The organism is Youngimonas ophiurae (nom. illeg.) (assembly GCF_049803795.1).
In the GTDB taxonomy this organism is placed as follows: Bacteria; Pseudomonadota; Alphaproteobacteria; order Rhodobacterales; family Rhodobacteraceae; genus Thalassobius.
This window is the reverse complement of the sequence record NZ_JBNAGJ010000003.1, coordinates 1-110,444: the sequence shown is the minus strand read 5'-3', so window position 1 is coordinate 110,444 and position 110,444 is coordinate 1. Positions and strand designations below refer to the sequence as shown.

Annotated in this window: 121 protein-coding genes and 1 riboswitch (1 of these 122 running past the window's edge); of the genes, 67 read left to right on the top strand and 54 right to left on the bottom strand. The window is 62.2% G+C overall.

The window, feature by feature from the left end; all coding sequences use genetic code 11:
- A protein-coding gene (locus ACP15O_RS08305; protein ID WP_425095604.1) for a hypothetical protein crosses the window boundary here: on the bottom strand, positions 1-87 show its start. 102 nt of this gene lie to the left of the window's left edge; only the first 87 of its 189 coding nucleotides appear in the window; its start codon is at positions 85-87; its stop codon lies off the left edge, out of view.
- 278 nt (positions 88-365) lie between these two features.
- Positions 366-1,463, bottom strand: coding sequence for a redox-regulated ATPase YchF (gene ychF / locus ACP15O_RS08300; protein ID WP_425095603.1), 1,098 nt, complete (start codon positions 1,461-1,463; stop codon positions 366-368).
- 195 nt (positions 1,464-1,658) lie between these two features.
- On the opposite strand from ychF, the gene trpA reads away from it, so the two are divergent.
- Positions 1,659-2,450, top strand: a complete 792-nt coding sequence (gene trpA, locus ACP15O_RS08295; RefSeq protein ID WP_425095602.1) for a tryptophan synthase subunit alpha — start codon at positions 1,659-1,661, stop codon at positions 2,448-2,450.
- Positions 2,451-2,564: 114 nt separating this feature from the next.
- Here trpA and ACP15O_RS08290 read toward each other — a convergent pair whose 3' ends face one another.
- Positions 2,565-3,005: a MaoC family dehydratase gene (locus tag ACP15O_RS08290; protein ID WP_425095601.1), complete on the bottom strand. Its 441-nt coding sequence runs from the start codon at positions 3,003-3,005 to the stop codon at positions 2,565-2,567.
- A 127-nt stretch (positions 3,006-3,132) separates the two neighbouring features.
- Between ACP15O_RS08290 and ACP15O_RS08285 the strand changes: the two genes are divergently transcribed.
- Positions 3,133-4,296 carry an alpha-hydroxy acid oxidase gene (locus ACP15O_RS08285; protein ID WP_425095915.1) on the top strand — a complete coding sequence of 388 codons (1,164 nt, stop codon included), beginning with the start codon at positions 3,133-3,135 and terminating at the stop codon, positions 4,294-4,296.
- A gap of 119 nt (positions 4,297-4,415) precedes the next feature.
- Complete coding sequence (locus ACP15O_RS08280; protein ID WP_425095600.1) at positions 4,416-5,042, top strand: 50S ribosomal protein L25/general stress protein Ctc; 627 nt, start codon at positions 4,416-4,418, stop codon at positions 5,040-5,042.
- A 66-nt stretch (positions 5,043-5,108) separates the two neighbouring features.
- On the opposite strand, the gene hmuQ is transcribed toward ACP15O_RS08280, so the two are convergent.
- Positions 5,109-5,432, bottom strand: coding sequence for a heme-degrading protein HmuQ (gene hmuQ, locus ACP15O_RS08275; protein WP_425095599.1), 324 nt, complete (start codon positions 5,430-5,432; stop codon positions 5,109-5,111).
- 126 nt (positions 5,433-5,558) lie between these two features.
- Here hmuQ and pth point away from each other — a divergent pair, with 126 nt between their 5' ends.
- Positions 5,559-6,242 carry an aminoacyl-tRNA hydrolase gene (gene pth / locus ACP15O_RS08270; RefSeq protein WP_425095598.1) on the top strand — a complete coding sequence of 228 codons (684 nt, stop codon included), beginning with the start codon at positions 5,559-5,561 and terminating at the stop codon, positions 6,240-6,242.
- 15 nt (positions 6,243-6,257) lie between these two features.
- Positions 6,258-6,629 carry a DUF2237 family protein gene (locus tag ACP15O_RS08265; protein ID WP_425095596.1) on the top strand — a complete coding sequence of 124 codons (372 nt, stop codon included), beginning with the start codon at positions 6,258-6,260 and terminating at the stop codon, positions 6,627-6,629.
- A 26-nt stretch (positions 6,630-6,655) separates the two neighbouring features.
- On the opposite strand, the gene ACP15O_RS08260 is transcribed toward ACP15O_RS08265, so the two are convergent.
- The 22 genes from ACP15O_RS08260 to miaB all read right to left on the bottom strand — a co-directional run bounded on the left by ACP15O_RS08260 (position 6,656) and on the right by miaB (position 26,549).
- Complete coding sequence (locus ACP15O_RS08260; RefSeq protein ID WP_425095595.1) at positions 6,656-7,171, bottom strand: helix-turn-helix transcriptional regulator; 516 nt, start codon at positions 7,169-7,171, stop codon at positions 6,656-6,658.
- A 125-nt stretch (positions 7,172-7,296) separates the two neighbouring features.
- Positions 7,297-7,566 (bottom strand): hypothetical protein, encoded by a 270-nt coding sequence (locus tag ACP15O_RS08255; RefSeq protein WP_425095594.1) that lies wholly within the window; start codon positions 7,564-7,566, stop codon positions 7,297-7,299.
- A 233-nt stretch (positions 7,567-7,799) separates the two neighbouring features.
- On the bottom strand, positions 7,800-9,038 hold the full coding sequence (gene trpB / locus ACP15O_RS08250) for a tryptophan synthase subunit beta (RefSeq protein ID WP_425095593.1): 1,239 nt from the start codon (positions 9,036-9,038) through the stop codon (positions 7,800-7,802).
- 123 nt (positions 9,039-9,161) lie between these two features.
- Positions 9,162-9,806 carry a phosphoribosylanthranilate isomerase gene (locus tag ACP15O_RS08245; protein WP_425095592.1) on the bottom strand — a complete coding sequence of 215 codons (645 nt, stop codon included), beginning with the start codon at positions 9,804-9,806 and terminating at the stop codon, positions 9,162-9,164.
- Positions 9,807-9,810: 4 nt separating this feature from the next.
- Positions 9,811-10,167, bottom strand: coding sequence for a lipopolysaccharide assembly protein LapA domain-containing protein (locus ACP15O_RS08240; RefSeq protein WP_425095591.1), 357 nt, complete (start codon positions 10,165-10,167; stop codon positions 9,811-9,813).
- A 12-nt stretch (positions 10,168-10,179) separates the two neighbouring features.
- Positions 10,180-10,479, bottom strand: a complete 300-nt coding sequence (gene ihfB, locus ACP15O_RS08235) for an integration host factor subunit beta (protein ID WP_425095590.1) — start codon at positions 10,477-10,479, stop codon at positions 10,180-10,182.
- Positions 10,480-10,759: 280 nt separating this feature from the next.
- A complete protein-coding gene (gene rpsA / locus ACP15O_RS08230; RefSeq protein WP_425095589.1) occupies positions 10,760-12,436 on the bottom strand; it encodes a 30S ribosomal protein S1 in 1,677 nt (558 codons plus the stop codon).
- A gap of 212 nt (positions 12,437-12,648) precedes the next feature.
- A complete protein-coding gene (locus tag ACP15O_RS08225) occupies positions 12,649-13,647 on the bottom strand; it encodes an aldo/keto reductase (protein ID WP_425095588.1) in 999 nt (332 codons plus the stop codon).
- The gene (locus ACP15O_RS08220; protein ID WP_425095587.1) at positions 13,647-14,258 is read right to left on the bottom strand and encodes a (d)CMP kinase; all 612 of its coding nucleotides are present in this window, start codon (positions 14,256-14,258) and stop codon (positions 13,647-13,649) included. Before ACP15O_RS08220 ends, ACP15O_RS08225 begins: the two co-directional genes overlap by 1 nt.
- Complete coding sequence (locus tag ACP15O_RS08215) at positions 14,236-14,391, bottom strand: hypothetical protein (RefSeq protein WP_425095586.1); 156 nt, start codon at positions 14,389-14,391, stop codon at positions 14,236-14,238. The genes ACP15O_RS08220 and ACP15O_RS08215 overlap by 23 nt, the downstream gene beginning before the upstream one ends.
- 74 nt (positions 14,392-14,465) lie before the next feature.
- Positions 14,466-15,812 (bottom strand): 3-phosphoshikimate 1-carboxyvinyltransferase, encoded by a 1,347-nt coding sequence (gene aroA / locus ACP15O_RS08210; RefSeq protein ID WP_425095585.1) that lies wholly within the window; start codon positions 15,810-15,812, stop codon positions 14,466-14,468.
- Positions 15,813-15,901: 89 nt separating this feature from the next.
- Complete coding sequence (locus ACP15O_RS08205) at positions 15,902-16,981, bottom strand: amidohydrolase family protein (RefSeq protein WP_425095584.1); 1,080 nt, start codon at positions 16,979-16,981, stop codon at positions 15,902-15,904.
- Between the two features lie 41 nt (positions 16,982-17,022).
- Positions 17,023-17,748 carry a tRNA (guanosine(46)-N7)-methyltransferase TrmB gene (gene trmB, locus ACP15O_RS08200; protein WP_425095583.1) on the bottom strand — a complete coding sequence of 242 codons (726 nt, stop codon included), beginning with the start codon at positions 17,746-17,748 and terminating at the stop codon, positions 17,023-17,025.
- A 60-nt stretch (positions 17,749-17,808) separates the two neighbouring features.
- Complete coding sequence (locus ACP15O_RS08195; RefSeq protein WP_425095582.1) at positions 17,809-18,549, bottom strand: DUF1353 domain-containing protein; 741 nt, start codon at positions 18,547-18,549, stop codon at positions 17,809-17,811.
- Between the two features lie 107 nt (positions 18,550-18,656).
- Entirely contained in the window at positions 18,657-19,823 is a 1,167-nt protein-coding gene (gene metK / locus ACP15O_RS08190; protein WP_425095581.1) for a methionine adenosyltransferase, read from the bottom strand.
- Positions 19,824-19,829: 6 nt separating this feature from the next.
- Positions 19,830-19,877: riboswitch (SAM-SAH riboswitch) on the bottom strand.
- A gap of 33 nt (positions 19,878-19,910) precedes the next feature.
- Entirely contained in the window at positions 19,911-21,398 is a 1,488-nt protein-coding gene (lnt, locus tag ACP15O_RS08185; protein WP_425095580.1) for an apolipoprotein N-acyltransferase, read from the bottom strand.
- Positions 21,399-21,401: 3 nt separating this feature from the next.
- A complete protein-coding gene (locus tag ACP15O_RS08180; RefSeq protein ID WP_425095579.1) occupies positions 21,402-22,307 on the bottom strand; it encodes a hemolysin family protein in 906 nt (301 codons plus the stop codon).
- Positions 22,308-22,351: 44 nt separating this feature from the next.
- Complete coding sequence (gene ybeY, locus ACP15O_RS08175; RefSeq protein WP_425095578.1) at positions 22,352-22,858, bottom strand: rRNA maturation RNase YbeY; 507 nt, start codon at positions 22,856-22,858, stop codon at positions 22,352-22,354.
- Positions 22,859-22,921: 63 nt separating this feature from the next.
- On the bottom strand, positions 22,922-23,893 hold the full coding sequence (locus ACP15O_RS08170; RefSeq protein WP_425095914.1) for a PhoH family protein: 972 nt from the start codon (positions 23,891-23,893) through the stop codon (positions 22,922-22,924).
- Positions 23,894-24,081: 188 nt separating this feature from the next.
- Complete coding sequence (locus tag ACP15O_RS08165) at positions 24,082-24,396, bottom strand: hypothetical protein (RefSeq protein ID WP_425095577.1); 315 nt, start codon at positions 24,394-24,396, stop codon at positions 24,082-24,084.
- 22 nt (positions 24,397-24,418) lie between these two features.
- Positions 24,419-25,000 (bottom strand): OmpA family protein, encoded by a 582-nt coding sequence (locus tag ACP15O_RS08160; protein ID WP_425095576.1) that lies wholly within the window; start codon positions 24,998-25,000, stop codon positions 24,419-24,421.
- 229 nt (positions 25,001-25,229) lie between these two features.
- Positions 25,230-26,549, bottom strand: coding sequence for a tRNA (N6-isopentenyl adenosine(37)-C2)-methylthiotransferase MiaB (miaB, locus tag ACP15O_RS08155; protein WP_425095575.1), 1,320 nt, complete (start codon positions 26,547-26,549; stop codon positions 25,230-25,232).
- A 113-nt stretch (positions 26,550-26,662) separates the two neighbouring features.
- Here miaB and ACP15O_RS08150 point away from each other — a divergent pair, with 113 nt between their 5' ends.
- The gene (locus ACP15O_RS08150) at positions 26,663-27,532 is read left to right on the top strand and encodes a hypothetical protein (protein WP_425095574.1); all 870 of its coding nucleotides are present in this window, start codon (positions 26,663-26,665) and stop codon (positions 27,530-27,532) included.
- Between the two features lie 126 nt (positions 27,533-27,658).
- On the opposite strand, the gene ACP15O_RS08145 is transcribed toward ACP15O_RS08150, so the two are convergent.
- Together ACP15O_RS08145 and fabB are read right to left on the bottom strand one after the other, a co-directional pair.
- Positions 27,659-28,447 carry an enoyl-ACP reductase FabI gene (locus ACP15O_RS08145; protein WP_425095573.1) on the bottom strand — a complete coding sequence of 263 codons (789 nt, stop codon included), beginning with the start codon at positions 28,445-28,447 and terminating at the stop codon, positions 27,659-27,661.
- A gap of 28 nt (positions 28,448-28,475) precedes the next feature.
- Positions 28,476-29,705 carry a beta-ketoacyl-ACP synthase I gene (fabB, locus tag ACP15O_RS08140; RefSeq protein WP_425095572.1) on the bottom strand — a complete coding sequence of 410 codons (1,230 nt, stop codon included), beginning with the start codon at positions 29,703-29,705 and terminating at the stop codon, positions 28,476-28,478.
- Between the two features lie 180 nt (positions 29,706-29,885).
- On the opposite strand from fabB, the gene ACP15O_RS08135 reads away from it, so the two are divergent.
- Positions 29,886-30,563, top strand: a complete 678-nt coding sequence (locus tag ACP15O_RS08135; protein WP_425095571.1) for an alpha/beta fold hydrolase — start codon at positions 29,886-29,888, stop codon at positions 30,561-30,563.
- 103 nt (positions 30,564-30,666) lie between these two features.
- Here the strand turns inward: ACP15O_RS08135 and fabA are convergent, their stop codons facing one another.
- Positions 30,667-31,176, bottom strand: a complete 510-nt coding sequence (gene fabA / locus ACP15O_RS08130; protein ID WP_425095570.1) for a bifunctional 3-hydroxydecanoyl-ACP dehydratase/trans-2-decenoyl-ACP isomerase — start codon at positions 31,174-31,176, stop codon at positions 30,667-30,669.
- 172 nt (positions 31,177-31,348) lie between these two features.
- On the opposite strand from fabA, the gene irr reads away from it, so the two are divergent.
- A complete protein-coding gene (gene irr, locus ACP15O_RS08125) occupies positions 31,349-31,771 on the top strand; it encodes a Fur family transcriptional regulator Irr (RefSeq protein WP_425095569.1) in 423 nt (140 codons plus the stop codon).
- Positions 31,772-31,871: 100 nt separating this feature from the next.
- Positions 31,872-32,861, top strand: coding sequence for an NADPH:quinone reductase (locus ACP15O_RS08120; protein WP_425095568.1), 990 nt, complete (start codon positions 31,872-31,874; stop codon positions 32,859-32,861).
- Here ACP15O_RS08120 and ACP15O_RS08115 read toward each other — a convergent pair.
- Both ACP15O_RS08115 and ACP15O_RS08110 read right to left on the bottom strand, forming a co-directional pair.
- Entirely contained in the window at positions 32,850-33,470 is a 621-nt protein-coding gene (locus ACP15O_RS08115; protein ID WP_425095567.1) for a hypothetical protein, read from the bottom strand. The genes ACP15O_RS08120 and ACP15O_RS08115 overlap by 12 nt on opposite strands.
- A gap of 94 nt (positions 33,471-33,564) precedes the next feature.
- Positions 33,565-33,993: an FKBP-type peptidyl-prolyl cis-trans isomerase gene (locus ACP15O_RS08110; protein ID WP_425095566.1), complete on the bottom strand. Its 429-nt coding sequence runs from the start codon at positions 33,991-33,993 to the stop codon at positions 33,565-33,567.
- 172 nt (positions 33,994-34,165) lie between these two features.
- On the opposite strand from ACP15O_RS08110, the gene ACP15O_RS08105 reads away from it, so the two are divergent.
- From ACP15O_RS08105 to modC, 17 genes are all read left to right on the top strand, one after another.
- Complete coding sequence (locus tag ACP15O_RS08105) at positions 34,166-34,852, top strand: haloacid dehalogenase type II (protein ID WP_425095565.1); 687 nt, start codon at positions 34,166-34,168, stop codon at positions 34,850-34,852.
- A 1-nt stretch (position 34,853) separates the two neighbouring features.
- Positions 34,854-35,678, top strand: coding sequence for an alpha/beta fold hydrolase (locus ACP15O_RS08100; protein WP_425095564.1), 825 nt, complete (start codon positions 34,854-34,856; stop codon positions 35,676-35,678).
- Entirely contained in the window at positions 35,675-36,646 is a 972-nt protein-coding gene (locus tag ACP15O_RS08095) for a threonine ammonia-lyase (protein ID WP_425095563.1), read from the top strand. Before ACP15O_RS08100 ends, ACP15O_RS08095 begins: the two co-directional genes overlap by 4 nt.
- 233 nt (positions 36,647-36,879) lie before the next feature.
- Complete coding sequence (gene pobA, locus ACP15O_RS08090) at positions 36,880-38,046, top strand: 4-hydroxybenzoate 3-monooxygenase (protein WP_425095562.1); 1,167 nt, start codon at positions 36,880-36,882, stop codon at positions 38,044-38,046.
- Positions 38,046-38,834 carry a 3-oxoadipate enol-lactonase gene (gene pcaD / locus ACP15O_RS08085; RefSeq protein ID WP_425095561.1) on the top strand — a complete coding sequence of 263 codons (789 nt, stop codon included), beginning with the start codon at positions 38,046-38,048 and terminating at the stop codon, positions 38,832-38,834. The genes pobA and pcaD overlap by 1 nt, the downstream gene beginning before the upstream one ends.
- Positions 38,827-39,210: a 4-carboxymuconolactone decarboxylase gene (gene pcaC / locus ACP15O_RS08080; protein WP_425095560.1), complete on the top strand. Its 384-nt coding sequence runs from the start codon at positions 38,827-38,829 to the stop codon at positions 39,208-39,210. Before pcaD ends, pcaC begins: the two co-directional genes overlap by 8 nt.
- On the top strand, positions 39,207-39,956 hold the full coding sequence (gene pcaH, locus ACP15O_RS08075) for a protocatechuate 3,4-dioxygenase subunit beta (protein WP_425095559.1): 750 nt from the start codon (positions 39,207-39,209) through the stop codon (positions 39,954-39,956). The genes pcaC and pcaH overlap by 4 nt, the downstream gene beginning before the upstream one ends.
- A 4-nt stretch (positions 39,957-39,960) precedes the next feature.
- A complete protein-coding gene (gene pcaG, locus ACP15O_RS08070; protein ID WP_425095558.1) occupies positions 39,961-40,560 on the top strand; it encodes a protocatechuate 3,4-dioxygenase subunit alpha in 600 nt (199 codons plus the stop codon).
- A 123-nt stretch (positions 40,561-40,683) separates the two neighbouring features.
- Complete coding sequence (locus ACP15O_RS08065; RefSeq protein WP_425095557.1) at positions 40,684-41,394, top strand: alpha/beta fold hydrolase; 711 nt, start codon at positions 40,684-40,686, stop codon at positions 41,392-41,394.
- 12 nt (positions 41,395-41,406) lie between these two features.
- On the top strand, positions 41,407-42,735 hold the full coding sequence (locus ACP15O_RS08060) for a lyase family protein (RefSeq protein WP_425095556.1): 1,329 nt from the start codon (positions 41,407-41,409) through the stop codon (positions 42,733-42,735).
- Positions 42,736-42,846: 111 nt separating this feature from the next.
- Entirely contained in the window at positions 42,847-44,061 is a 1,215-nt protein-coding gene (locus ACP15O_RS08055) for a TCR/Tet family MFS transporter (protein WP_425095555.1), read from the top strand.
- A gap of 74 nt (positions 44,062-44,135) precedes the next feature.
- Positions 44,136-45,224 carry a Zn-dependent alcohol dehydrogenase gene (locus ACP15O_RS08050; RefSeq protein ID WP_425095554.1) on the top strand — a complete coding sequence of 363 codons (1,089 nt, stop codon included), beginning with the start codon at positions 44,136-44,138 and terminating at the stop codon, positions 45,222-45,224.
- Between the two features lie 248 nt (positions 45,225-45,472).
- Positions 45,473-45,808 carry an ArsR/SmtB family transcription factor gene (locus ACP15O_RS08045; RefSeq protein ID WP_425095913.1) on the top strand — a complete coding sequence of 112 codons (336 nt, stop codon included), beginning with the start codon at positions 45,473-45,475 and terminating at the stop codon, positions 45,806-45,808.
- Complete coding sequence (locus ACP15O_RS08040; RefSeq protein WP_425095553.1) at positions 45,786-46,169, top strand: winged helix-turn-helix domain-containing protein; 384 nt, start codon at positions 45,786-45,788, stop codon at positions 46,167-46,169. The genes ACP15O_RS08045 and ACP15O_RS08040 overlap by 23 nt, the downstream gene beginning before the upstream one ends.
- Positions 46,170-46,226: 57 nt before the next feature.
- On the top strand, positions 46,227-46,979 hold the full coding sequence (modA, locus tag ACP15O_RS08035; protein WP_425095552.1) for a molybdate ABC transporter substrate-binding protein: 753 nt from the start codon (positions 46,227-46,229) through the stop codon (positions 46,977-46,979).
- Positions 46,976-47,668 (top strand): molybdate ABC transporter permease subunit, encoded by a 693-nt coding sequence (gene modB / locus ACP15O_RS08030; RefSeq protein WP_425095551.1) that lies wholly within the window; start codon positions 46,976-46,978, stop codon positions 47,666-47,668. The genes modA and modB overlap by 4 nt, the downstream gene beginning before the upstream one ends.
- Positions 47,665-48,759: a molybdenum ABC transporter ATP-binding protein gene (gene modC, locus ACP15O_RS08025; RefSeq protein ID WP_425095550.1), complete on the top strand. Its 1,095-nt coding sequence runs from the start codon at positions 47,665-47,667 to the stop codon at positions 48,757-48,759. The genes modB and modC overlap by 4 nt, the downstream gene beginning before the upstream one ends.
- On the opposite strand, the gene ACP15O_RS08020 is transcribed toward modC, so the two are convergent.
- Complete coding sequence (locus tag ACP15O_RS08020; RefSeq protein ID WP_425095549.1) at positions 48,756-49,232, bottom strand: DUF3237 domain-containing protein; 477 nt, start codon at positions 49,230-49,232, stop codon at positions 48,756-48,758. The genes modC and ACP15O_RS08020 overlap by 4 nt on opposite strands.
- A gap of 131 nt (positions 49,233-49,363) precedes the next feature.
- On the opposite strand from ACP15O_RS08020, the gene ACP15O_RS08015 reads away from it, so the two are divergent.
- Together ACP15O_RS08015 and ACP15O_RS08010 are read left to right on the top strand one after the other, a co-directional pair.
- Complete coding sequence (locus ACP15O_RS08015; RefSeq protein ID WP_425095548.1) at positions 49,364-50,002, top strand: GntR family transcriptional regulator; 639 nt, start codon at positions 49,364-49,366, stop codon at positions 50,000-50,002.
- Between the two features lie 286 nt (positions 50,003-50,288).
- Entirely contained in the window at positions 50,289-51,101 is an 813-nt protein-coding gene (locus ACP15O_RS08010) for a helix-turn-helix domain-containing protein (protein WP_425095547.1), read from the top strand.
- A gap of 2 nt (positions 51,102-51,103) precedes the next feature.
- On the opposite strand, the gene ACP15O_RS08005 is transcribed toward ACP15O_RS08010, so the two are convergent.
- On the bottom strand, positions 51,104-51,895 hold the full coding sequence (locus ACP15O_RS08005) for an SDR family NAD(P)-dependent oxidoreductase (RefSeq protein WP_425095546.1): 792 nt from the start codon (positions 51,893-51,895) through the stop codon (positions 51,104-51,106).
- Positions 51,896-52,014: 119 nt separating this feature from the next.
- Positions 52,015-52,668, bottom strand: a complete 654-nt coding sequence (locus tag ACP15O_RS08000; protein WP_425095545.1) for a glutathione S-transferase family protein — start codon at positions 52,666-52,668, stop codon at positions 52,015-52,017.
- Positions 52,669-52,815: 147 nt separating this feature from the next.
- Here ACP15O_RS08000 and ACP15O_RS07995 point away from each other — a divergent pair, with 147 nt between their 5' ends.
- The 3 genes from ACP15O_RS07995 to ptsP all read left to right on the top strand — a co-directional run bounded on the left by ACP15O_RS07995 (position 52,816) and on the right by ptsP (position 57,385).
- Entirely contained in the window at positions 52,816-53,265 is a 450-nt protein-coding gene (locus ACP15O_RS07995) for a DUF1178 family protein (protein WP_425095544.1), read from the top strand.
- Positions 53,266-53,562: 297 nt separating this feature from the next.
- Positions 53,563-54,801: an aspartate kinase gene (locus ACP15O_RS07990; RefSeq protein WP_425095543.1), complete on the top strand. Its 1,239-nt coding sequence runs from the start codon at positions 53,563-53,565 to the stop codon at positions 54,799-54,801.
- A 340-nt stretch (positions 54,802-55,141) separates the two neighbouring features.
- Positions 55,142-57,385 (top strand): phosphoenolpyruvate--protein phosphotransferase, encoded by a 2,244-nt coding sequence (gene ptsP / locus ACP15O_RS07985; RefSeq protein ID WP_425095541.1) that lies wholly within the window; start codon positions 55,142-55,144, stop codon positions 57,383-57,385.
- Positions 57,386-57,424: 39 nt separating this feature from the next.
- Here the strand turns inward: ptsP and ACP15O_RS07980 are convergent, their stop codons facing one another.
- Both ACP15O_RS07980 and ACP15O_RS07975 read right to left on the bottom strand, forming a co-directional pair.
- Complete coding sequence (locus ACP15O_RS07980) at positions 57,425-58,165, bottom strand: EcsC family protein (RefSeq protein WP_425095540.1); 741 nt, start codon at positions 58,163-58,165, stop codon at positions 57,425-57,427.
- Positions 58,166-58,218: 53 nt separating this feature from the next.
- On the bottom strand, positions 58,219-58,707 hold the full coding sequence (locus ACP15O_RS07975) for a GNAT family N-acetyltransferase (protein WP_425095539.1): 489 nt from the start codon (positions 58,705-58,707) through the stop codon (positions 58,219-58,221).
- 101 nt (positions 58,708-58,808) lie between these two features.
- Here ACP15O_RS07975 and ACP15O_RS07970 point away from each other — a divergent pair, with 101 nt between their 5' ends.
- From ACP15O_RS07970 to ACP15O_RS07960, 3 genes are all read left to right on the top strand, one after another.
- Positions 58,809-59,420 carry a flavin reductase family protein gene (locus ACP15O_RS07970; protein ID WP_425095538.1) on the top strand — a complete coding sequence of 204 codons (612 nt, stop codon included), beginning with the start codon at positions 58,809-58,811 and terminating at the stop codon, positions 59,418-59,420.
- Between the two features lie 68 nt (positions 59,421-59,488).
- Positions 59,489-60,361 carry an S-methyl-5'-thioadenosine phosphorylase gene (locus ACP15O_RS07965; protein WP_425095537.1) on the top strand — a complete coding sequence of 291 codons (873 nt, stop codon included), beginning with the start codon at positions 59,489-59,491 and terminating at the stop codon, positions 60,359-60,361.
- A 4-nt stretch (positions 60,362-60,365) separates the two neighbouring features.
- On the top strand, positions 60,366-60,995 hold the full coding sequence (locus ACP15O_RS07960) for a LysE family translocator (protein ID WP_425095536.1): 630 nt from the start codon (positions 60,366-60,368) through the stop codon (positions 60,993-60,995).
- A gap of 22 nt (positions 60,996-61,017) precedes the next feature.
- On the opposite strand, the gene ACP15O_RS07955 is transcribed toward ACP15O_RS07960, so the two are convergent.
- Positions 61,018-61,188: a hypothetical protein gene (locus ACP15O_RS07955; RefSeq protein WP_425095535.1), complete on the bottom strand. Its 171-nt coding sequence runs from the start codon at positions 61,186-61,188 to the stop codon at positions 61,018-61,020.
- A 337-nt stretch (positions 61,189-61,525) separates the two neighbouring features.
- Here ACP15O_RS07955 and ACP15O_RS07950 point away from each other — a divergent pair, with 337 nt between their 5' ends.
- Positions 61,526-62,065, top strand: coding sequence for an adenine phosphoribosyltransferase (locus ACP15O_RS07950; RefSeq protein ID WP_425095534.1), 540 nt, complete (start codon positions 61,526-61,528; stop codon positions 62,063-62,065).
- On the opposite strand, the gene ACP15O_RS07945 is transcribed toward ACP15O_RS07950, so the two are convergent.
- The 10 genes from ACP15O_RS07945 to coxB all read right to left on the bottom strand — a co-directional run bounded on the left by ACP15O_RS07945 (position 62,060) and on the right by coxB (position 71,049).
- A complete protein-coding gene (locus ACP15O_RS07945) occupies positions 62,060-63,481 on the bottom strand; it encodes an FAD-binding oxidoreductase (protein WP_425095533.1) in 1,422 nt (473 codons plus the stop codon). The genes ACP15O_RS07950 and ACP15O_RS07945 overlap by 6 nt on opposite strands.
- 46 nt (positions 63,482-63,527) lie before the next feature.
- Positions 63,528-64,118 (bottom strand): GNAT family N-acetyltransferase, encoded by a 591-nt coding sequence (locus ACP15O_RS07940; protein ID WP_425095532.1) that lies wholly within the window; start codon positions 64,116-64,118, stop codon positions 63,528-63,530.
- The gene (locus ACP15O_RS07935; protein ID WP_425095531.1) at positions 64,118-65,380 is read right to left on the bottom strand and encodes a M16 family metallopeptidase; all 1,263 of its coding nucleotides are present in this window, start codon (positions 65,378-65,380) and stop codon (positions 64,118-64,120) included. Before ACP15O_RS07935 ends, ACP15O_RS07940 begins: the two co-directional genes overlap by 1 nt.
- Positions 65,377-66,765, bottom strand: a complete 1,389-nt coding sequence (gene thrC / locus ACP15O_RS07930; RefSeq protein ID WP_425095530.1) for a threonine synthase — start codon at positions 66,763-66,765, stop codon at positions 65,377-65,379. Before thrC ends, ACP15O_RS07935 begins: the two co-directional genes overlap by 4 nt.
- Positions 66,762-67,445 (bottom strand): SURF1 family protein, encoded by a 684-nt coding sequence (locus ACP15O_RS07925; protein ID WP_425095529.1) that lies wholly within the window; start codon positions 67,443-67,445, stop codon positions 66,762-66,764. The genes thrC and ACP15O_RS07925 overlap by 4 nt, the downstream gene beginning before the upstream one ends.
- 93 nt (positions 67,446-67,538) lie before the next feature.
- Complete coding sequence (locus tag ACP15O_RS07920) at positions 67,539-68,339, bottom strand: cytochrome c oxidase subunit 3 (RefSeq protein ID WP_425095528.1); 801 nt, start codon at positions 68,337-68,339, stop codon at positions 67,539-67,541.
- Between the two features lie 24 nt (positions 68,340-68,363).
- A complete protein-coding gene (locus ACP15O_RS07915) occupies positions 68,364-68,939 on the bottom strand; it encodes a cytochrome c oxidase assembly protein (protein WP_425095527.1) in 576 nt (191 codons plus the stop codon).
- Positions 68,939-69,106, bottom strand: coding sequence for a hypothetical protein (locus ACP15O_RS07910; RefSeq protein ID WP_425095526.1), 168 nt, complete (start codon positions 69,104-69,106; stop codon positions 68,939-68,941). Before ACP15O_RS07910 ends, ACP15O_RS07915 begins: the two co-directional genes overlap by 1 nt.
- 1 nt (position 69,107) lies before the next feature.
- Positions 69,108-70,046 (bottom strand): heme o synthase, encoded by a 939-nt coding sequence (cyoE, locus tag ACP15O_RS07905; RefSeq protein WP_425095525.1) that lies wholly within the window; start codon positions 70,044-70,046, stop codon positions 69,108-69,110.
- Between the two features lie 94 nt (positions 70,047-70,140).
- The gene (gene coxB / locus ACP15O_RS07900; RefSeq protein ID WP_425095524.1) at positions 70,141-71,049 is read right to left on the bottom strand and encodes a cytochrome c oxidase subunit II; all 909 of its coding nucleotides are present in this window, start codon (positions 71,047-71,049) and stop codon (positions 70,141-70,143) included.
- 206 nt (positions 71,050-71,255) lie between these two features.
- On the opposite strand from coxB, the gene tldD reads away from it, so the two are divergent.
- The 5 genes from tldD to ACP15O_RS07875 all read left to right on the top strand — a co-directional run bounded on the left by tldD (position 71,256) and on the right by ACP15O_RS07875 (position 78,158).
- On the top strand, positions 71,256-72,677 hold the full coding sequence (gene tldD, locus ACP15O_RS07895) for a metalloprotease TldD (RefSeq protein ID WP_425095523.1): 1,422 nt from the start codon (positions 71,256-71,258) through the stop codon (positions 72,675-72,677).
- 154 nt (positions 72,678-72,831) lie between these two features.
- Positions 72,832-73,980, top strand: a complete 1,149-nt coding sequence (gene dprA / locus ACP15O_RS07890) for a DNA-processing protein DprA (RefSeq protein WP_425095522.1) — start codon at positions 72,832-72,834, stop codon at positions 73,978-73,980.
- 117 nt (positions 73,981-74,097) lie between these two features.
- Positions 74,098-76,695 carry a type I DNA topoisomerase gene (gene topA / locus ACP15O_RS07885; protein ID WP_425095521.1) on the top strand — a complete coding sequence of 866 codons (2,598 nt, stop codon included), beginning with the start codon at positions 74,098-74,100 and terminating at the stop codon, positions 76,693-76,695.
- A gap of 132 nt (positions 76,696-76,827) precedes the next feature.
- Positions 76,828-77,532, top strand: coding sequence for a CoA transferase subunit A (locus ACP15O_RS07880; protein WP_425095520.1), 705 nt, complete (start codon positions 76,828-76,830; stop codon positions 77,530-77,532).
- A complete protein-coding gene (locus tag ACP15O_RS07875; protein WP_425095519.1) occupies positions 77,532-78,158 on the top strand; it encodes a CoA transferase subunit B in 627 nt (208 codons plus the stop codon). Before ACP15O_RS07880 ends, ACP15O_RS07875 begins: the two co-directional genes overlap by 1 nt.
- Positions 78,159-78,235: 77 nt before the next feature.
- Here ACP15O_RS07875 and ACP15O_RS07870 read toward each other — a convergent pair whose 3' ends face one another.
- On the bottom strand, positions 78,236-78,829 hold the full coding sequence (locus ACP15O_RS07870; RefSeq protein WP_425095518.1) for a LysE family translocator: 594 nt from the start codon (positions 78,827-78,829) through the stop codon (positions 78,236-78,238).
- Positions 78,830-78,923: 94 nt separating this feature from the next.
- On the opposite strand from ACP15O_RS07870, the gene ACP15O_RS07865 reads away from it, so the two are divergent.
- Positions 78,924-79,817: a LysR family transcriptional regulator gene (locus tag ACP15O_RS07865; protein WP_425095517.1), complete on the top strand. Its 894-nt coding sequence runs from the start codon at positions 78,924-78,926 to the stop codon at positions 79,815-79,817.
- On the opposite strand, the gene ACP15O_RS07860 is transcribed toward ACP15O_RS07865, so the two are convergent.
- Entirely contained in the window at positions 79,801-80,607 is an 807-nt protein-coding gene (locus tag ACP15O_RS07860) for a lytic transglycosylase domain-containing protein (protein WP_425095516.1), read from the bottom strand. The two genes, ACP15O_RS07865 and ACP15O_RS07860, sit on opposite strands and share 17 nt — an antisense overlap.
- 342 nt (positions 80,608-80,949) lie before the next feature.
- Between ACP15O_RS07860 and ACP15O_RS07855 the strand changes: the two genes are divergently transcribed.
- The 18 genes from ACP15O_RS07855 to ACP15O_RS07770 all read left to right on the top strand — a co-directional run bounded on the left by ACP15O_RS07855 (position 80,950) and on the right by ACP15O_RS07770 (position 97,432).
- Positions 80,950-81,144: a hypothetical protein gene (locus ACP15O_RS07855; protein WP_425095514.1), complete on the top strand. Its 195-nt coding sequence runs from the start codon at positions 80,950-80,952 to the stop codon at positions 81,142-81,144.
- A 213-nt stretch (positions 81,145-81,357) separates the two neighbouring features.
- Positions 81,358-81,552: a hypothetical protein gene (locus tag ACP15O_RS07850; RefSeq protein ID WP_425095515.1), complete on the top strand. Its 195-nt coding sequence runs from the start codon at positions 81,358-81,360 to the stop codon at positions 81,550-81,552.
- Between the two features lie 169 nt (positions 81,553-81,721).
- Entirely contained in the window at positions 81,722-81,916 is a 195-nt protein-coding gene (locus ACP15O_RS07845; RefSeq protein ID WP_425095514.1) for a hypothetical protein, read from the top strand.
- 289 nt (positions 81,917-82,205) lie between these two features.
- Positions 82,206-82,400, top strand: coding sequence for a hypothetical protein (locus ACP15O_RS07840; protein ID WP_425095514.1), 195 nt, complete (start codon positions 82,206-82,208; stop codon positions 82,398-82,400).
- Between the two features lie 185 nt (positions 82,401-82,585).
- Positions 82,586-83,458: a Flp pilus assembly protein CpaB gene (cpaB, locus tag ACP15O_RS07835; RefSeq protein ID WP_425095513.1), complete on the top strand. Its 873-nt coding sequence runs from the start codon at positions 82,586-82,588 to the stop codon at positions 83,456-83,458.
- Between the two features lie 218 nt (positions 83,459-83,676).
- Complete coding sequence (locus ACP15O_RS07830; protein WP_425095512.1) at positions 83,677-85,110, top strand: type II and III secretion system protein family protein; 1,434 nt, start codon at positions 83,677-83,679, stop codon at positions 85,108-85,110.
- Between the two features lie 4 nt (positions 85,111-85,114).
- On the top strand, positions 85,115-85,786 hold the full coding sequence (locus ACP15O_RS07825) for an OmpA family protein (protein WP_425095511.1): 672 nt from the start codon (positions 85,115-85,117) through the stop codon (positions 85,784-85,786).
- A 214-nt stretch (positions 85,787-86,000) separates the two neighbouring features.
- Positions 86,001-87,251 (top strand): CpaE/TadZ family protein, encoded by a 1,251-nt coding sequence (locus tag ACP15O_RS07820; RefSeq protein ID WP_425095510.1) that lies wholly within the window; start codon positions 86,001-86,003, stop codon positions 87,249-87,251.
- A 17-nt stretch (positions 87,252-87,268) separates the two neighbouring features.
- The gene (locus ACP15O_RS07815; protein WP_425095509.1) at positions 87,269-88,720 is read left to right on the top strand and encodes a TadA family conjugal transfer-associated ATPase; all 1,452 of its coding nucleotides are present in this window, start codon (positions 87,269-87,271) and stop codon (positions 88,718-88,720) included.
- Positions 88,721-88,725: 5 nt separating this feature from the next.
- Positions 88,726-89,694 (top strand): type II secretion system F family protein, encoded by a 969-nt coding sequence (locus ACP15O_RS07810; protein ID WP_425095508.1) that lies wholly within the window; start codon positions 88,726-88,728, stop codon positions 89,692-89,694.
- Positions 89,695-89,704: 10 nt separating this feature from the next.
- Complete coding sequence (locus tag ACP15O_RS07805) at positions 89,705-90,667, top strand: type II secretion system F family protein (protein WP_425095507.1); 963 nt, start codon at positions 89,705-89,707, stop codon at positions 90,665-90,667.
- Positions 90,668-90,675: 8 nt separating this feature from the next.
- Positions 90,676-91,239 carry a tetratricopeptide repeat protein gene (locus tag ACP15O_RS07800; RefSeq protein ID WP_425095506.1) on the top strand — a complete coding sequence of 188 codons (564 nt, stop codon included), beginning with the start codon at positions 90,676-90,678 and terminating at the stop codon, positions 91,237-91,239.
- Positions 91,240-91,268: 29 nt separating this feature from the next.
- Positions 91,269-92,129 carry a tetratricopeptide repeat protein gene (locus ACP15O_RS07795; protein WP_425095505.1) on the top strand — a complete coding sequence of 287 codons (861 nt, stop codon included), beginning with the start codon at positions 91,269-91,271 and terminating at the stop codon, positions 92,127-92,129.
- 14 nt (positions 92,130-92,143) lie between these two features.
- The gene (locus ACP15O_RS07790) at positions 92,144-92,656 is read left to right on the top strand and encodes a prepilin peptidase (protein ID WP_425095912.1); all 513 of its coding nucleotides are present in this window, start codon (positions 92,144-92,146) and stop codon (positions 92,654-92,656) included.
- A gap of 114 nt (positions 92,657-92,770) precedes the next feature.
- On the top strand, positions 92,771-94,087 hold the full coding sequence (locus ACP15O_RS07785; protein ID WP_425095504.1) for an ATPase: 1,317 nt from the start codon (positions 92,771-92,773) through the stop codon (positions 94,085-94,087).
- 410 nt (positions 94,088-94,497) lie between these two features.
- Complete coding sequence (locus ACP15O_RS07780) at positions 94,498-95,607, top strand: C4-dicarboxylate TRAP transporter substrate-binding protein (protein WP_425095503.1); 1,110 nt, start codon at positions 94,498-94,500, stop codon at positions 95,605-95,607.
- Positions 95,608-95,613: 6 nt separating this feature from the next.
- On the top strand, positions 95,614-96,150 hold the full coding sequence (locus ACP15O_RS07775) for a TRAP transporter small permease (RefSeq protein ID WP_425095502.1): 537 nt from the start codon (positions 95,614-95,616) through the stop codon (positions 96,148-96,150).
- 1 nt (position 96,151) lies between these two features.
- Positions 96,152-97,432, top strand: a complete 1,281-nt coding sequence (locus ACP15O_RS07770) for a TRAP transporter large permease (protein ID WP_425095501.1) — start codon at positions 96,152-96,154, stop codon at positions 97,430-97,432.
- 35 nt (positions 97,433-97,467) lie between these two features.
- Here ACP15O_RS07770 and ACP15O_RS07765 read toward each other — a convergent pair whose 3' ends face one another.
- Positions 97,468-98,388, bottom strand: coding sequence for a LysR family transcriptional regulator (locus tag ACP15O_RS07765; protein ID WP_425095500.1), 921 nt, complete (start codon positions 98,386-98,388; stop codon positions 97,468-97,470).
- 81 nt (positions 98,389-98,469) lie between these two features.
- On the opposite strand from ACP15O_RS07765, the gene ACP15O_RS07760 reads away from it, so the two are divergent.
- From ACP15O_RS07760 to ACP15O_RS07735, 6 genes are read left to right on the top strand one after another with little or no spacing between them, the layout of a single operon-like run.
- Positions 98,470-99,477, top strand: a complete 1,008-nt coding sequence (locus ACP15O_RS07760; RefSeq protein WP_425095499.1) for a phosphotransferase family protein — start codon at positions 98,470-98,472, stop codon at positions 99,475-99,477.
- A gap of 1 nt (position 99,478) precedes the next feature.
- Positions 99,479-100,798, top strand: a complete 1,320-nt coding sequence (locus ACP15O_RS07755; RefSeq protein ID WP_425095498.1) for an acyl-CoA dehydrogenase family protein — start codon at positions 99,479-99,481, stop codon at positions 100,796-100,798.
- Entirely contained in the window at positions 100,795-102,105 is a 1,311-nt protein-coding gene (locus ACP15O_RS07750) for a 3-hydroxyacyl-CoA dehydrogenase family protein (RefSeq protein WP_425095497.1), read from the top strand. Before ACP15O_RS07755 ends, ACP15O_RS07750 begins: the two co-directional genes overlap by 4 nt.
- The gene (locus ACP15O_RS07745) at positions 102,105-102,872 is read left to right on the top strand and encodes an SDR family oxidoreductase (protein ID WP_425095496.1); all 768 of its coding nucleotides are present in this window, start codon (positions 102,105-102,107) and stop codon (positions 102,870-102,872) included. Before ACP15O_RS07750 ends, ACP15O_RS07745 begins: the two co-directional genes overlap by 1 nt.
- 17 nt (positions 102,873-102,889) lie before the next feature.
- A complete protein-coding gene (locus ACP15O_RS07740) occupies positions 102,890-104,557 on the top strand; it encodes a long-chain-fatty-acid--CoA ligase (RefSeq protein WP_425095495.1) in 1,668 nt (555 codons plus the stop codon).
- Positions 104,557-105,744, top strand: a complete 1,188-nt coding sequence (locus ACP15O_RS07735; RefSeq protein WP_425095494.1) for an acetyl-CoA C-acyltransferase — start codon at positions 104,557-104,559, stop codon at positions 105,742-105,744. The genes ACP15O_RS07740 and ACP15O_RS07735 overlap by 1 nt, the downstream gene beginning before the upstream one ends.
- A gap of 63 nt (positions 105,745-105,807) precedes the next feature.
- On the opposite strand, the gene ACP15O_RS07730 is transcribed toward ACP15O_RS07735, so the two are convergent.
- Both ACP15O_RS07730 and ACP15O_RS07725 read right to left on the bottom strand, forming a co-directional pair.
- Positions 105,808-106,746, bottom strand: a complete 939-nt coding sequence (locus ACP15O_RS07730; RefSeq protein WP_425095493.1) for a cyclase family protein — start codon at positions 106,744-106,746, stop codon at positions 105,808-105,810.
- Positions 106,747-106,894: 148 nt separating this feature from the next.
- Positions 106,895-107,683 (bottom strand): LytTR family DNA-binding domain-containing protein, encoded by a 789-nt coding sequence (locus ACP15O_RS07725; RefSeq protein ID WP_425095492.1) that lies wholly within the window; start codon positions 107,681-107,683, stop codon positions 106,895-106,897.
- A 148-nt stretch (positions 107,684-107,831) separates the two neighbouring features.
- On the opposite strand from ACP15O_RS07725, the gene ACP15O_RS07720 reads away from it, so the two are divergent.
- Positions 107,832-108,251, top strand: a complete 420-nt coding sequence (locus tag ACP15O_RS07720) for a PaaI family thioesterase (RefSeq protein WP_425095491.1) — start codon at positions 107,832-107,834, stop codon at positions 108,249-108,251.
- Here ACP15O_RS07720 and ACP15O_RS07715 read toward each other — a convergent pair.
- Positions 108,248-109,039 (bottom strand): LytTR family DNA-binding domain-containing protein, encoded by a 792-nt coding sequence (locus ACP15O_RS07715; protein WP_425095490.1) that lies wholly within the window; start codon positions 109,037-109,039, stop codon positions 108,248-108,250. The two genes, ACP15O_RS07720 and ACP15O_RS07715, sit on opposite strands and share 4 nt — an antisense overlap.
- A 71-nt stretch (positions 109,040-109,110) precedes the next feature.
- Here ACP15O_RS07715 and ACP15O_RS07710 point away from each other — a divergent pair, with 71 nt between their 5' ends.
- Positions 109,111-109,509, top strand: a complete 399-nt coding sequence (locus tag ACP15O_RS07710; protein WP_425095489.1) for a DUF2306 domain-containing protein — start codon at positions 109,111-109,113, stop codon at positions 109,507-109,509.
- Between the two features lie 32 nt (positions 109,510-109,541).
- Here ACP15O_RS07710 and folD read toward each other — a convergent pair.
- A partial coding sequence (folD, locus tag ACP15O_RS07705) for a bifunctional methylenetetrahydrofolate dehydrogenase/methenyltetrahydrofolate cyclohydrolase FolD (RefSeq protein ID WP_425095488.1) occupies positions 109,542-110,444 on the bottom strand: 903 nt, incomplete at its 5' end.

Sequence of the window (110,444 nt, the reverse complement as noted above, 5' to 3'; positions counted from 1 at the left end):
ATCGTCCGAAGTTTTGGTGTCAGCCATGGCCGGAGCGGCCGAAGCCAGAGCCAGAGCAGCGGCGGCAGCAATGGTAAATTTTTTCATAATGTCTCTCCAACATGCATATTGGCGACGCAGACACGCGCAGCCTGTATTTTTGATCTCACAGCATCGTAATAAAAAAAAGAAATTCGCCCGAGAATGCGGCTAGAAACGGCAGTTTTCCGCCTTGATGCGTAGCATATGTTCGAAAAATGCGCTGAAATGCCGGGTTCGGCGGCAAATGAAGACGGAGGGCCCGCTGCGACGCGGCATCGTCCGGATGCAGAATCACCGGGCGCAGGCAGCGGCGGCGCGGGGAAAGACGGCGCCGCCCATCGCTGTTATGTGTTGAACAGGAAGTGCATGACATCGCCGTCCTGCACCACATAGCCCTTGCCTTCGGCGCGCAGTTTGCCGGTTTCGCGGGCCTTTGCCTCGCCGCCGCAGGCGACATAATCGTCATAGGCGATGGTTTCGGCGCGGATAAAGCCCTTCTCGAAATCGCCATGGATCACACCGGCGGCCTGAGGGGCCTGCGTGCCCACCCGGATCGTCCAGGCGCGCGCCTCTTTGGGGCCGACGGTAAAGTAGGTTTCCAGGTGCAGCAGCTCATAGCCCGCGCGGATCAGGCGGTCCAGGCCGGCCTCTTCCAGGCCCATTTCGTCCAGGAACATGGCGGCTTCGTCATCGTCCAGCTGGCTGATCTCTTCCTCGATCTGCGCCGAGATGATGACGTGTGAATTGCCCTGCTCGGCCGCCATCGCGGCGACTTTGGCGGAATAGTCGTTGCCCTCGGCGGCCTCGGCCTCGCCGACGTTACAAACGTACAGAACCGGCTTGGTGGTCAGCAGTTGCAGCTGGTTCCACATCTTGCGGTCCTCGGCGTCCACCTCGACCAGACGGGCGGGTTTGCCGTTTTCCAGCATGTCCTGAGCGGCAGCCAGCAGGCGATCTTGTTCCTTGGCTTCCTTATCGTTCCCCTTCAGCTTGCGCACCAGATTGGCGCGGCGCTTTTCGATGGATTCCAGATCGGCCAGCATCAGTTCGGTTTCGATGGTTTCGGCGTCGGCCACCGGGTCCACGCGGCCATCGACATGGGTCACGTCGCCGTCCTCGAAACAGCGCAACACATGGGCGATGGCGTCGGTTTCACGGATGTTGGCCAGGAACTGGTTGCCCAGGCCTTCGCCCTTCGAGGCCCCTTTGACCAGGCCCGCAATATCCACGAATGTCATGCGCGTGGGGATGATCTGCTTGGATCCGGCGATCCCGGCCAGCGTGTCCAGACGCGCATCGGGCACGGCCACATCGCCCACGTTGGGCTCGATCGTGCAGAACGGAAAGTTCGCCGCCTGCGCCGCCGCTGTTTTCGTCAGCGCGTTGAACAAGGTCGATTTGCCCACGTTCGGCAGCCCGACAATCCCCATCTTGAAACCCATCTGCGGCCTCCGTGTGATCGGATGTCCGATCCGATAAAAACTCCAGTTGGCCGCTCTTAGAACGGGCGGGCCTGCATGGCAAGGCCGCTCAGGGCACCGGCCCCCGTGGAAATTGCGCATTTCGCGCCCTCCGGCCATTGAGTTCCCGCCCCTTTTGCGGCACATCGGAGCGCAGGACAGAATAGGGATCCGGGTATGACACGTATCGACGCCAAGTTCGCCGAGCTGAACGCAGCAGGCAAGAAAGCCTTCGTCGCCTATATCATGGCGGGCGATCCCGATTACGATACGTCGCTGGAGGTGCTGAAAGGGCTGCCGGCTGCGGGTGTCGATGTGATCGAGCTGGGCCTGCCCTTTACCGATCCGATGGCGGATGGGCCGACCATCCAGCTGGCCGGTCAGCGCGCGCTGGACAGCGGCCAGACCTTGCAGAAAACGCTGGATATGGCGGCCGAGTTTCGCAAAAACGATGACAGCACGCCGATTGTAATGATGGGCTATTACAACCCGATCTTTAACCGCGGTGTCGATAAATTCCTGGTGGATGCGAAGGCTGCGGGCATCGACGGGCTGATCGTGGTGGACCTGCCCCCCGAGGAAGACGAAGAGCTGTGCATCCCGGCGCAAAAAGCGGGGTTGAACTTTATCCGTCTGGCGACTCCCACCACCGATGACGCGCGCCTGCCGACCGTGCTGCAAAACACCAGCGGCTTTGTTTATTATGTCTCGATCACCGGGATCACCGGCGCGGCGGCCGCCCAGGCGGTGGATGTGGCCCCCGAAGTGGCGCGGATCAAGGCCAAGACAGACCTGCCGGTCATCGTGGGCTTTGGCATCCGTTCGCCCGAGACCTCGGAATCCATTGCCGGCGTGGCTGACGGCTGCGTTGTGGGCTCGGCCATTGTGGGCGAGCTGGCCTCGGGCAAGCCGGTGGGCGAGGTTCTGGAATTCGTCAAATCCCTGGCGGATGGCGCGCATCGGGCCTGAGCGGCGCGTGATTTGCCCATTGGGCTGCACTGGGCTGACGGTCAGTGCGCAAGGAGAGGTCTTGGGGCGCTGCCCCAAACCCCGGAGTAGTTCGATCAGAAAGAAGCGGCAGGATCATTCGGCCCGGCGGCGCAGGATATGGGTGGTGGTGTAGGTCATTACTTTTTCGCCATTCTGGTTATAGGTGTCATAGCGCATATGGGTGCGGCCGATGCCGGGGCGCGATTTTGAGGGCTCGGAGCCGGTGACTTCGGCTTTTACTTGTAGCGTGTCGCCGGGGCGGACGGGTTTGAGCCAGCGCAGGTTATCAATGCCGGGCGAGCCCAGGGAGGCTTCGTTCCAGATGTCGGCATCCAGCGTCAGCAAAAAGCCAACGATCAGAGTCTGAAACCCGCTGGAGATAAGCCCGCCGTAGATCGTGTCCTTGGCGGCCTCTTCGCTGAGGTGAAAGGGCTGAGGGTCGTATTGCCGGGCGAAGGCGATCATATCCTGAAGAGGGATCTGGCGCGTGCCGGTTTCAAATGTGTAGCCCACTGGCAGGTCATCAAAATACATGCTGTTTTCCTTTGTGTTTGGGGCAGAGTGCCCGAGCCAGCCGGGGGGAGCAACGGCATTTGGGATTGCGCCGAAGGGAAGGTATTGGTAAGGAAATCTCACCAATATGAGCAAAAAGGCCCCTGTCATGCCTGTGATCACCTGTATCGACGATCTGAAACGCCTGTATCAGCGCCGCGTGCCGCGGATGTTTTACGATTATGCCGAAAGCGGCAGTTGGACCGAGCAGACCTTTCGTGAGAACACCAGCGATTTCGACCGGATTCGCCTGCGGCAGCGCGTGGCGGTGGATATGTCGGGGCGATCCACGGCGGGGCGGATGATCGGGCAGGATGTGGCCTTGCCCGTTGCGCTGGCGCCGGTGGGGCTGACGGGGATGCAATGCGCCGATGGCGAAATCAAGGCCGCCCGCGCCGCCGAAGCCTTTGGTGTGCCTTTCACGCTGTCCACGATGTCGATCAACTCGATCGAGGATGTGGCCGAGGCGACGACGAAACCTTTCTGGTTTCAGCTTTATACGATGAAGGATCAGGATTACCTGCGCCGGCTGATCGAGCGGGCGAAGGCGGCGCAATGCTCGGCTTTGGTGATCACGCTGGATCTGCAAATCCTGGGACAGCGCCATAAGGATCTGAAAAACGGGCTGTCTGCGCCGCCGAAACTGACGCCCGCGACCGTTGCCAATCTGATGACGAAATGGCGCTGGGGGATTGAGATGCTGGGTGCCAAGCGGCGGAATTTCGGCAATATTGTCGGCCATGTCGAGGGGGTCTCGGATACGGCGAACCTGGGGGCCTGGACGGCGGAACAGTTCGATCCGACGCTGGATTGGGGCAAGATCGCCGCGATCAAGGACATGTGGGGCGGGCCGGTGATCCTGAAGGGGATTTTGGACGCCGAGGATGCGAAAATGGCGCTGCAAGTAGGCGCGGATGCCATCGTCGTGTCCAATCACGGTGGGCGGCAGCTGGATGGGGCGATCAGCTCGATCCGGGCGCTGCCGTCGATTCTGGACGCGGTGGGCGATCAGATCGAGGTGCATCTGGACAGCGGCATTCGCTCGGGTCAGGACATCCTGAAGGCCGTGGCGATGGGCGCCAAGGGCACCTATATCGGGCGCGCGTTCATCTATGGTCTGGGCGCGATGGGTCAGGCCGGCGTGACCCGTGCGCTGGAGGTGCTGCACAAGGAATTCGACACCTCGATGGCGCTGTGCGGGCGGCGCAACCTGGGGGAACTGGACCGCTCGATCCTGATGATCCCGCAAGATTTCGAAGGGCGCTGGCAATAACCGGGAGGGCTTGAAAAATAGGGCCTTTCCAAATGCCGCAGACTGGTCTATACGCGCGGCTTCATGCGGGGATACAGCCTTGGAGGATCCCCGTCAGTCTAAACATTTGGAGAATTATCATGGCTGGAGCAATTCCTGATCTTCACGCCGAGGTCCGTACGGGGACAGGCAAGGGCGCCGCTCGTCAGGCACGTCGGGACGGCAAAGTACCGGGTATCGTATTTGGTGGCGACGCAGAGCCGCTGCCCATCAACATCCCGTTCAACGAACTGTTCAAGCGTCTGAAAGCCGGTCGTTTCAAATCGACCCTGTTCAACATGAAAGTTGACGGCCAGGAAGACGTGCGCGTGATCTGCCGCGATGTGCAGCGCGACGTTGTCAAAGACCTGCCGACCCACGTGGATTTCATGCGCCTGCGTCGTACCTCGCGCATCAACCTGTTCATCCACGTTGAATTCGCAAACCAGGAAACCTGCCCCGGCATCAAAAAGGGCGGCGTGCTGACCATCGTGCGCCCCGAGGTGGAGCTGGAAGTGCTGGCCGGCGAGATCCCCGATCACATCACCGTGGACCTGTCGAACGCCGAGGTTGGCGACGTGCTGCACATCAGCGACGTGACCCTGCCCGAAGGCGCCAAGCCCACCATCGACCGTGACTTCGTGATCGCGAACATCTCGGCCCCGTCGGGTCTGCGTTCGGAAGAAAACGAAGCCGAAGACGGCGAAGAGGCTGCGGCAGAGGAATAATCTGCCCCCCACCGGGGAACAGTTTCAGGCGCGGCCCTATCGCGGGTCGCGCCTTTTGCATTTCGATCAGAGCGTTTCGTGCAGCACGGTCTGAAACCCTTCGAATTCCGGCGGGCCCATCAACAGATCCTTGGTGCCGCGATTGCCCGCATTTTTATGCGCGGCGCGGAATTCCTCGGACCGGGTCCAGGCCTGGAAATCCTCTTCGGTTTTCCACAGGGTATGCGAGGAATAGAGCCGATACCCGTCCTTTTCCGGCCCTTTCAGGACGCGGAATTCGACGAAACCGGGCAGTTTTTTCAGATGGCTTTCACGCTCGCGCCAGATGGTTTCGAATTGCTCTTCTCCGCCCGGCACGACGCGGAAACGGTTCATGGCGATATAGGACATTTTCGCTCCTCAGCTGTTCAACATCAAGGCTGGCGAGGGCGCAAAACTCCGGGCTGGCGCGCGCACTAGATTGAATTTAGCGCCCAAGGTCAATAACCTGCCAGCGCGCAAACAAGGGTAATCGACATGCAGCTTTGGGTGGGTCTGGGCAATCCGGGCACGAAATACGCGGGCAACCGGCACAACATCGGCTTTATGGCGCTGGACCGGGTGGCGGCGGATCATGGGTTTGCGCCCTGGCGATCAAAGTTCCAGGGACAGATCACCGAGGGCCGTCTGGGCCGCGAAAAAGTGCTGTTGCTGAAGCCCGAAACCTTCATGAACCTCTCGGGGCAATCCGTGGGCGAGGCCATGCGCTTCTACAAGCTGACGCCGGACGATGTGACGGTTTTCCACGATGAACTGGACCTGGCCCCCGGAAAAACCCGCCTGAAACAAGGGGGGGGACATGCCGGGCATAACGGGCTGCGCTCGATCCATCAGCATATCGGGGCCGATTACGCGCGGGTGCGGCTGGGCATCGGGCATCCGGGGCATAAAGACCGTGTTTCCGGCTATGTGCTGGCCGATTTCGCCAAGGCCGAACAGGGCTGGCTGGACGATCTGATGCGCGGGATTTCAGACGGCGCGCCCGATCTGGCCGCCGGAGAAGGCCCCAAATTCCTGAACGCCATCGCCCTGCGCGTGGCACCTGCGCGCGCGTCCAAATCCGGGGGCAAACCCCAGCCCGCAGCGCAGGCCAAACCGGCCCAGCCCACCCCCGAAGACGCCCGCAGCCCGATGGAGAAACTGCTGGATAAATTCCGCTGAACCCCAGGAAAGCCGATGGAAAAACTCTCTTCAGTCAATGTTCTGGGCGGCGCGCTGACGCCCTGCTCGCACGATCCTCTGACCGGGTTTTTCCGTGACGGGCATTGCAACACCTGCGCCGAAGATACCGGCAGCCACACCGTCTGCGCCATCATGACGGCCGAATTTCTGGCCTATTCCAAGTATGTTGGCAACGATCTATCTACGCCCCGCCCGGAATTCGGGTTTGCCGGGCTGAAACCGGGGGATCAGTGGTGCCTGTGCGCAGCGCGTTTCCTCCAAGCCCATGACGAAGGCTGCGCGCCACAGGTCAATCTGGCCGCCACGCATGTTTCCGCGCTTCAGATCGTCCGGCTGGACATTCTACAGCAGCACGCGGCCCCCTGACAGAGCCGCAGATCGGCCGCAGCGCGTCAGGCCGTGCTGGCAGCGGCCGGGGGAATATCGCCCAGCATCAGATCCTCGATGAACAGGCTCAGCAATTGCGACCGGCTGCCGACGCCGGCCTTGCGGTAGATCGCATTCGACTGCGCCTTGACCGTGCCCTCCGAAGTGTTGCGCATGTCTGCGATTTCATGCGTGCTAAGCCCTTTGAGCGCAAAGAGCGCGACATCCCGCTCGGCCGGGGTCAGCCGCCAATCCGAGAACCTCTCGTCCAGCAGTTCCATGAAAGCCCCCGAGGCCAGCCGTAATTTCGCCTCGGCCCGATGGGATCGCAGCAAGGCCCGGCGCAACGCCACCCAGCCCATCGCACCGCCCAGCGTCAGCCCGATCGCAGCGCCGATTTCAGCGGTTTCACGATGCCGAAATGGCAGGAAATCCTCGATCCCAAGCTGGTGCTTCAGCACACCGGCCACAAAGAAAAAGGTACAAAAGACCTGCACGGCCATGATGGCCATCAGAATGGCTTTTTTCTGTGAAAGGGTCACCGGGACCTCCGCGTTTCCTGATCCTTGAGGTAGATACGGCACCCGGATTTGGCAAGCTGCGCGGCAGATTTTTCTGCGCCTGCATTGCAAAGAACAGGGGCGGCCGAAGCCGCCCCCATCGGGGGTTATTGCCCCAAGATATCATCCGTCCCCAGCGTGGTATTGCACAGCGGCGCGGCGTTTTCCGGGTGGTCCGTCAGCGCATCGGCCCCTGCCACAACGGCGGGCGCGGCCTGCACGTGATCATAGCACGCGGTCAGGTTCGTCTTGGTGACGTGATCGGTGGCAACCTGGCCATTCCAGCCCCCATCGGCCTGATAAGACCCGCCCACGGGGGCGGCAATGGCAGTGGTGGCAACCAGAGTAGCGGCGACGGCGGTCAGCAGTTTTTTCATGGTCATTCTCCTATGTGTAAGACCGTTTTCAAATCTCGTTGCGGTGGGTCCGCGTTCGATGAGGCTTACAAAAGGATTGTCGCGCTGCTTTTCTATGCGACTTGGGTTTAAATCTGCGGGTATAACCCTCTGATCCATCTGCATAAACTTTGGTTTAGAGACATATTGGGATGCCGCAAAAGAAAACCCCGCCCAAAGGGGCGGGGGAATGCGTTTCACAATGCAGGGCCGGATCAGCCGCCGGTCTGGATGTCCACGCCCAGGTGTTTGGCGACGGTAAAGATGTCCTTATCGCCGCGGCCACACATGTTCATGACCAGGATATGATCCTTGGGCAGTGTGGGGGCGATCTTCATCACATGGGCCAGCGCGTGGCAGGGTTCCAGCGCGGGGATGATGCCCTCGGAGGTACAAGAGAACTGGAACGCCTCCAGCGCTTCTTTGTCGGTGACATAGACGTATTCGGCGCGGCCAATGTCATGCAGCCAGCTGTGTTCGGGCCCGATACCGGGATAATCCAGACCGGCGGAAATCGAGTGCCCCTCAAGGATCTGCCCGTCGTCATCCTGCAACAGATAGGTGCGATTGCCGTGCAGCACGCCCGGCCGCCCCCCCGTCAACGAGGCGCAATGCTCCATCTTTTCGTTCACGCCTTTGCCGCCGGCCTCGACGCCGATGATCTTGACCTGATCGTCATTCAGGAAATCATAGAACAGCCCGATCGCGTTCGAGCCCCCGCCGATGGCCGCAATCACCGTGTCGGGCAGACGGCCTTCGCCTTCCTGTTCGGCCAGTTGCCAGCGGACTTCCTTGCCGATGATCGACTGGAAATCACGCACCATCGCCGGATAAGGCGCGGGGCCAGCCGCGGTGCCGATGCAATAAAACGTGTCACGCACGTTGGTCACCCAGTCGCGCAGCGCGTCGTTCATTGCGTCCTTCAGCGTGCCGCGGCCGCTGGTGACGGGCACGACCTCGGCGCCCAGCAGGCGCATCCGGAACACGTTGGGCGCCTGACGTTCCACATCATGCGCACCCATATAGACCACGCATTGCAGGCCGAACTTGGCGCAGACGGTGGCGGTGGCCACGCCGTGTTGCCCCGCCCCGGTTTCCGCGATGATCCGGTTTTTGCCCATACGCTTGGCCAACAGGATCTGCCCCAGCACGTTGTTGATTTTGTGCGCGCCGGTGTGGTTCAGTTCGTCCCGTTTCAGATAGATTTTCGCCCCGCCCAGCCGTTCTGTCATGCCTTCGGCGAAATATAGCGGCGACGGGCGGCCCACATAGTGTTTCCACAGATCGTCCATCTGCGCCCAGAAGGTGGGGTCGGTCTTGGCCTTTTCGTATTCGGCCTCCAGCGACAGGATCAGCGGCATCAGGGTTTCCGAGACGAAACGCCCGCCGAACTGTCCAAAGCGTCCCTTTTCGTCGGGTGCGTTCATGAAGCTGTTGAAAAGATCGTCGGCCATGGGGCTCCCCTTCGATCAGGTATTATTAAGACATGTCGTGCATAAGGGGCCGCATCCGGCAATTCAATGCGTTTTGCCGCAAATGGCCCCGCAGCTGGCGCAGAATATAGCGCCCTGCCCTGCCTAGGCCAGAGCCGCGCGGACAAAGGCCCGGATCAGGCCCGCGTCCTTCTGTCCGGGGGCGTTTTCCACCCCCGAGGATACGTCCACCTGCCGCGCGCCCGTCATCTGCACGGCCAATCCCACGTTTTCAGGGGTCAGCCCTCCGGCCAGCATCCACGGGCAGGGCCAGTATTTGCGATTGACCAGCCGCCAGTCAAAAGACAGCCCATTGCCACCGGGCAGATCGGCACCCTTGGGGGCCTTGGCGTCGATCAACAGCTGATCGGCCACGCTGGCATAGGTCTCGATCTGGGCCAGGTCCGTGTCCTCGGCGATGCCGATGGCCTTCATCACGGGCAAACCGTAGCGGGCACGGATTTCCAAGACACGCTGAGGCGTTTCCCCCCCATGCAACTGCAACATATCCAGCGGCACCTGTTCCAAAATCGCATCCAGCTGAGCGTTATCGGCATCCACAACCAGAGCCACCTTGGCCAGGCCCACGGGGGCCTCCAGCGCCAGGGCGCGGGCTTGGGCGACCCCCACATTTCGGGGCGATTTGGGAAAGAACACAAAGCCCGCGTAGGCCGCGCCTGCCTGCGCGGCGGCCAGCACATGTTCAGGCTGCGTCAGCCCGCAGATTTTGACTTTGACATCCGCCGGCATGGGCTCAGGATTTCTGCTCCAGCAGCGCCAGAACCTCGTCCTGCTGGCCGCTTTCGACGGCCTTGCGCTGCTCGCGCTTCAGTTTGCGCTCCAGATCGTGCACCTCGCGTTCCTTGCGGGCGGCGGTGGCGCGGTGTTTGTGTTCGCGCAGCCATTCCCAGACGAAACCGATCAGCAATCCGGCCACAATCCCGCCGAAAATGACGACAAACAGCGGCAGCTTCAGCGTCCAGTTGACCGCCAGCAATTCAGCCAGAGGTTCAGGCAGCAGGGTCAGCGTCACCGCACCCCGATTGGCCAGAGCGACAGTGATCAGAACCACGCCCAGCGAGGCAAGGAAGGCATAGCGAATATAGCGCATGTGTTCGGTACTTTACTTTCCGTTCAGACGGTCGCGCAGCAGCTTGCCGGTCTTGAAGAAGGGAACGTGTTTTTCCTCGACTTCCACCGATTCCCCGGTGCGCGGGTTCCGGCCCACCCTAGCATCCCGCTGCTTTACGGAAAACGCACCGAAGCCGCGCAATTCGACGCGGTCGCCACGCGACATGGCCGCAGTAATTTCTTCGAAAATAGTATTCACGATTTTTTCAGCATCGCGCATCGTCAGCTGATTTTCCGAGGACCGGTCCTGGTTCTCTTCGAAAATCTTTTGAATGAGTTCCGATCGGATCATCGGTGACCTCCCCCGGGTGTTAAATCTGTGGCCCTATTTATGGATAGGACTATAAGAAGAAAGCAAGCACAGGTGAACCATTAGGTTCCGTGAAACGCGAAAATCAGCCACCTAACCCCTAGTCAAACCTGCAAAAAATAGCATCTGCACGCAAAGACGCCCGAATTTTGCGGCTGCGAAGGCGCTGTTGCGTTGCAGCGTTAACCCAATTGATTCGGAACGCGAAACCCCGCGGCATTGCTGCCGCGGGGCTGATTTTTTCGGCACTGCCGAAGGGGACTTAGTTGTCGCCCTTCAGAGCTGCGCCCAGGATGTCGCCCAGCGACGCACCCGAGTCGGACGAACCGTACTGTTCCACGGCCTCTTTCTCTTCGGCGATTTCGCGCGCTTTGATCGACAGACCCAGACGGCGGGTTTTGCTGTCCACGTTGGTGACGCGCACGTCAACCTTGTCACCGACCGAGAAGCGCTCGGGGCGCTGTTCGGCGCGGTCACGCGACAGATCCGAGCGGCGGATGAAGGATTTCATGCCTTCGTATTCCACCTCGATGCCGCCGTCTTCGATGGCGGTCACTTCGACGGTGATGATCGAGCCACGCTTCACGCCGCCCACGGCTTCGGCGAACTTGTCACCGCCCAGGGCTTTGATCGACAGGCTGATACGCTCTTTCTCGACGTCCACTTCCGAAACCACGGCCTGGACGACATCGCCCTTGCGGTAGTTCTGGATGGCATCCTCGCCGCGCTCGTCCCAGGACAGATCCGACAGGTGCACCATGCCGTCGATCTCGCCGGGCAGGCCGATGAACAGACCGAATTCGGTGATGTTCTTGACTTCGCCCTCGACCTGAGTGCCCTCGGGGTGGGTCTCGTCGAAGACTTCCCAGGGGTTGCGCATGGTCTGTTTCAGGCCCAGCGAAACGCGACGCTTGGCGCCGTCGATTTCCAGAACCATGACATCGACTTCCTGGCTGGTCGAAACGATTTTGCCGGGGTGGACGTTTTTCTTGGTCCAGGACATTTCCGAAACGTGGACCAGGCCTTCGACGCCCGGCTCCAGTTCGACGAATGCGCCGTAGTCGGTGATGTTGGTCACGCGGCCCTTGTGGACCGAGGCCAGCGGGTACTTGGCAGCCACCAGATCCCACGGATCTTCTTGCAGTTGCTTCATGCCCAGGCTGATGCGGTGGGTTTCCTTGTTGATCTTGATGACCTGCACTTTGACAGTTTCACCGATCGACAGGATTTCCGACGGGTGGTTCACGCGGCGCCAGGCCATGTCGGTGACGTGCAGCAGGCCGTCAACGCCGCCCAGGTCAACGAAGGCACCGTATTCGGTGATGTTCTTGACCACGCCCTCGACGGTGTCGCCCTCGGCCAGCTTGCCGATAACCTCGGCGCGCTGTTCGGCACGCGATTCTTCCAGGATGGCGCGACGCGAGACAACGATGTTGCCGCGGCGGCGGTCCATTTTCAGGATTTGGAACGGCTGTTTCAGACCCATCAGCGGGCCGGCATCGCGCACGGGGCGCACGTCCACTTGGCTGCCGGGCAGGAAGGCAACAGCGCCGCCCAGATCCACGGTAAAGCCGCCTTTGACGCGGTTGAAGATGGCGCCATCGACGCGCTCTTCGTTGGCGTAGGCTTTCTCCAGACGATCCCATGCCTCTTCACGGCGGGCCATTTCACGCGAAATGACGGCTTCGCCGCGGGCGTTTTCTGCGGCGCGCAGGAAGACTTCGACTTCGTCGCCAACAGCAATTTCAGGGGCTTCGCCGGGGTTTGCGAATTCTTTCAGATCAACGCGGCCTTCCATTTTATAGCCGACGTCGATGATGGCCTGGCCCGCTTCGATTGCGATGACCTTGCCTTTGACAACCGAACCCTCGTTCGGGGTGTCCATTTCGAAGCTTTCATTCAGGAGGGCTTCGAATTCCTCCATGGTTGCGTTAGCCATGTGGCGTTTCATTCCTTTACAAAACGATTTTTCGGGCCGAGCGGTTGTCTCCGCCGGTCTTGGTTTGGTCAGGGCGTGACGCAAAACAAAGAGGGCCGGTTGGTTCCGACCCTGCTCGATCTCTTTTATTCTGCGGCGTTGCTCGCCTTGTCGACGGGGGGCGTATAGCCGCTACGCCCTTTGTTGGCAAGGGTTAATGGCGCGCGATGCCCTTAACAATAAGCCTCGGGGCCGATGTTCTGATCCGGGCTATAGCGATCCCCGTGGGCCCAGCCTATGGGCAGGATTTCCGCGATTTGGGCCAGCTGATCGGCGCTTAGCTTCAGATTGGCACCTGTGACCAGCTCGGCGAAATGCCCCGTGGCGCGGGTGCCGGGGATGGCGATGATATGATCGCCCTGCGCCAGCACCCAAGAGATGGCCAGCGCCGCAGCGGGCACGCCCAGCTGGGCCGCATAGGCGCGGAACGGATCGGTGGCCGCGATATTGGCCTGATAGTTGGGCTGTATAAAGCGCGGGTTCACCTTCAAGAAGGCCAGATCGGGCACGCGCGACAGCGGAATCGGATCATCCGTCAGGAACGAGCGGCCCACAGGCGAGAAGGCCATCAGCGCCGTCCCCAGCTGCGCGCAGGTCTGCACCAGCCCCATTTCGGGCAGACGCGTGGACAGAGAATATTCCGATTGCACCGCATCCACATGGGTTTCCGTGACCGCCCGGCGCAGCGACGCGGGCGCGATTTCCGAAAACCCGATGCCGCGAATTTTGCCCTTTTCCCTGAGCCGCGCCATATGGCCCGCGACCTCTTCGATGGGAATATCCGCCTGGCGGCGATGGACATAAAACAGATCCACACAGTCCAGCCCCAGACGTTTGAGGCTGCCATCCAGCTCGCTCTCCAGATGGTCCAGCGTGTTTTTGAACACCCGCCGCCCCTCGGCGTCGCTGGAGATACCCGCCTTTGTCGCGATGTGGAACTGATCGCGCGCGCCGGGGTTGGCCTTCAGATAGGCGCCGATGGCCGTTTCAGACCGGCCCATCCCATAAACATTCGAGGTATCAATATGCGTCACCCCAGCCGCGCGGGCGGCGTCCAGAATGGCAAAGGAGTTTTCCTCGGTGGTGGCGCCATAGAAATCTGAGAAGGACATCGCCCCGATCCCCAGAGCCGAGATTTCAGGGCCGTTCTTGCCCAGTTTGCGCAGCTTCATCAGGCACCTCTTTTCATATCAATGGCAGCGATGGCAGCGGCAATGGCCGCCTCGATCGACAGGTCCGACGTGTCCACCAACACCGCATCCCCGGCCGGTTTCAAGGGGGCCTCGGCCCGGTTCATGTCGCGCTCGTCCCGCGCGATCACGTCGGCCAGCACGGTGTCATAGTCCGTTTCCAGCCCCTTGCCGGTCAGCTCTTCATAGCGGCGTTTGGCGCGCACCTCGGGGCTGGCGGTGACGAACAGCTTGGCCGCGGCATTCGGGCAGATCACCGTGCCGATGTCGCGCCCATCCAGAACCGCGCCCCCCGCCCGGCGGGCAAAGGCGCGTTGGAAATCCACCAGGGCCGCGCGCACCTCCGCAATCACCGCCACTTTGGACGCCGCCTGAGCCACATCCGGAGTGCGCAGGCTGTCATCCTCCAGATCCTCGGCGGTCAGGGTCTGCGCGGCCTCCAGCGCATCCATCCCGGCCAGAGTCCTGGCCCCCACCGCGCGATACAGCAGCCCCGTATCCAGATGAGCAAAGCCGTAATGCGCGGCCACCGCCTTGGAAATCGTGCCTTTTCCGGCCGCGGCGGGCCCATCAATGGCAATCGCGAAAGACATGAGAGAGCACCTCGCTGGACCAGCCCCGTTCGTGATACGGCAGCGGGTCGGTCAATTCGTATTCATCCCCTTTGTAGGCGCAGAAAATGTGGTTTTCCAGCCGGGTCTGGCCGGTCTTGCCTACTGTGCCCAAAGCGGCGCAGATCCGCCCGCCGCCTTTCTGCCGGAACGAGTGAAATCCGCAGCCCCCCCCCCGCACGGCATGGTCTAGCCGCGCGTGATGCGGGCCCCCAGATCGGCCATCAGACCTTCGAAAATCGGAAAGGACGTGGCGATCGGGCCGCCGTCATCCACGCTGACAGGGGTTTCGCTGGCCATGCCCATCACCAGAAAAGACATCGCGATCCGGTGGTCCAGATGGCTGGCGCAGGTGGCCCCGCCGGGCACGTTGCCATGGCCTCGCCCCTTGACGATCCACCAGTCGGGGCCGTCTTCGACCTGAACCCCGTTCAGACGCAGCCCCGAGGCCATCGCCTCGATCCGGTCGGATTCCTTGACCCGCAGTTCCTTGACGCCGCGCATCACCGTGTCGCCCTGCGCAAAGGCCGCAACCACGGACAGAACGGGGTATTCGTCGATCATGCTGGCGGCGCGTTCGGGTGGCACGTCGATGCCCTTCAGATCGGGCGAGAAACGCGCGCGCAGGTCGGCCACGGGTTCGCCCCCTTCTTCGCGCATGTTTTCAAAGGTCAGGTCCGCGCCCATCTCCTGCAAAGTGTAGAACAGCCCCGCGCGGGTGGGATTCAGGCCGATATTGGGTACCAGAACGTCCGAGCCGGGCGTGATGATCGCCGCACAGACCGGAAAAGCCGCACTGGACGGATCGCGCGGGACCACGATGGTTTGCGGGGCCAGCTCGGGGCGGCCGGTCAGGGTGATCACCCGGCCCTCGTCCGTGACCTCGGTGGTGATCTGCGCGCCGAAACCGGCCAGCATCCGTTCGGTGTGGTCGCGGGTGGCCTCTTTCTCGATCACCACGGTTTCGCCCGGCGCGTTCAGCCCGGCCAGCAGCACCGCCGATTTCACCTGGGCCGAGGGCACAGGCACCACATAGCGCACCGGCACCGGGTTTTCCGCGCCCACGATGGTCATCGGCAAGCGCCCCCCCGAGCGGCCCACGGACTGTGCGCCAAACAGGGCAATCGGATCGGTGACGCGCGCCATGGGGCGTTTGTTCAGGCTGGCGTCCCCGGTGAATGTGGCCGTGATCGGCGAGGTCGCCATGCAGCCCATGATCAGCCGCACGCCGGTGCCCGAATTGCCGCAATCAATCACGTTGTCCGGCTCGGCAAAGCCGCCCACACCCACGCCGTGAATATGCCAGGTGCCGTCCTGATCGCGCGTCACCTCTGCGCCGAAGGCCCGCATGGCCTTGGCGGTGTCCAGCACGTCCTCGCCCTCTAGCAGGCCGGTGATCCGGGTTTCGCCAACCGCCATCGCCCCCAGAATAATCGCGCGATGCGAGATCGACTTGTCCCCCGGCACATCGGCCTGCCCCAACAGCGGGCCGCATTTCGAAGAGGTCATCGGGATCGGGGTGCCATGGCCGGACATGCGGGTCTCCTTGCAGGTGTTCGCACGCGTCATACCCCAAGGGCGCGCGCCGGTCCATGTCTGGAGTCCATGTCTGGGTTGCCCGACATCTACGGCAGAGGGGGCTCGGTGCTCTCGCCAAGCCAGACTTTGGGGTTTTCCTCGGCAATCTGCCGGAAAATCTCTTCGCCCAGGGCATTGCGCAGCCGAAAGCACACCGCCCGCTCTGACAGTTTTTCCTGCCGCGTCATATAGAAATCCGAGCCGAACAGCACCCGCCGACGCAACCGTTCGCTGGCCAGATCATCGCCGGTCAGGAACATGCGCAGGAAGGGGATGTAATCCTCGAAATGAAACAGGGTATAGGAAATATCCGTCCACAGCCCCGGAAAGTCGCCCGAGCCGATCATTTTGCGAATCTGCACCTGCCAATTGGTGGCGCGGTCGTAATCCGGGCCGGCCTGAATATAGGATTTCCAATCGTGCTGACCGCCGAAATGCGCCAGACAGATGCGCAGCTGCGGGAACTGGCGCATCACGGGAATATAGGTGGCCGGATCGGTGTAGCGGTCGGCCCAGTAGGGCTCTAGCGTGCGGCCCTGCACCCCGCCGCGCGAACAATGCGTCATCAGCGGCAGCCCCTCGGCCTGCATTTTGGGATAGACCCGCTGCATCAGCACCGGATCATCGGGCGCAAAGCCCAGCCGGGGATAGATTTTCACGCCCTTGAAATGCAGATCGTCCAGGGCGCGGGTCAATTCCGTCGCCTGCGGGTCGGCGCGCGGGTCGATCGTGGCAAAGGGAATCACGTTGCGCGCCAGCTGCGGATCGCGCGCCATGGCCGCCAGCTCGTCATGCTGCGCGCGCAAGGGCACGGGGGGCGCGCCATATCCGATGGCGCTCAGGTCCATGGGCAGCACCACAAAACGCGTATTCGAGGGGTAATGCGGCAGCAGATTCTGCAAGATCGCGCGCTGATCGGCAGCGGCGGCCTCGTTCTGGAAATCATAGAGCCGCCGGACTTTCTCGGATAGCGGATGCTGCCCCAGCAAGGCCAGCCCGCCCGCAATGCCCCGCACCACCAGCGGCGCCTTTTTCAGCGGGCGCAGCCAGGCGAACGGATAGCTTACCGGCACATGCTGCGTGGTAAAGGTGTGAATATGACAATTGGTAATCTGAATATCGGACACAAGAATCTCTCCGGGCAAAATACCCGCAAAGATAGCACAGATCAGCGCCGAACGAAGGTCAGATAATGCGGCGTGCGGCCCTCGCGCAGGGCCTTTTGTTCATAGCGGGTGGAAATCCAGTCGCCCCAGGGCTGTCGCCAATCGTCGGGGCGCTCGGCCAGCCAGTCAAAGCCCGCTTTGGGCACTTCTTCCAGGGTTTGACGCACGTAATCGGGAATATCCGTGGCCACGCGGAAGATCGCGCCGGGTTTGAGCACACGGTGCAGCGGCTTCAGATGTTCGGGAGTGACGAACCGGCGGCGGTGGTGGCGTTTTTTCGGCCAGGGATCGGGATACAGCAGAAACGCCCGGCTGATCGACTGTTCGGGCAGCACGTCAAACATATCCCGCGCATCGCCCGGATGGATGCGGATATTATCGCAGCCCGCATCGCGAATTTTGCCCAGCAGCATGGCCACGCCGTTGATATAGGGCTCGCAGCCGATGAACCCGACCTGCGGGTTCTGCTGGGCCTGATGGACCATGTGCTCCCCCCCGCCAAAGCCGACCTCAAGCCAGACATCACGCCCCTGAAACAACGCCTCAAGGTCCAGTTTGGTGCGTTCGGGGTTTTGCTCCCATGACACGGCACCGGGCGAGAGTTTTTGCAAATCCTCGTCCAGATAGCGCTGCTGGCTGTCGCGCAGGCCCTTGCCTTTGAAACGGCCATAGAAGTTGCGCCAGGGGGCGCCCGACGGGTGGGACTCGGGGTGTTTTTCGTCAGTCATGATGGCGCGGTGTAGCCTGAGCAGCCGGGCGGATCAATGGCCCCTTTGGGCAATCGGCCCTTAGTAGTCCGACGGATCGCCCCCATAATAGCCATGCCCGTCCGCCCCGCCGCCATGCACGGTGTTGCGCGATTTGGCGATGGCCAGCGCCTCGGCGCGGGACAGGAACCCGACCAGTTCATCAACCGAGGGGTTCTGCGTGTCGATCAGCCCCTGAGCCTGCCGCAGGATGTCTTGTTTCTCGCTGCCGGGGACATCCAGCAATCCGCGATCCCACACCCCCCAGCGCGGCCCGCCCAGCCAAACGGCGGCGAACATCAGCTTGGCCTTGCGTTCAGGGGTGCCGCCCACGCGCAACGCATCATAGAACATGCGATGCACCTGCGGCCAGGGGCGCGAATGATACCTGGCCCCGCCCTCATTGCCGATCCCGCAATAGGCATCGTGAATGGCCGCAGCCTGCGCGAACTGATCCGAGGTCGGGTTGCCGACAATCCCAACGAACAGCGGCGGGATCGAGGCACCATCGGTCAGCGTCCCCTGCGGGGCCTGCCAGACATCGGCTTTCCCATCCACAAAATCCAGCGCATCCGCCATGGGATAGAACAGCGCCCGCCGGGTGGCCAGTTTCACCGGATCCTGGGTCAGCTTTACCGGGCCGTTAACGAATTGGCAGCGCGCGCTGCCCTGACCGGAACAAACCGGCCCCGCGCCCTCTTCGGTGGCAACAGGGCCCAGCCCCGCCGGATCGCAAGCCGCCAGCAAGAGCAACGAGAAACAACAAGAAATAATGCGCAACATATGATCACCTGAACGCAAATGGATAAGAAAATTCCGCACCAAGCTAGTGCGGAATTCCCCATAGGTTCAAGCGTGAATTTGCCCCAGGCGGGCAGGAACCGAGCGGCTTAGAGCGCGGCGCGCAGGGCCTCGGTCAGGTCTGTGCGCTCCCAGCTGAAACCGCCATCGGCTTCGGGGGGGCGGCCGAAATGGCCATAGGCGGCGGTGCGCGCATAGATCGGGCGGCACAGGTCCAGATGGGTGCGGATGCCCAGCGGAGTCAGATCCATGCACTGGCTGACAATCCGTTCGATCTGTGCATCGGGCACCTCGCCCGTGCCAAAGGTATCGGCATAGATCGACAGCGGCTTGGCCACACCGATCGCATAGGACACCTGAATCAGGCAGCGTTTGGCCAGACCCGCGGCCACCACGTTCTTCGCCAGATAGCGCGCGGCATAAGCGGCCGAGCGGTCCACCTTGGTCGGGTCTTTGCCCGAGAACGCGCCGCCCCCATGCGGGGCCGCACCGCCATAGGTGTCCACGATGATCTTGCGCCCGGTCAGGCCCGCATCGCCATCGGGGCCGCCAATGACGAACGTGCCGGTCGGGTTCACCCACCATTCGGTATCGGCCGTCAGCCAGCCTTCGGGCAGAACCTCGCGGATATAGGGCTCGACGATGGCGCGGATGTCATCGCTGGTCTGGCTTTCGTGCATATGCTGCGTGGACAGCACAACCGAGCTGATCCCCACCGGCTTACCATCTTCATAGCGCACCGAAAGCTGCGATTTGGCATCCGGGCCCAGGGTGGGCTCGGCGCCCGATTTGCGCGCCTCGGCCAGACGGCGCAGGATCGCATGGGCATATTGCACCGGAGCGGGCATCAATTCGGGTGTTTCATCGGTGGCATAGCCGAACATGATCCCCTGATCGCCCGCGCCGTCCTTATCGACGCCCTGGCTGATATGGGCCGATTGCGGATGCAGGAAATTGCCCACTTTCAGCGTGGACCAGTGGAATTTATCCTGCTCATAGCCGATGTCCTTGACGCAATCGCGCACGATCCCGTCAATGCGATTCATATATTCGGCCAGGCGGGTTTTGTCTGACAGGCCGACCTCGCCGCCGACGATCACCTGATTGGTGGTGGCAAAGGTTTCACAGGCGACGCGCGCGCTGGGTTCTTCGGCCAGAAAGGCGTCCAGCACCGCATCCGAGATCCGGTCGCACACCTTGTCGGGGTGCCCCTCCGAGACGGATTCGGAGGTGAAAATGTAGTTCTGTCGTGACATGAAGAGTGCTCCAGTAAGTCTGCCCGCCACGTCAGGAAGCCGTTGTGACGGGGAATAACCAGTGGTTACGCCCCCAGGCGGGCGGGGTCAACGGGTTTCGCGGCGCAACTTCCCGTGATTGAGCAGCGCCGCCGACAAAACAACCAAAAGTAAGATCGCCCCGATCCCCCAATCCGTCAGGCGCGCATAGAGCGTCGGGCCGTTCCCCGGCGGCAAGACAGCATCCACCCAGCCCGCCTGCCCCAGCCCGATCTGCGCGGTGATCTGCCCTTGGGCGTCAATCATCGCGGACACGCCGGTATTGGCCACCCGCACCATGGGCAGGCCCTGCTCGATCGCGCGCAGCCGCGCCTGCGCCAGATGCTGATACGGCCCCGAGAACATCCCGAACCAGGCGTCATTTGTCAGCTGCATCAGGAAATCGGGCCGCGCGCCGGGGGCGGCGGCATCAGCGGGAAACACCGCCTCATAACAAATCAACGGCAAGGCCCGGCCCAGGGGCCCCAGCTCCATCACTACCGGGCCTGGCCCCGCGGCAAAGCCATTGCCATCGGCCGCCGCCAGCCCGTGCAGCCCCCATCCGGACAGCAGGCTGCCCAGCGGGATATATTCGCCAAAGGGCACAAGGTGGTGTTTGTCATAGACCTGCGCAAGCTGCCCCGCCCCGTCCAGCAGAACGGCCGAATTATACAGGCTCAGCCCCTCATAGCGCTGAATACCCAGCACGACAGGGCTGCCTGCGGCGGCCTCGGCGATGGTCTGAAAAACGCGCGCGCCATCCTCCAGCAGCACAGGAACGGCGGTTTCGGGCCAAAGGATCAGATCGGGACGGCGCGCAGCGGGGGCGGCGGTAAAGGCCACCTGCCGCTGAAAAAAGATCGGATAATAGGCCGGATCCCATTTCTGATGCTGCGGTGCGTTGGGCTGAACCAGTCGCAGAACCGGGCGGTTTTCCAGCGGCGCGGAGGCGTTCAGACGCCCCTGCCCCCACATCCAGCAGCCCGCCAGCGCCGCAATAATCACGCCCCCCACGGCCCAATCGCGCCGCCACAGCGCGCGCAGCCCGACCGCGCCGATCAGGATCAGAACGCTGAGCCCATGCGCCCCAACACCCCAGGCCATCTGCGCCAGGGGTGTGTCCACCAGCGAATGCCCGATCAGCGCCCAGGGAAAGCCGGTGAAAAGATAGGCGCGCAGCAGCTCGGCCAGGGTCAGCGTTCCGATCAGCATCGCCGGCCCGCCCAACCGGCGCGCCAGCCCAAACCCCAAAGCCCAGAACATCGCCAGCCCTGCGGCCATAAAACCCAGAGCAAAAGGCGCCATCCAGCCATGCCGCCAGGGATCCACGAAAAACGGCTGCACGATCCAGACCATCGACAGCAGAAAATAGCCGCAGCCGATCAGCCAGCCCAGACGCGCGGCCCGCTGCCAGGTCTGTATCCGCTCCAGCAGCGCCAGCGCCAGCGCCAGCGCGATCACCGTCAGGGGCCACAGATCAAAGGGCGCCTGCCCCAATGCGGCCACCGCGCCCAGGCCAATCGGCAAGAGCCACTCTTGCGCCCGGACCGCGCGCATGGATCAGCCCGCAGCCCTGTCGGGCAGACGCACCCGCAAACGCTTGATCCGGCGGGGATCGGCATCCACCACGGTGAATTCCGGCCCCGAGGGATGCTTGACCACCTCGCCGCGTGCGGGCACCCGGCCCGACAGCATGAAGACCAACCCGCCCAGAGTGTCGATTTCCTCTTCGTCCACCTCCTCGGCGTCGGTCAGGGACTGGCCGATCTCGGCCTCGAACTCATCCAGCGGGGATTTGGCCTGCGCCAGATACTGGCCTTCGGATTCCTTGATCCAGAAATCGGCCTCTTCCGTGTCGTGCTCGTCTTCGATTTCGCCGATGATCTGTTCGATCAGATCCTCGATCGTGACCAGCCCGTCCACGCCGCCGTATTCGTCAATGACCAGCGCCATATGCCGCCGTTCCGTCTGCATTTTCTGCAACAACACCCCGATAGGCATCGAGGGCGGCACGTAAAGCAGTGGCCGCAGCATCTGATCGGCGGCGAAGGGGCCCTGGCCATTGCCGTTGAACCCGTATCTGAGCGCGAAATCCTTTAGGTGCAGCATCCCGATGGGCGTGTCCAGCGTCCCGGTATAGACCGGCAGACGGCTTAGCCCGGTTTCGCGGAACAGCGTCACCAGATCGTCCTTGGTGATCGTGTCGGGAACCGAGACAATATCCGCCTTGGGGATGGCCACGTCCTCGACGCGTTTGCCGCGCAGGGACAGAATATCCAAAAGAGGCTGGGCCGCATCGGATGCAGAAACCCGAGGCGCGCCATCGGGCGGGGCCTCGCCGACATCCGAGGGGCTGAGCGCCCCGATCACGCGGCGGAAGAAACCAGTTTTCGGCTGGCTATGAAGTTGGTCGTCTGACTGCGCGCTCTGCGCTGCCGTAGAGGACCCGTCGGTGCTGTCGCCCATTTTACCTTTCCAATGATGCGGCTCAGTAAATCTGCACTGACCGCTTAGTGTTGTGAATATGGGTCAGGAATACCCATTTTGCCAAGTATTTCAGTCTCGATCCCTTCCATCAACGTGGCATCCTTGTCACGGATGTGATCATAGCCCAGCAAATGCAGGGTCGCGTGGGCGATCAGATGGGTCAGGTGATGGTCCAGCGGTTTGGCCGCCTGCGTGGCCTCGTGCACGCAGGTTTCCCAGGCGATGGCGATGTCGCCCAGTTCCTCGGGGAGGCCAGGCAGGCCGGGGGCGGGCAGATCGGGCACGGCGCCATCGGTTTCGGCCCCGCGTTCCTGGGACGGCCAGGACAGCACATTCGTGGGCTGGGGCTTGTCGCGAAAATCGGCGTTCAGCGTGGCAATATGCGCGTCATCGCAGGCCAGAATGGCGATTTCGAAGTCATCGGGGGCAAGGCCGAGGTGGCGCAGAGTGGCCTGCGCCGCCGTTTCAGCCAGGGCGGGCAGGTTGGCCGCGCTCCAGCGGTCGTCCTCTATGATTGTGTCTGTCAGCATATGTCACCGCAGCGTGGGGGCCAGCCCCCACACCCCCGGAGTATTGTCCGAGCAAAGAAAGGGTCAGGCTTCGTCGGCCTCATACGCTTCGATGATGGCGGCGACAAGGGGGTGGCGGACCACGTCCTTGGCGGTGAAGTAGTTGAAGCTGATATTGGGGATGTTGCCGAGCAGGCGTTCGGCGTCATGCAGGCCCGAAGAGACGCCGCGCGGCAGGTCCACCTGGCTGCGGTCTCCGGTGATCACCATGCGCGAGCCTTCGCCCAGGCGGGTGAGGAACATTTTCATCTGCATTGAAGTGGCGTTCTGCGCCTCGTCCAGAACCACGAAGGCATTGGAGAGGGTGCGCCCGCGCATGAAGGCCAGGGGGGCGATTTCGATGCGTTTTTCCTCGATCAGTTTGGCGACTTGCTTGCCGGGGAGGAAATCGTTCAGCGCGTCATAGAGCGGCTGCATGTAGGGATCGACCTTATCCTTCATGTCGCCGGGCAGGTAGCCGAGTTTTTCGCCAGCCTCGACCGCGGGGCGGGACAGGATGATGCGATCCACATCGCCATTGAGGAACATCGACACGCCGACAGCGACGGCCAGATAGGTTTTGCCGGTGCCGGCGGGGCCGATGCCGAAGGCCAGTTCATGTGCAAAGAGGCTTTGGACATAGGCTTTTTGCGCGTCGGTGCGCGGTTCGACCAGTTTTTTACGGGTTTTGATTTCGACCTTCCCACCGCGGAACATTTCCAACTGATCGCCGTCGCGGGTGCCGGTGCCGGCGTCCGAGCCGCCCATGCGAATCTCGCGGTCGATGTCGCCGTGTTCGACCTCGCGGCCGGATTCGAGCCGTTCGTAGAGCGATTGCAGCACGTCCTGGGCCTCTTTCACGGCGGCCTCTTCGCCATGGACGATCAGCTGATTGCCGCGCCGGATGATCTGTACGCCCAATTGCTGTTCGATCTTGGCAAGGTTGCGGTCATATTCGCCGCACAGATCAATCAACAAGCGATTGTCGGGGAATTCCAGTTCCGCTTGCATTAGCATGGACGGGTCTTCGGGCGGGGTCAGAATGCTGGTAGGCAATCAGGTCTCCTGCGTAAGTGGTGTACAGATATGGTGGCACCATCCATAGAGTCGCGCAAGCTGTGGTGTGCGATTGTCACGAAATCGGCATGAAAAAGGCCGCCAGGGCATTCCTGACGGCCTGTTTGCAAGGCAAAATCGCCCCAAACTCAGAGCGGATCGGAAATCGGCGAGCCCTTTTTGAACGGGCCCGTGGCCACGCCCGGAGGTGCCGCGCCCGAGCAGACGGGCTTGCCGTATTTGTCCAGGCGGGCGGACAGGTAGCCTTCGACTCCGTCGTCGATGATCCAGTGGTCACAGCCGTTGGGATCCACCCAGATACCGGCTTTCAGCTGACTGAGGTGTTTTTTGTCGGTGCCGCGGTCGCGGGTCTTATCCGAGCCCACGGTACCGTGGCCGCCATATTCACAGCCAGCCAAAACGCCAACCATGGCCAGGGCAGTAGCGATCTTGATCAGTTTCATCTTATCGGTCTCCCTGTGGCGGTCACTTGACGCAAATGATTTCAACGCGGCGGTTCTGCTGCATATTCGCCGCCGAGGTGTTGGGCACTTTCGGCATCCGCTCGCCATAGCCGCGCACATCAATGATGTTGGCCCCAACCCCCGAGGCAACCCGCGCAACCGAATTCGCCCGGTTATAGCTAAGCCGCATGTTATATTCATCCGAGGCCCGGCTGTCGGTGTGACCGGCGATGATATACGCGCGGGCATTGGACTGGCCGAAGAATTGCTTCAGCTTGGCGCGGCCCGATGCGCTGATGCGATAGCTGTCCGTTGCGAACAGTTGATCCGAGTTCATAACCCCGCAGACATTGACGGGATGGCAGACCGGCACGCCCTGACGGTTGGTGTGGGGGCTCATATAGCCCTCGGCCCCGTCATCCATCACCCAGTGTTCGCATCCGTCCGGGTCAATCCAGATGGTGGGAACATAGCGTTCCCCGTTTACGGTACGGCTCTGTGCCTGCGCCATTGGCGCGGAGGCCAACGCCAGCCCCGAAACCAATGCACCCGCAACAGCCGCACGAAGCGCGTTTGAAAACATTTTCGCCACAGCCCCTGTCATTTACCTATTCCCCCTAAGGAACCCGAATACCCTTTGACCAAACGGCACGGAAAACCGGCTCCGACAACATAAGAATACCAGTAGTTTAGCAGAGAAGTTCGCTATGTGAAGTTTATTTCACCAGATATTGTGGGTATTCCCCCAACAATACACATGAAGACACGGGTATTGTGCACAGCCTCGGCCAAATTCATGTTTCTTAAACGGTTTTTCCCAGGGCAGGCGCGGCTCAGATCAATTCCCCGGCCAAAGAGTTGGGCCCGCTTTCGACGATTCTGACGCGTCCGATGTCGCCGCGCTGCACCGGGGCACCGGCCACATGGACCGCGTGCAGATATTCGGATTTGCCCACCATCTGCCCCTCTAGACGGCCCGGTTTTTCGAACAGAACCTGCACCTCGCGGCCGACCATACTGTCCTGCACGGCGCGCTGCTGATCGGTGATCAGCGCCTGCAAGCGTTTCAGCCGGTCGCTGGCCTCGGCCTCGTCCACCTGGGCGCGTTCGGCGGCCGGCGTGCCCGGACGGGTCGAGTATTTGAAGCTGAAGGCCTGGCCGTAATTCACCTGCCGGATCAGTTCCATCGTGTCCTGGAAATCGGCCTCGGTTTCCTCGGGGAAGCCGACGATGAAATCGCCCGACATCAGAATATCGGGGCGCGCTTCGCGGATACGCTCGATCAGTTTCAGATAGCTTTCGGCGGTGTGGCTGCGGTTCATCCGTTTGAGGATCTTATCACTGCCCGATTGCACCGGCAGATGCAGATAGGGCATCAGTTTTTCGCATTCCCCATGCGCCGCGATCAGATCGTCCGTCATGTCATTGGGGTGGCTGGTGGTAAAGCGGATGCGCTCTAGCCCGTCGATGTCATTGAGCGCCCAGATCAGTTTCGCCAGGGACCAGTCGCCATCCGGCCCCGCGCCGTGATAGGCATTCACGTTCTGACCCAGCATGGTGATCTCGCGCACGCCGCGCTCGACCAGATCGCGCGCTTCGGTCAGGATGCGGTCAACGGGTCGGCTGACCTCGGCGCCGCGGGTATAGGGCACCACGCAGAAGGCGCAGAATTTATCGCAGCCTTCCTGAACGGTTAAAAACGCGGTCGGGCCGCGCTGCGCCTTGGGGCGGCCTTTGAGCTTCTCGAACTTGTCTTCCTCGGGGAAATCCGTGTCCAGCGCCTTTTCACCGGCATCGACCTTGGCCTCCATTGCGGGCAGCCGGTGATAGCTCTGCGGCCCCACCACCAGATCCACCATCGGCTGACGCAGCATGATTTCCTCGCCCTCGGCCTGGGCCACACAGCCGGCCACACCGATTTTCAGATCGGGCTTGGCCGTTTTCAGAGGCTTGAAACGCCCCAGTTCCGAATACACTTTCTCAGCCGCTTTTTCGCGGATGTGGCAAGTGTTCAGCAGGATCATATCCGCATCTTCGGGCGTTTTGGTTTCCACATAGCCCTGCCCGCCCATGACCTCGGCCATGCGTTCGCTGTCATAGACGTTCATCTGACAGCCATAGGTCTTGATATAGAGTTTCTTGACGTCGCTCATTGGCCGGATTCCTGTGCACGCTTTTTCAAGGGCTGGGCTATACCACACTCAGCACGCCTTGCAATGCGGGGGGTTTTGGCGGATTCTGCATTTCAAACGAGACAGGCAGAAAAATGACAACCTATTCGGGGCTAGAAGAATTTGTAAAACAGGGCAAGGCGGCGCTGGCCAAGGGGCCCGTCGCCCTGATTTTCTGCGAGGATGAGGTCGAGATCGATTCCACTCTGCGCCACCATCTGGATTGCGGATTTGACGCCGTGGTGTGTTTCATGCCCGACAGTTTCCAGATGGCCGAGGACGTGGCCGAACGTGTGCACCGGGTGGCTTATGACACGCTAAGCGCGGACGATCTGACCCGCGCCATCAACCGGGTCATCGCGGCGGCGCCGGGGGTCTGGATCTATTACTGTTTCAACTCGGAATACCTGTTTTTTCCCTTCTGCGAGCACCGCAGCATCGGGGAAATGCTGACCTTTCACACCGAGGAACGCCGCGATGCGATGCTGACCTATGTGATTGATCTGTATGCCCCGGATCTGTGGCAATATCCCAATGCCGTGTCACTGGAAAACGCCTATCTGGACAAAACCGGCTATTACGCATTGGCCCGCCGCGACGCACAGACAGGCCACCCCAAGGAACGCCAGCTGGATTTCTATGGCGGTCTGCGCTGGCGGTTCGAAGAGCATATCCCTCAGGCGCGGCGCAAGATCGACCGGATCGGGCTGTTCAAGGCCAAACCCGAACTGACCCTGCGCGCGGATCACACGTTCAATGACGACGAATACAACACCTATTCCTGCGAATGGCACCATAGTCTGACGGCGGCGATCTGTTCGTTCCGCACAGCCAAGGCGCTGAAACGCAACCCCGGATCGACCTTCGATATCGAGAGCTATCGGTGGCACAACTCGGTCCCGTTCGAGTGGCATTCCGGGCAATTGCTGGATCTGGGCCTGATGGAGCCCGGTCAGTGGTTCTGATCCGTGTTCCCGAGGGATGCTGAAGGGATTAGAGGACGGGACTGGAGTGAAGGGACTGGAGTGAAGGGACTTGGGGCGCTGCCCCAAACCCCGGAGTATTGTCCGAGCAAAGAAAGGCGCGCGAGGTTAGAGGTGCTCGGGTTGGGGCATTCCCAGAACGTGAAAGCCGCCATCGACATGGATGATTTCGCCAGTTGTGCAGGCACCGGCCTCCGAGGCGAGATAGACGGCGGTTCCGCCGACGGCCTCGAGCGTGGCATTGGCGCGCATGGGGGCGTTCTGATCGGTGTGTTTGAAGGTTTTACGTGCGCCGCCGATGGCTGCGCCGGCCAGGGTTTTCATCGGGCCGGGGCTGATGGCGTTCACCCGGATGCCATCGGGGCCCAGGTCATTGGCCAGATAGCGGGTGGCCGATTCCAGCGCCGCCTTGGCCACGCCCATCACGTTATAGTTCGGCGTCACCCGGTTCGAGCCGCCATAGGTCAGCGTCAGGATGGTGCCGCCTGCGGGTTTCATCATCGGGTAGGCGCGGCGGGCGACCTCGATCAGTGAGTAGCAGGAAATATCGAGCGAGTTCTTGAAGTTTTCGCGCGAGGTGTTGATGAAGCGACCGGTCAGCTCGGTTTTGTCGGAATAGGCGATGGCGTGGACCAGGAAATCCAGGCTGTCCCAGCGCGATTGCAGCCCCTCGAAGGCGGTATCCAGCGAGGCATCGTCGGTGACATCCACATCCACCATGAAATCCGACCCGACCGAGGCGGCCAGCGGTTCGAGCCGTTTGCCGAATGCCTCGCCCTGATATGTGAAGGCCAGTTCGGCGCCGGCTTCGGCCATGGCTTTGGCGATGCCCCAGGCGATCGAGCGTTCGTTGGCCACGCCCATGATCAGGCCGCGTTTTCCGCTAAGTGCTGACATGTTCATTCCTTTCGCTGCTTCCGCCGGCTTAGCCGTTGTATTTCGACAGCAGCATCGAGCCGTTCGTGCCACCGAAGCCGAAGCTGTTGGTCATCACCGTGTCCAGCCCTGCGTTTTCCACCAGGGCGGTTGCGATCTCACCTTCGTTGATGCCCGGATCCAGGGTTTCCACGTTGATCGAGGGGATGATGAAATCGTGCTTCAGCGCCAGCAGGCAATAGACGGCTTCCTGGGCCCCCGTTGCGCCCTGGCTGTGGCCGGTCATGGATTTGGTGGAGCTGATCACCGGGGTCTGGCCTTCGCCAAAGACGCGGCGGACGGCCTCGACCTCGCCGACATCGCCCACCGGGGTCGAGGTGCCATGCGCGTTGATATAGCCCACCTTGCGGCCAGGCTCCAGCGATTGCAGGGCCAGTCGCATGGCGCGTTCGCCGCCCTCGCCCGAGGGGGCCACCATATCATGGCCATCCGAGGTGGCCGCATAGCCGGTGACCTCGGCGTAGATTTTGGCGCCGCGCGCTTTGGCGTGCTCCAGTTCCTCAAGCACCAGGATTGCGCCACCGCCGCCGATGACGAACCCGTCGCGATTGGCGTCAAAGGCGCGGCTCGCACGTTCTGGCGTGTCATTGTATTTGCTGGACATCGCGCCCATCGCGTCAAACAGGCAGGACAGGGTCCAGTCCAGCTCTTCGCCGCCGCCGGCGAACATGACGTCCTGTTTACCCAGCATGATTTGCTCGGCCGCGTTGCCAATGCAATGCAGCGAGGTGGAACAGGCCGAGGTGATCGAATAGTTGATGCCCTTGATCTTATAGGCCGTCGACAGGTTGGCCGAGATGGTCGAGCTCATGCATTTGGGGACGGCGAAAGGCCCGATCCGCTTGGTTGCGCCGGATTTCAGCGCCGTCTGATGCGCGGCGAACATCGCACTGGTCGACGGCCCGCCCGAGCCCGCCACCAGACCGGTGCGTGGGTTCACGATATCGGCCTCCTCCAGACCGGCATCGGCAATCGCCTGCCCCATCGCAATATAGGCATAGGCCGCGCCCGGCCCCATGAAGCGCAACGTGCGCTTGTCCACATGCTCGGTCACGTCCAGTTTCACGTCACCGGCGATCTGGCTGCGGAACCCGTGTTCCTGCATGGCCGCATTGGCGGTGATGCCGGATTTCCCGGCTTTCAACGAGGCCAGAACCTCTTCGGCATTGTTCCCGATGGACGACACGACGCCCAGCCCGGTGACCACTACTCGGCGCATACGAGCACTCCCTTATTAGCTACTGCCTTACTAGGGGTTGGTGCGGACGGGTGCAAGGTGGTTGGGTTGGGGTGGGGTCGCTGAAACCGCGGGGGCTGCGATAGCCTCTGTCGGTACTGCGGACAAAGCCGCCATTCAAAACTTGCTGACTTAACTGATTACACTCACTAGGCTGGTCGCATGAATATTATCATCTTGCCCGGTTTGGACGGAACGGGGTTGCTTGCTCCAAAATTGCGGCACGCGCTGGAAGGCAATCATTCCGTCACGACGCTTGCGTACCCACCTCACCTTTGTCGGTATGAGGACATTCTTGAATGGACTAAGTCACAACTCCCCAACGACGATTTCATTCTTGTGGCAGAGTCATTTTCGGGGCCTGTCGCAGTACTTCTTGGCGCTGAAGCTCCACCAAAGCTTAAGGGCATAGCATTCGTTGCCACGTTTGCGCGAAGGCCTGTAAACCTACCTGTTTTTCTCGCCTATCTTATTGAAATCATGCCGCTTCGGTCTTGGTTAATAGCCAAATTGGCGCAGCCTTTTTTGATGGGAAAATGGGAAAATCGCGCATTCACAGATCAATTCCGGCAGGTGTTGTATAAAGTCCCGGCTTCTATTTTATCCAAACGTCTCGCCGATGTCTTAAAGGTCGATGTTGTTGATGCGCTGAAAAGGATAGATGTTCCTATTCTCTATCTGCGAGCAACAAAAGATCGACTAATTCCGGCGAAAATGGCACAAGACTTCGCGGCCGTTTCAGGGAGAGTGCAAGACATCGAAGGGCCACATTTCCTGCTACAAGCTAGGGCTGACCTAGCCCCAGCGCAAATTGGACATTTTGCAGACAATCTCGAATGAAAATCGTTATTCGCGTTTAGTAGGTTTGGGCTCAATCCAGATATACCCCCAAAACAAAAAGGGCCCCTCGCAGGGCCCCTTTCCCATCTAATAATCACATCGCTCAGCTTTCGCTCAGCGCGACTTTCATGTCTTTGACTTCGTAGATGACTTCTCCGTCGGCCTCGACGATACCGTCGGCCACGCCCATGGTCAGGCGGCGGGTCTGGATGGCCTTGGTGAAGTCGATCTTATAGGTCAGCATCTTGCGGTCAGGGCGCACCATGCCCTTCAGTTTGACCTCACCGACGCCCAGGGCGTACCCGCGCCCCTGCCAGCCGCGCCAGCCCAGGTTAAAGCCGGTCAGCTGCCACAGGCCGTCCAGGCCCAGACAGCCGGGCATGATCGGGTTGCCGGGGAAATGGCACTCAAAGAACCACAGATCCGGGGTAATATCGAATTCAGCCAGAACGTGACCCTTGCCATGCGCCCCGCCATCGCCCGAAATATCGGTGATCCGGTCCATCATCAGCATCGGCGGAGCAGGCAGCTGCGCATTGCCTTCGCCAAACAGTTCGCCACGGGCGCATTTCAGTAGATCTTCGCGGTCAAAACTGCTCGGATATTGGGACATTCAGGCCGACCCCCTTTGATGTGTCTTATCGGTTTCCTCCCCCCTCTATCACTGCGCCCGACCTGCGTGCAAGACTGCGCGGGCGTCGCACCGGGCCAGTTGCGATCTATTTTCAATTGAAATTCCCTGATCAAATCCCCTATATTAACAGGTGAACAATAGGGTACGCACCATGATCGTGACACAACAGGCAAAACAACGCGGCGCGGATTGGCTGTCAGAGGCCGGCGTCCGACCGACCCGCCAGCGCAGCACCCTGGCGGCGCTGCTGGTGGGGGACGGGCAGCACCGCCATGTCACCGCCGAAAGCCTATATTCGGCCGCCATGGAAAACGGCGAGAGCGTCTCTCTGGCGACGGTCTACAACACTCTGCGCGCCTTCTGCGAGGCCGGGCTGATGCAAGAGGTGACGGTGGACGGTGCGCGCAGCTATTTTGACACCAACACGCACGAACATCCGCATTTCTTCTGGGAAGATTCCGGGCAACTGACCGACGCCCCCAGCGAGCAATTGCAGATCGCCCGCGTCCCCGATGCCCCCCAGGGCGCCGAAGTGGTCAGCGTGGATGTGGTGATCCGCCTGCGCCGCAAGTAACTCTGGGCTGCGCACTATACTTCTGCATACTATCTAGGCGTGTTTTCATTCTGATCCCTGCGCGTTAACTTCTCGGCGTTGAGTAACGAGGAGAGCCAGAATGCGCGCCATCACCTACCGTGAGCTGGGGCCAGCAGGCCATGTTCTACGGGTTGAAAACGTCCCCAAACCCGCACCCCAGAAGGGCGAAGTGCTGGTCCGTGTCCATTTCTCGGGCGTGAATCCGTCCGATGTTAAGCTGCGGGCGGGATTGCGGCCGGGGATCAGCCAGCCGCCCTTTCCGCTGATGATTCCGCATTCGGATGGCGCGGGCGTGATCGAAGCCGTGGGGCCCGATGTGCCTCCGGACCGCGTGGGCGAGAAAGTCTGGCTGTGGAATGCCGGGTGGCAGCGCCCCCATGGCAGCGCCGCCGACTATGTCGCCCTGCCGCAGGCGCAGGCCGTCCCACTGCCCGATGATACCTCTTTGGAAACCGGAGCGGTGCTGGGCATTCCGGGGCTGACCGCCGCGCATTGCGTCTTTGCCGATGGCAGCGTGCGGGGGAAAACCCTGTTGATCTCGGGCGGGTCGGGCACGGTGGGGCGTATTGCCGTGCAGCTGGCCAAATGGGGCGGCGCGCGCGTCATCGCCACCTGCGCCCCCACGCAAAGAGAACGCGTGCTGTCCGGCGGGGCCGATGCCGCGCTGGATTATGCCGCACCCGATCTGGCCGCGCAGATTCTGCTGTGCAATGCCGGCCGCCCGGTGGATCGCGTGATCGAAGTCGAAGCGGGCCAGAACATAGATGTCATCGCCCAGGTGATTGCCGAAAGCGGCACGATCGTCGCCTATGGCTCGGCCCAGAGCCCCACGTTCCAGCTGCCGTTCTATCCGCTGATGTTCAAGAACGTCACGCTGCGGATGGCGCTGATCTATCTGCTCAGCATGACAGAACGGGTGCAGGCGATCATGCGGCTGCACGACGCCCTGTCCGAGGGCGCGCTCTGTCCGGACATCGCCGCGATCTTTCCCATCGAGGCCTGCGCGCTGGCGCATGAAACCGTCGAGGCCGGGCGGCGTAAGGGCGCGGTGCTGATCTCATTCGTCTGAGGCCGCAGCACCGGGCGGCTGATCCGCAAGATCCTTCAGCTTCCTGCGCGAGGCGGCAACCCCGGCGTCATATCCGGCCCCATCTCCATATTCCAGAAAATCCGCATAGTGCCCATGCCGTCCGTCCACACGGGCGGCATGTTTGATCGGGCACCAGTAGGCCTCGGTCCGGCCGGCGACTTCCCGCACATAGGCCAGCAACCCGTTGCAATAGCCGCAATAAACGCAGTTCAGTTTCTGGATGCCATTCAGATAGGCCAGATGGTGGCGATCAATGCGGATGTGATCCGACCGGCGGACCTTGGGGATGCCATACACCGGAAAACAGATCGCGTGATACACGGTGACGAACAGATCCAGCAGCACGAAGGGAATGATCAGCGCATAAATCACCGGCGCCGTAATCACCGTCAGCGGGCGCGTACGCCGCAGAAAGGCCAGCCAGCGAACCCGCAGGGCGCGGTGTTGGCGTCGGGCCTCTTCCTCCCAGACGACACGGCCATTTTCCAGATGATAGCGAAAGGCCGCGCGACGTTTGGCAAGCTCGTGCTCGAACTCGTCCTGAAGCTCTCGGATGCGTTGAAGCAGGGTTTCGGCAGTGTTGGGCATGGTATCCTCCGGGTCTGCCGCCCCAGGATAGCAAGGCTTGCCCCATGCAAAAAGCCCCGCACGATGGCGGGGCTCTTACGTCATGCGGACCCGATCAGTTGACCGAGACGATTTCGAACGCAAAAGTCAGCGCCTTGCCGGCCAGCGGGTGGTTGGCGTCCAGCGTGACCTCTTCTTCGGTGATTTCCACCACGGTGACCGGCACAACCTGCCCCGAGGGCGACTGCATTTGCAGCTGCAAGCCCACCTCCAGCGGGATTTCCGCCGGCACGTTGGAACGCGGGATCGCCTGGATCGCGTCAGGGTGAGTTTCGCCATAGGCCTCGGCGGGTTCGATCTCGACGGTCTTTTTCTCGCCCACGGTCATGCCGGGCAGCGCCTTGTCCAGACCGGGGATAATCTGGCCGGAACCGACGGTGAATTCCAGCGGATCACGCCCTTCCGAGCTGTCGAACGTGGTGCCGTCAGCCAGCGTGCCGGTGTAATGAATACGGACGGTATCGCCCGATTTGACTTCGGTCATAAGGTTTCCTGTCATGTCTGGAAATGAATGAAGAGGCCACCCCATCGGGCGGGTTCTCTGGCGGGTTGCGCGCAGCCTATCTGCCCAGGGCGGGGATTGCAAATCGGGGGATTTGTGGCTTTCGCGGAAGGCGGCCCCATGTCACTGTCTGAACATCAGGGGAGGAGCCGCCATGACCATCACAACCTGCATCTTCGATGCTTACGGAACCTTATTCGACGTCACCGCCGCCGCACGCGAAGCCGCAGCCGAGCCCGGCCGCGCGGCGCTGGCCCGCACCTGGCCCGAACTGGCCGAGCACTGGCGCCAGAAACAGCTGCAATACAGCTGGCTGCGCGCCGTGATGGGGCAGCACTGCGATTTCTGGCAGGTCACGCAGGACGGGCTGGACTGGGCGCTTCAGGCTCTGGGGCTGGACGAGGATACCGATCTGCGCGCCCGTCTGCTGCAACTTTATTGGGAACTGTCCGCCTACCCCGAAGTCCCCGCCATGCTGGCTGCGCTGAAACAGGCCGGGCTGTCCACCGCGATCCTGTCCAACGGATCGCCCGATATGCTGGCCGGAGCGGTGCGCTCGGCCGGGGTGGCCCATGTGCTGGATGACTGCCTGTCTGTGGAATCCGTTGGCGTTTTCAAGCCCGACGCGCGGGTCTATGACTTGGTGGGGCAACGCTTTGGTTGCACACCCGCGCAGGTTCTGTTTGTCTCGTCTAACGGATGGGATGCGGCGGCGGCGGCAGGCTATGGCTTTCAGACCGCCTGGGTCAATCGCAAGGCTGAGCCCGTGGACAGGCTCCCGTCCGAACCGCAGCATATCCTGACAGATTTGACCGGGATTCCAGAAATAGCAGGGGCGTGATTTGGCCTATTTCACCACTTCGGACGGCATTGAAATCTACTATGAGGACGCGGGGACCGGCCTGCCGGTTCTGTGCCTGGCCGGGCTGACGCGGAACGCGCGCGATTTCGATTTCGTCGCCCCGCACCTGCCCGGATGCCGCCTGATCCGGATGGATTATCGCGGGCGGGGGCGCTCGGGCTGGGCCGAGGATTACACCACCTATTCCATCCAGCGCGAGGCCCTGGACGTGCTGGAATTGCTGGCCCATCTGCACCTGCCCAAGGTCGCCATCCTGGGCACCTCGCGCGGGGGGCTGATCGCGATGGTGCTGGCTGCAACGGCCAAGGACGGGCTGCTGGGGGTGGCCCTGAATGACGTCGGCCCCGAGCTGAACATGGACGGGCTGACCGCCATCATGGGCTATCTGGGCAAGAACCCGCAGGCCAAAACGCTGGACGCATTTGCCCGCCAGCGCGCCGCCCTGCCCGGATTTGCCAATGTCCCGCTGACCCGCTGGCAGCAAGAGGCCAGCCACACTCATGTGGAAACCCCGACCGGCGTGCTGATCAACTATGACCCAAAACTGCGCGATGCCGTGCTTGAGGGGCTGGCCCAGGGCGAGGCCCCCGATCTGTGGCCGCTCTTTGCTGCGATCGCCCCCCTGCCCTGCGCCGTGATCCATGGGGAAAACTCGGACCTGCTGACCCAAGATGCAGTCCAAAAAATGGCCGAATTCATGCCCGGCCTGATCACCGCCCATGTGCCTGATCGCGCTCATGTGCCATTTCTGGATGAACCTCAGGCGCTGGAAGCGCTGCACACATGGCTGGAGCAAATGCAATGAATATCCAGATGATCGACGCCGCCCAGACCCGCCTGAAGGGGCATGTGCGCAAAACGCCTTTGCTCAGCTCTCCCTTTTTGGATGAGATCGCCGGGCGCCGGCTGTATGTCAAACCCGAATGCCTGCAACACACCGGCAGTTTCAAGTTTCGCGGCGCCTGGGCGGCCCTGTCCGCGCTGACGCCCGAAACGCGCAAACGCGGGGTGATCGCCTTTTCCAGCGGCAATCACGCGCAGGGTGTGGCCTATGCGGCGCAGCAGCACGGGGTGCCGGCTGTGATCATCATGCCCTCGAACGCGCCGCAACTGAAGATTGACAACACCCGCGCACTGGGGGCCGAGGTGGTGCTGTATGACCGCGAAACCGAAAACCGAGAAGAGATCGGCGATACCCTGGCGCAGGAACGCGGGCTGACCCTGATCAGACCCTATGACGAGCCGCAGGTCATCGCGGGCCAGGGCACGGTGGGGCTTGAGATCGCCGCGCAGGCAGCCCGGCAGGGCCTTGAAACGGCCGATGTTCTGGTCTGCTGCGGTGGCGGCGGGCTGACCTCGGGGATTGCGCTGGCGCTAGAGGCCCGCGCACCGGGGCTGCGGACCCGCCCGGCAGAACCCGAAGGCTTCGACGATGTACGCCGCGCACTGGAAACCGGCCGCATTCAGCCTAATCCGACGTCTTTGGGCTCTGTCTGCGATGCGATCCTGACCCCGGCACCGGGGAAGATTACCTTTCCGATCATGCAGCGCCTGTGTGGGCCGGGTGTTGTCGTGACGGATGCGGAATGCCTTCATGCCATGGCGCTGGCCTTTTTGCGGCTGAAAATCGTGATCGAACCCGGAGGAGCCGCGGCCCTGGCCGGAGCGCTGTTCCATGGCGACCAGCTCCAGGGCGATGCGGTGATCGCCGTGGCGACGGGCGGGAATGTCGATCCGCAGATGTTTCAGGATGCGCTGACCGCATTCCTGTGATTCGACAGACCGGGCGGCGGGCTGGATATCCGAGGGGATTCTAAGGGATTCTGGCGCATCCAGCCCCCTGCCTGCATACCGGCCGCCCCGCTGCCCCCTGCCCTGCACCGAAAGAGCGCGCGTAATCGCCTTGTTTTCCAAACAATTTTACAGCGTTAATTACCTCGCGCAAAATTAATTGACACTGCACACTAAATTTGCAACCTTCCCGACAACAAACAGGGAGGAAATCCATGCGTACTCAAGTAGCCATCATCGGTGGTGGCCCGTCCGGGCTGCTTTTGTCTCAGCTTCTGCACAAGGCGGGGATTGAAACTGTCGTGCTGGAACGGCAAACCCGCGAATACGTGCTGGGCCGCATCCGTGCGGGCGTTCTGGAAACCGGCTTTGTGAACCTGATGCGCGAGGCCGGCGTGGCCAGCCGCATGGACGCCGAGGGCTTTGTCCATGACGGCACGCTGATCGCCTATGACAATCAGCAGTTCCGCATTGATTTCACCGAACACACCGGCGATCACGTTGTGGTTTACGGCCAGACCGAGGTCACCCGCGATCTGTATGACGCGCGCGATGCGATGGGCGGCACCGTCCTCCATGGGGTCAGCGATGTCGAGCTGAACGATCTGACCGGCAAACCCTATGTCACCTACACGCTGGACGGTCAGGCGCAGCGTCTGGATTGCGATTTCATCGCTGGGTGCGACGGGTTCCACGGCCCTTCGCGCCAGGCAATCCCGCTGGATGTGCGCCGCGAATACGAGAAGGTCTACCCCTTCGGCTGGCTGGGCATCCTTTCCGAAACGCCCCCCGTCGATGACGAGCTGATCTATGCCAATTCCGAACGCGGATTTGCGCTGTGCTCGATGCGGAACGCCAATCTCAGCCGCTACTACATCCAGTGCTCGCTCTCTGACAGCCCCGACGACTGGACCGACGCCGCCTTCTGGGAAGAGCTGAAACGCCGCATCCCCGAAGAGGCCGCCGAACGTCTGGTCACCGGCCCCTCGATCGAGAAATCCATCGCCCCGCTGCGCTCGTTCGTGACCGAGCCCATGCGCTATGGCGCGCTGTTCCTGTGTGGCGATGCGGCCCATATCGTGCCGCCCACCGGCGCCAAAGGCCTGAACACCGCTGCCTCGGACATTCATTACCTCTATAACGGTCTGAAGCAGCACTATCTGGATCAGGACTCGCACGGGCTGGACAGCTACAGCCAGAAGGCCCTGTCCCGCATCTGGAAAGCCGAGCGTTTCAGCTGGTGGATGACCAACCTGCTGCACCGTTTCCCCGATCAATCCGAGTTTGACATCAAGATGCAACGCGCAGACCTTGAGTTTCTACGCGACAACGATGCCGCACAAAAAGTGCTGGCCGAAAACTATGTGGGATTGCCTTACTGATGAAAATTGCAGACCTCGGAGATGTAAAGCTCCATTACCGCGAGGATGGAGCCCCGACAGGTGCGCCTGTCGTCTTTGCCAATTCGCTGGGCACCGATCTGCGGCTGTGGGATCAGGTGATCCCGCTGCTGCCCCAGGGCCTGCGCCTGATCCGCTATGACAAACGCGGGCATGGGCTGTCGGAATGCACGCCGGGGCCGTACTCGATGGGTACATTGGTGCGCGATATCGAGCGTCTGCTGGATCATCTTCAGGTCAAGGATTGCCTGTTCGTCGGGCTTAGCATCGGCGGCATGATCGCCCAGGGGCTGGCGGTCAAACGTCTGGATCTGGTGCGTGCCGTGGTGCTGTCGAACACCGCCGCCAAGATCGGCCAGCCCGACATGTGGGCCGACCGCATTCAGGCCGTCAAGGACGGCGGTATCGAGGCCCTGGAAGGCCCAATTCTGGAGCGCTGGTTCTCGAAACCCTTCCAGAAAACCGCCCAGTTCCAGGCCTGGCGCAACATGCTGGTGCGTCAGCCGGTCCAAGGCTACGTGGGCTGCTGCGCCGCGATTGCGGGCACCGATTTCTACACGCCAACCAGCGGATTGCGCCTGCCCCTGCTGGGGATTGCCGGGTCTGACGATGGCTCGACCCCGCCGGATCTGGTGCGCGAAACCGTCGATCTGGTGCCGGGCAGCAAATTTCATCTGATCCGCAAGGCGGGCCATCTGCCTTGTGTCGAACAACCTGCTGAATACGCAGAGGTTTTAACGAATTTCCTGAAGGAGACAGGACATGTCTGATCGCTATGAAAAGGGGATGCAGGTGCGCCGTTCGGTGTTGGGCGATGCCCATGTGGACCGTGCCGAGGCCGCCAAGACCCCCTTTGACGAAGCCTTCCAGACCCTCATTACCGAGGGCGCCTGGGGCACTGTCTGGGCCTCCGATGGAATATCCGCGCGCGAACGGTCCATGATCACTCTGGCTCTTTTGGCGGCCACCGGGAACTTTGAGGAAATCGCCATGCACATCCGGGCCACCGCCCGGACCGGAGCCAGCAAACAAGACGTGTTGGAAGCCTTCCAGCACGTTGCGATCTACGCGGGGGTTCCCCGTGCAAATCACGCATTGAAAATCGCCAAGGCAACCTATGCCGAAATGGAGGAGACCCAGGAATGAGCGATCCGATCATCCCCACGGATCTGGGGCCACTGATCCCCAGAAACCGGGCCGTGCACCCGCCCGCCTATGACATTGACTACAAAACCAGCGTGCCGCGTTCGCCCAAATGGCCGCTTTTGTCGATGGAAACCACCCTGTCCGAGGAAACCGGCCCGCGCTTTGGCCATTCTTTGCTGGGACCGCTGGACAATAACCTGATCATCAATTTTTCAAAGGATGCCAGCAAACCCGCCGTGGGCGAGCGCATCTTGATGCACGGACGCGTGCTGGACGAAAACGGCCGCCCCGTGCCGAACACTCTGGTCGAGATCTGGCAGGCCAATGCCGGCGGCCGCTATCGCCACATCAAGGACACGTATTTCGCCCCGCTGGATCCGAATTTTGGCGGCTGCGGGCGCACCATCACCGATGAGAACGGCTATTACGAATTCCTGACCATCCGCCCCGGCGCCTATCCCTGGCCCAACCGCGCGAATGACTGGCGCCCGATGCATATCCATATCTCGGTCTTCGGTCACAGCTTTGCGCAGCGCCTGATCACCCAGATGTATTTCGAGGGCGACCCGCTGATCAACCACTGCCCCATCGCGGCCACCATCAAGCAGCGCAGCCAACTGGACCGGCTGGTCGCGCCGCTGGATTTCTCGAAATCACGGCCGCTGGATTTCCTGGCCTATAAGTTCGACATCGTGCTGCGCGGCCGTCGCCAGACCATGTTCGAAAACAAACTGGAAGGGATGTAAGAGAATGGTACAGCAACTCGATACCCTGATCGAAACCCCCTCGCAGACCGCCGGGCCCTACGTGCATATCGGGGCGATCCCCTCGTTCGCGGGCAATCCCGGCATCTACCCCGAGGATCTGGGCCTGCGCGCCATCGAAAACGGGGCCGCAGGCGAGCAGATCACCATCACGGGCTCCGTCTATGACGGCACCGGCTGGGCGCTGCGCGACGCGATGATCGAAAGCTGGCAGGCCGATGCCGCCGGCAAATTCCCCGGTCAGGACGGCGCAGACCCCAAGGTCAACGGGTTTTGCCGCTTTGCCGCGGACAAGGACTCGGGCGAGTTCACCCTGACCACCGTCAAGCCCGGCAAAACCCCGATGCGCGGCGGCGGCTTCCAGGCCCCGCATATCGCGCTGTGGATCGTCGCCCGCGGCATCAACATCGGCCTGCAAACCCGCATCTACTTCGAGGACGAGGACAACAGCGCCGACCCCCTGCTGATGCGGATCGAACAGCGCAACCGTGTGGACACTCTGATCGCCAGAAAAACCGGCGCGGGCCAGTATCGGTTCGATATCCGCCTACAGGGCGATGCGGAAACCGTGTTTCTGGACATGTAACACCGGACGGGGCACCTGCGTGGGTGCCCCTTCTGCCTGCCTCTTCCGGTGGGTCTTTGTTCGCGGGCCCGCGCGTGCTACATGCCAGAGCAACCACCCCTGAAAGGCCCAGACCCTCCTGATATGGCGAATTTCCTGTTGATCCACGGCGCATTGAACGGAGCCTGGTGCTGGCGCGATCTGATCCCCGCGCTGCGGCAGCTGGGGCACGATGCGCGCGCCATTGATCTGCCCGGCCACGGCGCGGATACGACACCCTATCAGCAGGTCACGCTGGATCTTTATGCCGATGCGATTTTGCAGGCGCTGGACAGCCCCGCAATCGTGGTGGCTCATTCGATGGGCGGCTTTCCCGCCACCCTGGCGGCCGAGCGCGCCCCCCACCAGTTTCAGCGCCTGATCTACCTGTGCGCCTATGTGCCCCAGCCCGGCAAATCGCTGGTCGATCTGCGCAAAGAAGGCCCCGCGCAGCCTCTGCGCCCGGCCATCCGCATGACGGACGACAAACTGGGCTGGACAGTCGATCCCGCCCGCGCCAGGGACATCTTTTTCCACGATTGCCCCAAGGGGACCACCGATTTCGCGCTGCAACATCTTTGTATTCAGGCCACGCAACCCAGCGCGGTTGCGGTGCGGACGGGCAGCAATATCGCCAGCCTGCAACGCGATTATATCCGCTGCCTGGATGACCGCACCATTCCGCCCCCGTTGCAGCAGGACATGACCCGCGACTGGCCCGCCAGCCGCGTGCACAGCTTCGACAGCGGGCATTCGCCCTTCTTCTCTCATCCGGCACGGCTGGCGCAGCTGCTGGCGGATATTGCGACTTCATGACAAAGGATTCCCATGGCAGCCTCGGTTTTTTCCTCTGAACTTTACAGCCGTTTGTTCCCCGCCGGTGACGCGGGCAAGCTTTTCTCGGACAGTGCAGAGGTGCGCGCCATGCTGCTGGTCGAAGGCACGCTGGCCAAGGTCCAGGGTGAGATGGGCCTGATCCCCGAGGTCTCGGCCGCGTTCATCCACCGCGCCTCGATGGAGATCCCGCTGGATCCGGGCGGGCTGGCTGCGGCGACGGGCACCAATGGCGTGACGGTCCCCGGACTGGTCGCCGCCTTCCGCAAGGCGCTGGAGGCCCCCGAGCACAGCCAATACGTCCATTGGGGCGCGACCTCGCAGGATATTGCCGAAACCGGGCAGATGCTGCGGCTGCGTCAATATCTGAACATTGTGGAAACCGCGCTGACTGAAATGGCACAAAGCCTGGGCAAACTGGCGGGCGAATACGCCGATCTGCCCATGCCCGGCCGCACCTATGGCCAGCACGCCACGCCGATCAGCTTTGGCGCGACGGCGGCCCATTGGGGCGCGCCGCTGCTGGATCTGCTGGCCGAGCTGCCTGCCCTGCGCGAACGCGTGTTGTGGGTGTCGCTGTCGGGCGCGGCGGGCACGGGCGCCGCCTTTGGCCCCCAGGCCGCCGAGCTGCGCGCCGCCTTCGCCAAAGCGTTGAACCTGAAAGACCCGCAGCGCAGCTGGCACGCGGATCGCGGCCCCATCCTGTCCCTGTGCGGCTGGCTGACCCGGCTGGCCACGGCGCTGGGTAAAATGGGCGAGGATCTGATCCTGCTGACCCAGACCGGCATCGCCGAGGTCCGCCTGGGCGCGTCGGGGGGCTCTTCGACCATGCCGCAGAAACAGAACCCGGTGCAGCCCTCGGCGATGGTGGCGCTGTCACGGCAGATCATCGGGCTGAACGCGATCATGCAGGGCGCGGGCCTGCACCGTCAGGATCGCGACGGGGCCGCGTGGTTCACCGAATGGCTGACCCTGCCGCAGCTGTGTCTGGCGACGGCCTCGGCGCTGGAACATGGGCGGGCACTGGCGGGCAGCATTGCGCCCAACGCACCCGCGATGCAATCCGCACTGAACAGCACCCTGGATCTGATCCACGCCGAGGCCCTGTCCTTTCGGCTGGCCCAGCACATGCCCCGGCCCGAGGCTCAGGCAGCCATCAAAACCCTGTGCAAACAGGCGCTTGCCGAGGACACACCGCTGTCAGCCCTGGCCCGCGCGGCCTATCCTGATCTGGCGCTGGACGATGTGTTCGATCCCGCCAGACAGACCGGACAGGCCCCGGCCGAGGCTCGCGCCTTTGCCGCCGCGGTACGTGCGCTTTAGGCTGAAACCCGCAAAACGGGGGGACATTGCCCCCCTTTTCCCCTTCTCAGGCCGAAACCGAGCGCCTATCTTCCTCGCATTGTCTTTGAATACCTTTGCGAGTAGCCCCGGATGAAACCCCGCCTTCCCATTCTGTTCATACTGATCACCGTGATGATTGATGCGATGGGCATCGGTCTGATCATGCCCGTGATGCCCGAACTGATCCAAGAGGTATCAGGCGGGACGATCGCCAGCGCGGCGATCTGGGGCGGGGTGCTGACGACCTCGTTCGCGGCAATGCAGTTTCTGTTCGGGCCGATGATTGGTCGGCTGTCCGATGCCTATGGGCGCCGTCCGGTGCTGCTGGTGTCGCTGCTGGTGATGGCGGCGGACTATGCGGTGATGGCGCTGGCCGGGTCGATCTGGATTCTGCTGGCCGGGCGGATTGTGGGGGGCATCACAGCCGCAACGCATTCCACCGCGAATGCCTATATGGCCGATATTTCCTCGCCAAAAGAGAAAGCCGCGAATTTTGGCCTGGTCGGCGCGGGCTTTGGCGTGGGCTTTGTGTTGGGGCCGATGCTGGGCGGACTGCTGGCCGAATACGGCACCCGCGCGCCGTTCTGGGCCGCCGGAGCCCTGGCCCTGAGCAATGCTCTGTTTGGCTTTCTGGTTCTGCGCGAAACAGTGACCCCGGCCACCCGCCGGGTCTTTCGTCTGGCCGGGGCCAACCCGTTCTCGGCGTTTCGTGCGCTGGGTCAGCTGGGCCGTGTGACGCCTCTGTTATGGGTGATCTTCGTCTATCATCTGGCCAATGTCGTTTATCCCGCGATCTGGGCCTATTTCAGCACCGAAAGGTTCGGCTGGTCGCCCGGAATGATCGGCGTTTCGCTGGCCGTATATGGCGTGTCTTTAGCCGTTGTGCAGGGCGGGCTGATCCGCGTGGCGATCCGTTTTCTGGGGGACCGCGACACCGTGCTGGCCGGTCTGGGCATCGAGGTGATCGCCCTGTTGCTGGTTGCCTTTGTACCAAGCGGCTGGGTGGTGATGATGCTGATCCCGATCTCGGCGCTGGGGGCCATTGCGCTGCCCGCGTTGCAGGGCATTCTGTCTCGGATTGCGCCGGATGATGCGCAGGGGGAATTGCAGGGGGTGCTTAGCTCTTTGGCTTCAGTGGCGATGATCATCGGGCCGCTGCTGATGACGCAGGTCTTTGCACTGTTCACGGCGGGGGATGCGCCTTTCCACCTGCCCGGAGCGCCCTTCGTGCTGGCTGCGGCGCTGATGTCGATCGGCGTGCTGCTGTTTGCCGGACGCTATCGCCCGCAAGAGAATTTTGCGTAACGGAACAAAATTTCGCACTTGCGGAATTTGGGCCCCAAAGGCACCCTCGGCCCAATCGAGGAGGAGGGACCAACATGCCGAAAATCAAGGCCGCCGTCAGCTATGCGCATAACGACCCCATGGTGATCGAGGAAATCGAGCTGCGCGCGCCGGAAATGAACGAGGTAGAGGTGCGCATTCAGGCCGTCGCCGTCTGCCATTCCGATATTTCGCTGTGGCAGGGGGGCTTTGGCGGGGCGCTGCCCGCCGTTTACGGCCACGAGGCCGCCGGGACGGTGACAGCCGTTGGCGGCGCAGTCAAAGGGATCAAGCCCGGCGACGCCGTGGCCGTGACACTGATCCGATCCTGCGGGGCCTGTCCCAGCTGTAGCGCGGGCCATCAGGTGGTGTGCGAGGATCCGGGCAGCTGGAAAGACGGCCCGCTGCGCGCAGCCGACGGCACGCAGCTGTATCAGGGGCTGTTCACCGGCGCTTTCGCTGAGAAAGTGGTCGTGGACCACAGCCAAGTCGTGGTGATCCCCGATGACATGCCCAAGGACGCGGCGGCGCTGATCTCTTGCGGGGTGATCACCGGCGTTGGCGCGGCGATCAACACGGCCAATATCCGGCCCGGTCAGGATGTGGTGGTGATCGGCGCGGGCGGCGTGGGGCTGAACGCGATACAGGGCGCGCGGATCGCTGGCGCGCGCCGGATCGTCGCCGTGGACATGAACCCCGATAAGCTGGACGTGGCCCGCGAATTCGGTGCCACCCACGGCATCACCGGCGAGGGCAAACCCTGGGCCAAAGTCAAAGAGATCCTGGGCGGGCGCGGCGCGGATGCCGTTCTGGTGACGGTGGGCGTAGCGCCGGTCTATGATCAGGCCCCGCGCTATCTGGCCAATGGCGGCGTCGTGGTGATGGTGGGGCTGCCGCATTTCGGTTCGAACGCCAGCTACTCGCCGCTGCTGATGGCGGATGTCGGCCAGTCCATTCTGGGCTCGAAAATGGGCGACGTGGCGATCAAGCGCGACATCCCCTGGATGGTGGACCTGTACCAACAGGGCCGCCTGAAACTGGACGAGCTGATTTCCGGCCGCTGGTCACTGGATCAGATCAACGAGGCCTTTGCCGACACCATGTCCGGTGCCGCGCGGCGCAACGTGATCATGCTGGAGGACTAACCCAGCCCGCAAATCTGCCCAGCCGGGCAGCACGGAACACCTTCAATCCCGCGAATGTGAACATATCGGCCGGTAAACGGCTTCCATTTGCGGGATAAACCGCGCTAATCTTGCGGACATTCCAAAATCGCACGGGCCATACATCTTTTGGATCCGGGCCTGTGGTCTTGGGAAAACTCGATGGTCTCGCCCTTTCTGTGCGGGCGTGCTAGAGAAGGTGAAACAGCGCAGGACCGACAAACGTGAATATGCAAGCGCCCCCCGCACCCCCCTCGGAAATGGCCCGCAGCGCCGCCAGCGCCGCCGCCTATCTGAAAACTCTGGCCCACGAAGGCCGGCTGATGATCCTGTGCCATCTGGGATCGGGCGAAAAATCAGTGGGCGAGCTTGAGGCCCTGCTGGACATTCGGCAGGCCGCCGTCAGCCAGATGCTGGCCCGGCTGCGCGAAGAGGGGCTGGTCACCACCCGGCGCGATGGCAAAACCATCTATTATTCGCTGGCCGATCAGAACACCTATGAGGTGATCCAGCTGCTGTATCGCCTGTTCTGCGGCCCCGCCGATGCCGAAAGCGCCAGTTGCTGATCCTGCCGGGCCCCGGCTGCGCATCCGTCTGGTGTTTGATGACGGCCTGAAAATCGGGCCGGGCAAGGCCGAGCTTCTGGAACAGATTGACCGGACGGGCTCGATTTCAGCCGCCGGACGCGCGATGGGCATGAGCTACCGGCGTGCCTGGGCCCTGGTCGAAGAGATGAACCGCGCTTTTCGCGCGCCTCTGGTTCTGTCCAGCCGCGGCGGCACCAAGGGCGGCGGCGCCAGGCTGACCGGCGACGGGCGCACCGTTCTGCGGGCCTTTCGCACGCTGGAACAGAAAATGGAACAGGCCGGGGCCACGGAAATCGCCGACATCACGCGCCTTTTGTCTGCCCCCGCCCCACCAAAATAGAGCTTGCACCGGAGGGGATCGCCAGGCGATATGTTTCGGCAAACATATTGAGGCCCCATGCGTCTGATCCTTGCCTTTCTTTTGTGTTTCCTGCCCTCGGCGCTGTGGGCCGGGTCGGTGACGGTCTTTGCCGCTGCCAGCCTGAAAACCGTGCTGGAGCAGGTGGCCCAGGATTGGCAGGCGCACACAGGCCATTCCGTCACGCTGTCCTTTGCCGGCAGCTCGGCTCTGGCGCGTCAGATCGCAGCCGGAGCCCCCGCCGACATCTATATCTCGGCCAATCCGGGCTGGATGGATCATCTGGCGGCCAATGGCCTGATCCGAAACGACAGCCGCATTGATCTGCTGGGCAACCGGCTGGTGCTGATCGGCCACGACATCGCCCCCCTGCCCGGCCTGTCCGCCGCCACCGATCTGCGCGGTCTTCTGTCCGGTGGGCCTCTGGCCATGGCGCTGGTCCAGGCCGTCCCTGCCGGTATCTACGGGAAATCCGCGCTTGCCTCACTGGGGTTGTGGGCCGGCATCGAAGGCCAGGTGGCGCAAACCGATAACGTGCGCGCCGCGCTGGCGCTGGTGGCCCTGGGCGAGGCCCCTCTGGGCATCACCTATCTGACCGACGCGCTGGCCGATCCGCGGGTTCAGATCGTCGCCTCTTTTCCTGCGCATAGCCATCCGCCGATCATCTATCCGGCCGCGCTGACTGCGGACAGCACCGCGCCTGAGGCGCAGGCCCTGCTGGATTATCTGCAAGGCCCCGCCGCGCAGGCGCGTTTCCGGCAGGCAGGATTTACCCTGCCCGACGCCCCATGACCGAATGGCTCAGCCCCGCTGAATGGGCCGCTGTGGCCCTGTCGCTCAGGGTTGCTTTCTGGGCCGTTCTGGGCAGCCTGCCGCTGGCGATCCTGACGGCTCTGGCGCTGGCGCGCGGGCAGTTTCCCGGCAAGCAGCTGCTGAACGGGCTGGTTCATCTGCCCCTGATCCTGCCACCCGTGGTGACGGGCTATCTGTTGCTGATCACCTTTGGCAAACGCGCGCCCGTGGGGGCATTCCTGTATGAAACGCTGGGGATCACGCTGGCGTTTCGCTGGACAGGGGCCGCGCTGGCCGCCGCGATCATGGCCTTTCCGCTGATGGTACGCGCGATCCGGCTGGCAATCGAATCCGTTGACCCGAAACTGGAACAGGCCGCCGCCACGCTGGGGGCCTCGCGGCTGGCGGTGTTTGTCACGATCACCCTGCCGCTGATCCTGCCCGGCATCATCGCCGGAGCCGTGCTGGCCTTTGCCAAGGCGATGGGGGAATTCGGCGCCACGATCACCTTTGTGTCGAATATTCCGGGGCAGACGCAGACCCTGCCCTCGGCCATCTATGCGTTCCTGCAAATCCCCGGAGCCGAGGGCTCGGCGCTTCGTCTGGTGGGGATTTCGGTGGTTCTGGCCATGGGCGCGCTGCTGCTGTCCGAGGCCCTGGCCCAGCGTGTCAAACGGAGAACGCAATGAGCATATCCGTCCGTATCCAGCACGATCTGGGGGAATTCCGTCTGGACGCCCGGTTTCAAACCGAGACCGGAGTCACCGCGATTTTCGGCCGGTCCGGATCGGGCAAAACCACTCTGATCAATGCCATTGCGGGGCTGCTGCGCCCGGATCGCGGCGAAATCAACCTGCAAGGCCGCCCCGTTTTCGACAGCGCCCGCCGCGTGAACCTGCCCGCACACAAACGCCGGGTCGGCTATGTTTTTCAAGACGCACGGCTGTTTCCGCACCTGAATGTCCGGCAAAACCTGCGGTACGGGCAACGGTTTCAGCGCCGCACCGGCCTGCCGGAACAGGACGTCATCGAGATGCTGGGGATCGGCCCTCTGCTGCATCGCCACCCCGGTGCGCTGTCCGGCGGTGAAAAACAGCGTGTCGCCATTGGCCGCGCCTTGCTGTCCGCGCCCGACATTCTGCTGATGGATGAACCCCTGGCCGCGCTGGATGCCGCCCGCAAAGAGGAAATCCTGCCCTATCTGGAACGGTTGCGCGATCGCGCCGGGCTGCCCATTCTTTATGTCAGCCACGCCATGTCGGAAATCGCGCGTCTGGCCAATACTCTGGTGCTGATCGAGAACGGCAAGACCCGCCACTACGGGCCGCTGTCTCAGATGCTGTCAGACCCGCATATCGCCCCGCTGATCGGCCTGCGCGAGGCCGGAGCCGTGCTGAAGGCGCGTGTTCAGGCGCATCATGACGACGGGCTGACGCAGCTGCAAACGGCGGGCGGCGCGCTTCTTCTGCCGCATGTCCGGGCCGGGCTGGGCACGGAATTGCGCATCCGCATCCACGCCCACGAGGTCATGCTATCCCTTGAACGTCCGCGGGACATCTCGGCGCTGAACGTGCTGCCCGCCACGGTGCAAACCCTGCGGCAGGGGGATGGCCCCGGTGCCCTGGTGCGCCTGCAATGCGGCCCGGATACTGTGCTGGCGCGGATCACCAGACGGTCGGCCAAGGCCCTACAGCTTAGGCCCGGCACCGCCTGCTATGCGATCATCAAATCGGTCTCCGTCGCGCAGGCGGATGTCGGCGGGGGCCAGACCCTGCGCTAATCAATCGCATAGAGCGAAATCACAACCTGCCCCGCACGCCGCGCCCCAACCCCCGTGAACAGCGTCCGGTTCACCCAGTCATAGCGCGCATCCCCGGTTTCCAGCTGCGCCATGGTGCGCATGTAATACGCGCCCGGATCGACATCCTCGCCGCGCGCCACGGCGCGCAGCACCTCGGCCGGACCGTGGCGGTAACCGTAATTGCGGATCTCGATCAGCGCGCCGTCATTGGTTTCAAAGGCATAGCGCGTGTCCAGCTCGGCCACGCCGTTCTCCCAGAGGGTTTGCCAATCGGCCCCCAGCGACAGAATACGCCCCGAGAACGCCGGCCCTTCGACATGTCCGCCAACAATCGGAACGATCCGGCGCTGCCCCGCCCGCCCCGGCCCCATCTCGCGGATCGGGTCCAGCGCGACATAAAGATCGCAGACATGGCTCAGGCTGGGGGCGGGCAATTGTGGTGGTGTCTTCATGAAGTCCTCGGCAATATGATCCGGATCGGGGCTGGCCTGCGGGCAATCGAAACCGCGCGGCCGCTTCGACCTTGCCTTTTTAGCGTATTTCCCGTGAAATTGCCCGACGAAATCGCCAGACGGATTTGCCAATGCCCCAACGCCAACTCAGCTCTTCGGATGCGCTTGCCCGCGATATTGTGCGGGGCCTTTACGAGGGGCGCTTCTCAGCGGGTCAAAGGCTGGTCGAACCCGATCTGATGGCCCGCTATGCGGTCAGCCGCTCAACCGTGCGCGAGGCGATCAAGAAACTGACGGCCCAGGGCATCGCCGAATCGCATCTGAACCGCGGGGCCCGCATCCGCGAACTGACCCGCACCGACGCCGAGAATATCCTGCTGATCATCGAGCAACTGATCGGACTGGCCGCGCGCCAGGCCGCCGAACACATTGATGCCCCAGGCAATCGCGCCCTGTTCCAAGAGGTATATACCCCGCTTCTGGCGCCCCCCCAGGATCTTGGGCGATTCGAATATGCCCGGCTGCGCAACCGTTTCCACCGCACCATGGCCCGGATCGGCGGCAATCGCGAACTTGCGGACATCCTGTCCAGCATGAATGCGCATATGCTTGGCCATAAACTGGACGTGCCACGCGCAGAACGCCAAGCCTCGTATCAGAGAATCATCACCGCGATCCTGAATAAAGACAGCGAAACCGCCGAAACCCAAGCGCGCGCACATGTGCGGCGCTCCAAAGACATGCTGGACAGCATTTTCCCCAAGTCTTGATCCAATGGAACGCGCTTTCGCGCGTGCTGGATGTCTCGTGAAATTTCCTACGGAAATTTCCCTCGGGCAGACTGCCTGCGGCAGTCTGAGGCGCGACGCCAAACCCGAGGAGGAAGCCAAAGGCTGACGACGAGATATAAAGCGCGCGCGATAGCGCGCTCAATCGGATCACGCCTTTTCAATGTTTCGCAACGGAAAACTTGCGCGAGCGGGGTGTCCTCGGACAAGCTTGGACCGCAAGCGCGGGGTCTGCCCCAGATTTCGCCCTGCATGGGAGGAGACATCGTTGAACACACCCTGGAACCCCGCCGTTTTGGTGATCGGGCGAGATCGGCTGTTCTATTCCGGCCTTGCCGGGAACTCAAAAAAGCCGCGCAAGCTTGGCAATTTCAAGCTCTATTTCGCCACCGATACCCCATTCGAAATTGATGCTGGTCAGGGCTGGCAGGATGCCCAGGCCGCTCTGGTCCGTCCCTATCAGACCCATCGTTTACTGGCCCCTTCCGGGCACATTCACGAGATCGGGCTGGAACCGGAAAGCCTGTCTGATACCGCACAGGCGCAGCTGACCGCATTGTTTGCCACGCCTCAGGGATGTGCAACACTGGCAAAACGCGTTCGGGAACGGCACCGTCGCCTGCCGCATCTGTTGCCGCAAAACGGGTTATCGACCGCCGCCTTCGATCGCCTGTTTCTGGGGCAAGAGCTTGCCCCCCGGCCCATGGACGAACGTATCCGGCAAGTGCTGCAACTGATGTGCGATGAGGTCGAGGACAGCACCGTCGCCGCAGAAGATTACGCCAGCGAGATCGGCCTGTCCCCGTCTCGGTTTCTGTATCTTTTCAAGCTGAACACCGGGGTGCCCTTCCGGTCAATGCGGATGTGGAAACGTGCGCGGCGGTTTCTGGACCATGCCAACAGCCAGCGTTCCCTGACTGATGTCGCTTTGGAATTGGGCTATCCTGACAGCAGCCATTTCAGCCACTCGATCCGGCGCACCTTTGGGCTGAAGCCGCGGTCGATCCGGCAGGGCTCGAAACATCTGAAGGTCTATCCGGGGGCAAACTATACGCTTGCCCCGCAGATCTGGGCGGGCTGAGATCACGGCCCGTCGCGCAGCATCCTTTGCAGCTTGGCCATGCCGCCCAGCCAGCGGTCGTAATCGGCCAGTTTGTGCTGCATATAGCCCGCAACCTGTTCATGCGGCAGGATCAGAAAGCGTTCGGCCGCGACACCGTCCAGCGTGACCTCTGCCACCTGTTCGGGGCTCAGCACGCCATCCAATCCGGCCGAGCCTGCGCCCTCGATCCCCGAGATCATGTCGGTCTGCACGGCCTGCGGGCACAGAACCGACACCCCGATGCCCGCATCGCGATGGGTAAAGGCCAGGTTCTCGGCGAACCCGATTGCGGCGTGTTTCGTGGTGCCGTAGACCGCGCTGCCGATCTGGTTCAGAACCCCCGCCGCGCTGACCGTGTGCAGAAAATATCCGCCGCCGCGCGCCTCCATCAGCGGCACCAGGTGACGCGCGGCATGAACATGAGCCATCACGTTGATTTCCCAGGACATCTGCCAATCGCGGTCAGAGGCCACAACCGAGGACTTCAGCCCCCGATCCAGCCCCATCAACACGCCCGCATTCGAACAGAAAAGACCGATCGGCCCCTCCTCGGCCTCGATTGTCCGGATCATCTGGCCAATCGCATCCGCGTCCCGCACGTCCAGCGCAAAGGCCCGGCCACCGATTTCCGCGGCCACGTTTTCAGCCCCTTCGGCATCCAGATCCGCAACAATCACCCGAGCAGCCCCGCGGGCCTTCAGCGCTCGGGCCAGGGCCGCACCGATCCCGTTGCCGCCCCCCGTCACGACAGCCACAATCCCCTCAAACTGCATGATACTCCTCCCCTGCTCATACGTCCGGGCATGTTTCCCCGGCTGCGCCCCACACACAAGCCCCGCCCGATCTGACCGCACGTCACACCCGCCCGAACCACCGCGCCGCCAGCGCGGAACTATATCGCAGAGCGCAGGTTTTGCCGTTTCGCCTCAAGGCTTTGGCGCTTCACAGCGGCCTGAAATCCGGCACGGGCACACAGCGCGTCATGCCACTGCCGACACGCCCGAGGCAGCTCGTCTCGCATCCCGATCCGCGCCGCAAGATACAGCGCATAATGCACTGCAATATCCGCCATAGTGAATTGACCGCCCACCAGAAACGCACGCCCGTCCTGCAAGCGCGCCTCCAGCAGTTTCAGGCGCACCAGAAACCAGCGCCGATAATCGGCCGCAACCGAGGGCATTTTCCGCTCGTCCGGCTCGAACACCCCATAGCGCAGGTAAATCGTCTGCGGAAAGGTCAGCGTCGCCTCGGCATGGTGCAGCCAGTTCAGATAAGCGCCATATTCGGGGTGCTCCGCCCCCAGCGTAAACCGCCCCTGCCCGTGAACCATCCCCAGATAATGCGGAATGGCGGCGCTTTCGGTCATCCGCGTGTCCCCGTCCACCAGTAACGGGATCGTCCCCAGCGGGTTTTGCTCCAGAAACGCGGGCTGCTGAAACCGGGGCGGAAAAGGCAGCATATTCAGCGCATAATCCAGCCCCAGCTCCTCAAGCGCCCACAATGGCCTGAAAGAACGCGCATTTTCGCAATGCCACAATGTCAGCACGGGAATCTCCTGTTTTCAGCCCCTCACGCTAACCTGCGCCGTAAAACGGCGCTTGTGCGCAGCCCGCGCAGGCGGCCCGTCGGTGTTAACTTGATTTTCCACCTTCTGTCGGTATGTAGTGGGCCAGTTCTCGAATGGGCCCACGTGATGATTCAATACACGCTGAAATGTGATCAGGATCACCGCTTCGACAGCTGGTTTCAATCCGGCGAGGCGTTTGACAAGCTCAAGGCCGCCGGCATGGTGGCCTGCGCGGTCTGTGGCTCGGCCAATGTGGATAAGGCCATCATGGCCCCGCGCGTCCGCCCCGCCCGAACCGCCAGCGCCGCCTCCCCCGAAACGCCCCCCTCCGCCCCCACGCTCGGCACCCCGGCCAACGACACCGAACGCGCCATTTCCGAACTCAAACGCAAGATCGAGGAAAACTCGGAATATGTCGGCCAGAATTTCGCCCAGGAAGCCCGCGCCATGCACGAGGGCGACAGCCCAGAACGCGCCATCCATGGCGAGGCCAAACCCGAAGAGGCCAAAAAACTCATCGAGGAAGGCGTGCCAGTCCTGCCCCTGCCCTTCCTAAGCGGCCGCAAAACGAACTGACCCCATCACAGCCGCCCACCGCCGCATCGGCCGCAGCCGCCACACCATATCCGAATAGACGCGCCGCACCCCGGCCTTCCCCAGGCGGCCAACACACCGCCAACATGAAACCCGATATATCGCCGCCCCGCCCCTGGCTTCTTTTTGATCCAAATACTCACTGCCCGCCCCCTCCACAGGTCCGGCGCGGATACCCGCCACACCGATTGCGGCAAAATCCCTCTGATCCGCGATGCAATCTTGCTCTTGGCGGCGCAAACCGTTAATCCCCGCGGGACCAAGGAACAAGGACTGACCATGCCCGTTCTCGTGATGAAATTCGGCGGCACTTCCGTCGCCACGCTGGACCGGATCAAACGCGCCGCCAAACGCGTCGGACTGGAAGTGGCCAAAGGCTATGACGTGATCGTCATCGTCTCGGCCATGTCGGGTGAAACCAACAAGCTGGTGGGCTTCGTCAATGAAACCTCGCCGCTCTATGACGCGCGCGAATACGATGCCGTCGTCAGCTCGGGCGAAAACGTCACCGCCGGGCTGATGGCGCTGACTTTGCAGGAAATGGACGTGCCCGCGCGCAGCTGGCAGGGCTGGCAGGTGCCGGTGAAAACCACCAACGCGCACAGCTCGGCCCGGATCGAGGAAATCCCCACCGACAACATCACCGCCAAATTCGGCGAAGGGATGCGCGTGGCCGTCGTGGCGGGCTTCCAGGGGATTTCCCCCGAGGGCCGGATCACCACGCTGGGCCGGGGCGGCAGCGACACCACCGCCGTGGCCTTTGCCGCTGCCTTTGGCGCGGAACGCTGCGACATCTACACCGATGTGGATGGCGTCTACACCACCGACCCGCGGATCAGCCAGAAGGCCCGCAAACTGGATAAGATCTCGTTCGAGGAAATGCTCGAACTGGCCTCGCTGGGCGCCAAAGTCCTGCAAACCCGCTCGGTCGAGCTGGCCATGCGCTATAAGGTGAAACTGCGCGTGCTCAGCTCGTTCGAAGAACCGTCTGATGAAGCCGGCACGCTTGTCTGTGCCGAGGAGGAAGTCATGGAAAACCGCCCTGTATCCGGCATCGCCTATTCGCGTGACGAGGCCAAGATGACCCTCGTTTCCGTTGCTGATCGTCCCGGCATCGCCGCCGCCATTTTCGGCCCCCTGTCCGAGGCCGGCGTCAACGTGGATATGATCATCCAGAACATCGCCGAGGGCGGTCGGACCGACATGACCTTCTCGTGCCCCACCGATCAGGTGCTGCGCGCGCAAAAGGCCCTGGACGAGGCCAAGGCCTCTGGTGACATCAACTTTGCCGAACTGATCGCCGACACCGAGGTGTGCAAAGTCTCGGCCGTGGGCATCGGGATGCGCAGCCAGTCGGGCGTGGCCGCCAAAATGTTCGAAACCCTGTCAAACGAGGGCATCAACATCAAGGTCATCGCCACCTCGGAAATCAAAATCTCGGTTCTGATCGACCGCAAATACATGGAGCTGGCCGTCCAGTCGCTGCATGATGCCTTCGAACTGGAGAAAACCACCTAAGCCACGCCCAAGCGCAGCTGTGATTTCAGGCCGGTCAGGGTTTCCTGGCCGGCTTATTCTTTTCCCGCGCACCCTTTACGCTGGGTCAGTTTACGGGTTGCGCCCAGGACTCAAAACACGCATAGCACGAATATTAACCATAAAAAGACACCCGCCCCATGCTGCATATGCAAAAGGTTTTTCGGCAAGTGCACAATATAACCCCCGAGACACGCAACATAATTCTGATTTTTCACCTTTTCGCGCAAATTTCATACCGCGCCATACGATATTCATTTTCCTCAACCCCGACTTGTGATCTATACGCCTCTGGATCGGATGAAATAGGACAGCCGTCAGGATGACCGAGACAACGGAAACCGAAAGCCGCAAGTTGCTGGGCCGTCTGCGCACCGCGATGGCCAAGGACAATGCCGGCCAGGCCCGCCTGGACGAGATCACGCATCTTATTGCCGATTCCATGGGCACCGAGGTGTGCTCGATCTATCTGTTCCGCGATCCCGAAACCCTGGAACTCTGCGCCACCGAGGGGCTGAAGCCCGAGGCCGTCCACCAGACCCGGATGAAAATGGGCGAAGGCCTGGTTGGCCGCGTGGCGCGCACCGGCACCATCGTGAACGAGGCCGACGCGCCCAGCGCCAAGGGCTTTCGCTATATGCCCGAAACCGGCGAAGAGATTTACTCCTCTTTCCTGGGGGTGCCGATCCGCCGTCTGGGCGAAACCCTGGGCGTGCTGGTGGTGCAGTCCAAACAGGCGCGGCAATTTTCCTCGGATGAGCTGTACGCGCTGGAAGTGGTCGCCATGGTGCTGGCCGAAATGACCGAGCTGGGCGCCTTCACCGCCGACAATGCCGCGATGACCGCGCGCCACAAACAGGCCGTGCTGATCCGCGGCGGCACCGGCCAGGAGGGCGCAACCGAAGGCCATGTCTGGCTGCATGAACCACGAGTCGTCGTCACCAATCCGATTGCCGATGATCCTCATAAGGAACTTGAACGTCTGCGCGAGGCTGTCGATACCCTGCGCGTGGGGGTCGATCAGATGCTGGCGGGGGCGTCGGGCGGGGACACCGAGCAGATGCAGGTACTAGAGGCCTACCGGATGTTCGCCAACTCCAAAGGCTGGATGCGCCGGATGGAGGAAGACATCAGCCGGGGCCTTTCGGCCGAGGCCGCCGTGGAAAAAGAACAATCCACCGCCCGCGCCCGGCTGAGCCAGGTGAATGACGCGTACTTGCGCGACCGGCTGCACGACCTGGATGACCTGTCGAACCGTCTGCTGCGCATTCTGACCGGACAGGGCACCGAAACCGGCGCGGATATGCCCGCCGATCCGATCCTGATCGCCCGCAATATCGGCCCGGCCGAACTGCTGGATTATGGCCGCTCGCTGAAGGGGATCGTGCTAGAGGAAGGCTCGGTCGGGTCGCACGCCGCGATTGTTGCGCGCGCGCTGGCCATCCCATTGATTATTAACGCAAACCGGATCACCACCGAGGCGCTGAACGGCGATCACATCATGCTGGACGGCGATCAGGGCGTGGTGCATCTGCGCCCCGACGACACCGTCGTCACGGCCTTCCGCGACAAGATCGCGATGCAGGCGCAGGCGCAGGAACGCTATGCCTCGATCCGGGACGAGCCGGCGACCACCCAATGCGGCACCACGATCAGCCTGCAAATGAACGCCGGTCTGATGGCCGACCTGCCCAGTCTGGAAAGCTCGGGGGCCGAAGGGGTGGGCCTGTTCCGCACCGAATTGCAATTCCTGGTCCGGAATCAGATGCCCAAACGATCCGAACTGTCGGCGCTTTATGCCCGCGTGCTGGATGCCGCCAACGGCAAGCGCGTGGTGTTCCGCACGCTGGATATCGGCTCGGACAAGGTGCTGCCCTACATGAAGCCCCAGGAAGAACCGAACCCCGCCCTGGGCTGGCGCGCAATCCGCGTGGGGCTGGACAAACCCGGCGTGATGCGGATGCAATTGCAGGCGCTGATCCGTGCCGCCAACGGGCGCCCTCTGTCGATCATGTTCCCCTTTGTCGCCCAGTACGAGGAATACAAAGCCGCCAAGGCCGAAATGGATAAGGCCATGGAGCGCGAGCGGATTTTGGGGCATGAGGTGCCCGGCGATCTGGAAATCGGCGCGATGCTGGAAACCCCGTCTTTGGCCTTCGCGCCGGACCGATTTTACGATGAGGTCGATTTCCTGTCGATTGGCGGGAACGATCTGAAGCAGTTCTTCTTTGCCGCCGACCGTGAAAACGAACGCGTGCGCCGCCGATATGACACGCTGAACGTCAGTTTCCTGACCTTTCTGGAGCAGATCGTGCGCCGCTGCGAGGCCTCGCAGACCTCGCTGAGTTTCTGTGGCGAGGACGCCGGACGCCCGATCGAGGCCGCCTGTTTCGCTGCCATGGGCTTTCGGATGCTGTCGATGCGCCCGGCCTCGATCGGGCCGGTCAAACACATGCTGCGCCGGCTGAATCTGGTCGAACTGCGCGCCGTGATCGAAGAGGCCCGCGCCCAGGGGCATCAATCGGTGCGCCCCGCCGTGATGGCCTATCTGCGCAACAACAGCTAAGCTTGGGCCCGCCCATCCGAGGGGGCGTTCGGGGGGTATTCACGGCAGCGCGACACGTTCCTGCAAGGCCCGGCGCAGGTCTGCCTCGGGGCGGTCTGCCTCGATTGCCAGTTTGCGCAGCCCGAAATGCACATGGGCGATTTCCTGATAATAGCTGGTATAGGCATAGTTTGTCGCGGCTCCGGCCACGGCACCCATCACCGGCACCGCCTGCGCCGCCAGTTTCTGCCCCAACACAGCCGCCAGACGCGGGGCAACGCGCGCAATCAGCGTATTGAGCGCCGCGCCTTGCAGGCTCATCCGGGCCGACAGAAACGCCAGATCCGCCCCATCGTCCCCGGCCAGAGGCCCCGCAGCGCTGAACACCTGGATGCAGTCGAACTGTACATTCTCGGCCGCCGGATCGAACCCGTGCTCTACCGCCACGCCCTGAATCGCACGCAGCAGCACCGTGGTGGTGACCGGCAGTTCGGCCATCGCGGCGGGCAGCCCGCCAAAGCCACCGGCCGCGCCCATCGCGGTACTGACGGCGGTGTTCAGCCACATCGGCTGATCCCCCAGCACTCCGCGCGAACCATGCGCCGCCTTCATCGCGATTTTCAGAGCGCTTTCTGTGCCGCTTTGCAATTGACCGCGTACCATGGGGGGCAGCCGATCCAGCAGCCCTTCGGCCTGGCCGCCCAGCAGGTTCAGCAGCTGGATGCCGACGCCTCCGGCACCGCGATAGCGGTTGGCCAGTGTGTCTAGTTCGGTTTCCAGATCATGTATATCCTGGGGCATGCGGGGGCCTTTCTGCGGGGCTGTCTATCAGATTGGCCCGGACCCCGCTGGTTTCAAGAACCCATGCGCGTGACATCGCCCCGGACACCCTGCCAGGCCCCCGGTTGCAGATCCTGCCCCAGAACCCGATCCGGATTTGTCGGAGGCGGCATGATCACCCCCGGCAAAGGGGTGAATCCGAACCGCCGATAATAGGGCGCATCCCCCACCAGCATCACCCGTTCCCAGCCCAGATCCCTGGCGCGTTGCAGACTGTCGGAAATCAGTAACGCGCCCAGCCCCTCGCCCTGCCGGGTGGGGTGAACGGCCACGGGGCCCAGCAGCAGCGCACGCACACCGCCCACTAGAACGGGCCAGTACCGGATGGCACCGCCCACAATCCCCGCAGCGTCGCGCGCGACGATCGACAGGCCCTCGACAGGGGGGACGTTCTCGCGCAGGCGGTAAGACGACAAAGCCGTCCGCCCCGGCGCGAAACACAGGTCATAGAGCGCCTCGACCTCCCACCAATCATTGGGCGTTTCCTGCGTCAGCGTGAACATTTGCGCGACTGTGATTCCATAAAGCTGAATTTCCGGTGGAAACGGCCCTAACACGGCGCTAGGTCTGAGACAAACCGCAAAGATAACAGGACAGAGGGCAGATGTTCTACGAACCCAAAGACGGCCACGATCTGCCGCATAACCCGTTCAACGCAATCGTGACGCCCCGGCCTATTGGATGGGTGTCCACGCGCGGCGCCAATGGCGTGGACAATCTGGCGCCCTATTCCTTTTTCAATGCGGTGGCTTATACCCCGCCTCAGGTGATGTTTGCCTCGACCGGGGTAAAGCCCGATCAGGTAGACGCCAAGGACAGCGTGGCCAATATCCGCGACACCGGGGTTTTCGCAATGAATGTGGTGTCCTATGCGCTGCGCGATGCGATGAACGCCAGCTCGCAATCGCTGCCCGCCGATCAGGATGAATTCACCCATGCGGGCCTGGAAAAGGCCCAGTGCCGCACGATTGATTGCCCCTATGTGGCCGCCGCCCCCGCCGTTCTGGAATGCAAGCTTAGCCAGATCGTGCCGCTGCGGGGGGACACCAACACCATGATCATCGGCGAGGTCACAGGCATCCATATGCGCGACGACTGTATCAAGGACGGCATTTTCGACGTCAGCAGCTTCAGCCCTCTGTCGCGTCTGGGCTATCGCGATTACGCAGCCATAACCGAGCTGTTCGCGCTCTCGCGCCCTGACGACACCCGCTAAGCCCTTGCGCCTTTGCCGGCGCTGGGACACCATCATTTGCAATAGGTTTTCAGATAAAGGCACAGCACATGCAGACCACTATCGGCATTATCGGCGGATCGGGCATCTATGACATCGACGGGCTGGAGGACGCCAAATGGGTCAGCGTGGACACGCCCTGGGGCGCGCCCTCGGATCAGATCCTGACGGGGATGCTGGACGGGGTGAAAATGTGCTTTCTGCCGCGTCACGGGCGGGGGCACGTGCATTCGCCCAGCTCGGTGCCGTATCGCGCCAATATCGACGCGCTCAAACGGCTGGGGGTGACGGATGCGGTGGCCGTATCCGCCTGCGGATCCTTCCGCGAGCAAATGGCGCCCGGGGATTTCGTGATCGTCGATCAGTTCATTGACCGGACATTCGCGCGGGAAAAATCCTTCTTCGGGACGGGCTGCGTGGCGCATGTGTCCGTCGCCCACCCCACCTGTCCGCGCCTGTCCGAGGCCTGTTATACCGCAGCCAAGGACGCCGGGATCAATGTTCATATGGGCGGCACCTATCTGGCGATGGAAGGCCCGCAATTCAGCACCCTGGCCGAATCGAAAATGTACCGCGAAAGCTGGGGCTGCGATGTGATCGGCATGACCAACATGCCCGAGGCCAAATTGGCCCGCGAGGCCGAGCTGTGCTATGCCTCGGTTGCGATGGTCACCGATTACGACAGCTGGCACCCGGATCATGGCGAGGTCGATATTTCCGACATCATCGCCACGCTGACCGGCAACGCCGACAAGGGCCGCAACATGGTGCGCCGCCTGCCTGCCCTGCTGGGCGCGGACCGACAGGATTGCCCGCATGGCTGCGATAAGGCGCTGGAGTTCGCCCTCCTGACCGCCCCCGAAAAACGAGACCCCGCCTTGGTGGCGAAACTGGACGCGGTGGCCGGCCGGGTTCTGGGCTAAGCGCATGGACCTGAATGTCTGGTTGTCCTTCGTGGCTGCGTCCGTGGCGCTGCTGATCATCCCCGGCCCGACGGTTTTGCTGGTGCTAAGCTATGCCATCAGCCAGGGGCGCCGCGTTGCGCTTGCCACTGTGGCCGGAGTCGCGCTGGGGGATCTGGTGGCGATGACGGCCTCTTTGCTGGGGCTGGGCGCGATCATCATGACCTCGGCGCTGGCGTTTAGCGTTTTGAAATGGGTCGGCGCGGCCTATCTGATCTGGCTGGGCCTGAAAATGCTGCGCAGCGCCAAACACGCCCGGCTAGAGGATATGCCAGACCCCGCCCCAGGCAATGGCCGCCGCGTGATGGGCCATGCGGCGCTTGTCACCGCGTTAAACCCCAAGGGAATCGGGTTTTTCATCGCCTTTGTGCCGCAATTCGTGAATCCCAATGCGCAGCTGGCCCCGCAATTTGCCGTGATAATCGCCACCTTCATTGGCCTGTCGATCCTGGTTGCGCTGGTCTACACGCTTCTGGCGGACAGGCTGCGCGCACGGATACGCCGCCCCTCGGTGCAGCAATGGCTGACCCGAACCGGCGGGATGACATTGATCGGAATGGGGCTGTTCACGGCCACTTTGCGCCGGGCCAGCTGATCGCGCCCCGGTGGGGGCCCGCCTAATCGCTGTTCTGTTTCATAAAAGACCGGATAAACCCGCGAATTTCGCGGGCCGCGCTGGTGTCCATGTCTTTGCACAGCTCGACAAAGGCGTCGCGCTCTTCCTTGTCCAGACGCAGCACCAGCTGGCTGTCTTTCTTGCCCGATTTCTTCGAGTCTTTCTTTCCCAAGGCGGTAATCCCCAATCCGGCTTGACATTTCGCACAGCATTTGTATATACATTATATATCCAAATGCTGCACATGTTTTGCGGCATCGGCAAGAAAAAGGAAAGAGAAAATGACGCTACAGGCAGCAAAATCCATGCTGGTGCGCGATCGGATGGATTGGCGCAAACCGCATGTTCCCTGGATTTCCATGCGGTTCTATCGGTTCTTTTCGAACGACCGCTAAACAATTCCTGAAAAGCCGCCCCCAAGGGCGGTTTTTCCGTTCTGACGCCACGCGCCCCTTGCCCCGCCCTGCCCCATCCGCCAAACCTGTGCCGGGCACAGCAACGAGGGCACCATGGCACCGCAAAAATCCGTCGCAGATTACATCCGCACCATTGTCGATTTCCCGCACGAGGGCATCCTGTTTCGGGACGTGACCACTCTGTTCGCCGATCCGCGCGGGTTCCGGATGTGCGTGGACCAGCTGCTGCACCCCTATGCCGGTCAGCGAATCGACAAGGTTGTGGGGCTAGAGGCACGCGGCTTTATCCTGGGCGGGGCTGTCGCGCATCAGCTGGGCACCGGGTTCGTGCCGATCCGCAAGAAGGGTAAGCTGCCGCACACCACCATCAGCGAAGAATACCAGCTGGAATATGGCGAAGCGATCGTCGAGATTCACGACGACGCGATCCAGCCGGGCGAAACCGTTCTGGTTGTCGATGATCTGCTGGCCACCGGCGGCACCGCCGAGGCCGGGATCAAACTGGTAGAGCGCCTGGGCGGCCAGATCGTGGGCTGCGCCTTTGTCGTCGATCTGCCCGATCTGGGCGGGCGCAAACGGCTGGAGACTTTGGGCATGGAGGTCCATGCGCTCTGTGCTTTCGAGGGGCTATGAGCGCGCCCTCAGCACCGCCCCCGGATTCATGATGCCATTGGGATCGAACAGATCCTTCAGCCCGCGCATCAATTGCAGCTTCACCGGGTCCGCATAGCGCTCCAGATCTGCGGTTTTCAGCCGCCCGACCCCGTGCTCGGCGCTGAAAGAGCCCTCCAGCGCGTGGACCAGCTCGTGCACGACACCCGAGATCGCGGCCTTCTGCGCGGCATATTCGGCACGGCTGCGGCCCTTGGCGGGGAACACGTTGTAATGCAGGTTCCCGTCCCCCAGATGCCCAAAGCAATTGATCCGATAATCCCCCATTTTTTCCAGCGCCGCGCCAGCGCGGGTGATGAAGTCTGGAATCAGCCCCAGTGGCACCGAAATATCGTGCGAACAGATCGAGCCCACCATCCGGTTCGCCTCGGGGATGCGTTCGCGCACCTCCCAGAAGGCCGCACGCTGTGCCTCGGACTGGGCGATCAGCCCGTCCTGCACCAGACCGCGCTCAAAGGCATCGGCAAACAGGGTCTCCAGCGCCTCGGCCGGGTCGATCCCGCGCATTAGCCCGACGTCGATCAGCACGAACCATTCGGGCGGCGTGTCAAAGGGCTGCCGGACATCCGCAAGATGCTCGGCCAGGAAATCCAGCCCGGTGCGGTTGATCAGTTCAAAGGCGGAAATTCCCTCGGCCAGATGATCGCGCGCCAGCGCCAGCAGATCCAGCGCATCCGAAGGGCTGGAGACCACCATCAGCGCCGTGCCCTCGGCTGCCGGACGGGGGCTTAGCCGCAGCGTGGCGGCGGTGATCACACCCAAAGTGCCCTCGGCTCCGATGAACAGATCGCGCAGGTCATAGCCAGTGTTATCCTTGCGCAAACGGCTGAGATTATTCAGGATTCGTCCGTCTGGCAGGACGGCCTCCAACCCCAGGCACAGCTCTCGCGTATTGCCATAACGCAGCACGTTCACCCCGCCAGCATTGGTGGACAGGCTGCCGCCAATCCGGGCCGAGCCCTTGGCCCCAAAGGACAGCGGAAACAGGCGATCAACGCCCCGAGCCGCCCCGTGCAAGTCCTGCAAAATGGCGCCGGCTTCGGCAATCATCAGGTTTTCCAAAGGGTAAAGCGCGCGCACCGCCGTCATCCGCTCTAGTGACAGAAGGATGGGTTTGGGGCCGTCCGGCATCACCTGGCCGCCCACCAGCCCGGTGCCGCCGCCATAAGGCACCACGCCCACACGGGCCGCATTGGCCAGCCGCAGCACCTGCGCCACCTGCTGCGCGGTTTGCGGGGCCACAACAGCGGCTGCCTGCCCCTGCCAGGTGCCGCGCGGCTCTTCCACATAGGCGGGCGTCACGGGGCGCAGGGCCTTGGGCGGCAGCGCGTTTTCCAGCGAGGACAGAAAATCACAGGTCGCGTCGGTCAGGGTCATGTTCTGCTCCTTAGCATGGCGGGTCCGGTGCACAAACCACGCTCCATCACGCCTGGCCCACCTCGGTCCGGCCCCGCCGGTCCATCCGCAGGCAGGCATACAGAACATGCGTGCGCCACCGCCCGTCGATCTGCAAATAGGACTGGGCCACGCCCTCGTATTTGAACCCTGCCTTTTCCAGAACCCCACGCGAAGCGGCATTCTCAGGCAGGCAGGCGGCCTCGACCCGGCTCAGATCCAGCTTATGAAAGGCATAGTGCACGACGGACTGAATGGTTTCACGCATATAGCCCTGGCGGGCATAGGGTTCGCCGATCCAATAGCCCAGCGTGCCGGCCTGCGCGGGGCCGCGGCGGATGTTATCCAGCGTGATGGCCCCCAGCAGCGCCTGATCGGCGCGCCGGATCAGGAACAGCGGTAGGGCCGAGCCATTACCGATGGACCGCTGCGCCCAGTAGACACGATTGGTAAAGGCCTTGCGCGCCAGATGATCGGTGGCCCAGGTGGGTTCCCACGGTTGCAGGAACTCGCGGCTGTGCAGGCGCAAGGATGTCCAGTCGCGATAGTCGGAATGCAGCGGAGGGCGCAGCGTCATGCGCTCGGTTTCGATCCGAACCTTCCGCTTGCCCAGGATCATCAGGCCGCACGCCTTTGCTGCAAATCCTCCAGGCTGGGGGCCTGCGCGACCGGGCCATAAAGCGCCAGCGCGGCGGGGGCCTGCACGGCCATGACCTCGGCAAAGTTTTTCACATCCTGCGTGCTGACCGCGTCGATTTTCTGCACGACCTCATCCAATTCGGGCACGCGGCCCCAGATCTGGATCATCCGCGCCAGACGTTCCGCCCGGTTCGAGGGGCTTTCCAGCCCCATCAGCAGCCCGGCCTTCATCTGGGCGCGGGCGCGGGCGACCTCGGCATCGCTCATGTCCTCGGCTGCGCGTTTCATCTCATCCAGGGTGACCAGCGACAGTTCGGCCAGTTGCTCGGCCGAGGTGCCGGCATAGACCGTCATCATCCCGGTGTCCGAATAGGCGCCAGCCTGGGCAAAGATCGTATAGCACAGCCCGCGCTTTTCGCGGATTTCCTGAAACAGGCGGCTGGACATGCCCCCGCCCAGAGCATTCGCATAAATCTGCGCGGCGTGGATCGTGGCATCGCCATAGTTGGGGCTTTCGAACCCGATGGCGAAATGAGCCTGCTCCAGCGCTTTCTCGGTCCGGGTTTCGCCGCCATGGAACCGCGCCTGAACGGGCGCGACATTGATCAGGGGCGACAGATGGCCGAACAGCTTTTCCGCTTCGCGCACCAGCGCATCGTGATCCACCGCGCCCGCCGCGGACAAGATCATCTGACCCGGCCCATATTGTTCCGCCACGAAACCGGCCAGATCCTGACGCGAGAAGGCGCTGACACGCTCGACCGGGCCCAGAATGGTGCGGCCCAGCGGCTGATCGGGATAGGCTTTTTCCTGCAACCAATCGAAAATGATGTCGTCGGGCGTGTCCATCGACTGCCCGATTTCCTGCAAGATCACACCGCGTTCGATTTCAATCTCGCGCGGGTCAAAGACCGGGTTCAGCACGATGTCTGCGATCACGTCCAGCGCCAGCGGCACATCCGCCTGCAAGACACGGGCGTAATAGGCCGTCACCTCACGCGAGGTATAGGCGTTCATATAGCCGCCCACATCCTCGATCTCTTCGGCGATTTGCAGCGCGCTGCGCCGTTTCGTGCCCTTGAACGCCATGTGTTCCAGAAAATGCGCAATGCCGTTCTGTTCCACCCGTTCGTGGCGCCCGCCCGCCAGAACCCACAGCCCGATCGAGGCCGATTGCAGCCCCGGCATGTGTTCAGTGACAATACGAAAACCGTTGGACAGGGTGTGCAGTTGGACCGTCAATTCTGGATACGCTCGCGGATCAGGGATTCCAGGGCGGCCAGATCGTTGCCGATCTCGGTTACCCGTTCGGCACGCTCATACAGGTCGCCCATGCGCGCTGGCAAGTCCGGATGCACGCCTGTGGCCTGTTTCACCGCTGCGGGGAATTTCGCCGGGTGGGCGGTGGACAGGGTGATCATCGGCACATCGGCCTGGCGCTGTTCATTCGCCACCTTGACGGCGACGGCGGTGTGCGGGCACATCAGCTGGCCCGTGGTGGCGAACATGTCGGTGATCGTGGCGCTGGTTTCTGCTTCCGAGCAGTTGCCGGAATCGAACAGTTCCTGAAGCGCCTGCAAAGCGCCCTGGCTGACGGTGAAGCCGCCATTTTTCAGCTCGTCCATCAGTTGGCTGACCGCAGCGCCATCCTGCCCGTAGGCATAGAACAACGCGCGTTCGAAATTCGAGGACACCTGAATATCCATCGACGGGCTGATCGAGGGGATCACGCCATCGGGACGATATTCGCCGGTGCTCAGGCAGCGGTGCAGGATGTCGTTCTGGTTCGTCGCAATCACCAGGCGGTCGATGGGCAGGCCCATGCGTTTGGCGATGTAGCCCGCGAAAATGTCACCGAAGTTGCCGGTGGGCACGGTGAAGCTGACCTTGCGATCCGGCGCGCCCAGGGCCACGGCGGAATAGAAATAGTAGACAACCTGCGCCAGCACGCGCGCCCAGTTGATCGAGTTCACGCCCGCCAATTTCACCCCATCGCGGAAGTCGAAGTCGTTGAACATGTCCTTCACGCGGGCCTGACAATCGTCGAAATGGCCCTCGACCGCCAGCGCATGCACGTTGGCCTCGGCCGGGGTGGTCATCTGACGGCGCTGCACCTCGGAGACACGACCATTGGGGAACAGGATGAACACATCGACGGCGTCCAGACCTTTGAACGCCTCGATCGCGGCCGAGCCGGTATCGCCCGAGGTCGCGCCAACGATGGTCACCCGGCTGCCGTTGCGTTTCAGCGCGGCCTGGAACAGCTGACCGATCAGCTGCATCGCGAAATCCTTGAAGGCCAGCGTGGGGCCGTGGAACAGCTCCAGCAGGAAATGGTTGGTGTCCAGCTGCACCATCGGCGCACGCGCGGTGTGGCCGAAACCGGCATAGGCCTTGGCAATGATCTCTTTGAACTCGGCATCCGTGAACGTGTCGCCGATATAGGGGCGCATGATGCGGAAGGCGGTTTCTTCGTAGGACAGGCCGGATAGAGCCGCAATCTCGTCCTTCGTCATCGTGGGGATGGTTTCGGGGACATACAGACCGCCATCGCGGGCCAGCCCGGTCAGCATCGCCTCTTCGAAATTCAGGACGGGGGCTTGACCCCGTGTCGATACGTATTTCACTGTTCTTTCCCTTTCGCGGGTTTCCTCTGGCGCCACAGGAACAGCGCCAGCATCGCCGTCCAGACGGCGGCCAAGCCGAACCATTGCACGGCATATCCAAAATGGTTGTTCGGGATGCCCTCGGTCCCGACCGGCAGGGGCGAGACGGGGCTGTCATCGAAAGATGTCTGCCGAGCGACCAGCAACACAGGCTGCGTGCCCAGGGCCTGCGCCAGCACATCCACATCGCGGGCAAACCAGATATTGGCGGCGCGGTCGTCTTCCGGGGTAAAGAAGTCCCGCTCATCCGGCCAATGCAGATTGCCGGTGACGGTGACATTCTGGAAGGGCGGCTGGCGCGGCTCGGCCTCCAGCCGGACAAAGCCGCGATCCACCAGAATGCTGCGCCCGTCCAGCTCCATCGCGTTGATCAGACGATAGCCGGCGCCCTCGGATTTCTGGCTGACCAGCACGCGGATCGTGGGGGCCAGGATCGTGCCCGTCGCGGTGACGGGGCGGAACAGATCGTCCTGGGGGCTCGGCTGATCGGGGACGGCGACGGGGGCGTCATTGATCCGGGCCTCAATCTGGGCCAGAACGCCCTCTTTCCAGACCATACGGTCCAGCTGCCAGAACCCCAGCCACAGCAGGATCCCAGCGCCGATCAGGCCAAAGATCAAAGGCAGAAGGATGCGGCGCATCGCGTGTCCCTTAGAAAACGAAAACGCACGAGGGGTTCCCCGTGCGCTTTGCTTTTTGCTGTTTATGAGCGGTTTTTCAACCACAAAGGCCCGTTAGCCACCCCAGATGTAGACGGCAGCGAAGAGGAACAGCCACACAACGTCCACAAAGTGCCAGTACCAGGCCGCGGCCTCAAAGCCGACGTGGGATTCGGGGGTGAAATGCCCCTTCAGGCCGCGCAGCATACATACGAACAGGAAGATGGTGCCAACGATTACGTGAAACCCGTGGAAACCCGTCGCCATGAAGAAGTTCGCACCATAGATGTTGCCCGAGAAGCCAAAGGCCGCGTGGGTGTATTCATACGCCTGGAACACGGTAAAGATCAGACCCAGAGCCACAGCCAGAGCCAGACCGTTGATCATGTCCTTGCGGTTGTTTTCATGCGCGATTGCGTGGTGCGCCCAGGTGGCCGCCGCGCCCGAGCACAGCAGGATCAGGGTGTTGATCAGCGGCAGGTGCCAGGGATCGAAGGTCTCGATGCCGGCGGGAGGCCAGACGCCATCGACGCGCGGGCTGTTTTCGCCCATCGGGTACATGGCGTGTTTGAAGAAGCTCCAGAACCAGGCGGCAAAGAACATCGCCTCGGACATGATGAACAGGATAAAGCCATACCGCAGGCCGATTTTCACCACCGGGGTGTGATCGCCGGTTTCACCTTCGTGCACGACCTCGGCCCACCAGCCGAACATGACATAAAGAACGCCGACAAAGCCGATCAGCAGCATCCAGGGCGATTCAGTGTGGAAATAGATCACCGCGCCGAACAGCATGATGAAACCCGCCAGCGACCCCAACAGGGGCCACAGGCTGGGGGGCAGAATGTGATAATCGTGGTTTTTTTCGTGCGCCATCGCGTTTCCCTCGTTGGAAGGCTTTTAGTTTAGGTTGCTCGGTTTGCCCGCGTCCAGCGCTGCGTGCTGTTCGGGCAGGTCGATTTCGTAGAATGTATAGGACAGGGTGATGTTGGACAGGTACTTGCCCTCGCGATCCTGAACGATTTCAGGATCCACATAGAAGCTGACGGGCATCATCACGCGCTCGCCAGGTTGCAGCACCTGCTCGGTAAAGCAGAAGCAGTCTATCTTGGTGAAAAACGGCCCCGCCGCATAGGGGGCAACATTATAGGACGCCTGCCCGGCCACGGGTTTATCGGTGGGGTTATAGGCCTCGTAGAAGGCCAGGCCGGTCTCGCCGATGCGAATCTCCATTTCACGCTGGACGGGTTTGAACTCCCACGGCATTCCGCGGGCCTTGGAGGCATCAAAGCGGACCTTGATGGTTTGCTCCAGGATCGTGTCCGAGCCCGCATCGGCCGTCTGCGTCACCCCGCCAAAGCCGGTGACACGGCAGAACCAGTCATAAAACGGCACCGAGGCCCAGGCCAGCGCGCCCATGGTCAGCACCACGGCCACCAGTTGCAGAACGGTTTTCTGTTTGCCTTCCATCGCCATCAGTTCTGCGCCTCCTGCGCGGCGGGTTTCGGGCCCAGACCGCCCGTTGTCACCTTGACCACGGTCAGACCAAAGACAATCGCGATAAAGGCAGCCAGCACCAGGCCGACGCCCAGATTGCGGCCAAAGCGGCGTTTGTGCAGCTCGTGTTCGACTTGGATCCCCATATTACCAGCCTCCCAGGCCATAGGGTTTCAGCGCGGCCTCGGCCAGGATCGCGCCGAAATGCAGGAACAGATACATCAGCGACAGTCCAAAGAAGGACTTCTCAAGCCGGTATTTATCCACCTTGGCCTGCTCTTCGTTGCGGCGCCAGATTTTCAGCGCGCCCAGCAGGAACAGCGCGTTCAGCACGACGGCCACGGTCAGGTAGATCGGCCCGCCGATCGAGGTAAAGCCCGCGCCAATCGCAATGGGGGCCAGCAGGATCGTGTAAATCAGGATATGGTTGCGGGTCACGCGGCGGCCGTGGGTGACGGTCAGCATGGGCACGCCCGCTTTTTCGTAATCCGAGTTCATGAACAGCGCCAGCGCCCAGAAATGGGGGGGCGTCCACATGAAGATCAGCATGAACATCAGCACCGATTCGACGCTGACACCGCCGGTCACGGCCGCCCAGCCGATCATCGGAGGAAACGCGCCCGCCGCGCCGCCGATCACGATATTCTGCGGGGTCCAGCGCTTCAGCCACATGGTGTAGACAACCGCGTAGAAGAAGATGGTAAAGGCCAGTAGCGCGCCTGCCACGATATTCGTGGCCAGCCACAGCATGATGCAGGAAAAGACCGAGAGGGTCAGGCCGATGGCCAGCGCCTCGTCCCCGGTGACTTTGCCCGAGGGGATAGGCCGCGAGGTGGTGCGTTTCATCACCGCATCAATATCGGCGTCCCACCACATGTTCAGCGCGCCCGAGGCACCGCCGCCCACCGCGATGAACAGCACGGCGCAAAAGGCAATGAACGGATGCACGCCGCCGGGCGCGGCCAGCAGGCCCACCAGCGCGGTGAAAACCACCAAAGACATCACGCGCGGTTTCAGCAGCGCGAAATAATCGCGGAAGCCGGCCTCGCCTGTCTGGGTTTCGGTATTGATGCTTGCGTCGCTCATGGTCTGCCTTCAGCGGCTGCAAACGCAGCCAGTCAGTGGGTCGAAGAGAGGACGCGCCCCGCCAAAGATGGCTAAGGGGGGCGCTGTCCGGTCCTTAGTCGGCCGCGGCCACGGTCAGAGTGCGCGGCGTGCCGGCGTATTCCTCAATCGCGCCGTCCAGCCAGGCCTCGTAGGCTTCTTGCGAGACAACCTTGACGGTGATCGGCATATAGGCGTGGTCCTTGCCGCACAGTTCCGAACACTGGCCAAAGTAGATGCCCTCTTTCTCGGCTTTGAACCACAGCTGGGCGATCCGGCCGGGCACGGCATCCTGTTTCACGCCAAAGGCGGGGATGGTCCACGAGTGGATCACATCGGCGCCGGTCACGTCCATGACGACAACCTTGTTCACCGGAATCACGACCTGAGTGTCGGTGGCCAGCAGGAATTCATCCTCGTTATAGCCGGCGCGGGTCAGCTTGGCTTTCATCGCGTCGCTCAGCACATAGGCCTGGGCGCCAGCGGCCTCGTCCTCGTCATCCATGGTGGCAGGCTGGCCGATCATGTACTGGTCAAACGCGAAATCGTGGTCGGTGTATTCGTAGCCCCAGTACCACTGATAGCCGGTGACTTTGATGTGAATGTCACCCTCGGGGATTTCCTGCTGCTTGAACAGAACCGGCAGCGAGAAGGCACCGATGAAAACCAGAATCACGATCGGGATGATGGTCCAGGCGATTTCCAGCGGCGAGTTATGGGTAAAGGTCGAAGGGTTCGGGTTGGCGCGGCGGTTGTAGCGCACGATCACGATCGCGATCAGGGCCACCACGAACAGCGTGATGATGGTGATGATCCACAGCAGCAGGTGGTCCAGCGATTGCAGGTCACGCGCCAGCTCGGTCACGGCCGGCTGAAAGCCCATCAGGCCAGATTGCGGTTTGCCAATGGTTTCCACGTCCTGCGCAAGGGCCGGGGCTGCGGTAAAGGCTGCGGCTGCCGCCAGAAGGCTGGAGTTCAGTTTCATATGTCACCCTGATCGGTTGAGGTGTTTGTTGTTCATTTCGATACCCGAACCAGATCGCATCAGGCCAGGCACAGGTAAAACCCGTTGTTTTGTCGCCGCTAGAAACCATATTCTCCTCCACAGAACAACAACGGCACTTGCGGCAAACGGACGCTTTATTTGATTTAGATCAAATTCCGGCCGCTGAAAAGACAGGAAAAACAGATATGAGCGATACGCCTTTTCGCCCCTTCGAGCAGTCTCTGGACCCCGGCAAAGCCCTTGATTTGCTGACCCAAGCCACCCAGGGCGCCGAAGACGGAGAGCTGTTCCTGGAGCGCCGCCGCTCTGAGGCGCTGGTGTTTGACGATGGCCGGATCAAGACCGCCAGCTATGATGCCTCCGAAGGGTTTGGCTTACGTTCGGTCAAAGGCGAAGTGGCCGGATATGCCCATTCCACCGAAATTTCCGAATCTGCGCTGCGCCGCGCCGTGGCCACCGCGCGTCTGGCCGTGGGCGAGGGCGGCGGCACGCTGGCCGTGGCGCCTCGGGCCACGAATACGCGGCTTTATACGGATTCGGATCCGATCAGCGGCGTCGATTTCCCCGCCAAGCTGGACACGCTGCGCCAGATGGATGCCTATGCGCGCGGGCTGGACAAACGGGTGGTGCAGGTGACGGCCAGTATCTCGGCCGCGCTGCAAGAGGTGGAAATCCTGCGCCCCGAGGGCACCCGCCTGCGCGATGTGCGCCCGATGACGCGGGTCAATGTGTCGGTGATCGTGGAACAGGACGGGCGGCGTGAAACCGGCACGGCGGGGGGCGGCGGGCGTGTCAGCCTGACCGGGCTGCTGGATCCGGCCGACTGGCAGGCCAAAACCCGCGAAGCGCTGCGAATCGCTCTGGTCAACCTAGAGGCCGAACCCGCCCCGGCCGGCGTCATGGACGTGGTTCTGGGCCCCGGCTGGCCCGGCATCCTGCTGCACGAGGCCGTCGGCCACGGGCTGGAAGGCGACGCGAATCGCAAGGGCTCTAGCATTTTCGCAGGGATGATGGGGCAGCAGGTGGCCGCCAGGGGCGTCACCGTGCTGGACGATGGCACGATCCCGAACCGGCGCGGCTCTCTTTCCTTTGACGATGAGGGCACGCCCTCGGGCAAGAACACCCTGATCGAGGACGGCATTCTGGTGGGCTTTATGCAGGACCGGCAGAACGCCCGGCTGATGGGGGTCAGCCCTACGGGCAACGGGCGGCGCGAATCCTTTGCCCATACGCCGATGCCACGCATGACCAACACCTATATGATGGGCGGCGACGCGCACCCCGCCGACATCGTGGCCGATCTGAAGGACGGGATTTACGCTGTTGGATTCGGCGGCGGGCAGGTGGATGTCACCAACGGCAAATTCGTCTTTTCCTGCACCGAGGCATACCGCGTGAAAAACGGCCAGATCGGCGCGCCCGTCAAAGGAGCCACGCTGATCGGCGACGGCGCCACCGCGTTGAAACAGATTCGCGCTCTGGGCAACGATATGGCGCTGGATCCGGGCCTGGGCAATTGCGGTAAAGCCGGCCAATGGGTGCCGGTGGGCGTGGGTCAGCCGACCGTGATGATCGGCGGGCTGACAGTGGGCGGCGCGGCGGCCTAAGGCCCCTGCCCCTTTGAAATCATGCGCGGCACCCCGATGTGCCGCGCCATCTGTTTTACGGTCATTCTGAATTAAATCTGAACTTATCGTTTTGGTTTACCCGTCATTAACCGCCTTGCCGCTAAACCTGATTCTGCAAGACGGCGAGGCTACGATGACCGAACACTATCATCCTTCCACTCACCCCCCACTCCCACCCACCACGGAAGATGAGAGGATTTCGTGGCTTCGCCTCTTGCGATCCAGACGGGTCGGCCCCGCGACGTTCCGCCGGCTGCTGGAAGAGCACGGCACGGCCGCCGCCGCGCTTGAGGCTCTGCCCGAGGTCGCCCGCGCCGCTGGTGTGACCGAATACACCCCCTGCCCCGAAGGCGTCGCCATCGCCGAACTGAAAGCTGCCCGTGCCTGCGGGGCCCGGATGCTGTGCCAGGGGGCCGCCGATTATCCTCGGGCGCTGTCCGAGATTTCAGATGCACCGCCCGTTCTGTGGGCCATCGGGAACCTGGATGTCCTGAACCGCCCGATGATCGCGATGGCCGGGGCGCGCAATGCCTCGTCTTTGGGGACGCGCATGTCCAAATCCCTGGCCAAGGATCTGGCCCGCCGGGGCTATGTCACCGTTTCGGGGCTGGCCCGCGGGATCGACACCGCAGCCCATCTGGCCACGCTGGAAAGCGGCACCGTGGCCGTGATGGCGGGTGGGGCCGATGTGATTTACCCGGCCGAGAATACCCGCCTGGGCGAAGATATCGCCAAAACCGGCCTGCGCCTGTCTGAACAGCCCTTTGGGATGCCGCCGCAGGCGCGCCATTTCCCGCGCCGGAATCGGATCATCTCGGGGCTGGCCCAGGCCCTGGTGGTGGTCGAGGCCGCCGCCAAATCGGGCAGTCTGATTACCGCCAAGAACGCGCTGGATCAGGGCCGCGAGGTGCTGGCAGTGCCCGGCCACCCCCTGGACGCGCGCGCCGCTGGCTGCAACATGCTGATCCGCGACGGTGCCCGCCTGGTCCGCAACGCCGAAGACATCCTCGAAGCGCTGCCCCCCCTCGAATCTGCGCAGCCCGTTCAGCAAGAACTGCAACTGGCCGATCTGCCCAATCCCCCCGAACGGCGCAGTTTGCGCGAAACGGCCGACCTTCACAGCTTGATTCTGGGTCGCCTTGGCCCCTCTCCCATGGCCGAGGACCAGCTGATCCGCGATCTGGGCCGGGGGGCGGGCTCGGTCACGCCTGCCTTGACCGATCTGGAACTGGACGGCAAGATCAAGCGCCAGCCCGGCGGGCTTTTGTCACTGGTGCCTTAAGAATACGCGCCCAAAGGGCGCGTTCGACACAAACCACAACACCGCATTGACAAACCCCCTTTACGACCCACATTTTCCGCCGCCATACGCTGAGATGCGAGTCGAAAGGAATTTTTCATGCCCGTTGTCGTTGTCGAATCCCCTGCCAAGGCCAAAACCATTAACAAATACCTGGGGTCCGACTACACCGTTCTTGCATCCTACGGGCACGTCCGCGACCTGCCCGCCAAGAACGGCTCGGTCGATACGGACCATGATTTCGACATGACCTGGGAGGTCGGCACCGACAGCCGCAAACATGTCAAAGCCATCGCCGACGCGCTGAAACAGGATAACGCGCTGATCCTGGCGACTGACCCCGACCGCGAAGGCGAGGCGATCAGCTGGCACCTGGAAGAGACCCTGCGCAAGCGCCGCGCCATCAAAAAGGACACGCCGGTCAGCCGCGTGGTGTTCAACGCGATCACCAAATCCGCCGTGACCGAGGCCATGCAGAACCCACGCGAAATTGACCAGCCGCTGGTGGATGCCTATCTGGCCCGCCGCGCGCTGGACTATCTGGTGGGGTTCAATCTCAGCCCCGTGTTGTGGCGCAAACTGCCCGGCGCGCGCAGCGCGGGCCGGGTGCAATCGGTCTGTCTGCGCCTGATCGTCGAACGCGAGATGGAGATCGAGGCCTTCAACCCGCGTGAATACTGGTCGGTCAAGGCGCTTTTGGCCTCGCCTCGTGGTCAGGAATACGAGGCCCGGCTGACCGTTCTGGCCGGCGACAAGCTGGATAAATACAGCATTGAAAACGAAACCCAGGCCGAACTGGCCGTGCAGGCGATCAACAGCCGCGATCTGACGATCCAGTCGGTCGAAGCCAAACCCGCCAGCCGCAACCCCGCCGCGCCTTTCATGACCTCGACCCTGCAACAAGAGGCCAGCCGCAAATTCGGCATGGGCGCCCGCCAGTGCATGAGCGCGGCTCAGCGGCTCTATGAGGCTGGTTATATTACCTATATGCGGACCGACGGGATCGACATGGCCCCCGAGGCCGTCAGCGCCGCGCGCGATGCCATCGCCGATCGCTATGGCGCGGAATATGTGCCCTCCAGCCCGCGGATCTATAAAAACAAGGCCAAAAACGCCCAGGAAGCGCACGAATGTATCCGCCCCACGGATATGACGCGCGACGTGGACGGGCTGAAAGTGGCCGATGCCGATCAGAAAAAGCTGTATGATCTGATCTGGAAACGGACCCTGGCCTGCCAGATGGAGGCCGCCCGGATGGAGCGCACCACCGTCGATATCGGCAGCAGCGACGGCCAGGTCGGCCTGCGCGCCACCGGACAGGTGATGCTGTTTGACGGCTTTATGCGCGTCTACGAAGAGGGGCGTGATGACGCCGCCGTGGACGATGACGACAAGCGCCTGCCGCAGCTGGCCCAGGGCGAGCCCGCCGACAAACGCAAAATCAGCCCCGAGCAGCACTTCACCCAGCCTCCGCCCCGCTATACCGAGGCCACTCTGGTCAAGAAGATGGAAGAGCTCGGCATCGGCCGCCCCTCAACCTACGCCAGCGTGATCACCACGATCCAGGACCGCGAATATGTCCGCAAGGACAAGAATCGCCTCTTCCCCGAGGATAAGGGCCGAATCGTTACGATTTTCCTGCTGAATTTCTTCCGTCAGTACGTCGGCTATGAATTCACCGCGAATCTGGAAGAGCAGCTGGATGACGTCTCTGCCGGTGATCGCGACTACAAAGAAGTGCTGGGCCGATTCTGGCGCGATTTTTCCGCCGCAATCGCCGAAACCAGCGATCTGCGTATCGCCGAGGTGCTGGATATTCTGGACGAGGCGCTGGCTCCGCAACTGTACCCCCCGCGCGAGGATGGCAGCGATCCGCGCATCTGCCCCAAATGCGGCACCGGGCAATTGCACCTGAAAACCTCGCGCACGGGCGGGTTTGTGGGCTGCGGCAACTATCCTGAATGCACCTATACGCGCCCCATCGCGGGCGAAGGCGCGGATGGCGACGAACGTCTGCTGGGCGAGGATGCGGGCGATGAAATCTGGCTGAAAGCCGGCCGTTTCGGCCCCTACGTGCAGCGCGGCGAACCCACGCCTGAGAATAAAAAACCCCCGCGCGCCTCGCTGCCGCGCGGCTGGAACAAGGACGATATGGACCTGGATAAGGCCCTGACGCTGCTGTCCTTGCCGCGTGAAATTGGCGATCACCCCGATGGCGGCATGATCAGCACCAATTTCGGCCGCTTCGGGCCTTACGTGATGCACAAGGGCCCCGAGGATGCGAAACCCGTCTATGTGAACCTCAAGGATCCGAACGATGTGTTCGAGCTTGGCATGAACCGCGCCGTGGAACTGCTGGCGGAAAAACGCGCGAATCCCGGACGCGGGCGCGGGGCTGCGGCCAAGGCACTGAAAGAACTGGGTGAGCACCCCGAATCGGGCGGGCCGGTCAACATCATGGAAGGGCGCTATGGCCCTTACGTGAAATGGGAAAAGGTGAACGCCACCCTGCCCAAGGACACTGATCCCAAAGACGTCACCATGGAAATGGCCGTCGCCCTGATCGCAGAGAAAACGGCCAAGAAGAAACCCGCACGCAAAACCGCCGCGAAAAAGAAGGCCCCCGCCAAGACAACCAAGGCAAAAACGGCCAAGGCAAAAACGACCAAAGCCAAAGCCGCCAAGCCCAAGGAATAGGCGATTCTGAGGCTTCTCGTATTTCTACGTATTGGAATACGTAGTCGGGGGGCGTAGAACCGCCCTCAGACCGGCGCGCGACGCTGGGGAAATCCCCAGCGCGCCGTCATTTTGGGTTTGAGGGAGACATCCATGAAGAAAGTCTACGCAAACGCCGCCGAGGCCCTGGACGGGCTGCTGGAGGACGGCATGTTGATCGCCGCAGGGGGCTTTGGCCTGTGCGGCATTCCGGAACTGCTGCTTGAGGCCATCAAGCAATCGGGCGTGAAGAATCTGACCTTTGCCTCGAATAATGCGGGCGTGGACGATTTCGGCATCGGCATCCTGCTGCAAACCAAGCAGGTCAAGAAGATGATCTCGTCCTATGTGGGCGAAAACGCAGAATTCATGCGTCAGTACCTGTCGGGCGAACTGGAGCTGGAATTCAACCCCCAAGGCACTCTGGCCGAACGGATGCGCGCCGGCGGCGCTGGCATCCCCGGTTTCTATACCAAAACCGGCGTGGGCACCGTGATTGCCGAGGGCAAGGACGTGAAAACCTGGAACGGTCAGGATTACATTCTGGAAGAGGGCATTTTCGCCGATCTGGCCATCGTCAAGGCCTGGAAAGCGGATGAAACCGGCAACCTGATCTTCCGCAAGACCGCGCGCAACTTCAACCTGCCCGCCGCCACCTGCGGCAAGGTCTGCGTGGTCGAGGTTGAGGAAATCGTGCCCACCGGCTCTTTGGATCCCGACGCGATCCACCTGCCGGGCATCTACGTGCACCGCATCATTCAGGGCGACCACGAAAAACGTATCGAACAGCGCACCGTGCGCAAGCGGGAGGAAGCATAATGCCCTGGGATCGTAACCAAATGGCGGCCCGCGCCGCACAAGAACTGCAAGACGGCTGGTATGTGAACCTCGGGATCGGCATCCCGACCTTGGTGTCGAACTACATCCCCGAAGGCGTTGAGGTCACGCTGCAATCGGAAAACGGGATGCTGGGCATGGGCCCTTTCCCCTATGAAGGCGAAGAAGACCCCGACCTGATCAACGCCGGCAAGCAGACCATCACCGAGCTGCCTCAGACCGCGTATTTCGACAGCGCGCAGTCCTTCGCGATGATCCGCGGCGGCAAGATCGCCATGGCGATTCTGGGCGCGATGGAAGTGGCCGAAAACGGCGATCTGGCCAACTGGATGATCCCCGGCAAACTGGTCAAGGGCATGGGCGGCGCGATGGATCTGGTGGCCGGCGTTGGCCGCGTGGTCGTCGTGATGGATCACACCAACAAGCATGGCGATTCCAAGGTGCTGAAGGAATGCACCCTGCCGTTGACCGGCAAATCGGTGGTCGATCGCATCATCACCAACCTGGGCGTTCTGGACGTGGTCGAGGGCGGCCTGAAAATCGTCGAATGCGCCGAGGGCGTGACCGAGGAAGAACTGCGCGCCGCAACCGAGGCAACCATCGTCTGATCCTCTTTGATTCAACAGGCAAGGCCCGGCCCCCTACGGCCGGGCCTTGTGCGTCAGCACAGCCCTTGCAGTATGCGTCAGCGCAGCCCCTGAAGCAGGAAAAGCGCCGCCATGACACATAGAATACTGCCCAGAATACGGTTGAACACCCGGCGGCGGGCGGCGGTATTCAGCCAACGCTCGGCCTGCGCGCCGAACAGCGCCCAACTGCCAACCCCCACAAAACAAGCGACAAAATACATCGCCACAAACGCCCAAAGCGCGCCAGGGCTGTCTTGCAAATCGAACAGCGAGACCGAGGCCAGACACGCGCCCCAGGCCTTGGGGTTCAGCCATTGCAACGCGGCCCCCTGCCAGGCCGAGGGCACCGGCGCGGCAGCCGCGTCCTGTGCGCCATCGGATCGCAGCAGGCCGACACCGAAATACAGGATCAGCCCCGCGCCCAACACGGCCAGGACGTCAAAAACCGCCTGCGCCTGATCCGCCACCGCCTGCGCGCCCAACCCGATCAGCGCCAGCAGCAGCGTAAACCCCGCCGTTGCTCCGAACACGAATCCCAGAGCGCTGCGGGCCCCGTGATTCAGCCCGGTGGACAGGGTAATCAGGTTCACCGGACCTGGCGCAACAGACAGCGTCAGGGCGAATACAAGCTTGGCGAAAATATCGGTCACGCGGGGCCTCATTGGGTTTTGAACCGATCTAGCAAACCTCAGGCCGACGCGTTAGGCTGACCAATATGTACAGACTGATCGAATAATCTGAACAATGATCGACCGTTTAAAATCCTTGGCCGTGTTTGCGGAAACCGTGCGGCAGGGCTCTTTTCGGGGGGCCGCGGCAGCGCTGGATCTGGCGCCCTCAGCTGTCAGCTATCACGTCAGCGCGCTGGAATCAGAGCTGGGGCGCCCGTTGCTCTATCGCTCCACGCGGCGGCTGAGCCTGACAGAGGACGGGCGCGCGCTGTTCACGGCGGCCCAGGACATGCTGAACGCCGCGCAGCGCGGCCTGCATCAGGTGCGCACCCCCGATGGCGGCCTGTCCGGTACGCTGCGCATCACGCTGACCTCGGCGCTGGCGCATTCTTTTCTGTCCACGCATATCGCGCAATTCGCCCTGGATCATCCGCAGGTCGAGCTGACGCTGAACTATGATCGCCGGCACGCCGACCTGATCGCGGATCGCTTTGATCTGGCCTTCCGAACCGGAGAGATGCAAAGCTCGGCGCTGACTTGCAAACGCATCTGGACGATGCCCCGCGCTTTGGTGGCCAGCCCCGAATTTCTGCGGCGCGTTCCCAGGCTGGAGCAGCCGGGCGATCTGTCTAATCTGTGCTGGATCCGCTTCGAACGCCTGCCAGCCAAACGCCGGATGACCCATCGCGACGGACGCCAGGTGCAGGTCGCGCAATCGGGCAATGTGGTGGTGGACAGTATCGAGGCAATGACGGATCTGGCGGTGCTGGGCGTCGGCGTCGCGTCGCCCCCCGCGCATTTCGTCAGGGCGCAATTGCAAACCGGAGAGCTGCGGCCAGTGCTGCCCGGCTGGTCGGTCGATCCGATGCCTGTCCATGCCGTGTGGCCCAACACCAAAATCCGCAATCCGATCACGCAGGCGTTTCTGGACGGGCTGCCCCGGCCGCCATCTAGCGCGGCAGGTTGAACACGCAGCCGTCCGAAATCAGCTGCGGAGGCGTCCGGCACAGCCCCCGCGCGGCGGCATAAGCGGCCAGAACCTTGGGCACATAGGCCCGCGTTTCGGGGAATGGCGGCACGCCGGCATGTTTGCGCACAGCGTTTTCCCCGGCGTTATAGGCGGCCAGCGCCAGGATCGGGTCGCCGTCAAATTCGGTCAGCAGCCAGTCCAGATAGGCCGTGCCGCCCTTGATGTTCTGCGCGGGTTCAAGCGCATCCGAAACCCCGAACCGATCCGCGGTGGCCGGGATCAACTGCATCAGCCCTTCGGCCCCGGCCCCGCTGACCGCATCCGCGCGCCCGCCCGATTCCACCGCGATCACCGCCAGAACCAAGGCCGGCGAAACCCCGGTGCCGACCGTGTTCAACAGCAGCTCGGCATTCCGTTCGCGGGCAATCCGCAGCAAGGTCTGCAAACGCGGGGCCGCCACCCCCGTACCCGCCGGCGGGTTGGCCAGGTGAATCAAGGCCGGCTCCAGCCGCCCCGGCCCACTGGCAGCCAGCTCGGGCGAGACATGCTGCCAGAACCAGTCATATGCCGTGGCCGTCGCAGCGGGGGCAGTGGCCATCGCGGTGGCTTGTGGCTGCACCTGCGCGGGTTTGGGCGCAATCTGCACGGTGATGCGTTTGCCGCTGCCACTGGGCGGCTTTACCCGTTTGAATGTGAAATCGGGAAAAGGTGCCGGGGTTTCGGCACCTGAACTGCCTGCCATCAACAGCGCCAGCACGGCGCCGCACAGCCGTTTCGCGGTTTTCATGGTTCTGCTGCTCGGTTTGTTTTGTCCAAGTGTCTCAGAAAACGGGCCCACAAGCCAGAGTGGAGCCGGATTTGCCGCCCCAATTCGGGATTTTCTGCCACAATCAGCGGTTCGCGGCCAGCCGCCCGGCGCCCTGCATGAAAAATTATCGTTTATTTTCAAATGTATGAAGGATTTCTTAACGATTTTTACTAAAACAACATTTTTGCTGAAATCGCGCCCCACTCTCGCCCAAATCGGGTGGCTAATTATGAGCATACCACGACGGAGCGGGCACAGAGAGAGGCAGCCCACTGTCGCCGGGGTGGGAAACTGAGCAACCTATTTCAAAGGACTAACACCATGATCAAGTTCATCAAAAACTTCCGCAAAGACGAAAACGGCGCCGTGACTGTTGACTGGGTCGTTCTGACCGCAGCCGTCGTGGGCCTGGGCGTTGCAGCCTTCACCGCAGTTGAAACCTCCACCTCGGGCCTGACCACCGAGATGACGACTGCCCTGAACTCGGCCGACGCCACCACCACCATCGGCTCGTAAGCCGGGGCGGGCCGCACCGGCCTGACGTGAGATTTGAAAGAGCCGCGCATGTCGCGGCTCTTTTTATGAAAGCCGACATATACGTCGGATTTTATCAATCGGATGAAATTTCGCCCTATTTGCGCCCGGCTTTCGACAATGGGTTCAATCATCCTAGCGGAACGGCGGGGCACCCGCGCACAGGTAAGATCACTGCCAGAGAGGGTTACACGAATGGCACTACGGAAACTGAAATTCAGCAAAGACGAAAATGGTGCCGTCACCATTGACTGGGTTGTGATCACCGCCGGCATCATCGGCCTGATCATCGCCATCGTGCCCCTGGTCGAAGAACCCGTCGGCACGGTCAGCGGACGCACTCAGACCGCTTTGAACACGGCTGACGCCACCACGACCTTTGGCAGCTAACGCGCAAACCGGGCACGGAAAAGTTCTCTAATTTCCTCGAAATCGGTCTGATCCTGCCCAACTCCGGCCAGAATTGAACATCAATCTTCAACCATACCGCAGCGACGGGGCAAGTGAGAGAGGCCCGAAACGCCGAGGCGGTCCAACCAAACTCCGAAGGGACAAAACCATGATCAAGTTCATCAAAAACTTCCGCAAAGACGAAAACGGCGCCGTGACTGTTGACTGGGTCGTTCTGACCGCAGCCGTCGTGGGCCTGGGCGTTGCAGCCTTCACCGCAGTTGAAACCTCCACCTCGGGCCTGACCACCGAGATGACGACTGCCCTGAACTCGGCCGACGCCACCACCACCATCGGCTCGTAAGCCGGGGCAGGCCACACCGGCCTGACGTGAGATTTGAAAGAGCCGCGCATGTCGCGGCTCTTCTTGATTCCGGGGCCCACACCAAGGGCCGCGCAGAAACCCGAGATGCCGCGAAAAGGATTAAGAAATTCTTCAGAATTGTACCAATCGCGCCCAAATCTCGCCTGAATCGGGTGGCTAATTATACCCATGCCAAGGAGGCAGCAGGACGGAAACAGAGAGAGCCCAGACTGCACCACGCCACCCTGGAAGACACTGAAACCTAGACTAATCCTGAAGGGACAAAACCATGATCAAGTTCATCAAAAACTTCCGCAAAGACGAAAACGGCGCCGTGACTGTTGACTGGGTCGTTCTGACCGCAGCCGTCGTGGGCCTGGGCGTTGCAGCCTTCACCGCAGTTGAGACCTCCACCTCGGGCCTGACCACCGAGATGACGACTGCCCTGAACTCGGCCGACGCCACCACCACCATCGGCTCGTAAGCCGGGGCAGGCCACACTGGCCTGACGTGAGATTTGAAAGAGCCGCGCCCGTCGCGGCTCTTTTTATGTGGGGTCGCCAAACTGTCCCCTACCCGGCCACATTCCGCCACAATCGGCTGCTACATCTGACAGCTGAAACCCGGCATGACCGGATTCGAGGCAGAAGAATAACGAAAGGAAAAGACATGCGTGCAGTCTTTGGACTTGTTCTGATCGCAGGGCTGGCCCTGGCAGGCTTCGCCGTCTACATGGCCAAGAATTACATCTCGGACTTCCAGACGCAGCTGGCCCATGCCAATGCCGCCCAGGCCGAGGTGATCAAAACCGTCGATGTCATCGTTGCCAAACGCGCGCTGCGCTATGGCGAGTCGCTGAAAACCGAGGACGTCCGGTTCGTGAAATGGCCCGAACAAGCGATGCCCGAGGGGGCCTTCCTGACGGCGGATTCACTGTTCCCGGACCCTAAAAACCCCGACATGCGCCGCGTGGTGCTGCGGGCGATGGAACCCAACGAACCCATCCTGGCCATCAAAGTCACCGAACCGGGGGAAGACGCGGGCCTGACCTCGCGGCTGAAACCGGGGATGCGCGCCTTTACGATCAAGGTGGACGTGGCCACGGGGGTTTCGGGCTTCCTGCGCCCTGGGGATGTCGTGGATGTCTACTGGACCGGCGAAGTGCCCGGCGTGGTGATGAACGACCGCCGCGAATTCACCAAGCTGATCCAGCCCAATATCAAGCTGATCGCCGTGGACCAGACCGCCAATGGCGACAAAACCGAGGCCGAGATCGCCCGTACCGTCACCGTGTCGGCGAACTCGCAGCAGGTGGCCGCGCTGGCTCAGGCGCAATCCACCGGCCGTCTGTCGCTGGCCCTGGTCGGCGCCGAGGATGACAGCATCGCCCAATCGGTCGAGGTGGACATGCGGTCTTTGCTGGGTCTGAAGGACGAGGCCCCGGTGATCGAACAGCAGATCGCCAAGAAAGAAGAGGTCTGCACGATCAAGACGCGCCGCGGTTCGAACGTGGTGGAAATTCCGATCCCCTGCACCAACTAAGCACGCAGTGTGCAGCAGATCGCAGAACATGCGGGGCGGCCATAGCCTGGTCGTCCCGTTGCATTTTCGCCGCAGAATTTCGGGGGCGGTCCGCAGTTTCACATCAGAATCGCGCTCGAACCCATTGATTCTTGCAAAGTTTCCCGTTTTCGCGCATGGTGGCGGGAAATACGGGCGCAAAGACCCATTTCCGAGGCGTGATCGAAGAGGCAGGTCACATGAAAATCGCGACGTTTTTCCAAGCAGCCACTCTGGGGCTGTCCCTGGCATTTGCTGTTAGCAGCATCCCCGCTCCGGTGCAGGCCGAGACATTGCGCGTTGTCAAACGCGGAACGTCCTCTTCGCTGAATGTACCGATGAACCGGGCTATCGTGGTCGAGAGCGACTCTCCTTTCGCCGAGCTGTCCATCGCCAACCCCGAGATTGCGGATATTTCCTCTTTGTCGGATCGCACGATCTATGTGCTGGGCAAATCGCCCGGTATCACCACGCTGACGATTCTGGATGCCTCGGGGCGGTTGATGACGAACGTGGATGTTGTGGTGGCCGCCGACATCACCGAATTCAAGGAACGCCTGCGGCAGATCCTGCCCGGCGAGAAAATCGAGGTCCGCACCGCCAATGACGGCATCGTCCTGTCGGGCACCGTGTCGTCCTCGGCGCGGCTGCAACGGGCGCTGGACCTGGCTGAACGCTATGCCCCGCAACGCGTGTCCAACCTGATGAGCGTCGGCGGCGTGCAACAGGTCATGCTGAAAGTCCGCTTCGCCGAGATGGAGCGCAACGTGTCCAAATCGCTTAGCACCTCATTGGCGCTGGATGGCGGTATCCTGGGCGGGAATGCCAATGTTTCGGGCGGGACAAACACCAATAACAACTCGGGCTCGCAGGGCAATTCGCTGGGCGGCGTGATCCCCTCCACCTCTGAAGCAAACGGTGCCATGCTGTTCGGTTTCTCGGCCGGGTCGGTCGAAGTGGGCGTGCTGCTGGAAGCACTGGAAACCAAAGGCGTCGTGCGCACCCTGGCCGAACCGAACCTGACCGCGCTGTCGGGCCAGGAGGCCAAGTTCCTGGCGGGCGGCGAATATCCCATCCCGGTTGCGCAGGATAACGGCTCGGTCACGGTTGAATTCAAACCCTTCGGTGTCGAGCTGAACTTCATCCCCCGTGTGGTGGACGGCGATCTGATCAACCTAGAGCTAGAGGCCGCCGTGTCCTCGGTGGATCCGACGAACGGGTTTACCTCGAACGCCTTTACCATTGATGCGTTCCGCCGCCGCGAAACCTCGACCACGGTGGAAATGCGCGATGGCGAAAGCTTTGCGATTGCCGGGCTTTTGCAGGATGAATTCATCGACACCAACGGCCAGGTGCCGTGGCTGGGCGACATCCCGATCCTGGGCACGCTGTTCCGCAGCGCGCAGTATCAGCGCTCGCAGTCTGAGCTGGTGATCATCGTCACCGCCCATCTGGTGACCCCGACCCGCGGCGAGGTTCTGGCCCTGCCGACCGACCGCATCACCCCGCCCTCGGAAAAAGACCTGTTCCTGAACGGCAAGGTCGCCCGCGACAACAGCCGCCGCCTGAAAGGTGCCGCCGGCGAGGTCGCCCGGCAGGATTTCAGCGGCTCTTATGGCTATGTGATGGATTGATATGATGCCCAAACGTCCGGTTCTTTTGCCCACCCTTCTGATTGGCAGCGCGCTCGCGCTCAGCGGCTGCGCAGGCACCAAGTCCTACTCGACCTTCACCCGCGAGGCCGGGGCGTTGATCGCCGGGGGCGACTTTGGCAACGCGACCATGAACAACACCCAGATCATGAGCGGCGAGCGCGGCTATGTCGTTGATCTGGCACGCCGTTTTGACGCTGACGTTGGCTCGACCGTGAATTTTGCGTTCAATTCCTCGCAGTTGGATCAGGCCGCGCGCACCGCGTTGCGCCAGCAGGCCAGCTGGATCAAGCAATTCCCCGAGGTCCGGTTCCGCGTCTATGGGCACACCGATGCGGTGGGCTCTCAGGGATATAACCAGCGCCTGGGCCTGCGCCGCGCGCGCGCCGTGGTGAACTATCTGGTTGCGCAGGGCATCGGCCGCTCGCGGCTTGAGGCCGTGGTCTCGCATGGGGAAACCCAGCCGCTGATCGTGACCGAAGGGCGCGAGCGTCGCAACCGCCGCACCGTCACCGAAGTCAGCGGTTTCGTAAAGCGCCATGCGTCGCTTCTGGATGGGAAATACGCCGAGGTCATCTATCGCGAATACATCGCATCGGCCAAGCCCCCCAGCACACTGGGCGGCATCCAGGGCACGGAATTCCAGACCACCCAATAATCTGAACAATCCGGCCGATTCCCCGGAATAGTCAAAAGATTTCCAACAATTACGATCTTTTGGCCCTATTTCCGCCCAAGTTGGCAACGATCTTAGCCTCAATGGGATTGGTGCGTTCCGCATGTTGGAACGCGGCAAGCACAGTTTGGGGCAAAAACAGAACAAAACCTGCGCTCCGGCTGTTGCTTGTGAACCTGAAAAGGAAGACGAGGCAATGACGAGTGAAGCCAACCTGCAACCCGAGGCAAGCCCCCTGCTGGCTTGTACCATCAGCCGGGACGTGCAGAATTTCGATCTGCTGATCGAAGACATGGAGGCTCTGCTAGGGGAAAGCTGGGGCGACCTGGGCTTTGCCGATGCGTTGCCGTTTTTCCAGCAGCCCGATTCGGAACCTCTTGAATTCGTGGCGATCGCCATCGATTCCGAAGACGAAGACAACCTGATCCTGCTGGGGGAAATCATCAGCCAGGCCAAGCAGCGCGACATCAAGGTGGTGCTGATCGCCGATGATGTCAGCCCCGCCGCGCTGCACCAGCTGCTGCGCCAGGGGGCCGATGAATTCGTGCCCTACCCGCTGCCGGAAAATGAGCTGAGCGCGGCTGTGGAACGTCTGCGCACTCCCGAACCCGAGATACAATACCACCCCGAACAACCCGCCGCCCCGGCCAAATCCTCCCATGATCGCGAGGGCGTTCTGATCGCCGTTCACGGGCTGGCGGGCGGCACGGGCGCCACCACTCTGGCTGTGAATCTGGGCTGGGAACTGGTGCAGGCCGCCAAGAAAGGGGAAACTCCCCCGCGCGTCTGCGTGCTGGATTTCGATCTGCAATTTGGCTCGGTCGCGACTTATTTCGATCTGCCCCGCCGGGATGCGGTGTTTGAAATGCTGTCGGATACCGAGGCCATGGACGATGACGTGTTCATGCAGGCCTTGATGTCCTTCGAAGACAAAATTCATGTGCTGACCGCGCCGGCGGATATCATCCCGCTGGATCTGATCACCTCAGAGGACATCATGCGCGTGATCGAAATGGCGCGTCGGCACTTTGACTATGTCATCGTGGATATGCCCAAAACCCTGGTCGTCTGGACCGAGGCCGTGCTGAACGCCGCCCATGTCTATTTCGCCACGCTGGAAATGGACATGCGCTCGGCCCAGAACGCGCTGCGCCTGAAACGCGCCCTGCAATCCGAGGATCTGCCCTTTGACAAGCTGCGCTTTGTTCTGAACCGCGCCCCGAAATTCACCGATCTAAGCGGAAAATCCCGCATCAAGCGCCTGGCCGAAAGCCTGGGCATCTCGATTGACCTGCAAATGCCGGATGGGGGCAAAGCCGTCACCCAAGCCGGCGATCACGGCCTGCCGCTGGCTCAGAGCGCCAGCAAAAATCCGTTGCGCAAGGAAATCGCCAAGCTTGCCCAATCGCTGCATGAGCTGGGCGAACAAGAAGCCATCGCCAGCTAAGGACCAGAGGACAGACCATGTTTTCGCGTTACAAAAAGCCCGCAGGCACCAAACAGCCCGGCCCTCAGGCCGCCAAACCCGCCGATGCGCCCAAGACCGCCCCGGTTGGAGAGGCCCCGGTCAAGCCGGTGGTGATCCGCAAACCCATGCCCAAGGCCGCCGCGCAGGCCCCCGCCGCCGATAAGGAACGCAAGCGCAAGGAACGCCTGTCTGAAATCAAGCTGGAACTGCACCGCGCCCTGCTGGACAACCTGAACCTGGCCGCGCTGGAGACCGCCTCTGAGGCCGAGCTACGTTCGGAAATCAGCGCCATCACCTCGGAGATCCTTGAGGAAAAGGGCATCGTGCTGAACCGCGAGGATCGCACGACGCTGAACCAGGAACTGTTTGACGAGGTCACCGGCCTGGGCCCGCTGGAAACCCTGCTAAAGGACGAATCCGTCAACGATATTCTGGTGAACGGGCCGCAGCGGATTTTTGTGGAACGCTCGGGCAAGCTGGAGCTGACCGACATCACCTTCAAGGACGAAAAGCACCTGCTGCGGATCATCGACAAGATCGTGTCCGCCGTGGGCCGCCGCGTCGATGAATCGAACCCTTACGTTGACGCCCGTCTGGCCGATGGCTCGCGCTTCAACGCCATGGTGCCCCCGATTGCGGTGGACGGCAGCCTGGTGTCCATTCGTAAGTTCAAAAAGGAAAAGCTGGGCATTGATGACCTGGTGCGTTTCGGCGCCTTTTCCGAAGAAATGGCCGCCTATCTACAGGCCGCCGTGGCCACGCGTCTGAATGTGATCGTGTCGGGTGGTACGGGGTCTGGTAAAACCACCACGCTGAACGCGCTGTCCTCGTTCATTGATAATTCGGAACGGATCCTGACGATCGAGGACACGGCAGAACTTCAGCTGCAACAGGTACATGTGGGCCGGATGGAATCGCGCCCGCCCAACGTCGAAGGCAAGGGCGAGGTCAGCCAGCGCGATTGTCTGCGCAACGCGCTGCGGATGCGCCCGGACCGGATCATCGTGGGCGAAACCCGCGGCGAAGAGGTGATCGACATGCTGCAAGCCATGAACACCGGCCACGACGGCTCGATGACCACGATCCACGCCAACTCGGCCCGCGATGGTGTCAGCCGTCTGGAAAACATGATCGCCATGGCCGGGATCGAAATGCCGATCAAGGCCGTGCGCAGCCAGATCTCCAGCGCTGTGAACCTGATCGTGCAGGCCTCGCGTCTGCAAGACGGCTCGCGCCGGATGACCTCGATCACGGAAATCACCGGGATGGAGGGCGACGTGATCTCGATGCAAGAGGTGTTCCGCTTCCAGCGCGTCGGCCTGACCCCGGACAACAAGATCATGGGGCATTTCACCGCGACCGGAGTGCGCTCGCACTTCTCGGAACGCTTCCGCCTGTGGGGCTATGACCTGCCCCCGTCCATCTTTGAACCTGTCGCAGCGGAGTAACGCCCATGGCCATTTCAATGGAACCCCTCATTTACGGCCTGATCTTCGTCGGCGTGCTGGTGCTGGTCGAGGGCGTCTACCTGACGGTCTTTGGCCGCTCGATCAGCCTGAACAACCGGGTGAACCGCCGGCTGGAGATGCTGGAGAAAGGCAACAACCGATCCGAAGTGATGGAGACGCTCCGCAAGGAGATGAGCCAGCACATGAAGTCCCGCTCGATCCCGATCTATGCCATTCTGGCGGACCGGGCGCAAAAGGCGGCGATTGCCTTTACCCCCACGCAGTTGATCATCATGATGGGCGTGCTGGGCGTGGTGGCCTTTATCGGGCTGACCGTGGGCACCGAAACCTCGGTGCCGGTGCGGGCGGCGGTTTCCGCCGGGATGGGCATTGGCGGCATCTATTTCTGGGTGAACTCCAAGGCCAAGAAACGCATGGGCATGATCGAAGAACAGCTGCCCGACGCGGTGGAGCTGATGGTGCGGTCCTTGCGTGTGGGGCATCCGTTCAGCTCGGCCATTCAGATCGTCGCCAAAGAAGTGGCAGACCCCCTGGCCACCGAGTTCGGCATGATCGCAGACGAGGCACAGTACGGCCGCGACGTGGGCGAGGCTCTGAAAGACATGGCCGAGCGTCTGGACATGCAGGATCTGCGGTTCCTGGCCGTGGCCGTGACCATCCAGCAGCAATCGGGCGGTAACCTGGCCGAGATTCTCTATGGTCTGGCGCAGGTGATCCGCGCGCGCTTCAAGCTGTTCCGCCGCGTCAAAGCCATCACCGCCGAGGCCCAGTGGTCCGGCAACTTTCTGTCCGCCTTCCCCGTGCTGGCGCTGATCGCGATCAACGTGATGGACCCGAACTACTATGACAACGTGCTGGATCACTATCTGTTCGTGCCCGCCTGTATCGCGGTTGGCCTGTTTCTGGGCGCCAACCTGATCATCATGCGGATGCTGGTGAACATCAAAGTCTGAGGAGAGCATCATGGACATTTTCAACGCAATCCTTGGCCCCGAGCTGGGCGCCTTTGGCCCCGTCATTCTGGTTGGGTTCCTGGCTGTGGCTCTGATCATCATCGCCGCGATGATCCTGATGAACCAGAAGGCCGACCCTCTGGAAAAACTGAACAAGGACACCAAGCGCGAGCAGTCAACGACAACCAAAGCCGCCAAGCTGCGCGGCGCCAAATCAAACGACAAGCTGGAAAAATATTCCACCTTTCTGGAACCCCAGAACGAGAAGGAATACTCGGCCGTTCGGCAAAAGCTGCTGCAAGCGGGCTATCGCTCCAAGGACGCGGTGCGGTTTTACCATTTCGCGCAGTTTGCCCTGGGCCTGGGCGGTCTGGCGCTGGGGGTGCTGTATTTCGTGGCGGTGCTGTCCAGCAAGGAACCCACCACGCAGCAGACGCTCATGTGGATTCTGGGGCCGGGCTGTTTTGGCTATATGATGCCCAAATACTGGGTCACCAAACGCCAGCAGAAACGCCAGGAGGAAATCACCCAAGGCTTCCCCGATGCGCTGGACATGATGCTGGTCTGCGTCGAGGCCGGCCAGTCCCTGGATCAGTCGATCATCCGCGTATCGCAGGAAATCCGGTCGTCCTATCCCTCGCTGGCCGATGAATTTGAAATCGTCAGCCACCAGATCAAGGCCGGCAAGGACAAATCCACCGTTCTGTCCGACATGGGCGAACGCTGCGGCGTGCCCGATGTGTCCAGCTTTGTCACCGTGCTGGTGCAATCGGCCACCTTCGGGACATCAATCGCCGAGGCGCTGCGGGTTTACGCAGGGGAAATGCGGGACAAACGCGTGATGCGCGCCGAGGAAGCGGCAAACAAGTTGCCCACCAAGATGACACTTGCCACAATGGCGCTGACCGTGCCGCCGCTGCTGATCATTCTGGTTGCGCCCTCGGCGGTTGGCATTCTGGAACTGGGCAAGTGAGCAGATAAATGACAACAGCAAAGGCAGGGCTGGCCCTGCTGACAGCGCTAAGCCTGGCCGCCTGTTCTTCGGGCGGCCTTGGTGCATCAAAGGACGGGCTGACCGCGCCGGGCCTGTCGCAACGCGGGCAGGCGGTGGACGGTTTGCTGGTCGGTCAGCGCCTGATGGATGCGGGCGAATATGAGCTGGCGCTTCAGGCCTATTCGCGCGCCGCGCTGGCCCACGGGATGACAGTGGACGTGCTGGCCGGGCTGGGCACCGCCAATCTGGGGCTGGGGCGGCTGGGACAATCCGAAACCCTGCTGCGCCGCGCCGTCGCCACCGATCAGGCCATCCCCGAGGTCTGGAACAACCTGGGCGTCGTGCTGATGGAGCGGGGCAAATCGGCCGAGGCCGTGCAGATTTTCCAGAAGGCCTATGCGCTGGATAATGGCGAAAGTGACTCAATTCGCGATAATTTGCGCTTGGCACTCGCAAAATCGGAAAAACCGGCCTATGATGCTGAACAAGAACAAGATTATAAAGTGGTACGGCGTGGTAGCAGCGACTACCTGATCCGCCAGATACCCTAATTGGGCAAGAGCAGTAAAAGGACGCAAAAATGCGCCACACTCTCATCTTTTCCTTGTGCCTGGCTGGCGTCGTCGGCCTGTCTGCGTGCGATCAAATTCGCGGAAAAAACCAGGTAGATAGGGCACTTAGCGCCGTGAACGCGGTGGATCAGAACAATCTGTCAGACATCATGCTGACCGTGGCGGACCCCAATGAGGCGGTGACGTACTTCACCCGCTCGGTCAAGGAAAGCCCCGATCGGATCGACCTGCGGCGCGGTCTGGCCACCTCTCTGATCCGGGCCGGACGCCCCACCGAGGCCGTCCCCGTCTGGAAAAAAGTCGTGGAGCACCCCCAGGCCACAAATGACGATCAGGTGGATCTGGCCGATGCTCTGATCCGCACCGGCAACTGGGACGAGGCCGACAAGGTGCTGGACACCGTGCCCCCCACCTTTGAGACCTTCAAACGCTACCGGCTGGAGGCGATGGTTGCCGATTCCGATAAGGAATGGAAAAAGGCCGACAGTTTCTATGAGATCGCCGTGGGCCTGACGACCCGCCCGGCCGGTGTGCTGAACAACTGGGGCTATTCGAAACTGACGCGGGGCGATTTCTCGGATGCGGAACGTCTGTTCACCGATGCGATCCGCAACGATGAGAAGCTCTTTACCGCGAAAAACAACCTGGTTCTGGCCCGCGGGGCGCAGCGCAATTATACCCTGCCCGTCATTCCGATGACTCAGATCGAGCGGGCGCAATTGCTGCATACCCTGGGGCTAAGCGCCGTGAAACAGGGCGATATTTCCACCGGCAAGGGCCTTCTGCGCGAAGCCATCGACACTCATCCGCAGCATTTCGAGGCCGCCGTGCGCAGCCTGCGCGCGCTTGAAGATAACGTAACGAACTAATCCCCGTGTCCGAGATGATCGCCAACATCAACCTGGCCATTCCGCAGACTGCGGCGCTGGTTCTGTTCGTTCTGTCCCTGCCCGTCTGTGTCTGGGTGGCCTGGTCCGATATGAAGGCCATGCGCATCCCCAACAAGGCCGTGCTGGCGCTGGTGGTGATTTTCGTGCTGGTCGCGCCGTTCACCATGCCGCTGGAAACCATGGGCTGGCAGATGCTGCATCTGGTGGTGATCCTGCTGATCGGGATCGTGATCAACGCCGCCGGTCTGGTGGGGGCTGGCGATGCGAAATTCGCCGCCGCCGCCGCGCCCTATGTCGCCTTGGGGGATCTGCGGTTCATGATCGCGCTGTTCGCCGCCTGCCTGCTGGCGGGCTATACCGCGCACCGGATTGCCAAGTTCACGCCCCTGCGCCGCATGGCCCCCGATTGGGAAAGCTGGAGCCGCAAACGCGATTTCCCCATGGGCCTGCCGCTGGCCTCGACCCTGTCGATCTATCTGTTGCTGGGGGCCTTGGGCGGGGCCTGACGGCTTCGCGATTTTTCCGGCTCTTCTCCATCTTTTTGCCACCTTGTTCGGCCAGATTGCCCCAAAGCCCCCTGCAAGGGGCCGCAGACTCATGCAACGGGACGATCAGACGCCATGAACATGCAAGCCCAGCCCGGCAATCGGGTGACGCCTCCGCCTCCGCCCAGCAGCCTGGAAGACATGCGGCTGCCCCTGCCGATGATGCGGGACATCCTGCTGAAAACCATCTTTCGCAAGAATGTCTCGATGGTATCGGACGTGGCCGAGGCCGTTTGCCTGCCCCGTCAGGTGACCCAGGAACTGGTGGACATCGCGCGCGAGCAGCGCCTGCTGGAGGCCACCGGCACGCTGAACGCCAACAGCGGCAACGAGATGGGATACCAGCTGACCGACGCGGGCAAATCGCGGGCGCTGGACGCGCTGTCGCAATCGGAATATTTCGGCGCGATGCCCGTGCCGATGGCCGTCTACCGCGAACAGGTGAAACGGCAGTCCATCCGCAACATCCAGATCAGCCGTCAAGAACTGACCGACGCGATGGGCCATCTGGTGCTGCCGCCCGATCTGCTGGGCAATCTGGGGCCGGCCGTTAGCTCAGGCCGCTCGATCCTGATGTATGGGCCGCCGGGGAACGGGAAATCCTCCATCTCGAACGGCATCCGCGACGCGATGGGCGATAAAATCTATGTCCCTCGGGCCATCGAATACTCCGGTCAGGTGATCACCGTCTATGACCCGATCGTCCATTCCGCCGCCGAGGTCGAGATTGACGATCCCAATTCCCTGCGCCGCCGCCGCACCTTTGATACGCGCTATGTGCGCTGTGACCGGCCCACCGTGATCACCGGGGGCGAGCTGACGCTGGACATGCTGGATCTGGTCTATAACCCCACGGCGCGCACCTATCAGGCGCCGCTGCAATTCAAATCCTCAGGCGGGATTTTCATCGTCGATGACCTTGGCCGCCAGTCCGAGCCGCCCCAGTCGCTGGTCAACCGCTGGATCGTTCCGCTGGAGGAAGGCAAAGACATCCTGGCCCTGCAATCGGGTGAAAAATTCGAGGTGCCTTTCGATACGCTGGTGATCTTTTCCACCAACTTTCACCCGAATGAAATCTTCGACCAGGCCGCCCTGCGCCGGATCTTCTTCAAGATCAAGATCGACGGGCCCAGCCAGGAAAATTTCCTGAAAATCGTTGCCCTGGTGGCCCGCAAGAAAAAGATGCCCCTGGACGAGAACGCCCTGGTTCATCTGCTGCAAAACAAATACCCGACGATTGATAACGTCTATGCCAATTATCAGCCGGTGTTCCTGATTGATCAGATGATCGCGATCTGCGAATTCGAAGGCATCCCCTATCAGATGACCCCCGAGCTGATTGACCGCGCATGGGCCAACATGTTCGTGAAAGACGAAAAAATCGTGAAATAGGCAGGAAGGCGCGCGGCATTCCGGATCGGGATGCGAAAACGCGCCGCCCCCTGGGCCCGAAGGCCCTGCTGGCTGCCTGTCTGGGCGGCCTGTTTCTGTTGTGCGGCAGCGGCTGAATCGCTTGTCCACGGGATGAACGCTGCACCCGCCCCCATTGACAGCGCCCATAACCACTCATGCACAGAATTCATACGAACACTAATTTAAAATTGATCAGCCTTATGTATTATCCCTTCTGTCCGGTTCGGTCAAAAGGAGGACCCTGACCGCAGGCCACGCCCTGCCCGGATGAATGGCCCGAAGCACTGCGCCCGCGACGCCGACTCCTCCGCTGTGACCTGCGCGTCACGGCCCGGATAGCTGCACGCAAATTTCAGGCCAACAACATTAGTTGCCTTAGGGAGGTACACATGAACCTGAAACATTTTCTGACCTCGGTCGCCGTCTGCGCCTCGGTTGCGCTGCCCGCCACCGCCGAGGAAATCCGCGCCACCTCGTCTTTCGGGCCCAGCCATGTGCTGGCCACCGATGGCTATCCGATGCTGTTCAAGAAGCTGGAAGAATTCACCGAAGGCCGCTGGACCGGCTATGACACGCCCTCGGGGCTGCTGGCACCGAACGAGATGAACACCGGCCTGCGCGATGGCATCTCGGACATGGGCCCGATCATCCTGCCCTATTTCGCAGCGGACTACCCGGAATCGGGCATCGTGGGCGAGCTGTCGATCCTGGGCACGGACAACCGCGCCATTTCCTCGGCCGTGACCGAATACATCGCCACCTGTGACGCCTGCCAGGCGGAATTTGCGGCCAATGGGCATGTGTTTCTGGGCTCGGATGCGACCACCAACTATCAGTTCCTGTCCACCGTGCCGATCCGCAGCCTGGACGATATGAAGGGCATCCGCATCCGCACCGCCGGGTCGGTCTTTACCCGTTTCGTGGAATCTCTGGGCGCCGAGCCCGTGCAGATGCCCTCGTCCGAGCTGTTCGAGGGCCTGTCCTCGGGGGTGATCAACGCCACTTATTCCTCGGTTGCCGATCTGAAGAACGCGCAGCTGTATGATGTGGTCAAGGCCGTGACGCTGATCGATCAGGGCGTGTTTAACGCCGCCGCGATGACCAATGCCTCGTCCATCCTGTGGACCCGCATGAGCGCCGAAGACCGTGCCGCCCTGGCCCATGCCGCGCAATACGCACAAACCATCGGTGTCCAAAGCTGGATCGACACCACCAACGAAGCCCGCGCCGCTGGTGAAAAGCAGGGGATCGAGTTCATCACCCCCGATGACGCGATGAAGGCCAAATCGGCTGAATTCCGTGCCGCGCATCTGGCCCAGGCCGCTGCAACGCTGGAAAGCCGCGGCGTCACCGATGCCGCCGCCAAGATCGCCCGCTACGAGGCCCTGCTGGCCAAATGGTCCGGTCTGGTTCAGAACGTCAGCACCGATGCGGAACTGGCCGAACTGCGCAACCAAGAGATCTGGTCCAAGATCGACTTCGCAACATACGGTCAGTAACACCCCATGCATTTCGCGGACCGTTTCATTGCGGCCACGACGAAATGGGTCGGAAGCGCCATCCTCATCCTGATGGCGCTTCAGATCGTGATCGACGTGGCGATGCGTAATCTCTTGGGGGCCGGGTTTCCCGCCACCGCCGAGATCGTCTCGAAGTATTACATGCTGGCGGTCAGCTTTCTGCCCATCGCCTATGCCGAGCTCCAGCGCCGCCATGTCGAAGCTTCGATTTTCACCGATATGATGCCCAGAAAAACCCATGGGGTGATCTATGCCCTGGGCTTTGCCCTGTCGCTGATTGTCTATTGTCTTCTGGCCTGGGGAACCGGCAAGGAAGCCCTGCACCAAACCAAACGCGGCGCCTATGTCGAGGCCGGTGCGATGGATTTCTACACCTGGCCGGGCACCTGGATTCTGCCGTTCTGTTTCGGGCTGATGGCCATTGTCGTCGCCCTGCGCCTGATCGAACTGCTTAGCGGGAAGTTCCGCGATGCGCCGGCCGATACCGCCATCATCACAGACCCCATCGAGAAGGATAACTAACATGGATCCGATGACTATTGGTATCCTCGCCGTTGTCGGCGTTCTGGGGCTGATCATGCTGCGTGTGCCGATTGCGGTGGCGCTGGTGTTCGTTTCATTCGTGGGCATCTGGGCCATCGTGGGCGAGCGCCCGGCCATGTCGATGCTGTCCACCGTGCCCTATAACTTTGCCGCCAGCTGGACGCTGTCTTCGGTGCCGATGTTCCTGTTGATGGGCTATGTGGCCTATCATTCGGGCCTGACGCGCGGCATGTTCGAGGGCGCGCGCGCCTGGCTGGGCTGGATGCCCGGCGGGCTGGCGATTGCCTCATTGGCGGGTGCGGGGGGCTTTGCCGCCGTGACCGGATCGTCCATCGCCTGTTCGGCCGCCATTGGCCGGATCGCCGTGCCGGAAATGCACCGCCAGGGCTATGACATTCGCATCGCCACCGGATCGGTTGCGGCGGGGGGCACGATTGGTGCGCTGATCCCGCCCTCGATCCTGCTGATCCTGTTCGGGATTCAGGCCGAAGTGTCGATCACCAAGCTGTTCATGGGCGGGCTGATCGTCGGGGTCATCTCGCTGGGGCTGTATATCGCCGCCGTGCTGATCAGCTATGTGCTGGCCCCCGAGCGCCTGCCCCGTGCCGCGCCCTCCAGTTGGGAGGAACGCATGGACGGCCTGCGCGAGGTCTGGCCCGTGCTGCTGATGATCGTGGTGGTCTTTGGCGGACTGTTTTCCGGCCTGTTCACCGCAACCGAGGCCGGAGCCGTCGGGGCCGTCATTGCTATCCTTATCGGCATTGCGCGCAAAACCCTGACGTGGAAACTGTTCAGCGAAAGCTGCGTGGATACGCTGCTGTCCTCGGGATCCTTGTTCATGATCGCCATCGGGGCCAACCTGTTCACCCGTCTGGTGGCGCTGTCGGGCCTGTCGCGCTGGATCGGCACCGGAATCGAGGGGCTGGGCCTGGGCGTTCTGGGTATCCTGATCCTGATCACGCTGATCTATCTGGCCCTGGGCATGTTCCTGGAACCCATCGGCGCGATGCTGCTGACCCTGCCGCTGTTCCTGCCGCTGATCCACAGCCATGGGGTAGATGTCATCTGGTTCGGCATCCTGCTGGCCAAACTGCTGGAGATCGGGATGATCACGCCACCTGTGGGGTTAAACGTGTTCGTCATCCATTCGGTGGCCAAGGATTTCGTCAAGCTCGAACAGATCTTTGCCGGAATCCTGCCCTTCCTGGCGGCGGACCTGCTGCTGGTGGTGGGGATGCTGGCCACCCACGCGCTGTTCTAAACCAATGGCGTTCTGAGCCCTTCACTCAGGACGCCTCAGGGCCCCGCCCATTCGCCCTCGGCGACGCAGCTTTTGATCGTGCTGCGCAGCCAGCGGTTGGCGGGGTCCGCATCTGCATTCGAATGCCAGTACAGATAGGCGTCGATCCGGGGGGACTCGAACGGAACCGGCACGATCTGATTGTCGAACCACACGTTCGCCCGCCGGGCAAAGCTTTCGGCCATGGTCAGCACCAGATCCGAGGACGCCACCGCCCGCATCGCCGTATTGATCTGCTGGCAACGCGCCACCACCCGCCGGGTTTCGCTGTCGCGGGACAGGGCGATGTCCTCGGGGCCGGCGCCCTTCGCCCGAGAGGTGACGATGATATGATCCAGCGCCAGATAATCGCGCAGCGTCACGCCCCCATCCACCAGCGGATGCCCCCGCCGCGCCACCACAACCGAGGGCGAGGACAACAGATGCTCGCGGTGAATATCCGCGCCCAGCGGCAGGAACACGTCAATCGCGGCGTTCAGCTCCCCCGAGGACAGCTCTGCCTCGATCCGGCGCCTGTCCAGCGGGGCCGAAGCCACGGTCACCTTGGGCGCTGTCGTGTTCAAAAGCATGACCAGCGGCAGGAAAAAGCTGTTCTCCATCAGCGAGCGCATCCCGATGGAAAAATGCATCTCGGCGGTTTCAGGGTCGAACCCGTCCAGCTCACCCAGGGTGCGTTCGAACAGCTTCAGCGCCTCGCGCGTCGGACCGATCATTTTCTGCGCCAAAGGGGTCGGCACCAGCCGCTGCCCGTGCCGCACGAACAAAGGATCGCCCACCCGGTCGCGCAGCCGCCCCAAGGCATGGGAGATCGTCGGCTGCGTCAGATGCAGCGTCTCGGCGGCGCGGGTAACGCCGCCCTGGGAATAGATCGCCTCGAAGACGACGAAGAGGTTCAGGTCTGTGCGTGATATATTCATTTCATCTATGCCGATATATCCCGGTAATTCATTTTCTTATGAATTCAGGATGTGCCATCTGTCAACAGGGAGGCAAAAACAATGACGAACACACCATCCCTGCCCTTCGATCAGAACCGGCTGGCGGACTATCTGTCGAGCGTGCTGCCGGGCAGCGGGCCTGTCACATTAGAGCAGATCGCGGGCGGGCATTCGAACCCCACATATTTCATGGATTTCGGCGGCGCGCGCTATGTGCTGCGCAAGCAACCACCTGGTGAACTGCTGCCCTCGGCCCATGCGATTGACCGCGAATTCCGGGTGATCAACGCGCTGGCGAGCACTGGCGTCCCTGTCCCCGCCACCCCGCATTATTGCGAAAACCGCGAGATCATCGGCACTCCGTTTTACATCATGGAGCGGCTGGACGGCCGCGTGTTCCACGACAACAGCCTGCCCGGCCTTAGCCCTGCCGACCGGGGTGCCATCTACGAATCGATGAATGACACGCTGGCGCAGCTGCACGCGGTGGATATTCAGGCGGTGGGCCTGTCCGATTACGGCCGTCAGGGCGGCTTTTTCGACCGCCAGATCGCCCGCTGGACCAAGCAATACGAGGCCGGCAAAACCCGCGAGATCGAAGAGATCCCGCAACTGGCCGCCTGGCTGGCCGACAACAAACCCAGCGATGATGAAACCACGCTGGTGCATGGCGATTATCGCCTGGGCAACCTGATCATCCACCCCACCAAACCCGAGGTTCTGGGCGTGCTGGATTGGGAACTGTCCACCCTGGGCCATCCGCTGTCGGACCTGGGCTATAACCTGATGCCCTGGACAAATCTGGCCGAGGAATATCACGGCCTGGGCGATCGCGATCTGGATGCCTTGGGCATTCCCAGCCGCGCCGCCTATGCCGCGCGCTATTTCGAAAACCGGGGGCTGCCGCTGGATAGCAGCCCCTTCTACACCGCCTTCGCCTATTTCCGCCTTGCCGTGATTTTCGAGGGCATCGTCGCCCGCGCGGCCAAGGGTGTGGGCAGCGCCGAGGGCATCGACCACCTGAGCCGGGTCTGGGCCCGGCACGGACTAGACCTTGCAGGAGACTGATATGGAATTCACCTTTTCTGAAAAAAGCCTGGAGATGCAGGCCCGCGTTCGCAACTTCATGGAAGACCATGTCATCCCGCGCCACAAGGACTTTATGGCCGAGCAGCATAACGGCACCTACACGCTGTCTTTTATGAACGATCTCAAGGCGCTGGCCAAATCCGAAGGCCTGTGGAACATGTTCCTGCCCGCGCTGAAAGATGACGAGCCCGGCACCCGCATGTCCAACCTGGATTATGCCCCGCTGGCGGAAATCATGGGCCGCCTGCCCTGGGCCTCCGAGGTGTTCAACTGCTCGGCGCCGGACACCGGCAACATGGAAATCCTACACATGTTCGGCACGCCCGCGCAGAAGGAAAAGTGGCTCAAACCCCTGCTGAACGGCGAGATCCGCTCGTGCTTTGGCATGACCGAACCGGATGTGGCCTCGTCCGATGCGACCAACGTGCAGACCCTGATCCGACGTGACGGCGATGAATACGTGATCAACGGGCGCAAGTGGTTCACCACCGGGGCGGCCTCGCCCAATTGCAAACTGTGCATCGTGATGGGCAAAACCGACCCGGACGCCGACCGCCACAAGCAGCAGTCGATGATTCTGGTGCCGATGGACACCCCCGGCATCACCATCACCCGCAACATCCCCGTGATGAACCATCACAGCTATGAGAGCCACTGCGAGGTCTTGTATAAAGACGTGCGCGTGCCTGCCGAGAACCTGCTGGGCACCGAAGGGTCGGGCTTTGCGCTGGCGCAGGCGCGTCTGGGGCCGGGCCGTATCCACCACATGATGCGCTCGCTGGGGCAGGCCGAACTGGCGCTGGAGCTGATGGTCGAACGCTCGCTGGAGCGCAAAACCTTTGGCAAATACCTGCACGAACAGGGCGTGGTGATGGAGATGATCGCCCGCAGCCGCTGCGAGATCGAACAGGCCCGCCTGCTGGTGCTGAAAGCCGCCTGGATGATCGACAATGTCGGCGCCAAAGAGGCACGGAATGAGATCGCCATGATCAAGGTCGTGGTGCCGGAAATTCAGGGCAAGGTCATTGACCGCGCCATCCAGATTTTCGGTGGCATGGGCGTGACGCCCGACACCCCGCTGCCCGATCTGTGGACCATGGCGCGCTGCCTGCGTCTGGCCGATGGCCCGGACGAGGTACACCTGCGCTCGCTGGGGCGCTCATTGGTGAAGGCCGCACAGAAAGGCCCGATGGATTCGCACCGCTACTATACCGCGCCCGATCGCGCCTCCGAAACCGACATGCGCCCCGGCGTGGCGGCGGCGGTTGCGGCCCTGCAAACCGCCGAGGCCGCGGAATGAGCCTTCAGGCCCGTCTGCAAAACATCACCGCGCTAGAGGGGGCCGCCCCCTATCTGGCGCGGTCCGCCGAAATCGCCGGTCAGGTTCCGGACATCCCGCACGCAGACCCCGCCCAGATCACCTCTGTGGGCGTTCTGGGTGCGGGGGCCATGGGGCGCGGCATTGCGATGGCCTTTGCCCAGACCGGCCACCGGGTCACGGTGGTGGATCCGGCGCGGGCCGCCTTGGACACCGCCCGCCAGCATCTGCAATCGCTGACCGATCGCGCCGTCGCCAAAGGCCGGATGGACCCCGACACCGCAGCCGCACAAATGGCGCGATTTACCTTTGCCGACGCGATCAGCGCCTTTGCCGGCTGCGATCTGGTGGTCGAGGCCGTGCCGGAAATCCTGTCTCTCAAACAGCAGGTCATGGCCCAGATCGAACGCACCGTGTCTGAGGACGCGCTGATCACCTCGAATACCTCGACGCTGGATGTCGATGCGATTGCCCGGTCTCTGGACCGGCCCGCGCGGTTCCTGGGCACCCATTTTTTCATGCCTGCGCAGGTGAACCCTCTGCTAGAGGTCATCCCGGCAGACACCACCGATCCGGCCATTCTGGCGCTGACGATGGCCCTGGCGCAGAAGCTGCGCAAACGCGCGGTGATCGCGGCCAACGGCGACGGGTTCATCGGCAACCGGCTGTTCGACCGGGTCCACCAAGAGGCCATGTATCTGGTCGAGGAAGGCGCCTGGCCGCAGGACGTCGATGAAGCGCTTGAGGCATGGGGCATGGCCATCGGCCCCTTCCGCGCGCTGGACATGGTGGGCAATGACATCCCCTGGGGCGTGCGCAAGCAGCGGGCTCAGCGGGCCACCCCGCCGCCACAGCCCCGCGTGGGCGACGCCCTGTGCGAGGCCGGCTATCATGGGCAGAAAACCGGGCGGGGCTGGTATCTGTATGACGACGCCACCCCGCGCGGACGCAGCTACGAGGACAGCCGCGCGCTGATCTTGCGGGTCAGCCGCGAATTGGGCCTGACCCGCCGCACAATCACCGCCGAGGAAATCGTCGGCCGCGTGATCACCGCCCTGATGGTGGAATCCCTGGCGCTGGTGGCCGAAGGGCGGGCGCTGCGGGGCAGTGACGTGGACGTGGTTTATACCACGGGCTACGGATTTCCGGCGGCTTTGGGCGGCCCGATCCGGTTGGCCGAAACCCTGGGCCCCCGCGCCGTTCTGGACCTGGCGGGCTGGTATGGCCAGCTCAGCAACCGGGCCGACACGGCCTGGAAACTGCCCGCATCCTTGCAGGAGACAGCCTGATGCGTCTTTTCGATCTGACAGGGCAAGTGGCCCTGATTACCGGCGGCTCGCGCGGGTTGGGCCTGCAAATCGCCGAAGCCCTGGCCGAGGCAGGGGCCGCCGTCATCCTGACCGCCCGCAAACAGCCCGAACTGGATACCGCCCGGACTCATCTGGAAACGCTGGGCGCGCGGGTTGCCACGATTGCTTGCGATCTGTCCGATCTGGACAGCATCCCCGGTATCGTGGATCACGCCAATAGCCTGTTCGGCCCGCTTGATATTCTGGTCAATAACGCGGGCACCAGCTGGGCCGCTCCGACCGAGGATCATCCGCTGGACGGCTGGAACAAGGTGATGACGCTGAACATTACCGCGCCTTTCGTGCTGACACAGGCAGTGGCGAAAAGCTCGTTCCTGCCGCGCCAGACCGGCAAGATCCTGAATGTCGCCTCGATTGGTGGGCTGTCGGGCAACCGGGCGGACAGTGACATGTTCACGATTGCCTATAACAGCTCGAAAGCGGCGATGATCAATTTCACCCGCGCGCTGGCCACCGAATGGGGACGCCACAATATCAATGTGAATGCTCTTGCGCCCGGATTTTTCCCGTCCAAGATGTCCGAGAAGCTGATCGAGCGGCTGGAGCAGACGCTGCTGCCCTCGATTCCGCTGCACCGATTTGGCGGCGAGGAGGATCTCAAAGGCCCTGCCCTGTTCCTGGTCAGTGACGCCGCCCGCCATATCACCGGGCAATGTCTGGCCGTGGATGGTGGTGCCACCGCCTGACCTTGAGGGAGGAAAAAATGGAACGACTGCAACATCAGGTCTGGCCCCTGGGCCGGCCCCATGATGTCCCGATTGCGGACTGGACGCTGAACGACAACCTGTTCCGCAATGTCGCCGCGACACCCGATAAACCCGCTTTGGTGTTTTATAACCGCATCACCACCTATGCCCAGCTGGGCGATCAGGTAGAGCGCACGGCCGGTTATCTGCAACAGGTCTGCGGCGTGCGCCCCGGAGACCGCGTGGCGATCTACCTGCAAAACTCGCCGCAATTCGTGGTGGCGCTGTACGGGATTGTGCGGGCGGGCGGCGTGGCCGTGCCGATCAACCCGATGAACATGACCTCGGAAACCGACTATATCCTTGAAAACGCAGGCATCCGCACCGTGCTAACCGCGCAGGACCGGATCGAGACGCTGCAACCGCTGCTGGACGCGGGCCTTCTGGATCACGTCATCGTCACCGCCTATTCCGAGGCCCTGCCCAGCGATCCCCCCGCCGGCATCCCCGACACGATTACCGCGCCCAAGGCCGCGCTGCCAGACGGCTTCACCGCCTGGGCCGACATGCTGACCGCCGCCGCCGCCCCTGCCCCCTTTGATCGCGCCCCCGCAGATCTGGTGCTTATGCCCTATACCTCGGGGTCAACCGGGCGCGGCAAGGGCTGTATGCACACGCACCAGACCACGCTGCACGCCACGCGCTGCATGATCGACTGGTTCGATCTGCGCCGGGACGATGTGTTTCTGGCCGTCGCGCCGATGTTCCATGTGGTGGGGCTTCAGGCCGGGCTGAACTCGGCCATCGAGGTCGGGGCAACCGCCGTGATCCTGCCCCGCTGGGATCGCGACATTGCCGCGGGTCTGATCCGCGAATTCGGTGTTTCGGCCTGGCCCTGCGTGCCGACGATGCTGATTGACTTTCTGAACCGCGATGACCTGCAAGAGGACGACCTGGCCACTCTGCGCGTCCTGTGGGGCGGCGGCATCGCCATGCCCCAGGCCATCGCGCAGAAGCTACAGGACATGACCGGCCTGACCTTTCTGGAAGGCTACGGGATGACGGAAACCATCGCGCCCACCACGGCCAATCCTCCGCATCTGCCACAGGCGCAATGCGGCGGTATTCCGGTCTTCAACACCGATATCGCCATCGTGGATCCGGACACGCTGTCGCCGATGCCCACGGGCGAGGTGGGCGAGATCCTGATTTCCGGCCCGCAGGTCATGCTGGGCTATTGGAACAACCCCGAGGCCGACGCCGAGACCTTCATACAGTTGAACGGCCAACGGTTCCTGCGCTCGGGCGATCTGGGGCGCGTCACCGATCAGGGGTATCTATATATCGTGGATCGTCTCAAACGGATGATCAACGCCAGCGGCTACAAGGTCTGGCCAACCGAGGTAGAGGCCAAGCTCTATCATCACCCCGCCATCGAAGAGGCCTGCATCATCTCGACCCATGACGATTATCGCGGGGAAACCGTGAAGGCGGTTGTGGTGCTCAAACCCGGTGCCAGCCTGACCGCAAAAGAGCTGTCCAAATGGGCGCATGACCAGATGGCCGCCTATAAGGTGCCGCGCGTACTGGAGGTCGTGGACGCGCTGCCCAAGTCCGGCTCGGGCAAGGTTCTGTGGCGCGAGCTGCAAGAAAACGAAAACGCCAAAACCAAGGAATCCGCGTGATGAAAGACGCCGTTATTGTCTCGACCGCCCGCACCGGGCTGGCCAAAAGCTTCCGTGGCTCTTTGAACGCCACGCATGGTGCCACGATGGGCGGCCATGTGATCAAACACGCGGTCGCGCGCGCAGGCGTGGACCCCGCCCAGATCGAAGACGTGATTCTGGGCTGCGGTTTCCCCGAAGCGGCCACCGGCATGAATATCGCGCGCCAGTCGGCGATCCGGGGCGGGCTGCCCGTGGGCAGCGCAGCGCAAACGGTGAACAGGTTCTGCGCCTCGGGGCTTCAGGCGATCGCCATGGCCTCGAACGCGGTGACGCTGGGCCAGGCGGGGGCCGTGGTGGCGGGCGGCGTCGAAAGCATTTCCCTGGTGCAGCCGGTGCTGAACAAATCCAACCTGGAAGAGACCTGGCTGGCCAAGCACAAACCCGCCGTCTACATGCAGATGATCGACACGGCGGATATTGTGGCCGAGCGTTACGGCATCACCCGCCAGGCGCAGGACGCGTTTTCCGCCGAAAGCCAGCGCCGCACCGCCGCCGCGCAGCAGGCCGGTCTGTTCGATGCTGAAATCGTCCCGATGGACACGGTTATGGCCGTGAAAGACCGCGAGACCAAAGAGGTCTCCATGCAGCCTGTCACCGTCACTCGTGACGAATGCAATCGCCCTTCGACGACGCTGGACAGCCTGGCCGGTCTGGACCCCGTGATGGGGCCGGGCAAATTCGTCACCGCGGGGAATGCCTCGCAACTGTCGGATGGGGCCTCGGCCTGCGTGGTGATGGAGGCCGACATGGCCGCCGCTGCGGGTGTGGCCCCCCTGGGGGCGCTGCGGGGCTTTGCCGTGGCCGGGTGTGAACCCGATGAGATGGGCATCGGCCCCGTCTTCGCCATCCCCAAGCTGCTGAAACAGACCGGGCTGAGCCTGGAGGACATCGACCTGTGGGAACTGAACGAGGCCTTCGCCAGCCAGGCCCTGTACTGCGCCGACACGCTGGGCATTGACCCGGCGAAACTGAACGTCAATGGCGGCTCGATTTCTGTGGGGCATCCGTTTGGGATGACGGGCGCGCGACTGGCCGGACACCTGCTGATCGAGGGCCAGCGCCGGGGCGCGAAATACGGGGTCGTGTCGATGTGCATTGCTGGCGGGATGGGCGCGGCGGGCCTGTTCGAGATCTTCCCGGCCTAAGACTCAAACCTCAACATCAAAAAGAAAGGGGGCCCCGCGCGGCCCCCTTTCAACGTGTAGCAGTCAGCGGATGGCCACGGGATTGATCATCATCTGCACTGCCCCACGCAACCGGGTAACGCCCAGCACGAACAGAAATTCGTCCACGCCATCGGCAACCAGCTCTTCTGTCACCATGTTTTCCAGAATGTAGACGCCGTGATCCTTCAGCAAAACCTGATGCGCCTCGAAAACGCCGGCGCCGGGGGCAAAGGGCACCGCCTCGACCCCCCAGGTATCCGCGCCGACGGCAACGGCACCCAGTTCGGCCAGATAGGCGGCGGCGGCCGGATCAATGCCCGGCTCGCCACGGCCATAGCGGGCGGGGTCTGTGTTTTCTCCGGTCAGCAGCGACAGCCAGCCGGTGTGCAGCAGCACCACGTCGCCTTCGCGCAGCTCGACGTTCTGAGCAGCAGCCGCAGCCTGAATATCCTGGGGCGTGATCACCTCACCGGCGTCCATCACCGGCTTCCCCTTCAGGCCCGCAATATCCAGCACCACGCCGCGCGCCACGATCGGGGGGATATTTTCAACCCCCAGCTTGGTCAGCCCGCCGGGCTGCGCGAAATCGGCCCCCTTGTGCCCATTATAGTATTCATGGCTACGGCCCACATGGCCCAGCCCGTCAATCTGGCTGCCGATCCCCAGCCAGCCGCTGAACACGTCATCGTTATAGCTGGACATGGTGGGGCCGTGGCCCTTGCTGTCGATCTGGTTCGGCTGGACAATGGTCAGCCCCAGCTTGCGCGGCGGATAGGCGGGGATTTTATCGTCGATGATCATCCCCAGCGCATAGGTCTTGCCCGTGGTGATCAGGCCCGAGGCCGCCAGAACGCTGGCCTGTGTCACCAGGTTGGCCGCGCCGATCTGATCTTCGGGGCCCCAGCGCGGCTCGGCCTGGATGGGCGCAGACAATAGAGGGGTGATCGCGGCCAGCACGGCCGCGGCAAGTGTCTTTTTCATGGTTGTTATCCTCCCTTGGACGGGGATGCCCCCGTTGCATCACCTTGCAAGAGCCCGAACCGGACATCCAATGAAACATCCACATGACCGGGTATTGGCAAATTCTATGCCCAAGCCCCAAAATGCGCCCCAGCCGGCACCGCGCAGGTTACAGCAGGCCCGCCTGCTCCAGCCCCGGACGATAGGTGCGGCTGACGGGGATTTTATCTCCGTTCGCCAGAATCAGGAAAATCCGGCCCTCCGCGCGCTGCACATCCGTGATCGCCCCCACGGCCACCCAATGAGAGCGGTGCGCGCAGTGGCCCTCAACACTGTCCATCTCGTCGATTGCATCGGTAAAGCGCATCCGCAGACGGTGAGCTTCACCCGGCAGCACCACCTCGACAAAGTGATTATTCGCAGAAAGACGCAGAACGGGGCCCTCGGCCTCGGCTGGCAGGCGGCGCATCAGCCTTGGCGCAGGCGGAGCGGGCGGCGGCGGGGCCTGGGGCACGGACGGCACGGCGGCGGGCATTTCCTGCGCCTGAACCGACCCCTGATCGCCCACCAACAGCCGCTTACTGACCTGTATGATCAAACCGACAAGCGCAACGCACAGGCTGATGCGCAACAGATTCGGCGTCATCACCGACGGATCCACGATGATGAAATGAATCCAGACATACAAAACCGGAGACAGAACCAGCGTTATGCCGCAGACGCGCAGCAGATCGCAACGCCAGCCGGTCAGGCCGGTATGCAGCTTTTTGAACACCAGATTCATCGCGCCCGACGCAATCAGCCCCGCCGCCACGATGACGCCCCAAAACAGCACGCGCGTTCCGGTTTCCATAAGGGATAAGGTGTTGAACGGGCCCATTATCACGGCAACAATCGTGAACAACGCCCATCCCAACAGAACCGAGGCCACCCGGCCTGATCGAAAAACAGCACTCAACATCGCACTCATTTGCCCCGCACCAACCCACCAAGCACAGACAAAAACATTAGTTTACATGGCCTTATACATCACCCACTTTGGGTTGCAACCTATCACTCGGTTGCGCGGCTAACTTCTTAACAATAGGTTAACGGCAGGAGGCCCCATGTCAGACAGTCTTTTTCAGCGCATTTCGCACAGTTTCGAACGCCAATCCATGATGTCCACTTTGGGCGCGCGGCTGGCGGATGTGTCAGAGGGATCGGTTCAGATCACAGCTCCGATTCTGCCGGGCGCACGTCAGCAGCAGGGGCACGCCCACGCCGCGCTGACCTTTGCGATCGGAGATTCCGCCGCCGGATATTCGGCCCTGACCATGATCCCCGAGGGCCAGGAAGTGGTGACCGCCGAGATCAAGATAAACCTGCTGGCCCCCGCAACCGGCGACCTGCTGGTGGCCACAGGCCGTGTGATCAAACCCGGACGCAAGCTGATAATCGTTACCGCTCAGGTCCATGCCCGTGTGGGCGAGCAGGAAAAACTGGTCGCGATTTTGCAGGGCACCATGGTGCCCGTGCCGGTTTAGGGGCGCAGGCCGGCCGCCTCGACACGGGGTTTATAGGTCCGGCTGACGGGCACCTGCGCCCCATCGGGCATCCGCAAGAACAGCTGACCATTGCGCCGCAACACCTGCTGCACCTGCCCCGTCGCCACCCAATGCGAGCGATGCACCCGCAGCCCCGCAAAGCCGGCCAGCTCTTTCTCGGCATCCGACAGACGCATCAGGATCAGGGCCGCGCCCGCATCTGTCACGACATTCAAATAGTGATCCTGCGATTCGATCCGGATCAGCGCCCCGCGGCGTTCTAAAGGCAGCCGTTTTTGGAAAACCGCATCCGCCGCGGGCTGCTCTGCGGCATCCGTCTGCACCACGGCCGGCAGGTGAAAGTGATGGATCAGGGCCACCACGGCCTCGACAATCATGGCGACAATCCACACCACGCCGATCATCCACAGCCCCTGACGCAGACCGCCCCAGCCATCGAAAACAAGAGCATTCAGCCCATGCAGCATTCCCCCCAGCACGATGGCGAATCCCAGCCGCGCCGCCAGTCTGCGCCACAGCCCCTGCCCGGCCAGAAGCCTGCGGAAGCCCAGATCCGTCAGGATCGAGACCCCCGCCACGCAAGCCCAATACATCAAACGCGCCGGTCCGCTTAGCAATTCATAAGTTTCGAACGGGCCTGTCAGCCCTCCTAATACCGAAAGCGCGATCCACAACACCAAAGGCGTTACGATCTCGGGCCGTTGGCGAAGCGCCAAATGCAATGGGCCGTTTTTCATGGTCACACACGCAATTCCCAGCAAGTTCATGCAGTCACGCTTGGCCAGGGTGGCCGCTCATGCTGCTTCTCGTTCTAGAGAAACTGACCGGAGTTGCATAGATGAGCTTTCACCCCCTGGCCCAGGCCCCCGCCGCCATTCAAATTCACGCCTGGATCGCCCTGGCGCTTATTCCCCTGACCGTGGCGATTTTCCTGATCCCCCGCGGCAGCGGGCTGCATAAAACGCTGGGCTGGGCCTGGGTGGTCGGAATGGGGGCGGTCGCCCTGTCCTCATTCTGGATCGCTCACATCCGTCTGATCGGCCCCTTCAGCCCCATTCACGCCTTATCTGTCCTGACGCTGGGCGCGTTGATCCATGCGATCTACAGCATCCGTGCGCGCCGGGTTTCAAGGCACCGCAAAACGATGCTGGGCCTGGTCTGGGGGGCCTTGCTGGGGGCCGGAGCCTTCACCGTTTTGCCCGGCAGGATCATGCATAGCGTCCTGTTCGGAGGCTGATCCGAGCGCAGATATGGCCCTTTTGCCCCTGTTCAGGCGGTCAGCCCCTCTGGCTCTGTCAGGCCATTGGCGCGGCAGCAGGCGGTCAGGGTGTTGGCCAGAAGGCAGGCGATGGTCATTGGGCCGACGCCTCCGGGTACCGGGGTGATCGCCCCGGCCACCGCCGCGCAGCTGGCGAAATCCACGTCGCCCACCAGCCGGGTTTTGCCCGCGCCCTTTTCCGGAGCCGGGATCCGATTGATGCCCACGTCAATCACCGTGGCGCCCGGTTTGATCCAGTCGCCCGGCACCATTTCGGGACGGCCCACCGCCGCCACCACGATGTCCGCGCCCCGCACCACACCGGGCAGATCGCGCGTGCGGCTATGGGCGATCGTCACCGTGCAGCTGTCGCCCAGCAGCAGCTGCGCCATCGGTTTGCCGACGATATTGCTGCGCCCGATCACCACCGCGTTCAGCCCCGACAGGCTGCCATGATGCGCGCGCAGCATCATCAGGCAACCCAGCGGCGTGCAGGGCACCATCGCCTTTTGCCCGGTGCCCAGCAGCCCCACATTCGAGATATGAAACCCGTCCACATCCTTGGCCGGGTCGATGGCGTTGATCACCAGATCCTCGTTCAGATGCGCCGGCAAGGGCAGCTGCACCAGAATCCCGTGTACCTCAGAATCGGTGTTCAATTGGTTAATCAGCGCCAGAAGATCCGCCTCGGACGTGTCGGCGGGCAGTTTGTGCTCATAGGAATTCATGCCCACTTCGACGGTCATTTTCCCCTTCGAGCGCACATAAACCTGGCTGGCAGGATCCTCGCCCACCAGCACCACGGCCAGGCCCGGCGTGATCGCGTTTTCCTCTTTCAGCCGCGCAACATGCTGCGCAACGCGCCCACGAACATCCAAGGCAAACGCCTTACCGTCGATGATAGTTGCGGTCAT

Coding starts and splice junctions, on each gene's coding strand:
- ychF (WP_425095603.1), bottom strand. CDS start 1,463: ATGGGTTTCAAGATGGGGATTGTCGGGCTGCCGAACGTGGGCAAATCG.
- trpA (WP_425095602.1), top strand. CDS start 1,659: ATGACACGTATCGACGCCAAGTTCGCCGAGCTGAACGCAGCAGGCAAG.
- ACP15O_RS08290 (WP_425095601.1), bottom strand. CDS start 3,005: ATGTATTTTGATGACCTGCCAGTGGGCTACACATTTGAAACCGGCACG.
- ACP15O_RS08285 (WP_425095915.1), top strand. CDS start 3,133: ATGCCTGTGATCACCTGTATCGACGATCTGAAACGCCTGTATCAGCGC.
- ACP15O_RS08280 (WP_425095600.1), top strand. CDS start 4,416: ATGGCTGGAGCAATTCCTGATCTTCACGCCGAGGTCCGTACGGGGACA.
- hmuQ (WP_425095599.1), bottom strand. CDS start 5,432: ATGTCCTATATCGCCATGAACCGTTTCCGCGTCGTGCCGGGCGGAGAA.
- pth (WP_425095598.1), top strand. CDS start 5,559: ATGCAGCTTTGGGTGGGTCTGGGCAATCCGGGCACGAAATACGCGGGC.
- ACP15O_RS08265 (WP_425095596.1), top strand. CDS start 6,258: ATGGAAAAACTCTCTTCAGTCAATGTTCTGGGCGGCGCGCTGACGCCC.
- ACP15O_RS08255 (WP_425095594.1), bottom strand. CDS start 7,566: ATGAAAAAACTGCTGACCGCCGTCGCCGCTACTCTGGTTGCCACCACT.
- trpB (WP_425095593.1), bottom strand. CDS start 9,038: ATGGCCGACGATCTTTTCAACAGCTTCATGAACGCACCCGACGAAAAG.
- ACP15O_RS08245 (WP_425095592.1), bottom strand. CDS start 9,806: ATGCCGGCGGATGTCAAAGTCAAAATCTGCGGGCTGACGCAGCCTGAA.
- ACP15O_RS08240 (WP_425095591.1), bottom strand. CDS start 10,167: ATGCGCTATATTCGCTATGCCTTCCTTGCCTCGCTGGGCGTGGTTCTG.
- ihfB (WP_425095590.1), bottom strand. CDS start 10,479: ATGATCCGATCGGAACTCATTCAAAAGATTTTCGAAGAGAACCAGGAC.
- rpsA (WP_425095589.1), bottom strand. CDS start 12,436: ATGGCTAACGCAACCATGGAGGAATTCGAAGCCCTCCTGAATGAAAGC.
- ACP15O_RS08225 (WP_425095588.1), bottom strand. CDS start 13,647: ATGAAGCTGCGCAAACTGGGCAAGAACGGCCCTGAAATCTCGGCTCTG.
- ACP15O_RS08220 (WP_425095587.1), bottom strand. CDS start 14,258: ATGTCTTTCGCGATTGCCATTGATGGGCCCGCCGCGGCCGGAAAAGGC.
- aroA (WP_425095585.1), bottom strand. CDS start 15,812: ATGTCCGGCCATGGCACCCCGATCCCGATGACCTCTTCGAAATGCGGC.
- trmB (WP_425095583.1), bottom strand. CDS start 17,748: ATGACTGACGAAAAACACCCCGAGTCCCACCCGTCGGGCGCCCCCTGG.
- ACP15O_RS08195 (WP_425095582.1), bottom strand. CDS start 18,549: ATGTTGCGCATTATTTCTTGTTGTTTCTCGTTGCTCTTGCTGGCGGCT.
- metK (WP_425095581.1), bottom strand. CDS start 19,823: ATGTCACGACAGAACTACATTTTCACCTCCGAATCCGTCTCGGAGGGG.
- lnt (WP_425095580.1), bottom strand. CDS start 21,398: ATGCGCGCGGTCCGGGCGCAAGAGTGGCTCTTGCCGATTGGCCTGGGC.
- ACP15O_RS08180 (WP_425095579.1), bottom strand. CDS start 22,307: ATGGGCGACAGCACCGACGGGTCCTCTACGGCAGCGCAGAGCGCGCAG.
- ybeY (WP_425095578.1), bottom strand. CDS start 22,858: ATGCTGACAGACACAATCATAGAGGACGACCGCTGGAGCGCGGCCAAC.
- ACP15O_RS08170 (WP_425095914.1), bottom strand. CDS start 23,893: ATGCTAATGCAAGCGGAACTGGAATTCCCCGACAATCGCTTGTTGATT.
- ACP15O_RS08165 (WP_425095577.1), bottom strand. CDS start 24,396: ATGAAACTGATCAAGATCGCTACTGCCCTGGCCATGGTTGGCGTTTTG.
- ACP15O_RS08160 (WP_425095576.1), bottom strand. CDS start 25,000: ATGACAGGGGCTGTGGCGAAAATGTTTTCAAACGCGCTTCGTGCGGCT.
- miaB (WP_425095575.1), bottom strand. CDS start 26,549: ATGAGCGACGTCAAGAAACTCTATATCAAGACCTATGGCTGTCAGATG.
- ACP15O_RS08150 (WP_425095574.1), top strand. CDS start 26,663: ATGACAACCTATTCGGGGCTAGAAGAATTTGTAAAACAGGGCAAGGCG.
- ACP15O_RS08145 (WP_425095573.1), bottom strand. CDS start 28,447: ATGTCAGCACTTAGCGGAAAACGCGGCCTGATCATGGGCGTGGCCAAC.
- fabB (WP_425095572.1), bottom strand. CDS start 29,705: ATGCGCCGAGTAGTGGTCACCGGGCTGGGCGTCGTGTCGTCCATCGGG.
- ACP15O_RS08135 (WP_425095571.1), top strand. CDS start 29,886: ATGAATATTATCATCTTGCCCGGTTTGGACGGAACGGGGTTGCTTGCT.
- fabA (WP_425095570.1), bottom strand. CDS start 31,176: ATGTCCCAATATCCGAGCAGTTTTGACCGCGAAGATCTACTGAAATGC.
- irr (WP_425095569.1), top strand. CDS start 31,349: ATGATCGTGACACAACAGGCAAAACAACGCGGCGCGGATTGGCTGTCA.
- ACP15O_RS08120 (WP_425095568.1), top strand. CDS start 31,872: ATGCGCGCCATCACCTACCGTGAGCTGGGGCCAGCAGGCCATGTTCTA.
- ACP15O_RS08115 (WP_425095567.1), bottom strand. CDS start 33,470: ATGCCCAACACTGCCGAAACCCTGCTTCAACGCATCCGAGAGCTTCAG.
- ACP15O_RS08110 (WP_425095566.1), bottom strand. CDS start 33,993: ATGACCGAAGTCAAATCGGGCGATACCGTCCGTATTCATTACACCGGC.
- ACP15O_RS08105 (WP_425095565.1), top strand. CDS start 34,166: ATGACCATCACAACCTGCATCTTCGATGCTTACGGAACCTTATTCGAC.
- ACP15O_RS08095 (WP_425095563.1), top strand. CDS start 35,675: ATGAATATCCAGATGATCGACGCCGCCCAGACCCGCCTGAAGGGGCAT.
- pobA (WP_425095562.1), top strand. CDS start 36,880: ATGCGTACTCAAGTAGCCATCATCGGTGGTGGCCCGTCCGGGCTGCTT.
- pcaD (WP_425095561.1), top strand. CDS start 38,046: ATGAAAATTGCAGACCTCGGAGATGTAAAGCTCCATTACCGCGAGGAT.
- pcaC (WP_425095560.1), top strand. CDS start 38,827: ATGTCTGATCGCTATGAAAAGGGGATGCAGGTGCGCCGTTCGGTGTTG.
- pcaH (WP_425095559.1), top strand. CDS start 39,207: ATGAGCGATCCGATCATCCCCACGGATCTGGGGCCACTGATCCCCAGA.
- pcaG (WP_425095558.1), top strand. CDS start 39,961: ATGGTACAGCAACTCGATACCCTGATCGAAACCCCCTCGCAGACCGCC.
- ACP15O_RS08065 (WP_425095557.1), top strand. CDS start 40,684: ATGGCGAATTTCCTGTTGATCCACGGCGCATTGAACGGAGCCTGGTGC.
- ACP15O_RS08060 (WP_425095556.1), top strand. CDS start 41,407: ATGGCAGCCTCGGTTTTTTCCTCTGAACTTTACAGCCGTTTGTTCCCC.
- ACP15O_RS08055 (WP_425095555.1), top strand. CDS start 42,847: ATGAAACCCCGCCTTCCCATTCTGTTCATACTGATCACCGTGATGATT.
- ACP15O_RS08050 (WP_425095554.1), top strand. CDS start 44,136: ATGCCGAAAATCAAGGCCGCCGTCAGCTATGCGCATAACGACCCCATG.
- ACP15O_RS08045 (WP_425095913.1), top strand. CDS start 45,473: ATGCAAGCGCCCCCCGCACCCCCCTCGGAAATGGCCCGCAGCGCCGCC.
- ACP15O_RS08040 (WP_425095553.1), top strand. CDS start 45,786: ATGCCGAAAGCGCCAGTTGCTGATCCTGCCGGGCCCCGGCTGCGCATC.
- modA (WP_425095552.1), top strand. CDS start 46,227: ATGCGTCTGATCCTTGCCTTTCTTTTGTGTTTCCTGCCCTCGGCGCTG.
- modB (WP_425095551.1), top strand. CDS start 46,976: ATGACCGAATGGCTCAGCCCCGCTGAATGGGCCGCTGTGGCCCTGTCG.
- modC (WP_425095550.1), top strand. CDS start 47,665: ATGAGCATATCCGTCCGTATCCAGCACGATCTGGGGGAATTCCGTCTG.
- ACP15O_RS08020 (WP_425095549.1), bottom strand. CDS start 49,232: ATGAAGACACCACCACAATTGCCCGCCCCCAGCCTGAGCCATGTCTGC.
- ACP15O_RS08015 (WP_425095548.1), top strand. CDS start 49,364: ATGCCCCAACGCCAACTCAGCTCTTCGGATGCGCTTGCCCGCGATATT.
- ACP15O_RS08005 (WP_425095546.1), bottom strand. CDS start 51,895: ATGCAGTTTGAGGGGATTGTGGCTGTCGTGACGGGGGGCGGCAACGGG.
- ACP15O_RS07995 (WP_425095544.1), top strand. CDS start 52,816: ATGATTCAATACACGCTGAAATGTGATCAGGATCACCGCTTCGACAGC.
- ACP15O_RS07990 (WP_425095543.1), top strand. CDS start 53,563: ATGCCCGTTCTCGTGATGAAATTCGGCGGCACTTCCGTCGCCACGCTG.
- ptsP (WP_425095541.1), top strand. CDS start 55,142: ATGACCGAGACAACGGAAACCGAAAGCCGCAAGTTGCTGGGCCGTCTG.
- ACP15O_RS07980 (WP_425095540.1), bottom strand. CDS start 58,165: ATGCCCCAGGATATACATGATCTGGAAACCGAACTAGACACACTGGCC.
- ACP15O_RS07975 (WP_425095539.1), bottom strand. CDS start 58,707: ATGTTCACGCTGACGCAGGAAACGCCCAATGATTGGTGGGAGGTCGAG.
- ACP15O_RS07970 (WP_425095538.1), top strand. CDS start 58,809: ATGTTCTACGAACCCAAAGACGGCCACGATCTGCCGCATAACCCGTTC.
- ACP15O_RS07965 (WP_425095537.1), top strand. CDS start 59,489: ATGCAGACCACTATCGGCATTATCGGCGGATCGGGCATCTATGACATC.
- ACP15O_RS07960 (WP_425095536.1), top strand. CDS start 60,366: ATGGACCTGAATGTCTGGTTGTCCTTCGTGGCTGCGTCCGTGGCGCTG.
- ACP15O_RS07950 (WP_425095534.1), top strand. CDS start 61,526: ATGGCACCGCAAAAATCCGTCGCAGATTACATCCGCACCATTGTCGAT.
- ACP15O_RS07945 (WP_425095533.1), bottom strand. CDS start 63,481: ATGACCCTGACCGACGCGACCTGTGATTTTCTGTCCTCGCTGGAAAAC.
- ACP15O_RS07940 (WP_425095532.1), bottom strand. CDS start 64,118: ATGATCCTGGGCAAGCGGAAGGTTCGGATCGAAACCGAGCGCATGACG.
- ACP15O_RS07925 (WP_425095529.1), bottom strand. CDS start 67,445: ATGCGCCGCATCCTTCTGCCTTTGATCTTTGGCCTGATCGGCGCTGGG.
- ACP15O_RS07920 (WP_425095528.1), bottom strand. CDS start 68,339: ATGGCGCACGAAAAAAACCACGATTATCACATTCTGCCCCCCAGCCTG.
- ACP15O_RS07915 (WP_425095527.1), bottom strand. CDS start 68,939: ATGGCGATGGAAGGCAAACAGAAAACCGTTCTGCAACTGGTGGCCGTG.
- ACP15O_RS07910 (WP_425095526.1), bottom strand. CDS start 69,106: ATGGGGATCCAAGTCGAACACGAGCTGCACAAACGCCGCTTTGGCCGC.
- cyoE (WP_425095525.1), bottom strand. CDS start 70,046: ATGAGCGACGCAAGCATCAATACCGAAACCCAGACAGGCGAGGCCGGC.
- coxB (WP_425095524.1), bottom strand. CDS start 71,049: ATGAAACTGAACTCCAGCCTTCTGGCGGCAGCCGCAGCCTTTACCGCA.
- tldD (WP_425095523.1), top strand. CDS start 71,256: ATGAGCGATACGCCTTTTCGCCCCTTCGAGCAGTCTCTGGACCCCGGC.
- dprA (WP_425095522.1), top strand. CDS start 72,832: ATGACCGAACACTATCATCCTTCCACTCACCCCCCACTCCCACCCACC.
- topA (WP_425095521.1), top strand. CDS start 74,098: ATGCCCGTTGTCGTTGTCGAATCCCCTGCCAAGGCCAAAACCATTAAC.
- ACP15O_RS07880 (WP_425095520.1), top strand. CDS start 76,828: ATGAAGAAAGTCTACGCAAACGCCGCCGAGGCCCTGGACGGGCTGCTG.
- ACP15O_RS07875 (WP_425095519.1), top strand. CDS start 77,532: ATGCCCTGGGATCGTAACCAAATGGCGGCCCGCGCCGCACAAGAACTG.
- ACP15O_RS07865 (WP_425095517.1), top strand. CDS start 78,924: ATGATCGACCGTTTAAAATCCTTGGCCGTGTTTGCGGAAACCGTGCGG.
- ACP15O_RS07860 (WP_425095516.1), bottom strand. CDS start 80,607: ATGAAAACCGCGAAACGGCTGTGCGGCGCCGTGCTGGCGCTGTTGATG.
- ACP15O_RS07855 (WP_425095514.1), top strand. CDS start 80,950: ATGATCAAGTTCATCAAAAACTTCCGCAAAGACGAAAACGGCGCCGTG.
- ACP15O_RS07850 (WP_425095515.1), top strand. CDS start 81,358: ATGGCACTACGGAAACTGAAATTCAGCAAAGACGAAAATGGTGCCGTC.
- ACP15O_RS07845 (WP_425095514.1), top strand. CDS start 81,722: ATGATCAAGTTCATCAAAAACTTCCGCAAAGACGAAAACGGCGCCGTG.
- ACP15O_RS07840 (WP_425095514.1), top strand. CDS start 82,206: ATGATCAAGTTCATCAAAAACTTCCGCAAAGACGAAAACGGCGCCGTG.
- cpaB (WP_425095513.1), top strand. CDS start 82,586: ATGCGTGCAGTCTTTGGACTTGTTCTGATCGCAGGGCTGGCCCTGGCA.
- ACP15O_RS07830 (WP_425095512.1), top strand. CDS start 83,677: ATGAAAATCGCGACGTTTTTCCAAGCAGCCACTCTGGGGCTGTCCCTG.
- ACP15O_RS07825 (WP_425095511.1), top strand. CDS start 85,115: ATGCCCAAACGTCCGGTTCTTTTGCCCACCCTTCTGATTGGCAGCGCG.
- ACP15O_RS07820 (WP_425095510.1), top strand. CDS start 86,001: ATGACGAGTGAAGCCAACCTGCAACCCGAGGCAAGCCCCCTGCTGGCT.
- ACP15O_RS07815 (WP_425095509.1), top strand. CDS start 87,269: ATGTTTTCGCGTTACAAAAAGCCCGCAGGCACCAAACAGCCCGGCCCT.
- ACP15O_RS07810 (WP_425095508.1), top strand. CDS start 88,726: ATGGCCATTTCAATGGAACCCCTCATTTACGGCCTGATCTTCGTCGGC.
- ACP15O_RS07805 (WP_425095507.1), top strand. CDS start 89,705: ATGGACATTTTCAACGCAATCCTTGGCCCCGAGCTGGGCGCCTTTGGC.
- ACP15O_RS07800 (WP_425095506.1), top strand. CDS start 90,676: ATGACAACAGCAAAGGCAGGGCTGGCCCTGCTGACAGCGCTAAGCCTG.
- ACP15O_RS07795 (WP_425095505.1), top strand. CDS start 91,269: ATGCGCCACACTCTCATCTTTTCCTTGTGCCTGGCTGGCGTCGTCGGC.
- ACP15O_RS07790 (WP_425095912.1), top strand. CDS start 92,144: ATGATCGCCAACATCAACCTGGCCATTCCGCAGACTGCGGCGCTGGTT.
- ACP15O_RS07785 (WP_425095504.1), top strand. CDS start 92,771: ATGAACATGCAAGCCCAGCCCGGCAATCGGGTGACGCCTCCGCCTCCG.
- ACP15O_RS07780 (WP_425095503.1), top strand. CDS start 94,498: ATGAACCTGAAACATTTTCTGACCTCGGTCGCCGTCTGCGCCTCGGTT.
- ACP15O_RS07775 (WP_425095502.1), top strand. CDS start 95,614: ATGCATTTCGCGGACCGTTTCATTGCGGCCACGACGAAATGGGTCGGA.
- ACP15O_RS07770 (WP_425095501.1), top strand. CDS start 96,152: ATGGATCCGATGACTATTGGTATCCTCGCCGTTGTCGGCGTTCTGGGG.
- ACP15O_RS07765 (WP_425095500.1), bottom strand. CDS start 98,388: ATGAATATATCACGCACAGACCTGAACCTCTTCGTCGTCTTCGAGGCG.
- ACP15O_RS07760 (WP_425095499.1), top strand. CDS start 98,470: ATGACGAACACACCATCCCTGCCCTTCGATCAGAACCGGCTGGCGGAC.
- ACP15O_RS07755 (WP_425095498.1), top strand. CDS start 99,479: ATGGAATTCACCTTTTCTGAAAAAAGCCTGGAGATGCAGGCCCGCGTT.
- ACP15O_RS07750 (WP_425095497.1), top strand. CDS start 100,795: ATGAGCCTTCAGGCCCGTCTGCAAAACATCACCGCGCTAGAGGGGGCC.
- ACP15O_RS07745 (WP_425095496.1), top strand. CDS start 102,105: ATGCGTCTTTTCGATCTGACAGGGCAAGTGGCCCTGATTACCGGCGGC.
- ACP15O_RS07740 (WP_425095495.1), top strand. CDS start 102,890: ATGGAACGACTGCAACATCAGGTCTGGCCCCTGGGCCGGCCCCATGAT.
- ACP15O_RS07735 (WP_425095494.1), top strand. CDS start 104,557: ATGAAAGACGCCGTTATTGTCTCGACCGCCCGCACCGGGCTGGCCAAA.
- ACP15O_RS07730 (WP_425095493.1), bottom strand. CDS start 106,746: ATGAAAAAGACACTTGCCGCGGCCGTGCTGGCCGCGATCACCCCTCTA.
- ACP15O_RS07720 (WP_425095491.1), top strand. CDS start 107,832: ATGTCAGACAGTCTTTTTCAGCGCATTTCGCACAGTTTCGAACGCCAA.
- ACP15O_RS07715 (WP_425095490.1), bottom strand. CDS start 109,039: ATGAACTTGCTGGGAATTGCGTGTGTGACCATGAAAAACGGCCCATTG.
- ACP15O_RS07710 (WP_425095489.1), top strand. CDS start 109,111: ATGAGCTTTCACCCCCTGGCCCAGGCCCCCGCCGCCATTCAAATTCAC.